105 protein-coding genes and 1 pseudogene (2 of these 106 cut by a window edge) are annotated in these 111,932 nt (G+C 71.5%); 47 read left to right on the top strand and 59 right to left on the bottom strand.

The annotated features are described in order from the left end of the window. From DFJ67_RS24805 to DFJ67_RS24795, 3 genes and pseudogenes are all read left to right on the top strand, one after another. Positions 1 to 71 carry the 3' end of an amidohydrolase family protein gene (locus tag DFJ67_RS24805; protein WP_116070207.1) on the top strand. 829 nt of this gene lie to the left of the window's left edge, so 71 of the gene's 900 nt are visible here — the last part of the coding sequence; its start codon lies beyond the left edge, outside the window; its stop codon occupies positions 69 to 71. Between the two features lie 16 nt (positions 72 to 87). Next, entirely contained in the window at positions 88 to 363 is a 276-nt protein-coding gene (locus DFJ67_RS24800; RefSeq protein ID WP_170215961.1) for a YciI family protein, read from the top strand. Positions 364 to 423: 60 nt separating this feature from the next. Further along, positions 424 to 684 (top strand): annotated as a pseudogene (locus tag DFJ67_RS24795) (GrpB family protein); the annotation flags it as partial. Here DFJ67_RS24795 and DFJ67_RS24790 read toward each other — a convergent pair. Together DFJ67_RS24790 and DFJ67_RS24785 are read right to left on the bottom strand one after the other, a co-directional pair. Continuing rightward, positions 665 to 2,212: a hypothetical protein gene (locus DFJ67_RS24790; RefSeq protein ID WP_116070205.1), complete on the bottom strand. Its 1,548-nt coding sequence runs from the start codon at positions 2,210 to 2,212 to the stop codon at positions 665 to 667. The pseudogene DFJ67_RS24795 and the gene DFJ67_RS24790 overlap by 20 nt on opposite strands. A gap of 54 nt (positions 2,213 to 2,266) precedes the next feature. Continuing rightward, the gene (locus DFJ67_RS24785) at positions 2,267 to 4,282 is read right to left on the bottom strand and encodes a S9 family peptidase (protein ID WP_116070204.1); all 2,016 of its coding nucleotides are present in this window, start codon (positions 4,280 to 4,282) and stop codon (positions 2,267 to 2,269) included. Between the two features lie 88 nt (positions 4,283 to 4,370). On the opposite strand from DFJ67_RS24785, the gene DFJ67_RS24780 reads away from it, so the two are divergent. The 3 genes from DFJ67_RS24780 to DFJ67_RS24775 are packed head-to-tail and all read left to right on the top strand — an operon-like array spanning position 4,371 to position 7,063. Then, entirely contained in the window at positions 4,371 to 5,519 is a 1,149-nt protein-coding gene (locus DFJ67_RS24780) for a YcaO-like family protein (protein WP_147315589.1), read from the top strand. A 33-nt stretch (positions 5,520 to 5,552) separates the two neighbouring features. Continuing rightward, positions 5,553 to 5,825 (top strand): hypothetical protein, encoded by a 273-nt coding sequence (locus DFJ67_RS42845; RefSeq protein WP_170215960.1) that lies wholly within the window; start codon positions 5,553 to 5,555, stop codon positions 5,823 to 5,825. Beyond that, on the top strand, positions 5,822 to 7,063 hold the full coding sequence (locus DFJ67_RS24775) for an MFS transporter (RefSeq protein WP_170215959.1): 1,242 nt from the start codon (positions 5,822 to 5,824) through the stop codon (positions 7,061 to 7,063). The genes DFJ67_RS42845 and DFJ67_RS24775 overlap by 4 nt, the downstream gene beginning before the upstream one ends. Here DFJ67_RS24775 and DFJ67_RS24770 read toward each other — a convergent pair. The 7 genes from DFJ67_RS24770 to DFJ67_RS24740 form a co-directional block, all read right to left on the bottom strand. Next, entirely contained in the window at positions 7,060 to 7,527 is a 468-nt protein-coding gene (locus DFJ67_RS24770) for an alpha/beta fold hydrolase (RefSeq protein WP_116070201.1), read from the bottom strand. The two genes, DFJ67_RS24775 and DFJ67_RS24770, sit on opposite strands and share 4 nt — an antisense overlap. Positions 7,528 to 7,543: 16 nt before the next feature. Then, a complete protein-coding gene (locus DFJ67_RS24765) occupies positions 7,544 to 8,146 on the bottom strand; it encodes a TetR/AcrR family transcriptional regulator (RefSeq protein ID WP_116070200.1) in 603 nt (200 codons plus the stop codon). A 78-nt stretch (positions 8,147 to 8,224) separates the two neighbouring features. Beyond that, positions 8,225 to 9,520, bottom strand: coding sequence for an ABC transporter substrate-binding protein (locus DFJ67_RS24760; RefSeq protein WP_116070199.1), 1,296 nt, complete (start codon positions 9,518 to 9,520; stop codon positions 8,225 to 8,227). Positions 9,521 to 9,571: 51 nt separating this feature from the next. After that, on the bottom strand, positions 9,572 to 10,702 hold the full coding sequence (locus DFJ67_RS24755; RefSeq protein WP_239096997.1) for a branched-chain amino acid ABC transporter permease: 1,131 nt from the start codon (positions 10,700 to 10,702) through the stop codon (positions 9,572 to 9,574). Further along, positions 10,699 to 11,577: a branched-chain amino acid ABC transporter permease gene (locus DFJ67_RS24750; RefSeq protein ID WP_116070198.1), complete on the bottom strand. Its 879-nt coding sequence runs from the start codon at positions 11,575 to 11,577 to the stop codon at positions 10,699 to 10,701. The genes DFJ67_RS24755 and DFJ67_RS24750 overlap by 4 nt, the downstream gene beginning before the upstream one ends. A 35-nt stretch (positions 11,578 to 11,612) precedes the next feature. Continuing rightward, the gene (locus DFJ67_RS24745; RefSeq protein ID WP_116070197.1) at positions 11,613 to 12,335 is read right to left on the bottom strand and encodes an ABC transporter ATP-binding protein; all 723 of its coding nucleotides are present in this window, start codon (positions 12,333 to 12,335) and stop codon (positions 11,613 to 11,615) included. After that, positions 12,332 to 13,126 carry an ABC transporter ATP-binding protein gene (locus DFJ67_RS24740; protein ID WP_116070196.1) on the bottom strand — a complete coding sequence of 265 codons (795 nt, stop codon included), beginning with the start codon at positions 13,124 to 13,126 and terminating at the stop codon, positions 12,332 to 12,334. Before DFJ67_RS24740 ends, DFJ67_RS24745 begins: the two co-directional genes overlap by 4 nt. Positions 13,127 to 13,355: 229 nt before the next feature. Here DFJ67_RS24740 and DFJ67_RS24735 point away from each other — a divergent pair, with 229 nt between their 5' ends. Continuing rightward, entirely contained in the window at positions 13,356 to 13,931 is a 576-nt protein-coding gene (locus tag DFJ67_RS24735; protein ID WP_116070195.1) for a hypothetical protein, read from the top strand. Positions 13,932 to 13,950: 19 nt separating this feature from the next. Here DFJ67_RS24735 and DFJ67_RS24730 read toward each other — a convergent pair whose 3' ends face one another. The 6 genes from DFJ67_RS24730 to DFJ67_RS24705 all read right to left on the bottom strand — a co-directional run bounded on the left by DFJ67_RS24730 (position 13,951) and on the right by DFJ67_RS24705 (position 21,032). Next, positions 13,951 to 15,489: a GH25 family lysozyme gene (locus DFJ67_RS24730; RefSeq protein WP_116070194.1), complete on the bottom strand. Its 1,539-nt coding sequence runs from the start codon at positions 15,487 to 15,489 to the stop codon at positions 13,951 to 13,953. Between the two features lie 13 nt (positions 15,490 to 15,502). Further along, the gene (locus DFJ67_RS24725; RefSeq protein WP_147315588.1) at positions 15,503 to 16,012 is read right to left on the bottom strand and encodes an RICIN domain-containing protein; all 510 of its coding nucleotides are present in this window, start codon (positions 16,010 to 16,012) and stop codon (positions 15,503 to 15,505) included. Positions 16,013 to 16,104: 92 nt separating this feature from the next. Beyond that, positions 16,105 to 16,701 (bottom strand): TIGR03086 family metal-binding protein, encoded by a 597-nt coding sequence (locus tag DFJ67_RS24720; RefSeq protein ID WP_116070192.1) that lies wholly within the window; start codon positions 16,699 to 16,701, stop codon positions 16,105 to 16,107. 99 nt (positions 16,702 to 16,800) lie between these two features. Then, positions 16,801 to 17,454 carry an HAD family hydrolase gene (locus DFJ67_RS24715; protein ID WP_116070191.1) on the bottom strand — a complete coding sequence of 218 codons (654 nt, stop codon included), beginning with the start codon at positions 17,452 to 17,454 and terminating at the stop codon, positions 16,801 to 16,803. A gap of 15 nt (positions 17,455 to 17,469) precedes the next feature. Continuing rightward, a complete protein-coding gene (locus tag DFJ67_RS24710) occupies positions 17,470 to 20,043 on the bottom strand; it encodes a DUF4062 domain-containing protein (RefSeq protein ID WP_170215958.1) in 2,574 nt (857 codons plus the stop codon). A 95-nt stretch (positions 20,044 to 20,138) separates the two neighbouring features. Continuing rightward, on the bottom strand, positions 20,139 to 21,032 hold the full coding sequence (locus DFJ67_RS24705; RefSeq protein WP_116070189.1) for an RNA polymerase sigma-70 factor: 894 nt from the start codon (positions 21,030 to 21,032) through the stop codon (positions 20,139 to 20,141). 161 nt (positions 21,033 to 21,193) lie between these two features. Between DFJ67_RS24705 and DFJ67_RS24700 the strand changes: the two genes are divergently transcribed. The 4 genes from DFJ67_RS24700 (at position 21,194) to DFJ67_RS24690 (ending at position 24,647) form a co-directional block, all read left to right on the top strand. Next, entirely contained in the window at positions 21,194 to 21,574 is a 381-nt protein-coding gene (locus tag DFJ67_RS24700) for a DoxX family protein (protein WP_116070188.1), read from the top strand. A gap of 97 nt (positions 21,575 to 21,671) precedes the next feature. Continuing rightward, positions 21,672 to 22,574 (top strand): hypothetical protein, encoded by a 903-nt coding sequence (locus DFJ67_RS42840; RefSeq protein ID WP_170215957.1) that lies wholly within the window; start codon positions 21,672 to 21,674, stop codon positions 22,572 to 22,574. Positions 22,575 to 22,593: 19 nt separating this feature from the next. Beyond that, the gene (locus DFJ67_RS24695; RefSeq protein ID WP_170215956.1) at positions 22,594 to 24,063 is read left to right on the top strand and encodes a serine/threonine-protein kinase; all 1,470 of its coding nucleotides are present in this window, start codon (positions 22,594 to 22,596) and stop codon (positions 24,061 to 24,063) included. Beyond that, the gene (locus tag DFJ67_RS24690) at positions 24,060 to 24,647 is read left to right on the top strand and encodes an FHA domain-containing protein (RefSeq protein WP_116070186.1); all 588 of its coding nucleotides are present in this window, start codon (positions 24,060 to 24,062) and stop codon (positions 24,645 to 24,647) included. The genes DFJ67_RS24695 and DFJ67_RS24690 overlap by 4 nt, the downstream gene beginning before the upstream one ends. Here the strand turns inward: DFJ67_RS24690 and DFJ67_RS24685 are convergent, their stop codons facing one another. Next, complete coding sequence (locus DFJ67_RS24685; protein ID WP_116070185.1) at positions 24,648 to 25,148, bottom strand: hypothetical protein; 501 nt, start codon at positions 25,146 to 25,148, stop codon at positions 24,648 to 24,650. It lies immediately after the preceding gene. Positions 25,149 to 25,271: 123 nt separating this feature from the next. Between DFJ67_RS24685 and DFJ67_RS24680 the strand changes: the two genes are divergently transcribed. The 3 genes from DFJ67_RS24680 (at position 25,272) to DFJ67_RS24670 (ending at position 29,722) form a co-directional block, all read left to right on the top strand. Further along, positions 25,272 to 26,735, top strand: coding sequence for a CehA/McbA family metallohydrolase (locus DFJ67_RS24680; RefSeq protein ID WP_203783205.1), 1,464 nt, complete (start codon positions 25,272 to 25,274; stop codon positions 26,733 to 26,735). Positions 26,736 to 26,749: 14 nt separating this feature from the next. Further along, on the top strand, positions 26,750 to 28,351 hold the full coding sequence (locus DFJ67_RS24675) for an alkaline phosphatase D family protein (protein WP_170215955.1): 1,602 nt from the start codon (positions 26,750 to 26,752) through the stop codon (positions 28,349 to 28,351). 183 nt (positions 28,352 to 28,534) lie between these two features. Further along, entirely contained in the window at positions 28,535 to 29,722 is a 1,188-nt protein-coding gene (locus DFJ67_RS24670) for a WD40 repeat domain-containing protein (protein WP_116070183.1), read from the top strand. A 5-nt stretch (positions 29,723 to 29,727) separates the two neighbouring features. Here the strand turns inward: DFJ67_RS24670 and DFJ67_RS24665 are convergent, their stop codons facing one another. Together DFJ67_RS24665 and DFJ67_RS24660 are read right to left on the bottom strand one after the other, a co-directional pair. Then, entirely contained in the window at positions 29,728 to 30,189 is a 462-nt protein-coding gene (locus DFJ67_RS24665; RefSeq protein WP_116070182.1) for a hypothetical protein, read from the bottom strand. Continuing rightward, on the bottom strand, positions 30,186 to 30,581 hold the full coding sequence (locus DFJ67_RS24660; RefSeq protein WP_116070181.1) for a DUF6069 family protein: 396 nt from the start codon (positions 30,579 to 30,581) through the stop codon (positions 30,186 to 30,188). Before DFJ67_RS24660 ends, DFJ67_RS24665 begins: the two co-directional genes overlap by 4 nt. Positions 30,582 to 30,699: 118 nt before the next feature. Here DFJ67_RS24660 and DFJ67_RS24655 point away from each other — a divergent pair, with 118 nt between their 5' ends. Both DFJ67_RS24655 and DFJ67_RS24650 read left to right on the top strand, forming a co-directional pair. After that, positions 30,700 to 31,833, top strand: a complete 1,134-nt coding sequence (locus DFJ67_RS24655; RefSeq protein WP_116076620.1) for a sensor histidine kinase — start codon at positions 30,700 to 30,702, stop codon at positions 31,831 to 31,833. After that, the gene (locus DFJ67_RS24650; RefSeq protein ID WP_116076619.1) at positions 31,830 to 32,483 is read left to right on the top strand and encodes a response regulator transcription factor; all 654 of its coding nucleotides are present in this window, start codon (positions 31,830 to 31,832) and stop codon (positions 32,481 to 32,483) included. The genes DFJ67_RS24655 and DFJ67_RS24650 overlap by 4 nt, the downstream gene beginning before the upstream one ends. A gap of 5 nt (positions 32,484 to 32,488) precedes the next feature. On the opposite strand, the gene DFJ67_RS24645 is transcribed toward DFJ67_RS24650, so the two are convergent. Together DFJ67_RS24645 and DFJ67_RS24640 are read right to left on the bottom strand one after the other, a co-directional pair. Continuing rightward, a complete protein-coding gene (locus DFJ67_RS24645; RefSeq protein ID WP_116070180.1) occupies positions 32,489 to 34,225 on the bottom strand; it encodes an ABC transporter permease in 1,737 nt (578 codons plus the stop codon). Continuing rightward, complete coding sequence (locus tag DFJ67_RS24640; RefSeq protein WP_116070179.1) at positions 34,222 to 35,103, bottom strand: ABC transporter ATP-binding protein; 882 nt, start codon at positions 35,101 to 35,103, stop codon at positions 34,222 to 34,224. Before DFJ67_RS24640 ends, DFJ67_RS24645 begins: the two co-directional genes overlap by 4 nt. A 135-nt stretch (positions 35,104 to 35,238) precedes the next feature. Between DFJ67_RS24640 and DFJ67_RS24635 the strand changes: the two genes are divergently transcribed. Both DFJ67_RS24635 and DFJ67_RS24630 read left to right on the top strand, forming a co-directional pair. Then, a complete protein-coding gene (locus tag DFJ67_RS24635; protein ID WP_116070178.1) occupies positions 35,239 to 36,525 on the top strand; it encodes a sensor histidine kinase in 1,287 nt (428 codons plus the stop codon). Further along, a complete protein-coding gene (locus DFJ67_RS24630) occupies positions 36,513 to 37,169 on the top strand; it encodes a response regulator transcription factor (RefSeq protein WP_116070177.1) in 657 nt (218 codons plus the stop codon). The genes DFJ67_RS24635 and DFJ67_RS24630 overlap by 13 nt, the downstream gene beginning before the upstream one ends. Here the strand turns inward: DFJ67_RS24630 and DFJ67_RS24625 are convergent. After that, positions 37,155 to 38,189: a helix-turn-helix domain-containing protein gene (locus tag DFJ67_RS24625; protein WP_116070176.1), complete on the bottom strand. Its 1,035-nt coding sequence runs from the start codon at positions 38,187 to 38,189 to the stop codon at positions 37,155 to 37,157. The genes DFJ67_RS24630 and DFJ67_RS24625 overlap by 15 nt on opposite strands. A gap of 23 nt (positions 38,190 to 38,212) precedes the next feature. Between DFJ67_RS24625 and DFJ67_RS24620 the strand changes: the two genes are divergently transcribed. The 3 genes from DFJ67_RS24620 to DFJ67_RS24610 are packed head-to-tail and all read left to right on the top strand — an operon-like array spanning position 38,213 to position 40,904. After that, a complete protein-coding gene (locus DFJ67_RS24620) occupies positions 38,213 to 39,181 on the top strand; it encodes an alpha/beta hydrolase (RefSeq protein WP_239096998.1) in 969 nt (322 codons plus the stop codon). A gap of 51 nt (positions 39,182 to 39,232) precedes the next feature. Beyond that, positions 39,233 to 40,063, top strand: coding sequence for a DNA/RNA non-specific endonuclease (locus DFJ67_RS24615; RefSeq protein ID WP_116070175.1), 831 nt, complete (start codon positions 39,233 to 39,235; stop codon positions 40,061 to 40,063). A gap of 40 nt (positions 40,064 to 40,103) precedes the next feature. Then, positions 40,104 to 40,904 carry an SDR family NAD(P)-dependent oxidoreductase gene (locus DFJ67_RS24610; RefSeq protein ID WP_116070174.1) on the top strand — a complete coding sequence of 267 codons (801 nt, stop codon included), beginning with the start codon at positions 40,104 to 40,106 and terminating at the stop codon, positions 40,902 to 40,904. Between the two features lie 85 nt (positions 40,905 to 40,989). Here the strand turns inward: DFJ67_RS24610 and DFJ67_RS24605 are convergent, their stop codons facing one another. Further along, positions 40,990 to 41,631 (bottom strand): TetR family transcriptional regulator, encoded by a 642-nt coding sequence (locus DFJ67_RS24605; RefSeq protein WP_116076616.1) that lies wholly within the window; start codon positions 41,629 to 41,631, stop codon positions 40,990 to 40,992. Positions 41,632 to 41,720: 89 nt separating this feature from the next. Between DFJ67_RS24605 and DFJ67_RS24600 the strand changes: the two genes are divergently transcribed. From DFJ67_RS24600 to DFJ67_RS24585, 4 genes are all read left to right on the top strand, one after another. Further along, positions 41,721 to 42,698: a quinone oxidoreductase family protein gene (locus DFJ67_RS24600; RefSeq protein ID WP_116070173.1), complete on the top strand. Its 978-nt coding sequence runs from the start codon at positions 41,721 to 41,723 to the stop codon at positions 42,696 to 42,698. 12 nt (positions 42,699 to 42,710) lie between these two features. Next, on the top strand, positions 42,711 to 43,043 hold the full coding sequence (locus DFJ67_RS24595; protein ID WP_116070172.1) for an EthD domain-containing protein: 333 nt from the start codon (positions 42,711 to 42,713) through the stop codon (positions 43,041 to 43,043). 84 nt (positions 43,044 to 43,127) lie between these two features. After that, positions 43,128 to 43,532, top strand: coding sequence for a histone-like nucleoid-structuring protein Lsr2 (locus DFJ67_RS24590; protein ID WP_116070171.1), 405 nt, complete (start codon positions 43,128 to 43,130; stop codon positions 43,530 to 43,532). 16 nt (positions 43,533 to 43,548) lie between these two features. Next, on the top strand, positions 43,549 to 44,370 hold the full coding sequence (locus DFJ67_RS24585; protein ID WP_116070170.1) for a metallophosphoesterase family protein: 822 nt from the start codon (positions 43,549 to 43,551) through the stop codon (positions 44,368 to 44,370). Between the two features lie 63 nt (positions 44,371 to 44,433). Here the strand turns inward: DFJ67_RS24585 and DFJ67_RS24580 are convergent, their stop codons facing one another. Beyond that, a complete protein-coding gene (locus tag DFJ67_RS24580) occupies positions 44,434 to 45,438 on the bottom strand; it encodes an aldo/keto reductase (protein ID WP_116070169.1) in 1,005 nt (334 codons plus the stop codon). A 100-nt stretch (positions 45,439 to 45,538) separates the two neighbouring features. Between DFJ67_RS24580 and DFJ67_RS24575 the strand changes: the two genes are divergently transcribed. Then, positions 45,539 to 46,426 (top strand): helix-turn-helix domain-containing protein, encoded by an 888-nt coding sequence (locus tag DFJ67_RS24575; RefSeq protein WP_116070168.1) that lies wholly within the window; start codon positions 45,539 to 45,541, stop codon positions 46,424 to 46,426. On the opposite strand, the gene DFJ67_RS24570 is transcribed toward DFJ67_RS24575, so the two are convergent. Beyond that, the gene (locus DFJ67_RS24570) at positions 46,349 to 48,622 is read right to left on the bottom strand and encodes a glycosyl hydrolase family 95 catalytic domain-containing protein (RefSeq protein WP_170215954.1); all 2,274 of its coding nucleotides are present in this window, start codon (positions 48,620 to 48,622) and stop codon (positions 46,349 to 46,351) included. The two genes, DFJ67_RS24575 and DFJ67_RS24570, sit on opposite strands and share 78 nt — an antisense overlap. A 55-nt stretch (positions 48,623 to 48,677) precedes the next feature. Between DFJ67_RS24570 and DFJ67_RS24565 the strand changes: the two genes are divergently transcribed. Beyond that, on the top strand, positions 48,678 to 50,210 hold the full coding sequence (locus DFJ67_RS24565) for a right-handed parallel beta-helix repeat-containing protein (RefSeq protein ID WP_116070166.1): 1,533 nt from the start codon (positions 48,678 to 48,680) through the stop codon (positions 50,208 to 50,210). A gap of 39 nt (positions 50,211 to 50,249) precedes the next feature. On the opposite strand, the gene DFJ67_RS24560 is transcribed toward DFJ67_RS24565, so the two are convergent. The 10 genes from DFJ67_RS24560 to DFJ67_RS24515 all read right to left on the bottom strand — a co-directional run bounded on the left by DFJ67_RS24560 (position 50,250) and on the right by DFJ67_RS24515 (position 61,050). Continuing rightward, entirely contained in the window at positions 50,250 to 51,593 is a 1,344-nt protein-coding gene (locus DFJ67_RS24560; protein ID WP_170215953.1) for an ABC transporter substrate-binding protein, read from the bottom strand. 41 nt (positions 51,594 to 51,634) lie between these two features. After that, positions 51,635 to 52,528, bottom strand: a complete 894-nt coding sequence (locus tag DFJ67_RS24555; protein ID WP_116070164.1) for a carbohydrate ABC transporter permease — start codon at positions 52,526 to 52,528, stop codon at positions 51,635 to 51,637. A 17-nt stretch (positions 52,529 to 52,545) separates the two neighbouring features. Beyond that, on the bottom strand, positions 52,546 to 53,460 hold the full coding sequence (locus DFJ67_RS24550; protein WP_116070163.1) for a carbohydrate ABC transporter permease: 915 nt from the start codon (positions 53,458 to 53,460) through the stop codon (positions 52,546 to 52,548). A 19-nt stretch (positions 53,461 to 53,479) separates the two neighbouring features. After that, the gene (locus tag DFJ67_RS24545) at positions 53,480 to 56,179 is read right to left on the bottom strand and encodes a glycoside hydrolase family 38 N-terminal domain-containing protein (RefSeq protein ID WP_116070162.1); all 2,700 of its coding nucleotides are present in this window, start codon (positions 56,177 to 56,179) and stop codon (positions 53,480 to 53,482) included. 147 nt (positions 56,180 to 56,326) lie between these two features. Next, positions 56,327 to 57,568: an ROK family protein gene (locus DFJ67_RS24540; RefSeq protein WP_116070161.1), complete on the bottom strand. Its 1,242-nt coding sequence runs from the start codon at positions 57,566 to 57,568 to the stop codon at positions 56,327 to 56,329. Between the two features lie 45 nt (positions 57,569 to 57,613). Then, entirely contained in the window at positions 57,614 to 58,525 is a 912-nt protein-coding gene (locus tag DFJ67_RS24535; protein WP_147315587.1) for an excinuclease ABC subunit UvrC, read from the bottom strand. Then, positions 58,525 to 59,211 carry a DUF4386 family protein gene (locus DFJ67_RS24530; protein ID WP_170215952.1) on the bottom strand — a complete coding sequence of 229 codons (687 nt, stop codon included), beginning with the start codon at positions 59,209 to 59,211 and terminating at the stop codon, positions 58,525 to 58,527. The genes DFJ67_RS24535 and DFJ67_RS24530 overlap by 1 nt, the downstream gene beginning before the upstream one ends. After that, positions 59,208 to 60,140: an NAD-dependent epimerase/dehydratase family protein gene (locus DFJ67_RS24525; RefSeq protein ID WP_116070158.1), complete on the bottom strand. Its 933-nt coding sequence runs from the start codon at positions 60,138 to 60,140 to the stop codon at positions 59,208 to 59,210. The genes DFJ67_RS24530 and DFJ67_RS24525 overlap by 4 nt, the downstream gene beginning before the upstream one ends. Continuing rightward, positions 60,137 to 60,712 (bottom strand): hypothetical protein, encoded by a 576-nt coding sequence (locus tag DFJ67_RS24520; protein WP_116070157.1) that lies wholly within the window; start codon positions 60,710 to 60,712, stop codon positions 60,137 to 60,139. The genes DFJ67_RS24525 and DFJ67_RS24520 overlap by 4 nt, the downstream gene beginning before the upstream one ends. An 8-nt stretch (positions 60,713 to 60,720) precedes the next feature. Beyond that, positions 60,721 to 61,050: a hypothetical protein gene (locus DFJ67_RS24515; RefSeq protein ID WP_116070156.1), complete on the bottom strand. Its 330-nt coding sequence runs from the start codon at positions 61,048 to 61,050 to the stop codon at positions 60,721 to 60,723. Positions 61,051 to 61,133: 83 nt separating this feature from the next. On the opposite strand from DFJ67_RS24515, the gene DFJ67_RS24510 reads away from it, so the two are divergent. Continuing rightward, entirely contained in the window at positions 61,134 to 64,106 is a 2,973-nt protein-coding gene (locus DFJ67_RS24510; protein ID WP_203783206.1) for an AfsR/SARP family transcriptional regulator, read from the top strand. Here the strand turns inward: DFJ67_RS24510 and DFJ67_RS24505 are convergent. The 4 genes from DFJ67_RS24505 to DFJ67_RS24490 are packed head-to-tail and all read right to left on the bottom strand — an operon-like array spanning position 64,094 to position 67,515. Further along, positions 64,094 to 64,483, bottom strand: coding sequence for an ankyrin repeat domain-containing protein (locus DFJ67_RS24505; RefSeq protein ID WP_116070155.1), 390 nt, complete (start codon positions 64,481 to 64,483; stop codon positions 64,094 to 64,096). The two genes, DFJ67_RS24510 and DFJ67_RS24505, sit on opposite strands and share 13 nt — an antisense overlap. Positions 64,484 to 64,494: 11 nt before the next feature. After that, a complete protein-coding gene (locus DFJ67_RS24500; protein WP_116070154.1) occupies positions 64,495 to 65,046 on the bottom strand; it encodes a YciI family protein in 552 nt (183 codons plus the stop codon). Between the two features lie 10 nt (positions 65,047 to 65,056). Continuing rightward, complete coding sequence (aroA, locus tag DFJ67_RS24495) at positions 65,057 to 66,322, bottom strand: 3-phosphoshikimate 1-carboxyvinyltransferase (protein WP_116070153.1); 1,266 nt, start codon at positions 66,320 to 66,322, stop codon at positions 65,057 to 65,059. Then, positions 66,322 to 67,515, bottom strand: coding sequence for a cytochrome P450 (locus tag DFJ67_RS24490; RefSeq protein ID WP_116070152.1), 1,194 nt, complete (start codon positions 67,513 to 67,515; stop codon positions 66,322 to 66,324). The genes aroA and DFJ67_RS24490 overlap by 1 nt, the downstream gene beginning before the upstream one ends. Before the next feature lie 219 nt (positions 67,516 to 67,734). Between DFJ67_RS24490 and DFJ67_RS24485 the strand changes: the two genes are divergently transcribed. The 3 genes from DFJ67_RS24485 to DFJ67_RS24475 all read left to right on the top strand — a co-directional run bounded on the left by DFJ67_RS24485 (position 67,735) and on the right by DFJ67_RS24475 (position 69,914). Continuing rightward, positions 67,735 to 68,277 (top strand): lamin tail domain-containing protein, encoded by a 543-nt coding sequence (locus DFJ67_RS24485; RefSeq protein ID WP_170215951.1) that lies wholly within the window; start codon positions 67,735 to 67,737, stop codon positions 68,275 to 68,277. A gap of 179 nt (positions 68,278 to 68,456) precedes the next feature. Beyond that, complete coding sequence (locus DFJ67_RS24480; protein ID WP_116070150.1) at positions 68,457 to 68,882, top strand: sugar dehydrogenase complex small subunit; 426 nt, start codon at positions 68,457 to 68,459, stop codon at positions 68,880 to 68,882. A 90-nt stretch (positions 68,883 to 68,972) separates the two neighbouring features. Continuing rightward, positions 68,973 to 69,914 carry an NADP-dependent oxidoreductase gene (locus DFJ67_RS24475; protein WP_116070149.1) on the top strand — a complete coding sequence of 314 codons (942 nt, stop codon included), beginning with the start codon at positions 68,973 to 68,975 and terminating at the stop codon, positions 69,912 to 69,914. 64 nt (positions 69,915 to 69,978) lie between these two features. Here DFJ67_RS24475 and DFJ67_RS24470 read toward each other — a convergent pair whose 3' ends face one another. Next, complete coding sequence (locus DFJ67_RS24470; RefSeq protein WP_116070148.1) at positions 69,979 to 70,290, bottom strand: hypothetical protein; 312 nt, start codon at positions 70,288 to 70,290, stop codon at positions 69,979 to 69,981. A gap of 23 nt (positions 70,291 to 70,313) precedes the next feature. After that, the gene (locus DFJ67_RS24465; RefSeq protein WP_116070147.1) at positions 70,314 to 71,306 is read right to left on the bottom strand and encodes a sensor histidine kinase; all 993 of its coding nucleotides are present in this window, start codon (positions 71,304 to 71,306) and stop codon (positions 70,314 to 70,316) included. A 101-nt stretch (positions 71,307 to 71,407) separates the two neighbouring features. On the opposite strand from DFJ67_RS24465, the gene DFJ67_RS24460 reads away from it, so the two are divergent. Continuing rightward, positions 71,408 to 73,066: a Na+/H+ antiporter gene (locus DFJ67_RS24460; protein WP_239097000.1), complete on the top strand. Its 1,659-nt coding sequence runs from the start codon at positions 71,408 to 71,410 to the stop codon at positions 73,064 to 73,066. Between the two features lies 1 nt (position 73,067). On the opposite strand, the gene DFJ67_RS24455 is transcribed toward DFJ67_RS24460, so the two are convergent. Next, complete coding sequence (locus DFJ67_RS24455) at positions 73,068 to 73,700, bottom strand: response regulator (RefSeq protein WP_116070145.1); 633 nt, start codon at positions 73,698 to 73,700, stop codon at positions 73,068 to 73,070. A gap of 90 nt (positions 73,701 to 73,790) precedes the next feature. Here DFJ67_RS24455 and DFJ67_RS24450 point away from each other — a divergent pair, with 90 nt between their 5' ends. From DFJ67_RS24450 to DFJ67_RS24425, 6 genes are all read left to right on the top strand, one after another. Then, complete coding sequence (locus tag DFJ67_RS24450) at positions 73,791 to 74,090, top strand: YiaA/YiaB family inner membrane protein (protein WP_116070144.1); 300 nt, start codon at positions 73,791 to 73,793, stop codon at positions 74,088 to 74,090. An 84-nt stretch (positions 74,091 to 74,174) separates the two neighbouring features. Further along, the gene (locus DFJ67_RS24445) at positions 74,175 to 75,185 is read left to right on the top strand and encodes an ABC transporter substrate-binding protein (RefSeq protein ID WP_116070143.1); all 1,011 of its coding nucleotides are present in this window, start codon (positions 74,175 to 74,177) and stop codon (positions 75,183 to 75,185) included. Continuing rightward, positions 75,172 to 76,206 carry a FecCD family ABC transporter permease gene (locus DFJ67_RS24440; RefSeq protein ID WP_116070142.1) on the top strand — a complete coding sequence of 345 codons (1,035 nt, stop codon included), beginning with the start codon at positions 75,172 to 75,174 and terminating at the stop codon, positions 76,204 to 76,206. The genes DFJ67_RS24445 and DFJ67_RS24440 overlap by 14 nt, the downstream gene beginning before the upstream one ends. Continuing rightward, entirely contained in the window at positions 76,206 to 77,276 is a 1,071-nt protein-coding gene (locus DFJ67_RS24435) for a FecCD family ABC transporter permease (RefSeq protein ID WP_116070141.1), read from the top strand. The genes DFJ67_RS24440 and DFJ67_RS24435 overlap by 1 nt, the downstream gene beginning before the upstream one ends. Beyond that, a complete protein-coding gene (locus DFJ67_RS24430; RefSeq protein ID WP_116070140.1) occupies positions 77,273 to 78,046 on the top strand; it encodes an ABC transporter ATP-binding protein in 774 nt (257 codons plus the stop codon). The genes DFJ67_RS24435 and DFJ67_RS24430 overlap by 4 nt, the downstream gene beginning before the upstream one ends. Before the next feature lie 25 nt (positions 78,047 to 78,071). Further along, a complete protein-coding gene (locus DFJ67_RS24425) occupies positions 78,072 to 78,674 on the top strand; it encodes a gamma carbonic anhydrase family protein (protein WP_116070139.1) in 603 nt (200 codons plus the stop codon). Between the two features lie 12 nt (positions 78,675 to 78,686). Here DFJ67_RS24425 and DFJ67_RS24420 read toward each other — a convergent pair whose 3' ends face one another. From DFJ67_RS24420 to DFJ67_RS24410, 3 genes are all read right to left on the bottom strand, one after another. Further along, positions 78,687 to 79,349 (bottom strand): nitroreductase, encoded by a 663-nt coding sequence (locus DFJ67_RS24420; protein WP_116070138.1) that lies wholly within the window; start codon positions 79,347 to 79,349, stop codon positions 78,687 to 78,689. Between the two features lie 84 nt (positions 79,350 to 79,433). Continuing rightward, positions 79,434 to 81,173, bottom strand: a complete 1,740-nt coding sequence (locus tag DFJ67_RS24415) for an ABC transporter ATP-binding protein (RefSeq protein ID WP_116070137.1) — start codon at positions 81,171 to 81,173, stop codon at positions 79,434 to 79,436. Next, positions 81,170 to 82,843 carry an ABC transporter ATP-binding protein gene (locus DFJ67_RS24410; RefSeq protein ID WP_116070136.1) on the bottom strand — a complete coding sequence of 558 codons (1,674 nt, stop codon included), beginning with the start codon at positions 82,841 to 82,843 and terminating at the stop codon, positions 81,170 to 81,172. The genes DFJ67_RS24415 and DFJ67_RS24410 overlap by 4 nt, the downstream gene beginning before the upstream one ends. A gap of 140 nt (positions 82,844 to 82,983) precedes the next feature. Here DFJ67_RS24410 and DFJ67_RS24405 point away from each other — a divergent pair, with 140 nt between their 5' ends. Next, entirely contained in the window at positions 82,984 to 83,484 is a 501-nt protein-coding gene (locus DFJ67_RS24405) for a SigE family RNA polymerase sigma factor (RefSeq protein WP_116076613.1), read from the top strand. After that, on the top strand, positions 83,481 to 84,878 hold the full coding sequence (locus tag DFJ67_RS24400) for a hypothetical protein (RefSeq protein WP_116070135.1): 1,398 nt from the start codon (positions 83,481 to 83,483) through the stop codon (positions 84,876 to 84,878). Before DFJ67_RS24405 ends, DFJ67_RS24400 begins: the two co-directional genes overlap by 4 nt. 5 nt (positions 84,879 to 84,883) lie before the next feature. On the opposite strand, the gene DFJ67_RS24395 is transcribed toward DFJ67_RS24400, so the two are convergent. After that, entirely contained in the window at positions 84,884 to 85,666 is a 783-nt protein-coding gene (locus DFJ67_RS24395; protein WP_116076611.1) for an NAD(P)H-binding protein, read from the bottom strand. A 132-nt stretch (positions 85,667 to 85,798) separates the two neighbouring features. On the opposite strand from DFJ67_RS24395, the gene DFJ67_RS24390 reads away from it, so the two are divergent. Continuing rightward, complete coding sequence (locus tag DFJ67_RS24390) at positions 85,799 to 86,824, top strand: aldo/keto reductase (RefSeq protein WP_116070134.1); 1,026 nt, start codon at positions 85,799 to 85,801, stop codon at positions 86,822 to 86,824. Position 86,825: 1 nt separating this feature from the next. Here the strand turns inward: DFJ67_RS24390 and DFJ67_RS24385 are convergent, their stop codons facing one another. The 11 genes from DFJ67_RS24385 to DFJ67_RS24335 all read right to left on the bottom strand — a co-directional run bounded on the left by DFJ67_RS24385 (position 86,826) and on the right by DFJ67_RS24335 (position 104,550). Next, positions 86,826 to 88,040 (bottom strand): ATP-grasp domain-containing protein, encoded by a 1,215-nt coding sequence (locus tag DFJ67_RS24385; protein ID WP_116070133.1) that lies wholly within the window; start codon positions 88,038 to 88,040, stop codon positions 86,826 to 86,828. Further along, the gene (locus DFJ67_RS24380; RefSeq protein WP_170216219.1) at positions 88,037 to 88,528 is read right to left on the bottom strand and encodes a flavin reductase family protein; all 492 of its coding nucleotides are present in this window, start codon (positions 88,526 to 88,528) and stop codon (positions 88,037 to 88,039) included. Before DFJ67_RS24380 ends, DFJ67_RS24385 begins: the two co-directional genes overlap by 4 nt. Positions 88,529 to 88,563: 35 nt before the next feature. Beyond that, a complete protein-coding gene (locus tag DFJ67_RS24375) occupies positions 88,564 to 90,585 on the bottom strand; it encodes a M3 family metallopeptidase (protein ID WP_116070131.1) in 2,022 nt (673 codons plus the stop codon). Then, a complete protein-coding gene (locus DFJ67_RS24370; RefSeq protein ID WP_116070130.1) occupies positions 90,585 to 91,841 on the bottom strand; it encodes an MFS transporter in 1,257 nt (418 codons plus the stop codon). Before DFJ67_RS24370 ends, DFJ67_RS24375 begins: the two co-directional genes overlap by 1 nt. 22 nt (positions 91,842 to 91,863) lie before the next feature. After that, positions 91,864 to 92,862 (bottom strand): DUF1702 family protein, encoded by a 999-nt coding sequence (locus DFJ67_RS24365; RefSeq protein ID WP_170215950.1) that lies wholly within the window; start codon positions 92,860 to 92,862, stop codon positions 91,864 to 91,866. Between the two features lie 62 nt (positions 92,863 to 92,924). Further along, positions 92,925 to 93,467 (bottom strand): hypothetical protein, encoded by a 543-nt coding sequence (locus tag DFJ67_RS24360; RefSeq protein ID WP_116070128.1) that lies wholly within the window; start codon positions 93,465 to 93,467, stop codon positions 92,925 to 92,927. A 108-nt stretch (positions 93,468 to 93,575) separates the two neighbouring features. Beyond that, complete coding sequence (locus DFJ67_RS24355; protein ID WP_116070127.1) at positions 93,576 to 94,814, bottom strand: AarF/UbiB family protein; 1,239 nt, start codon at positions 94,812 to 94,814, stop codon at positions 93,576 to 93,578. Next, entirely contained in the window at positions 94,811 to 95,797 is a 987-nt protein-coding gene (locus DFJ67_RS24350) for a helix-turn-helix domain-containing protein (RefSeq protein WP_116070126.1), read from the bottom strand. Before DFJ67_RS24350 ends, DFJ67_RS24355 begins: the two co-directional genes overlap by 4 nt. Then, positions 95,794 to 101,577 carry a type I polyketide synthase gene (locus DFJ67_RS24345; RefSeq protein WP_116070125.1) on the bottom strand — a complete coding sequence of 1,928 codons (5,784 nt, stop codon included), beginning with the start codon at positions 101,575 to 101,577 and terminating at the stop codon, positions 95,794 to 95,796. The genes DFJ67_RS24350 and DFJ67_RS24345 overlap by 4 nt, the downstream gene beginning before the upstream one ends. Before the next feature lie 6 nt (positions 101,578 to 101,583). Continuing rightward, positions 101,584 to 102,588: an enediyne biosynthesis protein UnbU gene (locus DFJ67_RS24340; protein WP_116070124.1), complete on the bottom strand. Its 1,005-nt coding sequence runs from the start codon at positions 102,586 to 102,588 to the stop codon at positions 101,584 to 101,586. A 15-nt stretch (positions 102,589 to 102,603) separates the two neighbouring features. Further along, a complete protein-coding gene (locus DFJ67_RS24335; protein WP_147315586.1) occupies positions 102,604 to 104,550 on the bottom strand; it encodes a CRTAC1 family protein in 1,947 nt (648 codons plus the stop codon). Positions 104,551 to 104,773: 223 nt separating this feature from the next. On the opposite strand from DFJ67_RS24335, the gene DFJ67_RS24330 reads away from it, so the two are divergent. Genes DFJ67_RS24330 through DFJ67_RS24310 form a run of 5 tightly spaced genes read left to right on the top strand, consistent with a single transcriptional unit; the run spans position 104,774 to position 109,142 of the window. Continuing rightward, positions 104,774 to 105,202: an acyl-CoA thioesterase gene (locus DFJ67_RS24330; RefSeq protein WP_116070122.1), complete on the top strand. Its 429-nt coding sequence runs from the start codon at positions 104,774 to 104,776 to the stop codon at positions 105,200 to 105,202. A gap of 37 nt (positions 105,203 to 105,239) precedes the next feature. After that, positions 105,240 to 106,277, top strand: coding sequence for a ketoacyl-ACP synthase III family protein (locus DFJ67_RS24325; RefSeq protein ID WP_147315585.1), 1,038 nt, complete (start codon positions 105,240 to 105,242; stop codon positions 106,275 to 106,277). Continuing rightward, positions 106,274 to 107,416, top strand: coding sequence for an acyl-CoA dehydrogenase family protein (locus tag DFJ67_RS24320; RefSeq protein WP_116070120.1), 1,143 nt, complete (start codon positions 106,274 to 106,276; stop codon positions 107,414 to 107,416). The genes DFJ67_RS24325 and DFJ67_RS24320 overlap by 4 nt, the downstream gene beginning before the upstream one ends. After that, entirely contained in the window at positions 107,413 to 108,879 is a 1,467-nt protein-coding gene (locus DFJ67_RS24315; protein WP_116070119.1) for an AMP-binding protein, read from the top strand. Before DFJ67_RS24320 ends, DFJ67_RS24315 begins: the two co-directional genes overlap by 4 nt. 5 nt (positions 108,880 to 108,884) lie before the next feature. Further along, on the top strand, positions 108,885 to 109,142 hold the full coding sequence (locus DFJ67_RS24310; protein WP_116070118.1) for a phosphopantetheine-binding protein: 258 nt from the start codon (positions 108,885 to 108,887) through the stop codon (positions 109,140 to 109,142). 11 nt (positions 109,143 to 109,153) lie between these two features. Here the strand turns inward: DFJ67_RS24310 and DFJ67_RS24305 are convergent, their stop codons facing one another. Next, positions 109,154 to 109,936, bottom strand: coding sequence for a class I SAM-dependent methyltransferase (locus DFJ67_RS24305; RefSeq protein ID WP_116070117.1), 783 nt, complete (start codon positions 109,934 to 109,936; stop codon positions 109,154 to 109,156). A gap of 127 nt (positions 109,937 to 110,063) precedes the next feature. Between DFJ67_RS24305 and DFJ67_RS24300 the strand changes: the two genes are divergently transcribed. Continuing rightward, entirely contained in the window at positions 110,064 to 110,390 is a 327-nt protein-coding gene (locus DFJ67_RS24300; RefSeq protein WP_116070116.1) for a YciI family protein, read from the top strand. A gap of 56 nt (positions 110,391 to 110,446) precedes the next feature. Here DFJ67_RS24300 and DFJ67_RS24295 read toward each other — a convergent pair whose 3' ends face one another. Both DFJ67_RS24295 and DFJ67_RS24290 read right to left on the bottom strand, forming a co-directional pair. Next, positions 110,447 to 111,685 carry a cytochrome P450 gene (locus tag DFJ67_RS24295; RefSeq protein ID WP_116070115.1) on the bottom strand — a complete coding sequence of 413 codons (1,239 nt, stop codon included), beginning with the start codon at positions 111,683 to 111,685 and terminating at the stop codon, positions 110,447 to 110,449. 18 nt (positions 111,686 to 111,703) lie between these two features. Beyond that, positions 111,704 to 111,932, bottom strand: partial view of an ABC transporter substrate-binding protein gene (locus DFJ67_RS24290; RefSeq protein WP_116070114.1) — the end only. 1,289 nt of this gene lie beyond the right edge of the window; only the last 229 of its 1,518 coding nucleotides appear in the window; the start codon falls outside the window, past its right edge; it ends in the stop codon at positions 111,704 to 111,706.

Here is a 111,932-nt window from a genome sequence, read left to right as displayed (position 1 = left end):
GCACCGACGACGAACAAGCCGATGTCTTCTCCCGTACGGCCCGCCGGGTCTACGGCCTCGGTCCCTCCTGAAAGGACACACCCACCCATGGCCCACTTCATCCTCACCTACGGCTACAACGACACCCCGCTGCGCGCCGAGAAGCGCCCCGATCACCTGGAGCACCTGGCGAAGCTGAAGGCCGACGGCGCCCTCGTGCTGGCCGGTCCCCTGGCCGACCTGAGCGGTGGCATCATCGTGCTGGCCGCCGACGACCTCGCTGCGGCGCAGGCGCTGGTCGCGCAGGACCCCTACACCCAGCTCGACGTCACCAAGGACCGGGAGCTGAAGGAATGGAAGATCACGGTCGGCCTGCCGGACTGATCCAGGTCAGCGAATACGACCCGGCCTGGCCGGAGCTGGCGCGGCGCGCGATCGACGAGGTGTCGGCCGCGCTGCCGGGCCGGCTATCACCTGCACGTGGTGACCGCGGCCCCGTGGGACACCCGCAACCAGCGGCTCCTCCGCGACCTGCGGGAGCACCCCGCTGACCGCGACGCCTACGCCCGGCTCAAGCGTTCGCTGGCGGCCGCTGGCGACGACGGTGACGCGTACACCAGGGCCAAGACCGCCCTGATCAAACGTCTCGTCGACGCGGCCCGCACCGCGCGCGGGCTGCCGCTGGTCAAGGTGTGGGAGGAGTGACGTCGGCCAGGAAGTCGGTGAGGCAGGCGTGCACCGCCTGCTGCTGGCTCGTCAACCAGGCCGACAACTCGTCATCCCGCGCCCGGCCCCCGCGGATGTGCCGCAGGATCAGTTGGCGCACCCCTTCGTCGGCGAAGTAGGCGGTGTGGATCAGCCCGACCGGTGGCAATCCGAACCCGTCGCTCGGCAGTCCTTCCAGCGCCGCGACCATCAGGAGTTCGCGGGCCTTCGGACCGAGGGTCGCGTTGTCGGCGGCGACGATCCGATCCAGCGCGGCGATGCTGGCTTCGGGAAGGCCCGGGTGCGCCCGCGCGCCGGCGAGCGGTAGCGGCCACGGCGACACGTAGGCCGCGACCGCGCGCGGAAGGTCGGCGCCCTGCGCGGCGCGGGTCAGGGTCCGGGCGACGATGCGGCGCCACACTGGCTCGAGCCGGTGGTTGGCCCATGCGATCGCGGGCCCGGTCAGGCGCATCGGTTTGACCAGCGGCAGTTCCGGCAGCAGGTGGGTGGCGCCGGCCGGCGCCGGGAGCGTCAACCTCGGCAGCGGGAACGGCACCGGACGAGGCGGGGCCGGCTGTTGGCCGGGCAGGTGCAGCCGCTCGTACGCGACCGCGGGTGCCGCCGACGCCGACAGCGCGTTGATCGCTTCGTCGGCCGGCGACCACAGCCCGAGCCAGCGCCCGGCGAACCGTCGGGCCGCGCTGAGCGCGGCGCGCTCCCGGACCAGCAGTGAGGTCGCGAAGCGGCGCCGCCCCGTCAGCCAGAACGCGACGAGCCACCAGACGACGAACAGCGGGGCGAGCACGTTGGCGACGCTGTGGCCGTAGACGGCCCGCAGCCAGCCGGCGTCGGCGAAGCTCGCGATGATCACCGCGGCGACGAAGTAGACGGGCAGCGTCAACGTGGCGGTCAGGAGTAGCTCGACCAGCGCTTGCCGGATCGACGGTCGGCCGGCGACGGGTTGACGCCCCGCCGGCAGGAAGTGCAGGAAAGGTGTTCCCACGGTCGTCCAGCTACGCAAGCCGCTGAGCTGGATTCCCGCGTGGACAGCGGCGTACTCCCGGCTCCGTGGGATGTGCCGGGTCTTGTGTTTGACGAACCACGGCGCGTGCTCGTCGGGCCGTTCGGGGACGATCGGCTCCTCGCCCAGCCGGATCGTCGGGTCGTTGAGCGCCCGCCGCAGTTCGGCGTAGAGCACCTGCTCGCCGCGGGTGACTTCGGCACTGACCAGTGCCTCCCAGATCACCGAGCCGCCGTGGCTGTGCCCGACCAGGTGGTAGCCGTGGCCTTGCCGCTCGAGTTCGAGCAGGAAAGCGAGCAGGCGGTTTCCGGCGCGCAGCCGGCCGACCTGGCTGTTGAGGCCGTCCCACCGGAAGAGCCGGATCGACTCGTCGAGCAGCGCGACGTCTGGCGGCAGGTAGGCCCGGAGCCACTCCCAAGTGTCGCTCCCACGCTGCCACCAGGCGTCGCCGGCCTCGTCAGCGCTGGTCGCGTAGGTGCCGTGGACGAGGATGACGAGATCGGCCATGCCCTGTTTCTAGTGCAGCCGGCCGGCGAGCGTCATGAGTAGGAGCGCTCAGCTTCAGCCCAACAGTCGCGGCCGCTTCCACTCCTCGCCCTTGATGTGGTGGTCGAGGAACGCCAGCACGGTGGCGTACCAAACCTTCGCGTTTCCGGGTTTGAGGATCCAGTGGTTCTCGTCCGGGAAATAGAGGAACTTGTGCGGGGTCGTGCCGTCGTCGGCCGTCGACCGCGACAGCAGGTCCCACCACAGGCGCAGGGCCTCGCCGATCGGCACCCGGTAGTCCTTGTCGCCGTGGATCACCAGCATCGGCGTCGTGATGGCGTCGGCGGCGTGATGCGGCGAGTTGGCCTCCAGGTTCTTGCCGGTGAACTCGCGGGCCCAGTAGAACGCCATGTCGGTCGTGGTCAGCATCTGGTCGAGCGCCCACAGTGAGGCGTGCGTGACGATCGCGGCGAAGCGGTCGGTGTGGCCGGCGATCCAGTTGGCCATGTAGCCGCCGAACGAGCCACCCATCGCGGCGGTACGCGTCGCGTCGATGTCGTCGCGGGCCTCGACGGCGTCGGTCAGCGTCATCAGGTCGGTGTAGGGAGCGTCGCACCAGGCTCCCCAGCCGCGCTTGATGAACTCGTAGCCGTAGCCGCTGGACAGTGCCGGGTCGGGCAGCAGCACCGCGTAGCCGTTGGCCACCGCGATCCACGGGTTCCAGCGCCAGGTCCAGGCGTTCCACGAACTGACCGGGCCGCCGTGGATCCAGAGCAGCAGCGGGGCGGGTTGATCCTGGTCCGTCGGCAGTGCGAGCCAGGCGCGCAGTTCGGTGCCGTCGGCCGCTGTCGTAGTGACCTCCTCCAGGCGGCCGGGCAGGCTGAGGGCTTCGGCCGGGCCTTTCAGGGGTTCGGGCGTGGGGCTGTCCAGTGCCAGCCGGATCGGGGCCGGCGCGCTGTCGATGGCGCTGCGCAGCGCGTAGACCCAGCGTCCGTCCGGGGACACCCGGATGTCGGTGTAGGCGCCGTTGTCATCGGTCAGCCGGGTGACGTCGCCGGTCGTGGTGTCGACCCGCCACAGGGGTGAGCGGCCCTGGTCGTCGGCCGCCACGATCAGCGCGCGGCCGTCGGGCGTCCACCGGGCGCCGTCGGGGCGGCGGTCCCAGTTGGCGGTCAGCGGCTGGATCGGGCCGCCGGCCAGCGAGACCAGGGCCAGCCAGGTGTCGCCCGGGTCGTCGAGCGAGGAGCGGCGGCTGGCGACGATCGCCACGCGGGTGCCGTCTGGGGAGATCCGCGGCGAGTGGTAGTCGTGGTCGGTGTCGTCGGCGAGCACCCGACGCTCGCCGGTCGCCACGTCGATCGCGGCCACGACGGCCCGCGTCGAACCGTTGCGCTCGGGCACCGCCCAACTGGTGACCACGGTGCGGCCGTCGGTGGCGAGATCCCAGTCGGGGTCGCCGTCGAGGGCGCGGCCGGCGTGGCCGGTGAGGTCGCGCAACTCGAGATCGTCGTCGCCGGCCACGTTGGCGGTCAGCAGGCGGGGGCGGTCGGGGCCGAGGTCGTGGTCCCAGAAGCGGATCGGGTATTCCTCGTGCAGGATCGCCGCGGTCCCGGTGTCCTTGCGCTGCTTGCGGGCATCTTTGTCGGCGGCCGGGTCGGCCGATGCCGGCAACAGCATCGAACCGGCCACGAGCGTCCCGGTCTCGCTGACCACCACGCCGCGCACGCCGCCGGGCGGGTTGGCGATCACCCGGGCGTCGCCGCCGCCGGCCGGTTGCAGCCAGAGCGCGGCCCGTGGCTCCTCGTCGTCGTCGCCGTCCGGGTCCGGCCGGGCCGAGGTGAACAACAGGTCGCCGGCGGGTGTGAAGGCGGCGGCCGACTCACCCTTGCCGCTGCGGGTCAGCCGGCGCGCGGGCCGCTCCCCTTCGGGGTCGACCTCCCACAAGGCCGTGCTGTAGCGGGTGTTCTTGCGATCCGGTGTCGCCACGGCGACGACGAGCCGGCGCCCGTCGGGCGAAAGCCACAAACCACCCAACCTGGGCAGCCGGACGTACGCGTCGAGGTCGGCGAAGGGGTTTGTGGTTCGGTCCATCAGGCCTTTCTATCACGGGTCTTGACAGCGGGGATCGAGGCTGACACTGTCCACAGTCGACCGCAGTCCCCGCATTGAAGGGGAATCCGTGCCGTTTCGATCCGTGCCCGCCGAGCGTGCTCTCGCCACCGCGTCGGCCGAAATCGACCGGCTCGGCCTGGTGCCGCACGCGGAGGTCTTCGACACCACGATGCGGGTCACGCTGTCGCGCGGGAGCCAGCCGGTCGCGGTCGGTGCCGGCAAGGGCGCGGGTGCGCAAGGTGCGGCGAGCGCCCACTTCGAGGCGCTCGAGCGTTATCTGATGTCGGCCCGGGACAACCGGCGGTGGGCCGCTTTCGAGGTGCTGGCGTCTTCCACGGTGGCGGAGCAACCCGCACTGGCCGCCGATCGGGTCGTGCAGCGGTGGGCGGCGGAGTTTCCTTCCGCGATGGCGGCGTGCGCCTCCTACGGCGGCGTTCGTTATCCCACGTTCCTCGCCGACCCGCGCTACTACCGGTGGCCGGCACCCGGTGATGACGTGCGGCCCTACCGGAGCCTGCTGCGCTACTCGTCGAGCCTGGGCACCGCGGCGGGCAGCGACCTCGACGAGGCCGTCTACCACGGCTTGTGCGAGCTCATCGAGCATGACGGGCTGGGGCAGGCACTGCTGCGCTGGTATGTGTCCGGCGTACCGGATGTCGACGTCGTGGACCTGCCGGCCGGATTGCGCCCGCTGCACGAGCAGGCCACGCGCGCGGCCGGTTCGCCCGTGCGGCTGCTCGACGTCACGACCGACCTGGACGTCCCGGTCTACCTCGCGGTCAGCGGGGCGGGCGGGTTCGGTGCCGGCGCCTCCATCTGGGCGACGGATGCGGCGGAGCGCGCTCTCGGCGAGCTGATCCAGTCGTGCACGCTGCCGTCGTCGGCCTCGTCGAGTGCGGTCGAACGGCTCGCGGGGTGGCCGGCGTTGCAGCGGTGTGCGGCCATGCCGCTCGACGGGCTGCGGTCACGTTCAGTGCCGTTGCGCGCCGACCCGGCGGGAGACGGGAGCCCGTCATGGGGGCTCGACCAGGTCCGGCAGGCGTTGGCTCGGCGCGGCGTCGGGTTTCACGTGTGCGAGGTCGCGCCGGTTGACTCACTGATCGCCGTGGCCACCACGATCGCGCCGGGCCTGGAGCGCTTCAGCCTGGTGCGGCACGGCGTGCCCGTCATACCCACCGGAAGGGGGTGGCACCTCTGGCCGGCACCGGTCGGCTGAGCAACCGTCCAACGCTTTGAGACGAGGAGAAACATGTTCAAACGCGGCGAAGCCTTCTTCTGCTTCCACCCGGCCGACCAGCCATCTCTGCGCGGCGGTTCCGTCTCGCCGTGCTTCCATCCCGGCGAGGACGCCGGCGTGAACCTCTGCCACCACGCGGCCGAACCCGGCAACGGCGCCGGCTGCTTCCACCCCTCCGACGACGTCAACTGCTGCTACCACCCGGCCGACAACGACCTGGCCGTCGACCTGCACCTCGCCCTCACCGGCATCGACGAGCGGCACCTCGCGACGCTCACACCGTGACCCCAAGCATCGAGACAGCCGGCGTCGAAAGGCGCCGGCTGTTCGACCACGACTTCACCCGCTGGTATCTCGCCCGGTCCATCTCCATCGCCGGCACCGCCGCCAGCGCCGTCGCCCTGCCGCTGCTGGTCTACCGCACGAGCGCGTCCCCGGCGCTGACCGCCGCCGTGGTCGGCCTGGAAGCCCTGCCCTACCTGCTGTTCGGCCTCTTCGCCGGCGCCGCCGCCGACCGGCTGCGGCGCAAACGCATGATGATCGCCGCAGACATCTGCTGCGCCCTGCTGCTCGTCACCGTCCCGGTCGCCGCGGCGTTCGACGCGCTCGCGTCCTGGCACGTGCTGCTCGTGGCGTTCGGCGTCGGCTGCGGCTTCTGCTGGTTCGACGCGGCGGCCTGGGGCGCCTTCGTCCGCGTGGTCGGCCGGTCCCGGGTCACCCGGGCCAACAGCGTCATCTGGACAACCGAGATAGTGCTGGAGATCGCCGCACCGGCTGCCGCCGGACTGCTGGCCGCGCTCGCCGATCCGAGCCTGGTCCTGGCCGCGGACGCCGCCACCTACCTGGCGTCGGCCGTGCTGCTGGCCGGAATCCGGACGCCGCTGGACACCGGCCCGACCGTGGCCCGGAAGCTGACCGCCGAGATCGCCGAAGGGCTCCGCTACCTCTGGCGTACGCCGGTCCTGCGCACCCTCACCGCCGCCGGCTTCGGCCTCAACGTGGGGGTCGGCGGCGTGCTGGGCCTGCTCGTCGTGCACGCCGACCAGGCCTTGGGCCTGAGCTCGGAAGACAAGCGCCTGGGCCTGCTCTACGCCGCCGGAGCGGTCGGCGCGCTGGTCGCCGCCGTCATCCTCCCCCGGGTCAGCCGCTGGGCCGGTCAGGGCCTGGTGTCGCTCGGCGGGCTGGTCCTGTTCGTGGCGGCCGTGGTCGGCCTGGCCGGCACGTCGACGTTCATCCTGGCACTCGGTGTGTGGTGGATCTGGTCGGTGGCCCGGCTCGCGGTGAACGCGAACGGCATCACGGTGCGGCAGTTGCTCACGCCCGACGAGTTGCAGGGCCGGGTCAACACCACCGGACGCATGCTCGCCTGGGGCGGCACCCCGTTCGGCGCTCTGCTCGGCGGTCTGAGTGCCGACGCCTACGGCGTCCGGACCGCCTACCTGCTGCTGGCAGTGCCGGCCGCGCTGAGCATCGTCCTGGTCTATGCCTCACCTGTGCGCGGGCTACGCCTCGCGGTCGACTAGCGCTTGCAGTGCGGGGCGAGGTGGGACAGGGTCCGTTTCCAGGCGGGCACCAGCAGGTCATGCCCGCCTTGCGGGTATATCTCCAGCCGCGCGTCGGGTAGTCGCCGCTGCCACCAGGTGCCATGCCGGGAGCCGGTCAGCGGGTCCTTGGCGCCGAACAGCAGCAAGGTCTTGGCGGTGATGTCGGACAGTTCGAACCCCAGCGCGGCCTCGTCGTCCGGGATCGGGGTCGCGACCAATGCGAGTCGATCCACCAGCCCGGGGTGACGAGCGGCGAACGCCAACGCATCCAGCCCGGCGACCGACCAGCCGACGACGCCAAACGGCCCAGGTTGATCCACCTCGGTGCCGTCGTCACCGACGAGCGTTATCCCGCGCGCCCAGGTCAGCTCCGGATCAGGATCGACCTCCGAACCGAACAGCACGACCACACGTTCCACGGTGCCAGCCATCAGAAGCCGCATGGGTGCACGCTAGCGGTCAACGGCTCGGCGTGGCTCCCGTCGGGATCGGGGCCATCAGCAGGCCCCACATCGTCCGGTGCATGTTGGCACGGGCGTCGGCGATCGACAGGTGCAGGATGTCGCGCAGCATCGACCACGTCGACCAGGTGCACGCCACCGTCAGGGCATCAGCCAGCGGCTCACGGCCCACGCCGGCCAGCGCCAACTCCGCTGCGAAGGTCTCCTCGACGTGAGCCCGGACCCGGGCGACATTGGCCGCTCGATTGGCACGCAGCGCCGCGGAGAACGGCTCGCGTAGCGCCGACGCCCGGGCCGAGGGCGCCAGCATCTCCAGGGCCTCGGCCCGTTGGGCGCAGAACAACGCGACCCGCTCCGCGAGCGGCAGGTCCGCCGGAACCGGCCGGTGCAGGGCGTCGCGGCGTTCGTTCACCAGTGCGCCGGTGGCCGCGTACAACGATTCCATGTCCTTGAAATTGGTCCATAGTGAACGGACCGAGAGGCCGGCGCGTCCGGCGATGCGTTCGCCGGTCGGGCGCAGGTCGCCCTCGTCGATGAGGGCCAGGTGGGCCGCGACGATCGCGCGCCGGCTGCGTTCGGAACGGGCCACTCGGCCGTCCATGCCGACCTCCGGTCATCCGGGTGGCAGCGCGGTGCCGGGCCGCCGAGGGGCGGCGGCCCGACACCGGGCTGACGGCGGTCAGGCCGTCGGGATGCCGTTCGCCGGCGGCGGGGCTGCCGCCTCCGTGTATTCGGTGACCGGGCCGGCCGCGTCGTCGGTCTGCACGACCGGGCCGAAGGCCGCCTGCACACCGGCGGTGACCTTGCCCATCTGCATGCCGCCGATGCCGGAGTGGTCGGTCTTCGAGTAGCGGTAGGGGCCGACCGCCGCGTTCTTGAAGCCGCCCGACTCGACCGCCGCGATCAGGCTCTCGCGGGTCAGGTCCTTGCCGGCCTTGAGCAGGGACTGCACGGTCAGGTAGGCGACGTTCATGCCGAAGACGACGTTGCCGTCGAAGGGTGCGTTGCCGTTGTATTCCTTGTTGACCTTCTGGAAGAGCTGGATCCACGGGTTGGCGGCGTCGGTCGAGACGGGCAGGTAGCCGGGGGCGATCAGGCCCTCGAGCAGGACCTTGCCGTCGCCGAGCAGGCCGGCGAGCGTGGTGTAGTCGGCGCCGACGCTGGACGGGATCCACTGTGGCCGGAAGCCGCCGAGCTTGGCCGCGGTGCCGAGGGACAGCGCGGTGAAGGCGGGGATCGTCGCGGAGATGACGACCTGGCAGCCGGCCGCCTTGAAGGCCTGGATCTGGGGCGTGATGTTGGTGTTGCTGGTGACGTATTTCTGCTTCGACTTGACGCCGTCGGCGCCGAGCACCTGCTCCACACCGGCCAGGCTGTCGCGGCCGAAGTCGTCGTCCTGGCCCATGTGGCAGACGACCTTGCCGGGGAAGTTCTTCTTGACGTAGTCGGCGATGATCTTGCCCTCGACCGTGTAGTCGGGCTGGTAGCCGAACGTCGTCGGGTATTTCTCCGGCTGGTTCCAGCTCCGGCTGCCCGACGCGACAAAGAGGTCCGGCACCTTCTGGGTCTTCAGGAAGTCGAGCACACCGGTGTGCGTCGGCGTGCCGAGTCCATTGAGGATCGCGAAGACCTTGTCCTCGAGGACGAGCTTGCGTACGACGGTCTGGGTGTTGGCCGGGTTGTAGCCGTCGTCTTCGATCAGGTATTTGATTTTGCGGCCGTTGACGCCGCCGTTGGCGTTGACGTAGTCGAAGAAGGCCTTGGACGCCGGGGCGATCTTGGAGTAGCCGGCGGCGGCCGGGCCGGTCAGCGGCATGTGCGTGCCGAGCGTGATCTCGGTGTCGGTGACACCCGGCACGGCGGCCGCGGTCCCACCCCCGCCGGTGCTCGGCGCGTCGTCGGAACATGCGGCGCTGGTGGCGATCAGTGCGAGACATGCGGCGACCACTATGCCGCGACGTGCGTTGCGAAGCATGGCTCTCCTGTTCGGATGGTGGACTCGGGATAGGGGTGCGGTGCGAGGCCGTCAGGTCCGGCGCCACCGGCGGCGGACCGTCCGGCCCAAGGCGCGGAAGGCGTCCTGGATGCCGCCGGGCGCGACGAGCATCACGATGATCAGCGTCAGGCCGAAGATGGCCAGCGGGAGGTTGCCTTCCAACTTGTTTGCCAGCCGCGGGCTCAGCTCGAACCCGCGGGTGACCTCGGTGGTGAGATAAGGCAGGAGCACGAGCAGCAGCGCGCCCCACGCGGCGCCGAACAGGCTGCCCAGGCCGCCGAGCACGATGGCCAGCAGCAGGTTGAGCGACAGCGTGAGCCCGAAGACGCTCGGTGACACGCTCTGCGAGATGACGGCCAGCACGCCGCCGCCGAGGCCGGCGCAGCCGGCACTGACCACGAACGCGAGCACCTGGGTGCGGGCGACGTGGATGCCGACCAGCTTGGCCGCCACCTCGTCGTCGCGGACCGCCTTGAAGGCCCGGCCGAACCGGCTGTTGACCAGGTTGGCGACGATCAGCAGCGACAGCATGGCGGCGCCGATCGCGATCCACGCCTGCCACCGCTCCGGCGGGAAGTAGGGACCGAGCCCGGCGGGCGGTGAGTCCACATAGACCGACAAACCCTGGTCGGCGTTGAAGAGGTCGGCGAACCGGGTGGTGAACGCCGGCACGACCAGGGCGACCGCGAGCGTGACGCCGGCCAGGTAGGGCCCGCGGAGCCGGGCGGCGCACACGCCGATCAGCGCGCCGGCCAGCGCCGCGACGAGCACGCCGAGAGCGAGCGAGATGGGCAACCGCCAGGGCCCGAACAGGTCGCGGTCGCTGAACTCGTTTTGCGCCAGGGCCACCGTGTAGGCGCCGCAGGCCATCAGCGCGCCGTGCCCGAGCGAGAGTTGCCCGTTGAGGCCGGTGAGCATCGTCAGGCCGGCGGTCACGCACAGGTAGGCCGCGACGGTCGCGAGTTGGTAGTTGCGGAACGGGTCGATGCCGTAGCTGACGAAGTAGACCACCACCGCGGCGACGGCCACCCAGAGCAGGTGCCGCAACAGCGTCGATCCTTCGCCGGGCCGCAGCGGGCTGGGCACCACGAACCGGCTCATCCGCGACCGGGTGGCCTGGACGGGCACGGTCTTGCGCTCAGCCGGCTTGGTCGTGCTCATACCGTCCTCGCCCGTACGCTCGAGAAGATCCCGCCCGGCCGGAGCAACAGCACCGCGAGCAGCACGACGAGCACCGCGATCGGCGTGAGCGCCGCGCCGAAATAGCCACTGACGTAGGACAGGATCAGGCCGACGATGATCCCGCCGACCACCGCGCCGACCGGGCTGTCGAGGCCGCCCACGATGGCCGCCGCGAACGACGACGCGAACACGATGTCCATCGCATGTGGATGGAGGCCGAGCTCGGTCGGCAGGATCAGCACGCCGGCGACCGCACCGACGGCCGCGGCCAGCGCCCAGCCGAGGGTGAGCATCCGGCCCACGTTGACGCCGAGCAGGCGCGACACCTCGGGCGCGAACGCCGCCGCCCGCATCCGCAGCCCGATGGCCGTGCGGGTGAACAGCAGCGCCAGCAGCACCACCATCGTGGCCACCGAACCCCAGATGAACAGGTCGTATCTGCTCATCAGCGGGATGCCGCCGACCTCGATCGCCGACGTGTCGAACGGCTGGTTGGCCGCGCGGTATTCACCGCCGAAGATCATGCCGACGACGGCCGTCAGGAACAGCACCAGGCCGAGCGCGACGATCACGTCGTTGAGCGGGTTGGCATGGCCGACGAACCGCATCAGGCCGCGCTCCACCAGCGCACCCAGCGCCAGCCCGCCGACCAGCGCGACGATGAAACCGACGAGATAAGAGCCGACGGCATCGGAGATGGTGTACGCCGCATAGGCGGTCACGACGGCCATCGCACCCTGCGCGAAGTTGACCACCCGCGCCGCGCGCCAGATCAGCACCAGCGCGAGTGCGAACGCGGCATAAACGGCTCCCCGCGACAACCCGTCGAAGGTGAGGAAGATGAAGCGGTCCAAACCGCGGCTCCTTTCGCGCAGCGGGGCGGTGCAGGTCAGAAGCCGAGGTAGGCGTGGCGCAAGCGGTCGTCGGCGAGCAGTTGGTCGGCGTCGGCGGACAAGACGATCCGGCCGAGCGACATCACCACCCCCCGGTCGGCGATGGACAGCGCGCCGCGCACGTTCTGCTCGACCAGCAACACGGTCAGCCCGGTGGTGTCGCGGAGCTGCTTGAGCAGCGCCATGATCTGCGCGGTCACCTTGGGTGCGAGGCCGAGCGAGGGCTCGTCGAGCAGCAGCAGGGTGGGCCGGGCGACCAGCGCCCGGCCGAGGGCGAGCATCTGCCGCTCGCCGCCGGAGAGCTGGTGGCCGAGGTGGTTGCGCCGGCGCGCCAGCGGCTCGAACAGCTCGTAGACCTCGGCGGTCGCCTTCTTCGCGTCGGCCTTGTCGCTGCGCCACAGCCCGCCGAGCCGCAGGTTCTCGTCGACGGTCAGCTCGGCGACCACACCGCGCCCTTCGGGCACGTGTGCGATCCCACGGCGGACGAGTTGCTCGACCTTGACGGCCCGCAGGTCGGCGCCGCTGAACAGGATGCGGCCACCGCTCGGCCTGACCAGGCCGGTGATCGTGCGCAGCAACGTCGTCTTGCCCGCGCCGTTGGCGCCGAGCACGGCCGTGATCGTGCCGGCCGGCACGGTGAGGTCGACGTCGCGCAGCACCGGCACGGCACCGTAGCCAGCGTTGACCTTGTCGACGACCAGCACGTCGGCTTCGCTCACGACTGCACCTCCGCACCGAGGTAGGCCTCGGCCACGGCCGGGTTGTCGCGGATCTCGCCGGGGGTGCCGGAGGCGACGACGCGACCGAAGTCGAGGACCACGATCTGGTCGCAGACCTTCATCACCAGGTCCATGTGGTGCTCGACGAGCATCACCGAGCAGCCGGCGGACGCCCGTGCCGGCAGGTCGACGATCAAGGCCGCGAGCTCGTCGACGTCGTCGCCGCCGAGGCCGCCGGCCGGCTCGTCGAGCAGCAGCAGGCGTGGGCGGGCGACCAGCGCGCGGGCCAGCGCGACCCGCTTGCCGACCGCGTAGGGCAGCGTGTCGGGCCAGGCCCGCGCGTGCTCGGCGACGCCCAACTCGTCGAGCAGGGTCATCGCCTCGTCGCGCAACCGGCGCTCGTCGCGGTCGCTGCGCGGCAGCCCGAGCATCGCCGACACCAGGCCCGCGCGGGCGCTGTGTGTCGCGCCGGCCATCACGTTTTCCAGCACGGTGAGGCCGCGGAACAGGCCGACACCCTGGAGCGTGCGGGCGATGCCCTGGGAGGCGAGCCGGTGCGGGCGGGGCCGCAGCGGCGAACCTTCGAAGAGGACAGCACCCGCGTTGGGCTCGACGAACCCGCAGACCACGTTGAACAGGGTCGTCTTGCCTGCCCCGTTGGGCCCGATGACCCCGACGACGGTGCCCGCCGCGGCGGCCAGCGAGACGTCTTCGAGCGCGACCAGACCACCGAAGCTGACCCCGACGCCGCGCAGCTCAAGGACGGTTCCGCCGGTGGGTTGCGACGTCATGTTCACCTCCCACCAGCAGCGACGCTCAGCTATTTACACTGGGAGTGTACTTTTCTCGCGAGCGTCGTCAATGCCCTCGTTGCAGGGTCGTTACAAGAGGGTGTACGGCCGGGTCGCGGCGGCCGGAAAGAGATCGATAAGCATAACGCTCTTAGTCGTGCAACCGACTGATCCGTGGCACCGGCGCCGGCGCTGCCTACCTTGGCGGGCACATAGGACGGAGGACGCCATGCGATTGATCAGGTTCGCCGCGCTCGCCACGGTCGTCGTGCTGGCCGGGTGTGCCGACACCACGTCGGGCGACCCAGCGGCACCGGCCCCGGCGGCGCCCAGCGCGCCGGCAGCGAGCGCGACCGCGCCCGCGGCCACCGCGGCTCCCGCCTCGCCCGCGGCCGGCTGCGGGTTCCACCGCATCGAAGACGCCACGGCGGTGCTGAACGCGCCGATGAACCCCGAGCCGCGCACCAGCGAGGTCGAGCCCGGCGCCAAGGACACCAAGTTCCTGTCGTGCGTCTATTGGACCGCCGACGGCACCCGCTACGCCAACGTCGGCCACCGCGAGGCGCTGACGGCGGCCGGCGCGGCCGACAACAAGTCGCAGTTCAGCAACCAGCGGACCGCCGACGCCGTGGGCATCCCCGGCCTCGGCGACGACGCCTACTGGGACACGCCCAACGGCCAGATCCTGGTGCTGGTCGGCGACGACCTGCTGCTCATCTCCACGGGCGTCAAGGACGCGCCGCAGACCGGGCGCAGCCAGCCCGACACCACGAAGCTGGCCACGCTGGTGGTGTCGCACCTCTGAACGAAGGCCGCGTGAATGCCTAGCTGACCACGAAGAACCGCTCCCAGGAGCCGATCGCGGTGCGGTTGGCGATCAGCGGTGCGGCGCCGGACTTGTCGGCGGTCACGTATTTGTTGTTGGCGTTGGCGCGCAGGCTGATCGTGCCGTCGGCGTTGGTGACGACCGTGAACTTCTCCCAGGCGCCGATCGTGGTGCGGTTGGCGATCAGCGGCTGGGTGCCGGCCTTCTCGGCGGTCACGTAGCGGCCGGTGAGCCGGGAGCGGAAGGCGACCAGCCCGCCACCGGCGTCGATCCGGTCATACTGCTCCCCCGGCCCGATCTCGGCACGGTTGGCGGTCAACGCGCTCGCCGCGTTGACGTAGCGGAGGTTGGCGTTGGCCAGCAGGCTGATCAGCGGCGGCGGCCGGACGGCGCGGAACTTCTCCCAGGGGCCGATCGCCGTGCGGTTGGCGATCAGCGCGGCGGCGCCGGCCTTCTCGGCCGTCACGAACCTGTTGTTGGCGTTGGCGCGCAGGCTGATCGTGCCGTCGGCGTTGGTGACGATCGCGAACTTCTCCCAGGCGCCCACCGCCGTGCGGTTGGCGATCAGCGGCGCCGCGCCGGCCTTGTCGGCGGTGACGAAGCGACCGTTGACGCGGGCCCGCAACGCGACGAACCCGCCGCCCACGTCGATCTGGTCGAACTGCTCCCACGGCCCGATCGCGGTGCGGTTGGCGATCAGCGGTGCGGCACCGGCACTGGCCGCGGTGACATACCGGTTGTTGATGGTCGCCTGGAGGCTGGTCGCCGGGCCCCCGACCAACCGGGCCAGCGCCGGGTAGTCGCCCTTGAACACGTCGAGGTCGGGTGAGGACCAGTCGGAGCCGGGGATGGCGGTGCCGGCGGCGTGCTGCCAGATGGCGAACGACGGCCAGCCGGCCGGCAGCGGTGGCGGGTTCTGCGAATAGTTGGCGAGGAACAGCGGGTTGGCGGCGAACCGGGTGCTGCTGGCCGTGCACGGGTTCCACCAGTTGGTGTTGGTGTAGATCATGGCCTGGCGCCCGGTGCGCACGGCGATCTCGGTGACGAACTCCTGGACCCAGGCCACCAGTTGGGCCGGCGTCATGTTGTAGCAGTCGCCCAGGCCCCAGTCGGCCCGCGGCCACTCGATGTCGAGCATGGGCGGCAGGCTGAGCCCGTCGGCCGCGTAGGGCGCCAGGTCGAGCAGCACGTCGGCCTGCTGCTTGCCGCTGCTGAGGCCGGGCCGGGCGCGGTGGTAGGCACCGGCGTAGACACCGTTGGCCCGCGCGCCGGCCCAGTTGGTGGCGAAGAACGGATCCGGGTTGTTGTTGGACAGGGGCCGCCCGTCCTGCTCGCTGACCCGGATGTAGGCGAACTTCGTGCCGCCGCGGGCCAGCGCGGCCCAGTCGAGCGCCGGACCCTGGAAATAGGACACGTCGACGCCGCGGATGGCATAGCCGGGTGGTGGCGGCAGCGCCTGTGCCGGCGCCGCGACCATGGTCAGACCCGCCGCTGCCAGGGTCACACCCAGCAGCACCGCCACACCCCTGCGTGCCATGGCTACCTCATCGCTAGGCGGTCGAATACCAATGCTGGTCGCGCCAGAACTGGCCGACCGCGTCGTCGCAGGTGGTCACGATGACCCGCGACTCGCCCGAGCCGCGTGCGGCCAGACAAAGACCGGAGTTGTTGTTGAAGTATTGGTAGGTGCTGGTGTTGGCGTCGTAGACCGCCGTCCAGACCTGGTCTTCGTAGGACCCGCAGCCCGTCGCGACCACCGCGGTCTCGCCGCTGCCGCGGGCCACCAGACACAGCCCGAGGGCGACGTTCTTGATCTGGGTGCGCTGTAGGTAGCCGGGCAACAGCCAGTGCTGGTCGGCCCAGTAGGCCGGGACAGTGAAGTCACAGGTGGTCTGGACCACCGGCCGCTCGCCACTGCCCGCCCGGGCAGCCATGCAGAGCAGCGAGTTGCTGTTGCGGAAGCCGTAGGAGTTGGCCGCGCTCGCGGCGCTGGCCGGCACCAACGTGCCGATCACGGTCGCCACCAGCACGCCGGCGGCAATGAGACCCCGTATTCTCACTGCGATTCCTCTTTCACCATGGAGGAGCGTCAATAGTCAGTCTCGACCCCGGCCGGCGCGCCGGGGCATCGGCCGACCGGACGCTCATCTATTCAGGCGGCCCAGTCGGGGCGGCGGCCGAGAAACTTCAGCAGCGCGGCGGCGTCGGTGTCGGTGGGCTCCGGCGCGATCGCCGGTGCGAAGGCGAAGGCGCGCAGCGGCTCGACCATCTCCAGCGCGACCTTCATCAGGCTCGCGGCGAGCTCGTCGGTCAGTGGCGACGGCTGCCCGGTGGCGACGGCGATGTCCCACGCGTGCACGGCGGCATCCAGGGCTGCGGCACCGGAGCCGACCCAGGTGGGCAGCGGGCCCAGCGGCAGCGGGGTCAGCGCGGTCTCGACGTCTTTGCCGACCGTCGCCCAGGCGGCGGCCGCCGCGTTGAGGGTCGGGTTGAGGAAGTCCATCGGGTCCTCGGTGAGGCGGCCGGACGGTGCGAACGGGTTCTCGGTCGGGCCGCCCTCCCCGGTGATCGCCGCGGCGTAGCCGAGCTGGTCGCCGGCCGCGTGCTGGAGCACCTGGGTGACGGTCCACTCCGCGCACGGGGTTGGCCGGTCCCAGTCGCCGGCGGAGACGCCCGCGACCGTCGCGCGCAGCACCCGGTGCGCCTCGTCCATGACGTCCCAGCCGCTGATGGTGATGTTGCTGTTCATGACCGACTCCTTGGTCTCGCATTCGGAACGGAGTGCCCCGTTCCGTTCTAACCACAACTCTAACGGAACGGATCCTTCCGTTCAAGAGGCAACCTCGGATCAGCCGAAGATCGGCAGCAACGCGGTCAAGCTGTCGATCGTGTGGGTGGCGGTCAGGTGCGCCGGCAGAGGGCGGCCCTCGCGCCGGAGGAAGGCCGTGTGGATGCCCAGCGCGCCGGCACCGGCGACGTCACACTCCGGAGAGTCACCGACATGGATGACGTGGGAGGGTGCCAGGTCGAGCCGGCGCAGGGCGAGCAGGAACGGCTCCGGGCGCGGCTTGTAGGCCCGGGCGTCCTCACTGGTGACGACACCGTCCACTGTGATCCGGTGGTGGTCGAGCGCGGCCATCAGACTGTCGCGGTCCGCGTCGGAGACCAGGCAGACCGGCACGTCGAGGGCGGCCAGGAACGGCAGGCTGTCGGGGAACAGCGACGGGTGTGGACGGGGTCGGGACAGCTCGCGCGCGTCCACGCGTACCCCGAAATGGGTCGCTGTCTCATTGAGACTGTCGCGGTTGAGGTCGGCCAACGGGCGGAAGTCTGTGCCGTGCGCATGGTCGGCCATCGCCCAGAGCCGGGTGGACCACTCGGCGGCCACAACATCGGGCTCGACACCGGCGAGACCGGCGATCAGGGCGGCGGCCTCGGCCTCCCAGGCACCGTCGTCACGCAGGAGCGTGCCATAGACGTCCAGCAGCACGGCCCGATACACGCGGGTGATGCTAGATCATTGCCGCTCGTGTGCGGCGGCGACGGCCTCCGGGCGGTTGAGCCGGGCGCCCGCGGCGTGCACGCGCTCGAACGTGGGCTCGCCGAGCGCCTCGCGAAGCCGGTTGGCCAGCTCGGTCTCGCGGGCCCGGAGCGACGGATAGACCCGCAGCCCGGCCCGCCGGCGCAGCCCGTCGGCCGCGCCCAACAGCAGCGCCGCGCGTTCGGGCTGACTATCCACGACGGACAGTTGAGCGAACATGGCCAGGCACAGCGTCACGAGCTGGGTGCTGTAGGCGGCCAGGCTCAGCTCGAGGCCCTCGTCGAACAGCGCCCGGGCGTCGGCCGGGCGACCGCGCACCAGGGCCAGGGTGCCCAGCAGCACCTGGGAGGTGGCCGCCAGCCAGGCGTTGTCGAGCTCGAACCCGAGGTTGTTGGCGATGGTCAGGTGCTCGTGCGCCTCGTCGAGATCGCCGGTGGTGGTCTCCAGCGAGCCGGCGGTCAGGAAGGCCGAGGCGCTGCCGAGCGGTTCGTCCTGGCCACGGAACTCCTCGATCGCCGCCAGGGCCTCGCGCAGCGCGCCGGGCACGTCGCCGACCATCGTCGAGGTCCACGCCATGGCGAGCTGGGTCGCCGCGTGCAGATAGGGCTCCTCGATGCCGGGCAGCAGCGGTTCGAGCCGCTCGCGGGCGGCCAGCGCGGCCGGGTCGTCACCGGTTTCCCGGGCGGTGACCGTGGCCGTCCACAACAGCTCGGCCTGCGCGTGCGGGTCGAACGAGTCGACGGCGGGCAGCAACTGGTCGACCCAGGTGCGGACCTCGGCCAGATGGTCCCGCTGCGACCAGAACGGCCACAGCACCCGATACAGGTGCGGCAACGGGGTGAGATCGTTGGCCAGATACCACTCCACCGCGACGGCCAGGTTGCTCGCCTCGGTCTGCAACCGCTCGACCCACTCGCGCTGACCCATGCCGCGCAGCGGCCGGTCGGCCTGCCGGGCCAGCGCCTGGTAGTGGTCGGCGTGCCGGTGCCGGATGGCGGTGACGTCGGGATGGGCCGCCAGCCGCTCGGCGACATAGGTGCGAACGGTCTCCAGCATCCGGCAGCGCAGGCCCAGACCGGTGTGCTCGAGCTGGATCAGGCTGTGCCGGGCCAGCGCGTCGGTCAGGTCGAGCGTCTCGTTCTCGTCGAGACCGGCGACATCGGCCGCGGCGTCGATGGTCCAGCCGTCGACGAACACGGCCGCGGTCTCCAGCAGCGACCGCTCGGGCGCTTCGAGCAGGTCGACGCTCCACTCCACCGTGTCGCGCAACGTGCGTTGCCGGGCCGGCAGGTCTCGGGCGCCGGAGCCGAGCGCGTCCAGCGAGGTGGTCAGCCGGGCCAACAAGGCAGCAGGATCGAGCAATCGGGTACGCGCGGCGGCGAGCTCGATCGCCAGCGGCAGGCCTTCCAACCGGCGACAGATCCGCACCACGGCCGCGGCGTTGTCGTCGGTGAGGGCGAAGTTGTAGTGCACCGCGCGGGCCCGGTCGACGAACAACGCCACCGCCGGGTTCGCCCTCAGCTCCTCGATCGGCAGCTCGGTGGCCGCGGCGGGCAGCGGCAGCGGCGGCACCGGGTATTCGCGCTCGGCCCGCAGATCCAGCACCGTGCGGCTGGTGGCCAGGATCGTGACACCCGGGCACCCGGCGAGCAGCTCGCCGAGCTCACCGGCCGCACTGACCACCTGCTCCAGATTGTCGAGCACCAGCAGCCACTGTTCGTCGCCGAGCTGACCGGCCAGCGCGTGCAACGGCGCCACCGCCCCGGCCAGGTCGGCACCGACGTTGCGGGCGATCGCGGCCATCACCTGGTCGGGCTCGGTCAGCCCGGCCAGCGGCACGAACACCACCCGAGCGGAGAAGCGCTCGTGCAACCGCTCGGCCGCGGCGACCGCCAGCCGGGTCTTGCCAACGCCGCCCGTCCCGGTCAGCGTCACCAGCCGCGCGTCGGGCCGCCCCAGCAGGCCGGCCACCTCGTCGATGGCCCGCTCCCGCCCGACCAGCGAGGTCCGCCCGACCGGCAACGGATTCGGCCCCGTGCCGCCCGCGACGGTGGGCCGGGTGGCGGCGAACCGCTCGCTCAACAGCACGGCGAGGTCGTCGCGGACCAGCCGGCTCAGCTCGGCGCCGTCGCGGAAGTAGCGGAACGAGGTCGAGCCTTCCCCGCCGATGCGGTCAAGCAGCTGGTCGAGCCGCGCCTCGCGCTCGGCGGCCGCGTCCTTGACGTAGACCAGCCGCGGCAGTGCCCCCGCCAGCTCGAACTCGTCTTCCAGGCCCGAGACCGCCATGCCGGGCGCCAGCCATCCGTACTGCTTCCAGTAAAGGCCGATGAAGATGTCGCTCTGTTCGAGATAGGCGCGGTAGACCGCCTGCGGCGGGTGCGGGCGGGCACCCTGCTCGAACATCACCGGGGTCAGCCGCAGATCCCCGATGGCCTGCGCCACCACCACCCGCTCGTCGGCCAGTTCGCGCAGCGTCGAGCTGACGAAAACCCGCAACCGCTGATCCGGAGTCCGGATCATCGGCTCGAACCGCTCCTCCGCAAGCCCCACATCCCCAGTCTCGTGCGTGCGCACCGCCGCGCGCCGAGGTTCGGCGATGCCGAGCATTGGGGCCGCTGCGACCGGGGTGACGCCAGAGGCCCCAGTCAGCGGCTGACGGCGGTTTGCTGGTCGATGCGGGACAGCTTTTCCGGGTTGCGGACCGCGTAGATGCCGGTGACCAGGCCGTCGCCGACGCGGACGACGAGGACCGTGTCGATGTCGCCATCGACCCGGAAGACCAGGGCCGGGTGGCCGTTGACCTGGGTCTGCTCCAGCGAACCCATGGTCGCGATCCGGCTCAGGCCGGCGGCCAGCAGGCGGGAGACCTTGTGGGCGCCGGTGACCGGAACCAGCACGGCCTGCACGACGCCGCCGCCGTCACCGAGGAAGACGACGTCGGGCGCGAGGATGTCGACCAGGTGTTGCAGGTCGCCGGTCGCGCTGGCGCGTTGGAACGCCTCCAGCGCGTCGCGGGTCTGTGCCTGCGTGACCTCGCCGCGGGGGCGGCGCGCGGCGACGTGGGCGCGGGCCCGGTGGGCGATCTGGCGGACGGCGGCCGGTGTCTTGTCGACGGCCGCGGCGATCTCGTCGTATTCCAGGTCGAACACGTCGCGCAGCACGAAGACCGCGCGTTCGGTCGGGGTCAGCGTCTCCAGCACCAGCAGCATGGCCATCGAGACGCTGTCGGCCAACTCGATGTCGTCGGCCACGTCGGGTGCGGTCAGCAGCGGCTCGGGCAGCCACGGGCCGACGTAGGACTCCTTGCGGCGGCGCAGCGTGCGCAGCCGGATCAGCGCCTGACGGGTGGTGATCCGGACCAGGTAGGCGCGCTCGTCGCGGATCGAGGGAAGGTCGACACCGACCCACTTGAGCCAGGTCTCCTGCAGCACGTCTTCCGCGTCGGCGGCGGAGCCGAGCATCTCGTAGGCGACCGTGAAGAGCAGGTTGCGGTGTGCGACGAACGCCTCGGTCGCCGAGTCGGTCGTGCCTTCGCTCATGGCTGGCTCCTGCCTCTCCGCTTCCGACGCTGCCACACACGAGATGCCGCCGCACCTCGGTTTGTGACACGGGCCGGCGGTGGCCCGCGTCACTGTCACAGGGATCGACCGGCCGGCATCTGAATGTCGATACGACGCCGCCCGGACCAAGGAGCCTGATCATGAACGTCGCGTTATGGATCGCCGCCGGACTGCTGGCCGCCGTACTCCTGGTCAGCACCTCGAAGATGTTCGTGCCCCGAGAGAAGATCGCCACTTTCGGTCGCGCCGCGGAGTGGGTGCTCGACTTCAGCCCCGGCGCGCTGCGAGCCATCGGATCCCTCGAGATCCTGGCCGCGGCGGGGTTGATCCTGCCGGCCGCGCTCGACATCGCGCCGGTCCTCGTGCCGGTGACCGCCACCTGCGTGGCGGCGCTGTTCACCGGGGCGGTGATCATGCGGTTGCGCCGGGGCGAGCGGGCGACGATCGCGGCCGACCTGATCTATCTCGCCGTCGCCGTGTTCGTCGCCTGGGGTCGGTTCGGGCCGGAGGCGTTCGGCTGACCCTTACCGGAAGGTAAGCCCGGCCTGTCCCGTCGGTCCGGAAAGCTCACCTCCCGGCCATATCGTCGGCCATCGACCAGACGCCATATTGGTGCACATGAGGAAGTTGCTGCGGTTACTGGTCGTCTCGACGGCGACCGGGCTGGCCCTGGCCGGCTGTGTCACCCCGTCCGGCGGTGGCGGGGGAACCGATCCCGCACCGTCGGAGAGCCAAGCGCCCGCGGCGGTGACCGAGATCCAGATCAACAAGTCCTACTGGTACGCCGGCTTCAAGGTCACCCTGGGCACGGCGCGGGTGGTCGACGCGTCCGCCGGCGGCGGGAAGAGCGTGACGATCGAGGGCGTCTTCCAAAACCTGAGCACGGAGTACGAGCGGGAGCCGACCGAAGACGCGTTGGTGACCGTCGGCGACCGCAGCTACGCCGCGGTCGACCGCCCGCTGCTCGACCTGGCCGAGGTGCCGGCACAGCGCAGCCAGCACGGCACCTACGCGTTCGAGGTCGACGAGCATTTCGTGCTTCCCGAGGCCGTCCTGATCGTCGGGAAACCGGCCAACCGGCAGGCGACGATCCCGTTCAGCGGCCCCGACGGGCTGGTCGCGCTGGAGCCCGAGCCGGTGCCGGTCACCGGTAAGGTGCTGGCGTCGAAGTCGGGCGGTGTCTTCATGACCGTCTCGGCGGTCGAGGTGCGGTCCGACGAGCCCTACCTACACGGCCAGGCGCCGGCCGGTCAGGAGTTTCTCCGGCTGACCTTCTCGGCCACCAACAACACCGATGCCGGCTTCGCCTGGGTGTTCGACCGCGACCTGCACCTCAAGATGCCCGACGGCACCTCGCTCGGCACCGCCGACAACTGCAGCCGGGCGCAGATCTACCCACCGCCACACGGCAAGGTGGACGGAGGGCTCGCCTGCTTCCTGGTGCCCGCGCCGGCCAACGGCACCTACCTGCTCTCCTGGTTCCGGTATGAAAAGGGCGGGCTGCGCGTACCAGTGCATTGACGGTCGTAGAATGCGGCCGATGACGCTGGACGCCGGCCGCGGTGACGCAACGCACGGGACCGGCGCGCAGGCGCCGGTCCTGCTGCCGGGCGACCCGCGGCAGGTGGGCGGGGTGCGGCTGCTCGGGCGGCTCGGCCAGGGCGGCATGGGCGTCGTGTTCCTCGGCGAAAACCCCGACGGGCGCCGGGTGTGCGTCAAGCTCATCCGGGCGGAATACGCGCTGGATCCCCGCTTCCTGGCCCGATTCGCGGCCGAGGCCGAGGCGGCCCGCCGGGTCGCGCGCTTCTGCACGGCGCAGGTGCTCGGTGCCGGCACCGACGGCGACCGGGCCTACCTGGTCACCGAGTTCATCGAAGGTCCCACGCTGACCGCCGCGCTGGCCGCGGACGGGCCGATGCACGGGTCCACACTCGACAGTCTCGCGATCGGCATCGCGGCCGCGCTCAACGGCATCCACGCCGCGGGAGTCGTGCACCGCGACCTCAAGCCGAGCAACGTGCTGCTGTCGCGGGTCGGCCCGAAGGTGATCGACTTCGGCATCGCCCGGGCGCTGGACGCACTGGAACGGCTCACCGAGTCGGGCAACGTCGTCGGGACGCCGTCCTACATGGCGCCGGAACAGTTCCGCGGCACGACCACCACGGCGACCGACATCTTCAGCTGGGGTGCGGTCGTCACGTTCGCCGCGGCCGGCCGGCCGCCGTTCGGCACCGGCGCGGCCTACCAGCTCATGCATCGCATCCTGGCCGAACCACCGGAGCTGGGCACCCTCGACCGCCCGCTGCGCGACCTCGTCACCCGGGCGCTCGACAAGGAGCCCGACCGGCGCCCGACCGCCCGCGAGCTGCTCCTCGCCCTCGTCGGCGATGCCGGTGACCCGATCGACGCCAGCTCGCGCATCCTGTCGACACGGTGGACGGCGCCCGCGGTGACCCGGCTCGATGACAGCGGGGTCGCCGGGCCGCTGCTCGACCGCCCGCTGGTCGAACCCGCTCCGGCCCGGTCGTGGCAGCGACGGGTGCTGCTGGCGATCGCCGCCGTCGCGCTGGTCGCCGTCGCGATCGCGCTGGTCGTGAAGGGCGCCGGCGACGGCAGTGGGCAACCTGGCGCCGGTGCGTCGGTTTCCAGCGGGACGTCGGCCGGGCGCGCACCGTCTTCGGCGCCCGCTTCGCCGACTCCGGCGCGGAACGACGCTCGGGTGATCACCATCGGCGAACGGATCCCGCCCGAAGGCCTCGCGTCGCTGGGTGTGGGCGAGGTGCGCCCCTATCGCCTGCATCTCGACGCCGGCATCGACCTCTACGTCAGCGGTGAGAGCTGCGCCGATCCCGTCCGCTGGCAGCTCTACCACCCCGTGCGCGGCCTCGTCGCCTCCAACAACCTGTGCCAGCAGCAGGGCCCCTATACCCTCACCCCCGGCGACTACGAGTTGCGCGTCGGCTCCCCCGGCGTCGACGGCAAATACGCCGTGACGCTCACCGGCCGATGACCGCCTACCTGGAGATGTGGGGCGCCGCGGGCGCGTCGATGATCCCGCTCGACGGCGACCGGATCACGTTGGGCAGCGCCGACTCCAACGACCTAGCCGTGCCCACCGACCGCCGCCTGTCCCGCCTGCACGCGGTCTTCGAGCGCTATCCGGCCGGCTGGTGCGTGCGCGACCTCGGCTCCCGCAACGGAACCTTCGTCAACGGCCAACGGATCTGGCAGGAACACGCGCTGACCGACGGCGACGAGGTCCGCGCCGGCACGTCGCGCTTCGTGCTGCGCTCCGGCCGCGTGCCCGCCGGCCAGCCGACCGAGGCCGGCGCACCGCCGCCCGACCTCACGGCCCGCGAACGCGACGTCCTCGTGCAGTTGTGCCGCCCGCTGCTGGCCGGCGCGATGTTCACCGAGCCGGCCTCCAGCCGGGAGATCGCGGCCGCACTCGTGGTCACCGAGGCCGCGGTCAAACAGCACCTGTTGCGCCTCTACGAGAAGTTCGACATCCCCGGCGAGGGCGAACGACGCCGGGTGCGGCTGGCCAACGAGGCGATGACCCGCGGCGCCATCACCCGCGCCGACCTCCGCTAGCTATCCGAACGTGGCGGCGACGATCGACTCGAGCACCGACCGGCGGGCGGCGGCGTCGCCGCCGTAGACGAGCAGGTAGTCGGAGTCGCCCGACGGGGACCAGGCCCGCAGGTGTGCCGCGTCGGTTGCGGTGTCGTCGGTGACGAGCAGCCGGGTGCCGTCGTTGAGCAGGCCCGGCCGCAACTCGACAACGCCGCCCGGGAGCCCGAACGGGTCCACGGGCTGGCGCACCCAGACGAGCCCGGCGACCGGAGCGCCGGCGGCCGCCGAGTAGGACGTCCGCTCGGTGCCGGCCGGCAGGCGAAACGCCGGGCCGGGAGTGACGCCGGTGGGTCGCAGGTAATCCGGCAACCCGGCGAGGCCGATGGTTCGCGGCGCCGGGTGCCCGAGCACGCTCGGCGTCGGCGCACCGACCACGGCGGCACCGCCGCCGTCGCAGCCGGCGATCGCGACCATCGCCACGGCGGTGACCAGGCAGGACGTCCAGCGCGTCGTTCGCATACCCCTTAGAGTCCTATCGAGCGCCATCGGTTGTCTGGCCGCCGGTCGGCTGCCGGCAACCATCGAAGCGAAGGCTTCCCGGGTATGTCGCCGGTCAATCGTCGTCAGCTTCTGATCACCGCCGTGTCCGCGGGCGCGGCCTCCGTCGTGCTCGATCCCGTGAGCTTCGCGGCCGCCGCCGGGCCTGGCCCGCAGACCCGCACGCTCACCGGCACCATCGCCTACGGTGCCCCCGACTGGGTCTACATCCCGCTCGACATTCCGGGCGGGGTCAACCGCCTGTCCGTCACCTACAGCTACGACCGACCGACCCCGCCACCGGGGACCGAGGGCAACGCGCTCGACATCGGTGTGTTCGACGAGAGCGGCCACGACCTGGGCGAGCGGGCCGGGTTCCGGGGCTGGTCGGGCGGGTTCCGGGACAGCTTCACGATCAGCGCGTCGGACGCCACCCCGGGCTACCTGCCGGGGCCGGTCCGGCGGGGCCGGTGGCACCTCATCCTCGGGCCCTACCGGGTGGTGCCGCAGGGCCTGAAGTGGACGGTCACCGTGACGCTCGAGTTCGGTGCCGACGGGCCGCCGTTCGTGCCCAACCACTCGCCGGACCACGCCGCCGGTCGGGGCAAAGCCTGGTATCGCGGCGACATGCACCTGCACACCGTGCACTCCGACGGCCGCCGCCAGCCGGCTGAGGTCGCCGCCGGTGCCCGGGCCGCCAAACTGGATTTCATCGTCTCGACCGACCACAACACGTCGAGCGCGGCCGGCGTCTGGGGCGCGTACGCCGGACCCGATCTTCTGATCATCAATGGTGAGGAGATCACCACCCGCAACGGTCACTACACCGCGCTCGGCCTGCCTCCGGGCACCTGGATCGACTGGCGCTACCGGGCCGCCGACGGTGCGCTCGACCGCTTCGTGCGCGACATCCACAAGGCCGGCGCGCTGGCCGTCGCGGCGCACCCGCTGGCACCGTGCGTCGGCTGCGGCTGGAAGTTCGGCTTCGAGGGGCTCGACGCCGTCGAGGTGTGGAACGGTCCGTGGACGCTCGACGACGAGGCGGTCCTCGGCAACTGGGACAACCTGCTGGTCGCCGCCGGCCGCAGCGACCGGTGGATCCCGGCGGTCGGCAACAGCGACGCGCACAGCGAGCCGCAGGTGATCGGGCTCCCGCAGACGGTCGTGCACGCCGACGGCCTCGACCGGCGGTCGATCCTGTCGGGCGTACGCGCCGGACGGTCCTGGATCGCCGAGTCCGCCGCGGTCGACCTGAGCTTCGAGGTGGCCACCGTCAGCGGCCGCCGCGCCGGCATCGGCGAGCGGCTCGACGTCGCCGAGGACACCGCGGTGACCGCCACCCTGACCGTTAACGGTGCGCCCGGCTGCGTCGCCCGCTTCGTCACCGATCAGGGGCAGCGGCTGGTCATGCCGCTGCCCGCCAGCGGCGAGGCCACCGTGTCGTGGACCACGACGCCGCGCAACTCCCGCTACGTACGCGCGGAGGTTCGTCGCCTCCAGCCCACCGCGACGACCGCGGACACGATGGTCGCCCTGACCAACCCGATCTTCCTCGGCAAGACCCGTTGATCCCGGAGGAACCGTTGTCCGACTTCACCGTCAGCCGCCGCCAGGTGCTCACCACGGCGGCGGCTGCCGCCGGCGCCGTGGTCGTGGCCGGCTCACCCGCCGCCGCGCACAGCTCGCACGACACCGCCGACCCGTTCCCGCTCGGCGTGGCCAGCGGTGACCCCACCGCGTTCAGCGTGATCCTGTGGACCCGCCTCGCGCGCGACCTCTACGCGCCCGAAGGACTGTCCCGCCGCCCGGTCGAGGTCGAGTGGGAGGTCGCCACCGACGAGCGGTTCCGGCATGTCGTGCGCCGAGGCCGGACGCTCGCCCGCCCGGAACTGGCCCACTCGGTGCACGTCGACGCGGTCGGGCTCGCACCGGCACACGACTACTTCTACCGGTTCCGGGCGCTGGGCGAGCTCAGCCCGGTCGGCCGCACCCGCACCGCGCCGGCGCCGTGGGACAACCCGCGCTCGCTGCGCTTCGCGATCGCCAACTGCCAGGACTTCCAGAACGGCTACTGGCCCGCGTACACCGCGATGTCCGAGGAGGACCTGGACCTGGTCGTCCATCTCGGTGACTACATCTACGAGTACGACCCGGACAGCCGCTTCCCCGACCGGGCGCACGTGGCGCCGCAGACGGTGGGGCTCGACCAGCTCCGCACGCTGAGCGACTATCGCAACCGGCACGCGCAATACAAGACCGACCCGGCGCTGCGGGCCACCCACGCCGCGTTCCCGTGGGTGGTCACCTGGGACGACCACGAGACCGAGAACAACTACGCGTCGCTGGTCGACGAGATCGACGACACCGGCGCGAAGCACCAGACGGCGGCGCAGTTCGCGAAGCAGCGGGCCGCGGCCTACCAGGCCTACTACGAGCACATGCCGATCCGGGCCAACCTGAAGCCCGGCAGCCCCGACCTGCGGATCTTCCGCCGGTTCGACTACGGGCGGCTGGTGCGGCTCAACGTGCTCGACACCCGCCAGTACCGCTCCGACCAGCCGGGCGGCATTCCCGGCGACTTCGGCCCGGCCGAGGTCGGCGAGGCCAACACCACGGGCACGCTGACCGGCCGCGACCAGGAGCGCTGGCTGGCCGCCGGGCTGCTCGGCTCGCCGGCCCGGTGGAACGTCGTCGCACAGCAGGTGATGATGAGCCGCACGCTGCTGCCCAACCCGGCCCTGGTCCCGCCGACGATGGCCAACCTCGACCAGTGGGACGGCTACGCGCCGCAGCGGGACCGCCTGCTCGGCCTGCTCGCCGACCACCGGGTGGCCAACCCGGTCGTGCTGGCGGGCGACATCCACTCGACCTGGTTGAGCGAGTTGCACCGCGACTTCGACCGCCCGGACCTCGCGCCGGTCGCCGTCGAGTTCGTCTCGACGTCGATCAGCTCCGACTTCCCCGCCGCCTTCGACGCTCCGGTCAAGGCGGCCAACCCGTTGCTCAACCCGCACGTCAAGTATTTCGACGGGCTCAAGCGCGGCTACCTGCGGTGCTCCGTCGGCCGTGACGCCTGGCGCACCGATGTGCGCACCGTCGATTCGATCGAAACCCGGGATTCGCCGGTACGCACGCAGGCCTCCTTCGCGGTCGCCGCCGGCACGTCCCGGATCGTGGCGGCCTGACGGACGATGGAGATTCCCGGTGCGGTGTGAGAGCGTCAGCGCCTCGCATCGCACCGGAGGTCCACCATCAACCGATCCCCTCGACGTCGCCGGTGGGCGCTGCCGCTGGTCGCCGTCCTGCTCGGCTTGACCGTGCCATGGGCGGTGTCCCGTCCAGGGGCGACTCCAGCGGCATCCTCGGTCGTGCTGCCGTCCCTACCCGACCGGGTCGGCGCGCCACACTGGGGCACCGCGTCGGTGACCTCGTCGCCCGCCGGCCCGGCCGGTGTGGTCTTCGGCGCGCCCACCTGGTGGCTCACCGGCAGCAAGGGCGTGCTGGCCGTGATCGGCGCGGGCCGCGACGATTATCGGGTCACCCAGCACCTCGACGACCACTATCACTTCGCCGGCGAGCAGGCGGTCCTGTCGCCGGACGGCCGGCGGCTGGCCTCGGTCGGTCGCGTCACCGACCTCGAAACCGGCACCTCGCTGCTGCTTCCCGAACTCGGCGCCAGCGTCGTCGTGCCGCAGGCGTGGTCGCCGGATGGTCGTTGGCTGGCCGCCATCGCCTACGACGCGCCGTTGACGCTTCAACCCGACGGCTCCGAGGTGCCAACACCCAGCCGAGCGACGTTGTACGTGCTCGACCCCGGATCGGGCGCGCAGCACCGCATCGCGGATCTCGATCTCGGCAGCGTCCATGATGGATATATGGTCGCGTTCGCACCGGTCGGCGCGCGGCTGGCCTACCAGTCGGCGCGAACCGTCACCGTCGCCACCCTCACCGGAAAGACAGTCAGCCGGTTCGTCGTCGCCGACGGTGACCAGTTGGCCGGCAAGGGTGCCTGGACGCCCGACGCCGAGGGACTCACGCTCGTAGGGCAACGCCGGTGCTGCGCCGGCGACTCCTACCCGTCCCGCTGGCAACTTCGGGTGGTCGACCCGGCCACCGGAGACTCGCGGTCCACGCCCGTGTTGCCCGAACTGGCCGGCCTGGTGGCCGTCCGCCTGCTCGGTTGGGCACCCTCGGGCGAGGCTGTCGTGGCGGCGTTCTATCCCGAGCCGGACATCGCCGTCGTCGGCTTCGAGACCGAAGCGCGGACCCTGTCGCTGTCGCATCTACAGTTCACCGACTACGAGTGGGTCCGCGCGGCCAAGGTGCTCGCCGTCGGGCCGGGCGTCGAGCGAACCCTGCTGTCGGCGCCTGACCAGCAGGTGCTCTCGATCGACGTGGCCGACAGCGTCATCGCGAGCGGTCAGGGCCGGGTGGGCCGTCCGCCGCACGGCATCGGCGGGCTCCTGACCACGTTGCTGGCCGGAGTGGCCGTCGCCCTGGTGAGCGGCGTTGCCGCCCTCGTCGTGCTCGCCCGCCGCCGACGACCGACCCCCTAGCCCGGTCAGCCGCCGGTGGCGCCGGCGATGGCCATGATGGTGAACGTCCGCTTGCGGCGGCGGGTCAGGATCGCGAAGCACGCGGTCAGCGCCACCAGGTCGAGGTTGGCCCAGGGGCCGGTGACCTCGACCTGGAGCCGCGAGGTGAAATAGCCCGCCGGGTGCACCACGATCCGGCTCTGCCCCCGGATGAGCTCGCCCGAGTGCCGGCTCAGCCGCCACTGGGCGGGCTCGCCGGGGCCGGGGACCTGCGTGCCGTTCGGGTGCAGGCGGACAACCGGCCGCTCCCCCGCCCGGGCGACCACGCCCGTGCGGTGGAAGTCGGTGATGTCGACCTGCCAGCGGCCCCAGTCGGTGCTGATCTCGCCGCGGCGCATCGACACGCCCGTGCGCAGCGCGGAATGGCTGCCGTCGAGCACCCAGGCGCCGCGGCGCTTGCGGAGGCTCAGTGACTGAGTGGTGATCATCGCGCACTCTCCCATCGAAGACCAGGAATGACGACCGCGGCCACGATCAGGTGCAGAGCCGCCAGGCCGAGGGTCGCGCCGGCGGTTTCGGCGCCCAGCGGGCCGAGCAGTGAGACGACGAAGATCACCGTCGCCACGATGGTCCAGATCCGCCGGCCGCGGGCGCTCATCCGCTGGAGCAGGGCCAGCAGCCCCCAGGCGGCCAGCGCCACCAGGAGGGAGACGGCGGCCACCGCCGCGGCGCCGACGTGGGTCACGGTGCCGCCGCTGCGGACCGCCAGGTCGACGCCCGCCGCCTCGTGCACGGCGAGGAACACCAGTTCGGCGGCGACCACGGTGGCGCCGACGACGGCCGCGCCGCGTACCCGGGAATGTGCTTTCAGGTCTGTCATGCCGATGAGTTTCGGGGTGGGCGGCGGTGCCCGGCATCGATCCCGGTGCCCGCCGGACTACGACTTTGGTCGGTGGTCGGGCCATGGCCTCGGCATCTAGCCTGGCCGCGTGAGCACCATGACCCTGGACAGGCGGCCGCCACGCGCGATCGCGGTGATCTCCACGATCGCGATCACCGCGCTGATCGGCACGACGCTGTGGGCCACGCTGTCGTCGGGCCCGGTCGGGCCGCGCTGGCTCGACATCGCCATCGCGGTGGCCTCGGCCGTGCTCGTCCCGGTCGCGCTGCGCCGCCCGGTCGCCGGTGGTCTGCTGCTGAGCGCGCTCGTCATCCTGTCGCCGGTCGCGACGCCGGCGGCCACCTTCGCGGCCCTCAACGCGGCCCGGCAGCGCCGGTTCGGACCCGCGCTCACGGTCGCCGTGGCCGGGGTGGTCGGGCACGCCCTGCAAGGCCTGTGGCGGCCGTTCGGTGGGCTGTCCTACGGGTGGTGGCTGCTGCTGATGGCGCTCGCCTACGCCGCTCTGCTCGGCTGGGGCACCTGGGGCCAGGCCCGGGTGGCGCTCATGCAGTCACTGGTCGACCGCGCCCGGCGCGCCGAGGCCGAGCAGGGCCGGCGGGTCAGTGAGGCGCGGCTGGCCGAGCGCACCCTGATCGCCCGCGAGATGCACGACGTGCTCGCCCACCGGTTGTCGCTGCTGGCGACCTATGCCGGCGCGCTCGAATACCGGCCCGACTCGCCACCGGAGCGGCTGGCGGCCGCCGCGGGCATCATCCGCAGCGGCGTGCACCAGGCCCTCGACGAGTTGCGTGAGGTGATCACCGTGCTGCGCGAGGACCCCGCGGATCCGGATGGCCCGGCCGGCCCGGGTCTCGGCGATGTCGGACGGCTGGTCGACGAGGCGCGGGAGGCCGGGCTGGCGGTGGGGTTCGACGACCGGACCGACCATTCGGCGGAGGCGACCGCCGTGGTCGGGCGCACGGCCTACCGGGTCGTGCAGGAGGGGCTGACCAACGCCCGCAAGCACGCCGCGGGCCAGCCGGTGACCGTCACGCTGGCCGGCTCGCCGGGCGGTGAGCTGACCATCGAGCTGCACAACCCGCTCTCCTCCGGCCTGCCGGAGTTGCCCGGCGCCGGGGTGGGGCTGATCGGCCTCACCGAACGCGTCAGCCTGGCCGGCGGCCAGCTCGACCACGAGATCGACGCCGACGGAGAGTTCCGGCTCCGCGCCCGGTTACCGTGGCGCACATGATCAACGGTGTACGCGTCATCGTCGTCGACGACGACCCACTGGTGCGCTCGGCCCTCACGATGATGCTCGACGGCGCGAAGGGCATCACGGTCGTGGCGACCCTGGCCGACGGCGACGAGGTACCCGCGGCCGTCGACCGGCACGGCGTCGACGTGGTGCTGATGGACATCCGCATGCCGCGGGTCAACGGGATCGTGGCCACCCGCCGCCTGCGGGCGCGCCCCCATCCGCCGGAGGTCATCGTGTTGACGACCTTCGACACCGACGACCACGTCGTGCGGGCGTTGCGGGCCGGAGCCAGCGGCTTCCTGCTGAAGGACACCGCGCCGGCGCGGATCGTCGACGCGATCCTGTCGGTCGCGGCCGGCGAGCCCATCCTGTCGCCGGCGGTCACCCGGCGGCTGATGGAGCGGGTGTCGACGGGGGCTGCGGCCTATGAACGGGCCCGCGCCGGGTTGGCGGCGCTCAGCCCGCGGGAGCGGGAGGTCGCCCTGGCGGTCGCGAAGGGGCAGACCAACGCGGAGATCGCGGGTGGGCTCGAGATGAGCGTGGCCACGGTCAAGGCGCACGTCACGCACATCCTCACCAAGCTCGACCTGACCAACCGCACCCAGGTGGCCATGCTCGCCCACGACGCCGGCCTGATCTGATCGGCTCATCGTGCCGCGTGCCTGGCCGCGCGGATGGTGGCCGCGGTCGCGAGCAGGGCGGCCGCGACGCCGGCCAGCGCCGCTGGCGGCGGTCCGGCGCGGTGGCCGTCGACGAGGACCACGCCCATGTAGTCGGCTGCGGCGATCTGGTTGACCACCGCGTACCAGAGGATGACGTAAGTGACCTGGAAGACGCGGTGCGTGCGGGTGGCGACGCCCAGCAGAAGCGCGAGCGACGGGATGAACAGGGCACCGGCCACCCATGCGGCCACGCCGGCCCCGTCAGCCGCGAACGTCATCCGGAGCAGCGGGCCGGCGCCGGTCAACGCGGTGAGCAGCACGCCGGCCGGCCACTCGGCCGCGAGCTGGCGGCGCCGGGCGGGATAGGAGGCGAGCAGCGGCTCCAGGCCGTTCTCGTGCCGTTGGGTGCCCAGCCGCGACCAGATCAGGATCGGCCAGATCCACGCGGCGCACAGCAGCACGCCCGCCGGTAGGCCCGCGTCGAGTGGGATGGCCACGCTCGCGGCGGTGATCGCGGCGATGACCAGCCACCACCAGCGGGAGACGCCCTGCATCAGGATGCGGACCTCGCCGGCGAGCAACCGGACGGTGGCCAGCCGCCGCTGGGCTCTGACCGCCGACAGCTTCGGATAGGGGCGCGGCCGCGGCGGTGCATAGGCCAGCACCGGCATGCCGTCGGCGCCGCGGTCGGCGCCAGCCACCCGGTCAGCGCCAACCACCCGCCCGGCGCCAACCACCCGGTCGGCGCCAGCGACGCGATCCGCGCCAACCACCCGCCCGGCGCCAACCACCCGGTCAGCGCCAGCCACCCGCTCAGCGCCAACCACCCGCTCAGCGCCAGCCACGCGATCGCCGCGCGCGGCGCGGTCCGCCACCGCGCGGCCGCGGGCGGGGTCGAAGCGGCCGAACCAAAGTGCCGGCAGCACCGCCACGCAGGCGGCGAGCACGATCAGCGTCAGCCGGCCAACAAGATAGCCGCCGTCCGGGTGGAAGCCGGACCAGGCGAAGGTGGCCAGCGGATGGTCGACCTGGGTGAAACCGATGCTGAACTCGCCGGCCCGGGACAGATGTTGGGCGGCCACCGCCTGCCGCATGGACGCGGCCACCTCGGCCAGGCCACCGAAAGGCGAACCCGCGCCGGCGATCAGTGCGGTCATCCACACGAAGAACCAGGCGATGTTGCCCAGACCCTTGCGCAGCGCCGGGACCGTCTCGAACACGATCGCGGCGGCTGCGGTCGCTGCCAGCACCGGCAGTGTCAGCACCAGGTAGGGCGCGAGCAGGGCCACCGGGTCGACCGACCGCGACTCGCCGCGGGCGAGTTGGAGGACGAATGCGGTCACCGCGAGGACGCCGGCCATCGAGGCGAGCACCATCAGGTTGCTGATGAACTTGCCGGCCAGGTAGCCGGCGCGGCTCAGGGTCGTGGCGGCCAGGATGTGGCCGACGCGGGTTGTCTCGTCGCGGGCGACCGCGCCCCGCACGACGTAGAACCCGCCGATCATCAGCCAGAGGGCGCCGGCGAGCGCGGTGGCCGTGCCGACGTAGGCGCTGTTGTAGACGCCCCGGTAGCCGCCCGCATTCATGATTACCCAGAGCGAGTCGGCCGGCGGGATCGTCAGCCAGGCCAGCGCGACCGCGGCGGCGAGGATGACCAGGTAGGCGGGGCGCCGGGTGCGTTCGCGGAAGTCGGCGACCGCCAGCGCCGTCAGCGCTCTCATCGCACCGCCATCGGTCGGCTGTGGACGGTGGCGAGATAGGCGTCCTCCAGGTCCGGCTGGGCCGGCACCGCACCCGGGCCGGGTGGTTCCGCCGCCAGCGCGCGGATCCGCACGCCGGCCTCCGTGCGTACCATCCGGCTGACCACATGTCTTTCCCGCAGGCCGGCGAGCGCTGCCGGCGCGACAGTCAGCTCCCACACCTGGCCCCAGGCGTGGTTCAGCAACTCCTGCGGGCTGCCGCGGCTGACCAGCGTCCCGTGCGCCATGATGGCGATGTCGGCGGCCACCGATTCCACATCGGAGACGATATGCGTCGACAGCAGCACCACCCGGTCTGCGGCGAGTTCGCTGAGCAGGTTGCGGAACACCATCCGTTCCTCGGGATCGAGGCCTGCGGTGGGCTCGTCGACGATCAGCAGCTTCGGGTCGGCCAGCAGCGCCTGGGCGATGCCCACCCGGCGCAGCATCCCGCCGGAATAGCGGCCCAACGGCCGCCGGCCCGCACCCGTCAGGTTGAAGATCTCCAGCAGTTCGCTGATCCGGTTGCGGGCCGCCTTGGCCGGCATGCCCTTCACGGCCGCGAGGTAGGAAAGGAACTCCCGGGCGCTCAGGTGCGGGTAGACGCCGAAGTCCTGCGGCAGGTAGCCGAGGTCGCGGCGCAGCGCGTCGGGCCGGGCCACGATGTCGGTGCCGTTCCAGGTGACCTGGCCGCCGGTCGGGCGGGTGATGGTCGCGATGATCCGCATCAGCGACGACTTCCCGGCGCCGTTGGGGCCGAGCAGGCCGAGCACTCCCGTGCCGATGCTCATATTGACGCCGGCGATGGCGCGCTTGCCGCCGCGGTAGGTCTTGCTGACGTCGTTGATCTCCAGCCGCATGGATCCTCCTGAGCGCGGTGATGCCGGTCCTCAGGCAATCACCGGGCGGGTGGGCGATCACTACTACCAGGCACCGGAGCGGAGGTAGGGCTAGGCATACCTGGCATTCGGGCATTGCCGGCTACCGTGTGGTGCATGTCCGTGAGCAGCCCGCAGACCGCGCTCGAGGCCCTCGCCTCGCGCCGGCTGCTGGTCAGCCGCTGGCCGTGGCGGTCGGTGGGCTTCCTGTTCAGCACCCTCCCGCTCGCGGGGGTGGCCTTCGCGGTGCTCGCGATCCCGTGGCTGGTGCTCGTCGACCGGATCGGCGGGGATGACCGCCGGCTCGGCCCGATCGTGTTGCTGATCCTGCTCGGCACCGCGCTGGTCGGGGCGCTCGGCCCGGTGATCGCGGTCCCGCTCGCGAACGTGGAACGGCGCCGGCTCCGGCTGGTCGACAACCGGGCGGTCGGCCTCCGCCGGCGGAAGAGCGGCCTTTACACCGACCCGGCCACCTGGCGTGAGGTCGGCTACACCTGCCTCATGGCCACCGCGGCTCCCGTGCTCTCGATCGCCGCCCTCCTCGCCGTGCTGCTGGCCGTGACGTTCGTCGCGAGCCCGTTCCTGGTGCTCGCCCAGCAGCCGGACGGCGGCCCGGTCGCGCTCGGCTTCGGCCAGGCGACCACGGTGCCGCAGACCATCCCGTACGCCATCGTCGGTGTGCTGTTGCTCCCCGCTCTGGGCTATCTGCTGACGCTGGTGGCCGGCGCGCACGCCGCGGTCGCGCGGGCGCTGCTCGTCGGCGGTGCGGCCGAGCGGCTGCGCGCCGAACTCGTCGAGGTCGCCCACTCCCGGGCCCGGCTCGTCGACGCGTTCGAGGTCGAGCGCCGCCGGATCGAGCGTGACCTGCACGACGTCGCGCAGCAGAAGCTGGTCAGCCTGACGATGCAACTCGGCCTCGCCCGCATCGACCTGCCCCCCGACTCCCCCGCCGCGGCCAGCCTCACCGCCGCGCACGAGCAGGCCAAGCAGCTCATGGGCGACCTGCGCGGGCTGATTCACGGCATCCAGCCGCAGATCCTGACCGACCTCGGCCTGGCCGCCGCGCTCGACGAACTGGCCGACCACGCGCCGATCCCGGTGACCGTGCAGACCCGCCTGCACGACCGGCAGCACGAGGGCACGGCCTATTTCGCGGCGGCCGAGGCCCTCACCAACGTCGCCAAGCACAGCGGCGCCACCCGCGCGACTGTGACCGCGCACCAGCAGGGCGCGCTGCTGACCATCGAGATCAGCGACAACGGCCGCGGTGGCGCCGATCCTGGCCGCGGCACCGGCCTGACCGGGCTGGCCGACCGGGTCGCCGTGACCGGCGGGCGGATGCTGCTGTCCAGCCCGCCCGGCGGCCCGACCCTGCTGCGGGTGGAGTTGCCGTGCACCGCGTAGTCATCGCCGAGGACACCCTGCTGCTCCGGGAGGGGCTGGCCGGCCTGCTCGAACGGTTCGGCTTCCAGTGCGTCGCGGCCGTTGGCGACGCCGAGGCGCTCAAGGCCGCCGTCGCCGAGCATGCGCCCGACCTGGTGCTGACCGACATCCGGATGCCGCCGGGCTTCACCGACGAGGGCCTGCGGGCGGCGGTGGAACTGCGGCACAACCACCCGGGCCTGGCCGTCGTGGTGCTCAGCCAGTATGTGCAGCACCGCTTTGCCACGGAGTTGCTCGATTCCGGCGACGGCCGCGGGGTGGGCTATCTGCTCAAGGATCGGATCGTCGACGTCGAAGACTTCATCGCGACCCTGAGCCGGGTGGTGGCCGGCGGCACGGCCGTCGACCCACAGGTCATCAGCCAACTCGTACGCCGTCGTCGTGATCCGCTCTCGTCTTTGTCGGGTCGGGAGAGCGAAGTTCTCGCGCTTCTCGCGGAAGGGCATTCCAACGCCGCGATCGCGCGCAAGCTCTTCGTCTCCGACGCGGCAGTCGGCAAACACGTCGGCAATATTCTGGCCAAGCTCCACCTGCCACAGACCGACGACACCAACCGGCGGGTGCTGGCCGTGCTGGCCTACCTGCGAGAGTCAGTTGGCGAGTAGCCGCTGGGCGGCGAGGGCCAGCCGGGCGCGGGTCAGGCCGGCCGGCTCGGTGAGCTCGATGCGCAGCGCCTTGCCGATCTGGTCGAGCCGGCGGGCGACGCTGCTGTGGTGCAGGTGCAGCAGATCGGCGGCCTGGCGCAGCGAACCGGTCGCGCAGTAGGCGTCCAAGGTGTCCAGGTCTTCCGGATTGCCGGCCAGGCCGGCGATCGCGGCCACGTCGGGGTTGTCACGTGCGGCCTGTGGCGGGATCTCGGCCAGCAGCGCCAGCGCGCCCAGGTCGGCAAAGCGGATGACCGGCTCGCGCGGGCCGGTGAAACGCAACGCGGTGCGGGCCTCGCGCCAGGCGCGGTCGGGGCGCTCGGACGCGCCGATGCCCGCGCGGACGCCCGCCGGGATTCGTTGTGAGTCCACAGTGGAGGCCAGCACGACGCCGACGTCGGCGAGGGTCGCCGCCTTCACCGGGCGGGCGGGGCAGAGCAGCCGGCCGATCTGGTCGAGCGGAAACTCCGCGCGCACCGCGACGACGCGGACCGGCAGGTCGGTGGCGAAGCCCAACAGCCGCAGCGCGCGGGTCCGGGCCGCCTCGTCGGTGTCGGCACTGATCACCAACTCGACCAGGGCGGGGTCGGCCATCGTGGTGCGGGCCGGGCCGTAGCGTTCGACGACCGCCGCGGCGGCGATCGCCAGCCGGTCGACCAGCACCAGGTCGAGGCGCCGGGCCGGGCCGGTGCGTTCCAGCCACACCGTGCCGATCTCCTCGTCGTCGAGGGTGATCGGCTCCGTGGTCGACGGGGGTGGCGGCGGTCCGGGCGCGTCGCGGCCGTCGGGCGTCATCCGGATCACCCGGCCGGTGCTGTGCAGCCGGATCCCGGCGGTGCACTCGGCCAGGCCCGCCGACGACCTTGCCAGGGCGGCGAGGTCGACCCGGCGGCGCATCAGCGTGTCGTAGAACATGACGACCCGGATCGCGCCTTCGGATTCCGTGTCGAGTTGGGAGAGTCGTTGTGCCACCGCCTCCATGACAGCAGGGTACGCGCCGATCGGTGCGTCTATCGGGCCCGATGCGCGACGGCTGGCGGATGACCTCGTCCCGGATGCTCGGGAGGATGGTCGGCATGGATCCCGAGCTGGAAGTCTTCGTACCGTTGTTTCCCCGTGGCGACCTGAGCGACCCGATCACCGCGCGCAAGGGCCTGATGGGGCTGGCCACGTCGGTCCCCGCGCCGGACACCACCGGCATGGAGGTCGAAGACCTGATGGTGCCGGCCGATCCCGACGTGCCGGTGCGGATCTACCGTCCCCAGCACGCCGAGGGCGCCATCGTCTGGCTGCACGGCGGTGGCTTCGTCATGGGCAACCTGGAAACCGAGCACCCGTGGGCGGCCCGGCTCGCCGGCAACTCCGGCGCCGTGGTGATCTCGGTGGCCTACCGGCTGGCACCGGAACATCGGTTCCCGGCGGCGCTTGACGACGCGTACGCCGTGTTGACCTGGGCTTTTGAACATGCTCAGGCTCTCGGCGTCGATCCTGAACGGATCGCGGTCGGCGGGCACAGCGCCGGCGGCGGGCTCGCGGCCGCGCTGGCGTTGTCAGCGCGCGACGAGCAGGGGCCGCCGATCCGCTTCCAGTTGCTCAACCAGCCACAGCTCGACGACCGGCAGGAGACGTGGTCGGCGCGGACCTTCACCGACACGCCGTGGATGACGCGTGGCAAGGTGACGCAGGCGTGGGGGCATTATCTGGGCGGGCCGAACTCGTCGCCCTACGCGGCGCCGGCGCGGGCCGAGGACCTGTCGGGGTTGCCGCCGGCCTACATCGCGACCGCGGAGCTGTGCCCGAACAGGGACGAGGACATCGTGTACGCGCTGCGCCTGCTGCAATCGGGTGTGCCCGTCGAGTTGCATCAGTGGGCCGGGACGTTCCATGGTTCGCAGGCGATCCTGTCGGCGGAGGTGTCGCAGCGGCAGAACGCGGAACTCGGGGCGGTGCTGCGGCGGGCGTTGGCCTATTAGCTGGCGTCTGGCCGACAGAAACTGTCGGGGGGCGGCCGTAGAGTCCCTGCCATGGACTATTCCGATCGGCGGGGGTTTGACGCGGGGTTCCTCGGGGCCGACGTGCCGCTGCCCGGCGTCTCCGGTTCGGTCGCGGTCGGGCCCGGTGCCGCCGACGGGGTCCTGCACTACCACCACTTCAGCGTCATCATGAATAGCGCCCGCCGGCTGGCGATCTTCAGCGCGGCCAACCTCGACGGGCGGCGCCGCTTTGCCCAGGTCCCTCACTCCGACCGTTGGATCATCGACCCGCGGTTGCCAGATGCCCAGGCCGGCAACGCTCTCTACACAGGCAACGATCTCGACCGCGGGCACCTGACCCGGCGCGCCGACATGCTGTGGGGCGACACGGCCGCAGAGGCGAGCGCGGCGGTCGCCGACACCTACCACTACACCAACTGCGCGCCGCAACACCGTGACTTCAACCAGAACGACACGACCTGGCAGGGCCTGGAAAACTACATCCTCGTCACGGTCGGCGACCACCGGCTGCGCGCCAATGTCTACACCGGACCGATCTTCGACGACAGCGATCCGATCTATCGCGGGGTGCGCATCCCGCGCGCGTTCTGGAAGGTCGTCGCGGTGGCCACCGTGGATCGGCTGCACGCGACGGCCTACCTGATCGAGCAGACCAACCTTCTCGACACCCTCGGCCGGTCAGCGGAAGAAGGGCCGCTGGGCGCCTACCGCACCTACCAGACCAACGTCCGCCACATCGAATCCCTGACGGGCGTGAATTTCGGCGTGCTGCGCGGCTACGACCCGCTCGAGCCACCGCCCGGCGACGCCGAGGAACCGATGCCGACGGAGTTGCACGGGCTGGGCGACATCAAGCTCTGACCGCGATTTTCTGTCGTACGTGGCCGATAGCGTCACGCCCATGGACCGCAAGACGGCATGGGTGACCGGCGGGAGTCGCGGCGTCGGGCGTGGCATCGCGGTGGCGCTGGGCCGCGCGGGCTGGACGGTGTGGGTCAGCGCCCGCTCGGGGCGGGCAGCCGGATCAACCTCGCACCTTCCCGGGAGCGTGGAGGAGACCGCGCAGGCGATCACCGACGCCGGCGGGCGCGGCATCGGGGTGGTCTGCGATCACCGCGACGACGACCAGGTCCGCGCGCTCGCCGACCGGATCGAGGCCGAGGGCGGCGCGTTGCACCTGCTGGTCAACAACGCCTGGGCCGGCTACGAACGGCTCAACGCGGGCGAGTGGACCGAGTGGAACGCCCCGTTCTGGCAACAACCGTTGGCCCTCTGGGATGCGATGTTCGACGGCGGGGTCCGCACTCACTACGTCACCAGTGCGGTGTGCGCGCCGCTGCTGCGCCGCACCGCCCCGAGCGCGATCGTCACCGTCTCGATGGAGGTGGGCGCCCGCCACGATCCACACCAGGGCGTCGCCTACAGCGTCGCGAAGGCGGCCGACGACCGCCTCGCGGCAGCGATGGCCGGCCAGCTCGCCGCCGACAGTGTCGCCTCTGTCGCGGTCTACCCCGGCCTGGTGCGCACCGAGGGGGTGATGCAGTTCGCCGAGCACCTCGACCTGTCGAGCGCGCAAACGCCCGAAGGCGTCGGTCGGTGCGTTGCTGCCCTCGCGGTCGACCCACAGCTCATGTCGCTTACCGGGCAGGCTCTCCACATTGCTGACCTGGCCGCCCGCTACGGAGTCAACGTCACCGACTGACCGGTCCCCTCTCGCTGCTTCCCCGATCAAGTCGGCCAATGGGCGCCCGCATGGCTGGCGGCCCGCGAGCCGCTGCCCGACTGGGTCAGACCGTGAGACCGGTGGCGGTGGCCTGGAGCAGGCGGGTCAACCGCGGCTCGAAGTCGAGGGCCGCGTGGGCCCAGCGGGGCTCCTGCGCGTAGAGCTCGCGCAACGTGGCGGTGGGGTGGGAGAGTTGCCAGAGGTTGGCGGCCAACCCGAGCGCCGTCGCGATCAGGTCGTGGAGTTGGTCGGTCTGCATCGTGCCGGTGGCGGCCAGCGTCTCGACGATGGCGTCGTAGGCGGCGAACGATCGCGTCTTGTATCGGCGGGCGCGGTCGAGGTCGACGTCGCCTTCGAGGCTCAGCGGCACGTGGGTGAGCAGGTCGCAGAAGAGCGGCAGAGCCGCGAGCGTGCTGCTCATGGCGGCGGCGGTCTGCGGCGGCGTGAGGTCGTGGGCGCCGGCCAGCCTGGCCGCGAGGGCGTCGCGCCAGTCTTCCCAGCCGCGTTCGGCCAGCTCGAGCAGGAGTTCTTCCTTGCTGGCGAAGTAGCGCCGGACGGCCGACGGGTGCAGCCCGGCGGCCTCGGTGACGGCCGCGAGGGTGAGGTGGCGCACTCCGCCGGACTCGGCCGCGAGCACCCGGGCGGCGGCCAGCAGGTCTTCGGCGCGCTGGAGCTTCGCCTCGGGGGAACGGGCCCGACGATGCATGGTGACCACCATAACGCAATCAACGTGCGTTGTCGGTGCTAGCGTCGAAGATAACGCAACCTTCGTGCGTTAGACCAGAGGAGCCCACCATGCGCGCAGCAGTCGTCACCCGGTTCGGAGAGCCTGAGGTCTTCGAAGTCCAGGAGTTGCCGGATCCGCGGCCGGGGCCGGGGCAGGTGGCGATCGACGTCACCCACGCCGCCGTCGGTCTGGTCGACGTCTACATCCGGCAGGGCCTCTACAAGGAGCGGGCCGGGTTGCCGCAGCCGCCCTACGTGCCCGGCCTCGAAGTCGCCGGCACCATCCGCGAGCTCGGCGAGGGCGTGACCGACTTCCGGGTCGGCGAGTCGGTCGTGACGCTGTCCGGCACCGGCGCCGTCGGTGGCTATGCCTCGGTGGAGGTCGCGGACGCCCGGGTAACCGTCAGCCTGGAGGGCACCGGCGTCGATCCGGCCCTCGCCGTCGCGGCGCTGCCCAACGCTGCCACGGCCTATCTGGCACTGACCGAGATCGCGCACCTCAAGCCGGGCGAGCGGGTCCTCGTGCACGGTGCGCTGGGCGGGTTGGCGTCGGCTTTCCCGGGCGTCGCCCGCACCCTCGGCGCCTCGGTTGTGGTTGGCACGTCCCGGCGCTCCTCACTCGCCGCCGCGCGGGCCTCGGCCCTCCCCTACGACGAGATCATCGCCAGCGAGGACCTGGCTCTCGCCACGCAACGCTTCGACGTCGTGGTCGACCCGGTCGGTGGCCAGCTCCGCACCGACAGCCTCCAGGTGATGAATCGTCAGGGGCGGATGCTGCTGGTCGGCAACGCCAGCGGAGACTGGCAGCATTCGGTGCCGACCAACGCGCTGTGGGGCGGCAACCTGGCCCTGCTCGGCTTCAGCATCGGCTTCTACCTGCCGAATCATCTCGACAAGGCGCGGCCCGCCGCGGAGGCTGGGCTGCACGCGATCAGCCAGGGCCTGGTCGACATCCGCACCGAGACGCTGCCGCTGGCCGACGCGGCCGAGGCGCACCGCCGCCTGGAAACCGGCGCGGTCGGCCGCCGAATCCTGCTGACACCCTGAGGAGCCACACGGATGTTCACGATGTTGACCGTCATCAGGAAGAAGCCGGAGATCTCGACGGAGGATTTCCGGCACTTCATGGAGCACGAGTACGGCCCGACCTACGTCGGCCTGCCGCAAACCAGGGAGTACGTGCAGTACTACCTGTCGGACGTGATGACCGACGGCGCCGAGCCGCCGATCGACGCGATCGTGCGGATCAGTTTCGAGTCGCGCGAGGAGATGGCGGAGGCACCGAAGGCGGAGAGCTACCGGCGGGCCCACGAACTCCGCCAGGCATACATCCGCGAAACCTCGATCGGCATCCATTCGGCGGTTCTCGATCAGGAACTGCGGCTCGTCTGACCGACGCAACCGGCGGTCGTGGAGGGTGATCGGATACGGTATGGGCGCGTGGACACTCGTTCTACCAGGTTAGGGACGCTCTCAGTGGCCAAAGAGACCATCGTGAAGCTCGTCGACGACATCGACGGCAGCACCGCCGACCAAACGGTGATGTTCGCTCTCGACGGCGTCATGTTCGAGATCGACCTGTCCGACGAAAACGCCGGGAAGCTGCGGCAGACGCTCAAGCCGTTCGTCGAAGCCGGCACGAGGGTGACCGCCGACGGCACCCGCCACACCCGGACGGTGATCTCCGCCGAAGGCGCCAGCCTCCGCGAGGAAACCCGCGCGATCCGCGCCTGGGGCCAGAAATACGGCCCGCAACTCGGCCTCGACACCGTCGGCGACCGCGGTGCCATCCCACAGCGGGTCCGCGAGGCCTACGAGAAGCACGAGGGCCGCGCTCCCCGCACCGCCCTCGCGTCGCCCTTCCTGGCTCCCAACTCGTAAGAGACGCCGGCGCGGGATGCCAGATCGATTCGACGAGATCGCTGGCACCGCGGCGGCTGCGAAAGAACCCCGGATACCGCGCGCGGTCGCCGGGTCGGTGGCGTTGCTGTCCGACGTGCACGCCAACATCCATGCGCTGCGCGCCGTGTTCGACGAGCTCGACCGGGCGCCGGTTGATCTGGTGGTCTTCGGTGGCGACACCACGTGGGGCACCTTCCCGGCCGAGACCGTGGACCTGATCAACAGCCTGCCCCGCCGGCTTCTCGTCCGGGGCAACGCCGACCGCGCCGTGCTCGAGTTGGCCGACGAGGTGCGCCCGCCTGCCACCCCGCGCGAACCCTGGATGCGCGACCGGCACCGGGCCGGCGACGTCGACTTTCTGCGCGACGCGCTGTTCCAGGTCGACGTCGAGGTGCCCGGCGTCGGCACGCTGCGGATCTGCCATGGGTCGCCACGGGCCGACATCGAGATCATGACGCCGGGTACGCCGATGGACCGCGTCGCGGCCGCCGTGGCCGGAGTCGACGCCGACGTCCTGGTGACCGGACACACGCATCTCCAGTTCGATCGCGCGCTGGCCGTTGGCCGGGTGCGCCGGCACATCAACCCGGGCAGCGTCGGGCTGCCCTACCACGCGGGCGAGCCCGGGGCGCGTTGGGCGCGGGTCACGGCCGACGGCGTCGAGTTCCGCCGCACGCCCTATGACGTCGAAGCCCATCTGGCCGCACTGAAGCGCAGCGACGACCCGGCGCGGGACCGGATCGCCGAACTGTTGCGCGAGCCGCCGACCCCGGACGAACTCATCGTGTACGCCGAGGAGCGCGTCTTCTCCGACTGACCGTCAGCCGTCCGCGTCGGTCGGTCGGAAAGGATCACCACTCCTTTGAGGAGTGTGGTGCGTCTAGTTCTCCCGGCCGCCGGACGCGAAGGTCATGTCCGCGTAACGTTCGCCGGCCACCTGGGCCGCCAGCGGGTCCAGCAGTTTCAGCTCGTCGGCCGTGAGGGCGATCCGGGCGCCGGCCGCGTTCTCGGTCACGCGCGCGCGGGTGCGGGTGCCAGGGATCGGCACGACCGGCAGGCCGCGCACCTCCTGCTGCGCGTGCAGCCAGGCCAGCGCGATCTGGGCCGGGGTGGCCTCGTGTGCCGCCGCGACCTCGCGTACCGGTGCCAGCAGATCGTGGTTTGCCCGGTCGTTGCCACCGGCGAAACGGGGCATCCCCCGGCGGACGTCGCCGGCTTCCAGGCCCTGCACCGACGGGACCTGGCCGGTCAAAATGCCGCGACCCAATGGGGAGTACGGCACGAGCGCCGTCCCGAGCGCGGCTGCGGCCGGGACGACCCGGTTCTCGATGTCGCGGCTGAACAGCGACCACTCCGACTCGACGGCGGCGATCGGGTGGACGGCGTAGGCGGCCCGCAACTCGTCGGCGGTCACCTCGCTCAGGCCCAGGTGCCGCACCTTGCCCGCCGCGACCAGTTCGGCCATGACACCCACGGTCTGCTCGATCGGGACGTTCACGTCGCGACGGTGCAGGTAGTAGACATCGATGTGATCGACGCCCAGACGGCGCAGGCTGCGGTCGACGGCCGCGCGGATGTAGGCCGGGTCATTGAAGATCCCCGGGCGTTCGTTGTCGAGGCCGAACTTGGTGGCGATCACCACCTCGTCGCGGTGCGCGGCCAGGAACGGGGCGAGGAACTTTTCGTTGGCGCCGTTGCCGTACGCGTCGGCCGTGTCGAAAAGGGTGATTCCGAGGCTGAGGGCCCGCTCCAGGGCGGCCCGCGCCTCGGTCTCGTCGGTCGTGCCGTAGTAGTCGGTCTTGATGCCCATGGCGCCGAAACCCTGCTGGCCGACGAGTGGGCCGCCGGTGCCGAGGCGTACCTGGTCGAGTTTGAAATCGGTCATCACCCCACGCTGGCACCGCCCGCCAGTGGCAACCAATGGCCCTTCAACATAGGTCTGGCAGAACCACGTTGCCGGTGTACGCCGTGCCTAGACTCGACTGATGAACGGCCAGCTCAGCGACTTCCTCCGCTCCCGCCGGGCGCGCCTTGGCCCGCGCGACGTCGGCCTGCCCGAGCGCGGCCGGCGCCGGGTGCCGGGGCTGCGCCGCGAAGAGGTCGCCCAGTTGGCCGGGGTCAGCACCGACTACTACATCCGGCTCGAGCAGGGCCACGGGCGGCACGTGTCCGACTCGGTGCTCGACGCGGTCAGCCGGGCGCTGCGCCTCGACCCGGCGGAGCACGCCTACCTGCACGATCTCGCGCGCCCGCGGCGAGCCGGCGACCGGGCGCCGCAGGAACCGGTTCGGAGCAGCGTGCGGCTGCTGCTCGACAGCATGCGCGACGTGCCGGCGATCGTGGTCGACTACCGGATGGTCATCGTCGCCGCCAACAGCCTCGGCACGGCGGTGTTCGGCCTGACCGACGACCCGCGCAGCCGCGACCGCGCCCGCGCGTTCTTCCTCGACCCGGCGTCGCGCGAGTTCTTCCCGGACTGGCAGGGCGACGCCGAGACGATCGCGGCCGAGTTGCGCGTGCAGGTGGCCCGCCACCCCGACGACGAGTGGCTGACGGCCCTGATCGGCGAGCTGTGCATCAAGAGCGCCGAGTTCCGGACACTGTGGGCGGACCACAACGTCAAGGAGAAGACGCAGGGCTCGAAACGCCTGCGTCATCCGGTCGTCGGCGAGTTGGTGTTCACCTACGAGCGGCTCGCGCTGGCCGACGACGACCAGCGGACGCTGATCGCCTACACCGCCGAGCCCGGCTCACCCACCGCCGAGCGCCTGGCCATGCTGGCGAGTTGGCACGCGTCACCCGAGCGCGAGCCGGCCGGCGGCGTCGGGCGCCAGCCGCACGTCTCTCCGGGCGAGGTCGACGCGCAGGGTTGAGTCGCGCCAACGGACGTCGACGGCCGTCGACCCGGACAACCGCGCCTCGGTCAGGCAGTGCCGCTCATCCCAGGAGATGTCGACGACTACGCCGGGGCGGGCGACCAGGCCGCGCACGCTGCCGGCCGGCCAGTTGGCCGGGATGGCCGGCAGCAGGTCGATCGCGCCCGCGTGGCTCTGGAGCGCGAACTCGGCTACCGCGGCCGTGAAGCCGAGGTTCCCGTCGATCTGGAAGGGCGGGTGCGCGGCGAAGCGGTTGGGGTAAAGGCCGCCTTGCTCCCCCGTGCTGTCCGGGCCCGCCGGGCGCAGCACCAGGTCGATCAGCGCGGGCAGCCGCTCGCGGTGGCCCAACCGGGCCCGCAGCGCCAGTTTCCACACCAGCGACCAGCCCGTCGAGTCGTCGCCGCGCGCGTCCAGTGAGTTCGCCGCCGCTTCGGCCAAGCGCGCCGAGGTGTCGTCGCCGGGGAAGAGGGCGTAGAGGTGCGAGAGGTGTCGATGGTGCATTTCCGGAAGTGCACGATCCACGATCCATTCTTGTACGCGGCCGTCCGCACCGACGGGCAGCGCCGGCAGCCGGTGCAGAGCCGCGGCGGCCGACGAGACGATCGGTGAGCCGGTCATGGCCAGCAGGGACGCCAGTTCGGCGACCGACGCGAGCAGTTCGCGGGCCAGGCTCAGGTCGATCGTCGAGGTGAGGTCGACCGCGTAGGCACCGTCGCCGAACGTGAAGTGGTTCTCCGGCGACGTCGACGGGGACAGGCCGAGGCTTCCGTCGGGCTGTTCGACCAGCCAGTCGAGCAGGAACTCGGCCGCCGACGAGACGAGTGGCCAGGCTACGTCGGACGCGAACGCGCGGTCGGCGCCGAAGCGGACATGCTCGACCAGGTGCCGGCACAACCACACGCCGGCCAGTGGCCAGAACGCCCACGCCGGATCGGCCCGGCGCCGCCCGACCGGCGATGTGTAGGCCCATGCGTCGGTGTTGTGGTGCGCGCACCAGCCCCGTGCGCCGTAAAGGAGCCGGGCGGTTTCGGCGCCCCGCACCCGGAGCGCCGCGATCAGGTCGAACAGCGGCGACGCGCACTCTGCCAGGTTGGTCGTCTCCGCCGCCCAGTAGTTCATCTGGGTGTTGATGTTGACCGTGTAGTTGGCGCTCCATGGTGGACGCATCGAGTCGTTCCAGAGACCCTGCAACGTCGCGGGCAAGCCACCCGGTCGGGACGAGCTGATCAGCAGATATCGTCCAAAGTGGAACAGGTATGGCGTGAGCCCGGTGTCGCCGGCCAGGTCCAGCGACACGCGATCGTAGAGGGAGTGGTGCGCGTCGCGGTGCCGGGCGTAGAGCTGCTCGGCACCGCGGGCGAGGGCGGCATCCGCGGCGGCCGACGCCGCGGCCAACGCCGTGTTCTCGTCACCGGCAGGCGCCCGGCCGATGCCGGTGAAGGTGGTCGCGGTGGTCACCACCAGCAGCAGCCGACGCACGCCGCCGGCCCGCAGATCACCCTCGGACACGCCGTCGTGTGACCAGCGCGCGACGATCGCGCCCCGGACGGACGGCCGGGAATCGTAGACCGGTGACTGTAGGTCGGGCTCGTGCGGCGGCGCCGCGTCGCTCGGGAGGCGCACCGTCAGCCAGCCCGGACCGCGCCCCAGGACGGCGAGTGGGCTGTCCAGCCCCAGCGAGACGTCGACCGTCTCGTCGCCGTCGACTTCGATGCTGAGCACCAATGCCTGATGCGGCGCGGAGATGAAGGCCCGCCGGGTGACGCGGGAACCGCCGACCCGGTAGTCGACGACTGCCGACGCATCCCGCAGCAAAAGCCGCCGCCGGTAGTCCGTCGGCGCCGAGCCGTGCGTGACGTCCAAATGCAGATCACCGAACGGCAGGTAGCTCTGCGAATAGTCGCTCTGGAGCCGCTGGACCGACGCGGTCGCGCCGGAGAAATCAAGCCCGGCCAAGGATGCCCGGGCGGCGGCCACCGCCTCAGCAGCAGCCGAAGGGTCGATCACCCGCTGCCGCGCCTCGCTGGACACGTCGCCCGACCACGCGGTGCCGTCGTTGAGAGCCACCCGCTCCCGCAACGGATCGCCGAACAGCATTCCGCCCAGCCGACCGTTTCCCAGCGGAAAAGCCTCGAGCCACTCGCGGGCCGGTGCGGTGCAGGTGTGCACGTGGGCGGGGTCGTCCGAGCTCATCAAAAGTCTCTCGATAGGGTGAGTTTGTAAGGACATATTAGTCAGAGGAGCGAGGATGGCCGTCTTCGACGTAGTCGCCTACGGTGCCGATCCGACCGGGCGCAGCGACTCGGCGGCCGCGTTCGCCGCAGCCTTCCGGGCCGCGTCCGCGCACCCGCAGCCGTCCGAGGTGCGGATCCCGCCGGGCGACTACACGCTCTATCCCGAGCACGCCGAGCGCCGCGACCTGTTCGTCTCCAACACCGTGGGCGCGGACCCGCGCTATCGCACGAAGACCATCGCGATGCTTGTCGAGCACGCGAACGGCCTGGTCGTCAACGGCACCGGTGCGAAGCTCACCCTGCACGGGTTCCAGACGGCCTTCGCCGTCATCGACTCGCACGACGTGCGCTGGCACGGGTTCGCGGTCGACTACCACGCGCCGAGCCTCGTAGAGGCCACCGTCGTCGCCGCCGGGCCCACCTGGCGCCAACTCGCCGTGCCCGCCGACGTGACGGCGCGGGTCGACGGGACGCACATCAACTGGGAGGGCGAGCGGTCCTATTGGAGCGGGCGCGACGGCCTGGACTACGCGCAGGTCTACGACCCGCGAACGGGCACGGTCAGGCGCTGCGACAACCCGCTCTTCGTCAACGTGACAGCCATCAGCGACGACCTGCGGATCGAATACGGGGGGCCCATCGACGACGACACCGGGCTCGTCTATCAGATGCGACCGACCGTCCGGGACCACCCCGGCGTGTTCGTCTGGGAAAGCGAACGGGTCACCCTCGACAACCTCGACCTGCACTATCTGCACGGCTTCGGCATCCTCGGCCAACTCAGCCGCGACCTGGTGCTGCGCGACATCCGCTTCCAGGCCGATCCCGAGCGGGGGCGGAAGACCGCGAGCTACGCCGACTTCGTCAACCTCTCGAACGTGGGCGGGCAGGTCACCATCGAACGCTGCCTTTTCGACGGCGCCCACGACGACGCGATCAACGTGCACGGCACCTACCTCGTGGTGAAGGAACGGCCCGACGAGCGCACGGTCGTCCTGGAATACCGCCACCCGGAGACCGCCGGCTTCCCCGCGTTCCACGCCGGCGACGAGATCGAGTTCATCGAACGGGCGACCCTCTCCAGCGACACCGCGATCCAGGCCCGGGTCGTCGCGGTGACGGATCCGACCCCCGAACATCCGTTCACCACGACGGTCACCCTGGACCGGCCGGTGCACCTGGAAAACGAGCGCTGGGCCGCCGAGAACATCAGCTACTCCCCCGACGTCACCGTCACCGGCAACGTGTTCACCGGTATACCGACCCGCGGCGTCCTGCTGACCGCCCGCGGCCACTGCGTGATCGAGGGCAACGTCTTCGACGAGATGGGGATGGCGGGCATCTTCGTCTCCGGCGACGCCAACGAGTGGTTCGAGTCCGGACCGGTCAAGGACCTGACGATCCGCGCCAACGAGTTTCGCCGGCTGACCGCGCCGGCGATCCTGGTCGAGCCGACGATCGCCGGCGGCAAAGTGCACAGTGGAATAGATATCGAGCATAATCGGTTCGTCGACTGCACCGAGCCGCACGTCGTCATCAAGGAGTAGCAAAGGGGCGAGGCACAACGGCCTCGCCCCAAAGCACACCTACTGGTAGAGCTTGTTGATCTGGTCGTTCACACCGACGAACGCGTTCACGTCGCCCTGGCCGTTGAGGTAGGCCTGCATGGCGGGCTGGAAGATCGCCATGGCGTCGGCCCACTGCGGCACGACCGGCTCGGTGTGGGTGGTCGGCGCGAGGAACGGCGCGATGTCGATGCCGTTCTTCTGGAAGGTGGCCTTGGCGTCTTCCAGCGCGCTGGTCATCGCCGGCAGCACCACACCGGCCTGGCCGATGATCGACTGGCAGTCCTTGCCACCGAGGAAGACGAGCAGCTTCTTGGCCTCGGCCGGGTGCTTCGTCGTGGCCGTCACGGCGTCACCGAGGCTGTTGGCCGTCGACTGGCGGCCGGCCGGGCCGGTCGGCAGCGCCGCGATGGTGGTCTTGACGTCCTTGAGCTCGGCGTAGGACTGGGCGCTCCAGACACCGTCGGTGGTCATCGCGTACTTGCCGGCGCCGTAGGTCTGCTGCATGCCGACGCCGCTCGTTGCGATCTTGAGCGAGGGCATGAAGCCCTTGTCGGACAGGCCCTTGAACCACTTCATGGTGTCGAGGAACTTCGGGTCGTCGTAGTTGAAGTGCGGCTTCGACGTGTCGCCGGAGTAGTAGGTCCAGCCGTTCGACAGCGCGTACTGCGCCCAGATCGACTCACCCGCGCCGTCGCCGGCACCGTTGAGGCCCAGGCCGTACACGTCGACCTTGTTCTTGTCGAAACCGGCCTCGTCGCCGCGCTTGCCGGCCTTGTCGACCGTCAGGTGGGCGATGAGCTTCTCGAAGCTGCCGCCGTCGGTCGGGTTCCAGGTCAGGTCGCCCAGGTCCGCGTCAGTCTTGCCAGCCTTCGAAAGCAACCCGCTGTTGACGTAGAGGCCGACGAGACCGTTGTCCTTCGGGAGGCCGTAACGCTTGCCGTCGGTGCCGACCCAGAGCTCGGGAAGGCCCTTCTGGTAGGCGGAGACGTCGACCTGCTGGTCGTCGATCGGCAGGATCTGGTGCTTCTCGACGAAGGTCGGGAAGTAGGAGGCGTGGTCGGTGAACACGTCGGGGGCCGTGCCGCTGACCAGACCGGTGGTGATGCCGCTCCAGTAGTCGTCCCAGCCGAACTGCTTGACCGTGACGCTGATGTTGGGGTTGGCGGCCGTGAACGCGTCGGCGCACTTCTGGTAACCAGGCTGCTGGTTGGCGTCCCAGAGCCAGTAGCTCAGGTTGACCTTCTCGCCAGAGCCGGAACCGGAACCGGAACCGGAGTCCGAGTCCGAGGAGCCGCAGGCCGCGAGCAGGCTCGCCGTGGCCAGCGCCGCCGCCGCGATGACGGCAGTTTTACGCAACTTCACGTGCGTGGTTCCTTTCACTGTAGGGGTGAGAGAAAAAGTCGCTACTTGACCCCGGAGAACTGGATCGAGTTGATGACCCGTTTGCCGAGGAGGGAGAAGAGCACGATGACCGGGAGCGCCGCGATGACGGTCGCCGCCATGAGTCCGGCCCAGTCCGGCCCGCCGTTGGGCGTCTGTGCCTTGAAAATGCCGAGTGCGACGGTGAGCACCCGGACGTTCTCGTCCTGGCCGACGAGCAACGGCCAGAAGTAGTCGTTCCACGAGGCGACGTACGTCAGGATCGCCAGGGTGGTGATCGGGGCCGCGCTCATCGGCACGATGATGCGGAAGAAGATGCGCAGATGCCCGGCGCCGTCGAGCCGCGCGGCCTCTTCGACCTCGTTGCTGATGTTGAGGAAGAACTGCCGCAGGAAGAAGACCGCGAACGGTGACATCAGCAGGTTGGGCAGCACGATGCCGAGGAACGTGTTGAGCAGGCCCAGATCCCGGATGAGCACGAAGTTCGGCAGGGTCGTGAAGATCGGCGGCACCATCAGCGCGAAGAGGAAGATGGTGAACACCACGTTGCGGCCGGGCCAGCGCATCCGCGCGAACGCGTACGCCGCGAGGGCAGAGAAGATGGTCTGCACCACCGTTGTGGAGATCGCGACGACGAACGAGTTGCGCAGATAGAGCCAGAAGTTGACCGACGCGGTGGAGCCGCCCTTCGCCAACGACTCGCTGACGCTGGAGAGGCCCAGCACCCTGCGGTAGGCGTCGACGGTCGTGTCGGCCGGCAGCAGGCTGTTGGAATGGCTGGGCAGCGCGCCGTTCGTGGAGAACGAGGTGCGCAGCATCCAGTAGAACGGGAACAGCGTGGCCAGTAAGAAGAATCCGACGACGATCCAGGCGATGATCCGGCCGACCGGGATCCGCCGGGTGGCGGTGGTTGTCATTCTGTTCTCCAGCCGGCTCACGCGAGGTCAGACTTGTTGGCGCGGGTGAGGCGGAGCTGGATGAGCGTGATCCCGATCAGGATCACGAAGAGCACCAGCGCGATCGCCGAGGCATAACCGAAGTCGTATCGGTTGAAGGCCAGGTCGTAGATGTAGTAGTAGATGACCCGGGTCGCGTTGACCGGCCCGCCCTTGGTGGTCACCGCGATCGTGTCGAAGATCTGGAACGACCCGATCAAAGAAATGATCAACACCAGCGCGAGTACGGGTCGCAGCAGCGGAAGGCTGACCCGCCAGAAGGCCTTCACCTCCGAGGCGCCGTCGATGGCCGCGGCCTCGTACACATCCTTGGGAATGGCCTGTAGCCCGGCGAAGAGCAACAGCGCCGTGTAGCCCATGCTCTTCCACACGTTGATGAACGCGACCGTGAAGATGGCCAACGCCGGGTCGCCGAAGAACGACTGCCGCGGCAGGCCGATGAAGTCGAGCGCGTTGTTGACGATGCCGATCTGGTAGTCGAGCAACCACTGCCACAGCAGGGCGACCACGACGCCGGAGACCATGTAGGGCACCAGCAGGATGCCGCGGATCACCAGCGACCGGGCCAGCCGTTGCATCAGCGCCGCCAGCAGCAACGCCACCGCCGTCTGGAGCCCGATGTTGACGACGACGTATTCGAGTGTGACCAGCAGGGCGTTCCAGAAGACGTGGTCGTCGACGATCTTCGCGTAGTTCTCGCCGCCGACGAACTCGCCCGGCGAGAACAGGTCGTAGTTCGTGAAGCTGAGCCAGACACCCCGAACCGCGGGCACGAGGTAGAAGGCGACGAAGCCGATCGCGGCGGGCAGCACGAACGCGATGGCGTACCACGTCTCGCGTCTGCGCTCGCGGAGCATCGGCCGGCGGCGCCGGGCTGTGCTGGTTGTCGTCATTGCTGCCTCACCGACTAGTTCAGCGCTCGAGGCGCAATGTGCGGATCTCCCACGGACTCAGCTCCAGTGCCACCTCGCCCGCCGCCACGGCGCGGTCCACCGGGTCGCCCTCGCCCTCGCCGAGCAGGTTGGTTGTCGCGACCGACTGGAACGCCCCGCTGAGCACGGCGCGCACCGGCTCGGGGGCCATCGCGACGAGCCGGATCTCGGTTCCGCCGTCGACCGGGCGCACGGCCGAGACCGCGACATCGGCGCCGGTGACCCGCACCCCTGCGTCGGCGACCGGCAGTGGCGTCGATGCCGGTGCGGTGCCGCGCCGGACCGAGGCGTCGTTGCGGAACAGCTCCGCCGCGCGCACCGCCCCAGCCCCCCGCCAGGCGTGCGCCGACGGCAGGATCGCGAGCCGCACGGCCACCTCGCGGCCGAGCGACTGCGCTCCCGGTGCGGGCAGGTGCTGTGCGGCGGGCTCGTCGCGCAACGGATGCAGGTTGACGCTGATCGCACCGACGGCCCGCAGCAGGGTCACCGCCAGCTCGTCGGCGACGACTTCGTACTCCGTGGTGTGTTCGAGCAGCACCGTCGCCGGGCCGGCGGTCACGAAGCTCGACGCCGGGAAGGTCGGCAGCGGGAACTCACCCCAGCCGCCCTCGCTGGTCAGCCCGCGCTCGGTGACCGCGAACTGGCCCTCGGCGGCGGAGCCGGTGACCGGTTCCGGGAGCGGGATATGGAAGCGCAGCCGGTGGTCGGCGGCCGGGTTGACGAAGCTCGTGGTGACCCGGGCGAACGGCTCGCCGGCGTGCAACCGCACCAGCGTCTCGACGGTGACCGGGCGGGTGTCGGGCGAGCGGCGGTCGACGTCGCCGGCGAGCGCGGCCGGCCAGTCGTAGTCGCGCCGCACCCGGATGCCGCCGCGCACCGGCCCCTGCTCGAGCACCTCGACGGTGACCCGGGTCGGCTTCTCCACCAGCACGTCGTGCCGCGGCGGCCCGTAGTTGTAGGTGTCGCCGCGGTCACCGCCGTCGACGAGCCGGCCCACGCCGGTCAGCCGCGTGCCGTCCTCCCCGACGAGTTCGAGCGTGCCGTCGGGCTCGACCGTCACGGTGATCCGGCCGTTGGCGAGGGTGCTCCGGTCGACCCGGACGGCGCCGTTCTGCGGGGCGGTTCCCGACACGACGCGGATCGCCGTCGACCCGGACGCCGGCGTCGGCACGGCCACGGCGACCGTGACGACCGGCGCCGCGAGCGTGCGGACCTGCCACGGCCCGGGGTGCTGTCGCGCGGCCTCGGCGACTTCGGCCCGCAGCGCGATCAGATCGAAATCAGGCGTCGTGGGTACGTCGGCCAGGTGGAACTCCAGCAGGCCGTTGTCGAGCGTGTAACGGTCGATCAGCTTGCCGAACAGCTCGCGGCGGTGGATCCGGCGCAGCACCCGGTCGAGTTCCCCGGCTGGCACGGTCTCGTCGCCGAGCACGGTCGGCGCGGCGGCGACCGGTTGGGCGGCCAGCAGCGTCCCGTCCCCGGTTCGCGCCGCGTAGCTGTCGGCGGCGAGTTCGGCCGCGACCTCGACGACGGCCGTCCGGTCGTAGGGCAGCGGGTTCGCGACCAGATGAGCATTCGAGGGTACGACGGCCGCGCGGCGGTCGAGGGCACCGTCACGCACCCCGCGGGCGGCCTGCTCGGCTTCCGCCAGCCGGGCGCCGACCTGTTCCGACGTCTCGTCGGTGCCGGAGCCGACGACCGAGTCGTGCGCCGACGACTCGACAATCTTGCGCCAGGCCAGGTCGAGGAACGGTGTCTCGCCGGCCGCGTCCGGGCCGCCCCAGGTCGCGAGGAAGCGCTCGGCGTGGTCGACGGTCCGCTCGGCGGCGGCCATCGCGCGCTTGAGCTCCCCGCGCACCGACAGCACGCCCGGCAGGATGTTGCCGCGCACGTGGCTGCGCAGTTCGCCGCGCACGGTCTCGCCGACCTCGGCCCGGGCGTGCGCGGTCACGTACTCCTCGATGGTCGCGATCCGGATGTCCCGACCGGCTCTGATCCACTCGCCGAGCCGCGGGTCGGGGGCGCTGTGGTCGGTGCCGACCATGGCGAGCACCGGGTCGGTGCCCCACCGCTCGGCGGTCATCCGCGTGTAGTCGTCGAGCGCGCGGTCGATGACGGCGGGCACCAGGATGACGTCGAGGCCGTTGTCGTAACCGTCGAAGAGGAACTCGGTGCGCACCGCGGAGCCGTCCGGCGCGGCCCAGGTGAACGCGTGGCCGGCGACGCTGCCCGGCACGCCGCGCCACAACGCGGCGTGCGCGATGCCGGCGCGCTTGAGGATCTGCGGCATCTGCGCGACGTGGCCGAACATGTCGGGGAGGTAGCCGACCGGCATCGCCCGGCCCAGCGCCTGGGCGTCGGCCCAACCGAACCGCAGGTTACGCACGATCGTCTCGCCGGAGCAGAGGAACTCGTCGAGCAGGATGTACCAGGGGCCCAGGGCCAGCCGGCCCTCCTCGGCGAGCTTGCGCACCTGCGGCCGTCGCTCGGGCCGGATCTCCAGGTAGTCGAGGATCGCGGCCGTCTGCCCGTCCACGGTGAAGCGGAACTCCGGGTCCCGCTCCGCGGTGTCCAGCACGATGTCCAGCGCTTCCACGAGACGGTGGCGGAAGACCTGGAACGGCTCGTACCACTCGCGATCCCAGTGGAAGTGCGGGACGAAGACGGCGTAGCTCTGCATTGGTGCCGATGGCCTTTCGATGACGGCCCGGAGGGGTGCCGTGGCAAGATCGGCAATTAGCAAATCATGTTTTCAAACTCGACGCAACGAGTTCGTAACCGCGTTGTGTGAACCTGCTGGGACCGAGTCCGATCCGCCGGATTGAAGCTAGTCCGCGGAGATAAGCAGGGTTGATGCACGTGGCGAGAACGTGCTGTCGAACACCAGGCTCGCGGCACCGACGGCCGCTACGTCGACCGGGATCGCCGACTCGGTGAACCGCACGGCGTGCGGCGGGACCAGGGCCGGGTCGTCGCGTACGACGCCGGGCAGCACGTCGAGGACGATCGGCGCGATGCGCGACCAGAACGGGCCGCCGAAGATGACGCGCTCGATGTCGAGCAGGTTGACGATGACCACGACCGCGCGGGCGAGTTGCCGGGCCGCGTCGACGATCACCGCGTGTGCGCGCTGGTCACCGCCGGTGGCCATGGCCGCCAGGCGCGAGAAGGCCTCGTCGAGTTCGGCGATCCCGGCGGGACCGGCCGGGAGCGTGCCGCTCATGATGCCCTCGCGCTGGGCCCGTTCGACGAGCGCGCGGGGCACGACGCTGTAGCCGACGCAGCCCCGGCGGCCGCAGACGCAGACCGGCCCGTTGGGGTCGACCGTCATGTGGCCGGGGTCGCCGGCGTTGGAACTGATCCCGCGCACGACCTCGCCCGCGACCGCGATGCCGGTGCCCAGACCGGTGCCGTAGTAGACGAACGCGAAATCCCGACTGTCGGATGGCTCGGCGTACCAGAGTTCGGCGACGGCCGCGGCCGTCACGTCCTTCTCCAGCACCACCGGCAGGCCGGTGGCCTCGCTCAACGCCGCCCGCAGCGGAACCTTGTGCCAGTGCGGCAACATCGGCGGGTTGAGCACGATGCCGTCTTCGATGTTGACCGGGCCGGGGGTGGCGATGCCGATGCCGAGCACCCGGGACCGGTCGACGCCTGAGGTCGTGATGAGCGCGTCGATCGAGCGGGCCATCTCGTCGATCACCGACCGCGGGTCTTGCGCCGAGGGCGTGCCGCTGCGGGTGTGGTCGCGCACCTCCCCCGCGAGGTCGACCAGCACGTAGGTGACGACCGCGGGGTCGATGTGCACGCCGACCGAGTAGCCGCCGTCGGGGTTGAGCCGCAGGATGCCTGCCGGCTTGCCGGGCCCGCTGACCCGGGTGCCGTGCTCGTCGATGAGGCGGCTGGCCAGCAGCCGGCGACAGACATTGGCGACCGTCATGGAGCTCAGGCCGGTGACGGAGGCGAGCTTCGAGCGGGTGCTGCCGTCGGGGTGGCGGCGGATCGCGTCGAGCACGACGGTCTGGTTGTATTCACCGACCGCGGGCAGGTTGGACCCCGTCCATGCCACTTCGTCGTCCTCCCACGTGCGCTAGCCGCTGCACAGTCAACCAGATCAGCGAACCGGGTGCCGCGCCAGTGTGGCGGCCAGGGCGGCGTTGCGATGGGCGAACTCGGCCCAGCCGGGCGGCCCCGCGGCGCCCGATCCGGGCTTGGCGACCGCGCGCTGCCGCCAACCGTCGAGCCGTCCCGCGCGGATGTCGAACCGCAGTTCCATCCCGTCGGACCAGCCGGAGAACGCGACGTCCGGTGCCGCCAGCGTGGTTGCCCGCTGAATTGCCGCAACCCAGGCAATTGCCGCGATCTCCTCGTGCAACCGACCGGCGAGTTCGAACGCCTCGACCTGGGCCGCGGCGTCCCGGCGCCGGGCCAACTCGTCGCCCAACGCGCTCGCCGCCGCGGGTTCACGCTCCAGCACGGCGACGATGGCCGCCGTCAACTCCACCCTGCTGTCCGCGTCGACCCGGCGCAGCCGGCCCATTTCCCGCCCGGAGCCGGTGAGCCCGGTGCCCGCGTAGTGGAGCGGATACACGCGGTGCAGCGCCGACACCGCCAAGCGGAGTTTGTTGCCGCCGAGGTAGGGCCCGAACAACCTGACACCGGCCCGCGCACCGGGCTCGTGCGTCAAGGTGAGGCCGGGAGCCGCGGCTGACGTGTCGAGCAGGAGGTAGACCGGCGACTCTTGGCCGCCTCTAGTGCGGTTCCAGCGTGGCAGCGACCGCTCCAGGAGGTTGCGCTCGGCCCAGGCCGCCTCGTGTTCCGAGGCGCAGACGATCGCCTCGATCCGCTCGACGGCCGGCACCATCTTCCTGAGGTGCCGGCGGTCGGCGAGGGTGCCCCAGTAGGAGGCGACCCGGCGGCGCAGGTTGCTGGCCCGGCCGAGATAGAGGACGCGACCGTTGGCACCCCGGAACCGATAGACGCCAGGTTCCTCGGGCAGCGTCGCCACCGCCGCGGGTCGACGCATCAAGCCTCCTGTCCCTGCCTCACCGTCGCCGACGCTACAACGCGTGGCTCCACCCGGCGCCAGAGGACGACGGCCATGGCGATGAGCCACAGGCACCAGGCGACGTATCCGGCGAAGTTGGACAGGCTGGCGGCCTCGAGGCCGAGCGGGATGAGCACCCCGGTCGCGATCAGCGCTGCCGAGACAAATCCGAGCACGGCGAGCCAACGCGTGGCGAGCGCGCGGGCGACCAAGATGGTGAACGTCGCGGTGAGCGCGTACCCGATGGTCTCGCCGATGATCTCGCCCAGCCAGGTGTGCAGCAGTTCGAAGGTGTGGTGTGCGCCGGCGGTCCTGGCCGGATCCGTGGCGTCGGCGCTGAGGCCCGGCACGAACAGGAACCACCGTGACAGCCCGACGACCTGCACGAGCGCGGCGGCGATGCCGACGCCGGCGATCCACCGGCCGCGGGTGCCGCCGGCGAGCCGGCCGAGCAGCAGGCCGACCGGAGCGAGCAGCGCGGCGCTGACAACCAGGACGGCGAACCAGAACATGACGGCGCCCTGGTGTGCCCGGAAGCTGGCGAGGATCTCGGCGGTGGGCTCCTTGAGGATCCCGGGATAGTCGAAGACGGAGCCGAGCGCGGTGAAGCCGGCGATGGCGAGCGCGGCGGCCGAGGCCATCAACGCGGCGACGAGTCTGTTCATCGGGTTTCCTTCCGATACCAGGCGAGGGTGGCGGCAAGTGCGTCGTCGAGCGGGGTGGTGTGGTCGCCGAACGTGGTGCGGAACCTGGTGTCGTCGACGACCCATCGGTCGGTGAACTGGTAGAGCGTGTGCAGGTATTCGCGCATCGCCGGCTTGGCGACGCCGAGCAGCCGCAGCGTCGTGCGGCCGGCCGCGAAGCTGCGCGGCCGGTGGCCGGCAAGCCGGTAGACGTGGTCGACGACCTGCCGGGTGGTGCGGGTTTCGGCGATCGGCAGGTGCCAGATCGATCCGGTGGCGCCGGGTCGGGTGGCCAGAGCGATGAGCCCAGCGGCCACATCCCGGGTGTACGAGTAGCTGTGCGGCTGGTCCGGATCGCCCATGACCTGAGCGGTGCGCCCGGTCAGCGCCGTGCCGAAGACGGTCTCGCCGAGCGCCGATCGGGTAGTCCCCGGGCCGAAATAGTCCGAGGCCCGCCCGATGACGACCTCGACGTCGCCGGCCCGGTGCGCGGCCAGCAGTTCCTCGGTCATCGCCGCCCGGGTGGCCGACTTCGCCGAGGTCGGGTTGGCCCCGAGGGTCTCGACGAGGTCGGCGCCGCCGGTCAGGCCGTAGGCGTAAAGGTTGTCGAGCACCACGAGGCGGGCACCCGCCGCCCGGGCGCCGGCGAGCACACCCCGTTGCAGCGGCGGGAACTCGTCGGTCCAGCGGTCGTAATTCGGCGCGTTGAGGCAGAAGTAGACCGCGCCGGCGCCGGCGGCGACCCGGGTCGTGAAGGACGGGTCGGTGGCGTCACCGCCGACCACCTCGGCGCCGGGCAGGTCGGCGCGGCCGCTGCGGTTGACCGCCACGACCTTGCTGCCCTGGCGGACGAGTTGCTCGACGAGCGGGCGGCCGACCTGGCCGGTCCCGAACACGACGTGGCGGGTCATGCCCGGCTCGCCTGTGCCGCGGCGGCGCGGTTGAGGGCCAGCGGGAGCACCGCGGTGAGGGCGGTGACGACGATCGCGCCGCTGGAACCGAACACGGTGAACTGCTCGTTGACCAGCACGCCGATCGAGGTGGTGATCATCCAACCCAGCGCCCAGCTGGCGGCCAGCGCGACGGGCCAGAGAAGGGCCAGTCGGCCCAGGCGCGGCCAGAGCAGGACCGCCTGTGCGGCACCGACGGCCGCTCCGGAGATGACGCCCTGGATGGCGAGCGCGGTGAGGGTGCTCTCGTAGCCGACCGCGGCGGCGCCGATGGAGAGGCCGACCGCGAGTCCGAGCGCGGTGGCCACGATCCAGGCGACCGGGGACGGCCGGTTCCGGCCGAGCGCCCACGCCTGCGCCGCGCCGAGGACCGCGCCGGTGATCAGTCCACCTAGGACGGCCGGTAGCGGGCCGTCGACGGGGCCGAAGAGCAGGTCGGCGAGGAAGCCGCCGAGCGGGAAGCCGAGGAAGGACACCAGCCACCGCAGCACCACGGTGGTCTGCCGTTGCTGTCTGATCGCGAGGTCTCGCATGATCGCTCCTAACGCTGCGGGTCGATGTGCTGTGCGGCGATCCAGGCCACGAGCACGTTGTCGGGATGCTCGGCGAGGTGGTCGCGGACGAACCCGTCGAGGCGGTCCTCGTCGCCGTCGAGGTGGGCCGTGGCGATGGCGACGAGTTGGCGGTCCCGGGTCGTGGCGGCGCTGGCCGTCGCACGGGTGAGCAGGTCGCCGGGCGCGCCGGCGACGAGCGCGGCGGCGACCAGCAATATTGGCGAATTGTCCGTCTTGGCCAGGTCGAGAAGCTCCGGGGCGACCGTGCTGTCGCCGCCCACCAGCCGGCGGACCAGGTTCTCGATGTCATCGGGCATAGGAGCACTGTCGGCGTGGGCGCTGACGATGCGCTGACGACGATCTGACGGCACCGCGCCGGGACCGGGCATAGGCTCGCGAAATGCTCACTGTGGCGGTGCTGGGCCCGGTCGAGATCCACCGCGATGGCGTACGCCTGCCGTTGCCGTCGGGCAAGACCACCGAGGTGCTCGTCCGGCTCGCCCTCGACGCGGGACGGGTGGTGCGCACCGACCGCTTGATCGAAGATCTCTGGGGCCTCGACGCCGGCAGGAACACGTTGCAGTCCAAGGTGTCCCAGCTCCGCCGGGCACTCGGCGATGCCGACCTGGTCGTCAGCGGCAACGGCGGTTACACCCTGTGCGTCGAGCCGGAGACTGTCGACGCGCTGCACGTCGTCGGGCTGGCCGCAGCGGCCGGTGACGCACGGCGGTCCGGCGACGCCCGGGCGGCCCTGGACCTCGCCGCGCGCGGGCTGGCGCTGTTTCGCGGCGACCTGCCGGCCGGCGACTGGCTCGTGCCACACCGGGTGCGGCTGGAGGAGATCCGCCTCGGGCTCCTCGAGGACCACCTCGCCGCGCGGGTCGACCTGGGCACCGGCGGCGACGTGATCGGCGAGCTCGAGGGACTCGTCGACCGGCATCCGCTGCGCGAAGGACTGTGGGCCTCGCTGATCACCGCGCTCTACCGGGCCGGGCGGCAGGCCGACGCGCTGGCGGCGTACGCCCGGGTCCGTCAGGTGCTCGTCGACGAGTTGGCCGTCGAGCCCGGACCCGACCTGCGCGCACTGGAACGGCAAGTGCTGCGCCAGAGCCCCGCCCTCGGTCACAAGCCGAGCGTGGGCAACCTGCCCGGGTTGACCGCGCCGCTGGTCGGCCGCGGCGCCGAACTCGACGCGCTCGACGGGCTCCTGCGCGACCGGCGGCTGGTGACGCTGGTCGGCCCGGCCGGCGTCGGCAAGAGCCGCACCGCGATCGAGGTGGCCCGCCGGCTCGACGCTCCGAGTGGCGTCTGGCTCGTGCGCCTCGACGCGACCGACGCCACCACGTCACTCCCCCAGGCGGTCGCCGAGACGCTGCACCTCGCCGGCGGCGCGGTGACCCTGGTCGAACGGTTCTCCGGCGCACCGACCGTGCTGCTGCTCGACAACTGCGAGCATGTTGTCGACGCCGTGGCCGAGCTGGCCGGGCGCCTGCTCGATGCGTCCACCGACCTGCGGGTGCTGGCGACGAGCCAGGTTCCACTGGGGATCGACGGCGAGGCGGTCTATGCCCTCGAACCACTGTCGATCGCCGACTCGACCGCGCTGTTCGCCGCACGGGCCACCGAGACCCGCCGCCAGTTCGTGCTCGACGCCGACACCGCCGCCACCGTCGAGGAGGTCTGCCGGTCGCTCGACGGCCTGCCGCTGGCCATCGAGCTCGCCGCGGCCCGGGTGCGGTCGCTGTCCGTACGCGAGATCGCCCGCCGGCTCGACGACCGGTTCGTGCTGTTGCGCGACCCGACCAGCCGGCGCCCGGAACGCCGGCGCGCCCTGGCCGCGGCGATCGGCTGGAGCTACGACCTGTTGTTCCCCGACGACCAGCGCGGGCTCTGGGCCCTGTCCTGCTTTGCCGACGGCGCCCCGCTGGCCGGGGCCGAGCATGTGCTGGGTGCGCTGGGCGTCCCGGAAGCGTCCGCTGTGGACGTTGCCGACCGGCTCGTGGCCCGGTCGCTGGTCAGCGTCGAGGTGACCGGCGAGGGTGCGGTCCGCTACCGCCTGCTGGACAGCATCCGCGCGTTCGCACACGACCGCCTCCGCGCGGCCGGGGCGCACGACGACGCGGCCGCTGCCCACGCCCGGTGGTTCGCCGGGGCGGCCGACCGGTGCGCGGCCACCGTGCGCGGCGCCGACCAGCCGGCGTGCGTCGCACTGGTGCGGGCCGAACGCGCCAACATCGACGCCGCCCTGGCCTGGACCGCCATGCACGACCCGCCGCTCGGGGTGCGGATCGCCAACGGATTCGGCTGGACCTGGGTGGTCCTCGGCGACGGCGTGGCCGGCGCGACCCGCGTCCGCGGCGCCCTGGAATCAGCGCCCACCACACCACGGGAGCGGGCGACGGGCCTGCTGCTGGCCGGCTGGCTGGAGGCCTCCGCCGGCGACGTGGCGCGGGCGGAGTCCGATCTGGACAGTGCGCTGCGGCTCGCGACCGGGTTGGCGGATGACCGGCTCCGCGCCGACGCCCAACGGCACCTGGCCTTCCTGCGGATCCAGCAGGGCCGCCCGCGCGACGTCATCGACCTGGCCACCGCGAGCCTGGCCGGCTATCAGGGGCTGGCCTGGGAGACGGCGGCGAGCCTGCTGCTGGCCGCGTACGGGTCGATCATGCTGGGCGACACCGACCGGGCCACCGCTGCCGCGAACGAGGCGCTCGACCTGCTGGCCCCGATCGGTGACTCCTGGGGCCAGGTGCACGGCGAAGCCATGCTCGGCGCCATCGCGCAGGCCGAGCACCGTTTCGACGACGCGGCCCGGTCGCTGTCCCGGGCCGCGGCGGCGTCCGAGCGGCTCGGTTTCCTCGGCCAGGCGGCGCTGCACCTGACCACGCTCGGCCGCGTCCAGCAGCGGGCCGGCGACGACGCTGCCGCCGTCGACACCCTCGACCGGGCGATCGCGGCCGCCAACACCAGCGGCGACCCGCGCGTCGCGGCGACCGCGCGGGTGCACCAGGCCCGGCTGCGGCGCGCGGCCGGCGACCACGACAGCGCCCGGTCGCTCCTCGAACAGAACGACCGCTGGTATCGCGCGTCCGGCGGCGGCGAGGGCGCCCTGCTCACCCGCTGCCTGCTCGCGGCGCTGGCAGCGGATCGCGACGCGCTGGAGGCCGTGCTCGCCGAGGCCCGCGAAGCCGGCGACCGCGAGGCCGAGGTGCTCACCCTGGACGCACTTGCCCGGGTGGCGGCCGACAGCGGTGACCTCGGCACGGCTCGACGCATCCTGGACACCGCCGACGACCTGGCCACCGCGGTCCAACACGTCATCGACGACGTCGACCGGCTCGACGCCAGGCTGGCCCGCGCTCAGCTCACGTGAAGCAGGAGCAATTCGACAGTCGCGAGGTGGTTGCCACGGGAGGCCCACTCCATCGGGGAGTAGCCGGTTCCGTGGTCCTCACGAAGGTTCGGGTCCGCGCCGTGGGCCAGAAGTTCCCGGACGACCTCGGTGTGTCCCCAGGCCGCCGCGGCGCACAGCGGCGTTCCTTCCTCGCCGTGCCCACTCTCGGTGTCCGGCGCGGCGCCGGCGGCGAGCAGCAGCCGCACCAGGTCGACCGCGCCGTGCACGGACGCGTGGTAGAGCGGCGTCGAGCCCTCACTGTTGGCCGCGTTGGGGTCCGCTCCGCGGCGCAGGCAAGCAGTGACAGCCGCCGCGTCTCCGCTCCGCACGGCCGCCAGCAAGCTTTTCTTCTTCACGGCGGCCCTGGTTACCGCCGCCCGCCGAAGGTCCAGCTGTGCACCTCGACGTCTGCGTAGCGGTCGGTGGTGAGCACCGCGCGCGCCTCTTCCGTGTTCGCCGCGTGGAGCAGCGCCGCCGTGCCGAGCCAGGTGGTGCCGTCGTAGGCCAGCAGCGGGCCGTAGGCGATCAGCCGGCCCTGGTCGGCCGGCGGCGTCAGGTCGGCGGCCGGACCCTGGCCGTGACCGAGCACCAGGTAGTGGGTGCCCTCGGTGCGGTCGCCGGTGAACTCCCACATCGTGCGGCCCAGCGTGTTGCGCCACCGGCGGACCAGCACGTCGGGCGTGTAGACCCCGGCCTGGTTGTTGGGCTCGTCGAGCGCGAACGCCCGGGCCGCGGCCGGATTGGGCAGGTCGACGATGTGCACGCTGCCGCTCGGGGTCTCGCCGTCGGCGTGGAAGGTCGGGCCGCGGGCGATCAGTTGCTCCGCGAAACCGTCCATGTAGGACCAGTGCGCTTCCGCGAGCTTCTCGCGCAGCGGCACCGAGCCGGCCCGGTCGCGGTGGTAGACGAAGAACTCCATGCCAACTCTCTCAGGACAGCGCGGCAAGTGCCGAGAAGAAGTCCGGGTAGGTCTTGGCGACGCAACCCGGGTCGGCGATCTCGATGCCCGGCGCGCGCAGGCCCAGCAGCGACAGGCTCATCGCCATCCGATGATCATCGTACGTCGCGAAGCGGGTCGGTCGCGGCGGGCCCGGATGGATCGTGAAGCCGTCGGCGTCTTCCACGGCGTCGATGCCGGCCCGGCGCAACTCGGTCACCACCGCGGCGACCCGGTTGGTCTCCTTGCCGCGGATGAAGCCGATCCCGCGCACCCGGGTCGGCGAATCGGCGAACACGGCGACCGCGGCCAGCGTCTGGGCCGTATCCGAGATGTCAGCCATGTCGACGTCGACGCCGGTCAGGGTGCCTCCGCCGCTGACCGTCAGCGAGTCGGCCGTCCGGGAGACCTTGGCGCCCATCCGCTCGAGCACGTCGGCGAAGCCGACGTCACCCTGCAGGCTGCCGGTGCCGAGGCCGCGCACGGTCACCGTGCCGCCGGCGATCGCGGCCGCGCCCAGGAAGTAGGACGCCGCGCTCGCGTCGGGCTCCACGGCGTAGTCGGTCGCGCGGTAGGAGCCGGGCGCCACCTCGAGCCCGTCGACGGTGACCCCGAAGGCCGCCATGACCGCCTTGGTCATCTCCACGTAGGGCACCGACACCAGCGGGGACGTGAGCTCGACGGACAGGCCGTCGGTCATCAGCGGGCCGGCCATCAGCAGCCCGGACAGGAACTGGCTGGAGATGTGGCCGCTGAGCCGGACCGGTCCGCCCCGCAACGGGCCGCTGACCGTCGCTGGCAGGAAGCCATTCGCTGATACGAGAGCGCCGAGGTCGCGCAGGGCGTCGAGCACCGGCCCGAACGGGCGGGCCCGCAACTGCGGCGTGCCGTCGACCACCGTGCGGCCGGGCCGCAGTGCGGCCGCCGGCAGGATGAACCGCGACGTGGTGCCGGAGTAGCGGGCGTCGACCACGGCGTCGGACCGGCCGGCGCGCGGATCCACCCCGGCCACGGTGACCGTCGCGGCCGCCGGGTCGGCCTCGACCGTGGCGCCGAGCGCGGCGATCGCGCCCAGCATCGCCCGGGTGTCGTCGGCGAACAGGGCGCCGGTGAGCGTCGAGGTGCCCGGCGCCAGCGCGGCGCACAGCAGCGCCCGGTTGGTGATGCTCTTCGAGCCCGGCGGACGCACGGTCGCGTCGAGCGGTGCGGTCAGCGGGGCGACGGCGATGAAGTCGGGCACGGCTCCGAAGTGTGCCATCAGCCGGTGCTGACGGGCAGGGTGGCATAGCCGCGCAGCACCAGGCGGTCACGGCGCTCGGCCGGGCCGGCCAGGCTCAGCCCCGGCAGCATGGTGAGCAGCAGCGGGAACGCGACCTGGGCCTCGAGCCGGGCCAGCGGCGCGCCGAGGCAATAGTGCGCGCCGCCGCCGAACGAGACCGGTTGGATGCTCGGCCGGTCCGGGTCGAAGCGGTGCGGATCGGGATAGCGGGCCGGGTCGCGGTTGGCCGAACCGAGCAGCAGCGTCAGCATCTCGCCACCGGGGATCTGTCCGTCGTCGCCGAGATCCACCGGGCCGGCGGTGAACCGCGAGGTCAGTTGCACCGGCGAGTCGTAGCGCAGCATCTCCTCGACGAACGCGGGCGCGAGGTCGGCATCGGCGCGCAGCCGGTCGGCCTGCTCCGGGTGGTCGAGCAGGATCCGCAGGCCGGTGCCGAGCAGGTTGGTAGTGGTCTCGAAGCCGGCGACCAGCAGCAGCACGAGGTTGGCCAGCAGTTCGGCGCCGGTCAGCCCGGTGTCGCCCGCCGTCGCGACGAGGGCGCTGGTCAGGTCTTCGCGCGGCGCCCGCTGCCGGTCGGCGATCAGGCCGATGAAATAGTCCTCGAGGTCGCGGCCGGCCAGGTCGGCGCGGTGCATCTCCTCCTCGGTGCTGATCGGCTCGAGCACCACGGTCAGGTCGGCGGCGCGCTGCCGGAACCACGGCCGGTCGGCCTCCGGGATGCCGAGCAGAGCGCAGATCACCCCGATCGGCAACGGGTACGCGAACGCGTTCATGAACTCCGTACGCGCCGGCAGTGCCTCGATCAGTTCTTCGACCTGGGCCGCGATGACGTCGCGAAGGGCGGCGACCCGGCGGGCGGTGAAGGTGGCGGCGGCCGCGCGGCGTACCCGGGTGTGGTCCGGCGGGTTGGTTTGCAGCATCGACAGCACGACCGAGGCGACACCGCGGTTCTCCCGCCAGTCAGCCCAGGTCCGGTCGTAGTCGGCGGCGTCGGCGACCCGCAGGCTCGAGTCGCGCAGCAGGCGGCTGGTGAGTGCGTGGGTGGTGACGAACCAGCGGCCGTCGAGCGCCTGGAAGATTCCGGCGTGCTCGCGGATCGCGTCGTAGGCGGGATAGGGATCCAGTCGTCCCTCGGGCTGGAACAGCGACATCAGCGCGGACTCATGATCCATCCTGTGGCCTCCCCTGGCTGCGGATGCCTAGCAATCATGCCCAACGGCCTACCCCGGCTGGCCGGGTGGACAGGTGACCATGCCCTTTCCGGCTAACGCAATAGGATGAAAACGACTTAAGGTGCAAATCGCCCGTGCGTTTTCCTCCTGATTCCCAGCTAAATGTCGGTAACTGTCCTGGCCCTACCCGTTCCACCCAGGATTTTCCGGAGGAAAACCGTGCGCAGGATCGTCGGCATCGTCTCTGCTTCCCTGATCGCTCTCGGCGCCGTGGCCATCGGCGCCGCGCCCGCCTCGGCCGGACCCCACGGGCCCGGCGGCCCTGGCGGCCCCGGCGGGCCGTCGCACGGCGGGAACCGGCCGCACTCCCGCCCGCACACGCCCCCGCCGTCGCAGTTGCAGATCTCGGCCATCCAATACGACTCGCCCGGCCGCGACGACCGCAGCAACGCGAGCCTCAACGCCGAGTGGGTGTCCATCGTCAACAACGGACAGCGGCCGGTGAACCTGCGCGGCTACACGATCGAAGACCAGGCCGGTCGCGTCTACACGTTCGGCAACACCTGGATCGACGGCGACGGCGGCCGGGTCCGGCTGCTGACCGGGCCGGGCCGCAACTCCGGCAACACGGTCCACTGGAACAGCCGCAACTACGTCTGGAACAACAACGGCGACGTCGCCGTCCTGAGTGGCCCCCGCAGCCGGGCGATCGACTCGTGCGGCTACCGCCAGCAGAACGGCCGCATCCGCGTCGCCTGCTAGCACCGAACAGTGCGGCGAAGGGCTCCTGGTCGGCGAAAGCCGCCGGGAGCCCTTCGCCGTGAGATCCCCCGGTCGCGGATCTATCGCGGCGAGGCGTCCGGATGGCTCGGAGATAGCGGGCCACGCGAGTCTCCTGTCGCGGGCCGATCGACCCGCCACCGTCGGGAGGGGAAACGCGGATGAGACAGGGATTTCTGGGCCGCTTGGCGGCCGTCGTGGTCGCCGGGGTGATGGTGGCCACCGGCCTGGTCGCGGGCAGCGCGCAGGCGGCCGGCTCGTGCAATCCGGCCGAGCGGGGCTATATGCAGCTCTCCACCCACACGACCGTGCGGTTGGCGCGCACGGCGGGCTGCACCTACTACGGCCGGTTGGTCGAGACGCACCCCTACGCCCAGGCCGGCGTCACGTTCAACATCCGGGTCGAGCGCCGCGAAGGCGGTTCGATCACGGCGTGGCGGCAGATCAACATCGAGGGGCCCTACGGCGAGTACGCCACCGCCGCGGTCGACGGCTGGTGGTCCGGCGCGGCCAGCCAGGATCAGCACCACGTGTGTTACGCGCTCAACTGGGGACCGTGGACCTGCACGGGGTGGGTCGACATCTGATCGGGCAACGGGCGCGTCCGGTGCGAGACCGGGCGCGCCCGCTCGGCGAATGCCCTCCGGGTGCGGCCGCGGCGGCGAAGAATCGGCACCATGCATGCCGTACGCGCACACACCAGAGGCGGACCGGAACAGCTCGTGTACGAAGACGCGCCGCGGCCCGCACCGGGGCCCGATGAGGTGTTGGTGGCCGTGAAGGCCGCCGCCATCACACCGCAGGAGCTGAGCTGGACGGAGACCTGGAAACAGGGTTCCGACGAAACGGCACCCGACCGCACGCCGATCATCCCGGCGCACGAGTTTTCCGGCGTCGTCGCCGCGACCGGCGCGCGGGTGGACGACCCGGCCGTCGGCGACGCGGTCTACGGCTTGGTGCCCTTCGCCCACGACGGCGCCGCGGCCGAGTTTCTCACCGTGCCGGCCGACCTCGTCGCCGCGAAGCCGACCACAGTGGACTATGACCGGGCGGCGGCGCTGCCGCTGGCCGCGCTGAGCGCGTTGCAGGCCCTGGTCGACCAGGCCGACGTGCTGACCGGCCAGCAGGTGCTGGTGCAGGGCGGCGCCGGCGGCGTGGGTTCCTACGTGGTGCAGCTCGCCGCCGACCTCGGCGCGCACGTGAGCGCGACGGCTTCGGCGGCCGACCTCGAGTTCGTGATGGACCTCGGTGCCGAACGGGTCTTCGACTATAGGAACGACCGCTTCGAAGACCACGTCAGCGACGTCGACGTGGTCGTCGACCTGGTCGGCGGCGCGACCCAGCAGCGGTCCTGGCCGGTGCTCAAGCCCGGCGGCGTGCTGGTGTCGCTGGCGTCACCACCCGACCAGGCCGAAGCGGCGCGGCACCGGGTGCGTGGCGTCTTCTTCGTCGTCGAGCCCGACGCCAGCGAACTCGCGTCGATCGCCGACCTCGTCGACCGCGGGCAGCTCGCCCCGGTCGTCGACCGGGTGCTGCCGCTGACCGACACTCGCGCGGGCTACGCCGCGCTCGACGGGCACGGCCGGCGCGGCAAGATCGTCATCCACGTCGCGGACTGACGCCGTCGCGGCGCGGACCGGTGGTGGCGCGCACGCCGACCCAGTCGCGGACCATCGCGAGCGGTCAGGCGGTGCGGCCGTAGTGGTCGCGGACCCGGGCCGCGTGACCCGCGGACAGCGTCTCGCCGACCAGCGGCACGAAGTGCGGCGCGCTGGAGATGGTCTCGCGGGCGTGCGGCACGCGTACACCGTCGTGGTCGACGTCGGCGTCTTTGAGGTCGACCAGGTGGATCGAGCGCAGCAGCCGACCGCGCACCACCGCGGCGACGCCCCACGGCATCGCCAACTCGGCGGGATAGCGGTAGACCGCTCGGATCTTGCCGGCCGGGCGGTTGTCGCGGTCCTTGAGGTCGCGACCGATCAGCGGAGCAGTCATCGGGGCCTCCGGAGCGGGGACCTTTAGCCTTGCCGCAACGACGCCGGCTCCGCATCGGTGGCGACACCCATTTCCGGGGTACGCGCGGGCAGGCGCAGCCGCACCTCGGTGCCGCCGGCGGGGCTGGCGCCGACGGTGAGGTCGGCGCCGGCCAACAGCGCGCGTTCGCGCATCCCGCGGATGCCGGCACCCTCCGGCGCACCCCGCAGGCCCCGGCCGTCGTCGCGGACGAGCAACTCGACACCGCCCGGCGTGCGGCGCAGGGTGAGGTCGACCTGCTCCGCGCGGGCGTGCCGGGCGGTGTTGGTCAGCCCTTCCTGCGCGATCCGGTAGACCACGAGTTCGGCGTCTTCGGCCAGGTCCGGCAGGTCGGGTTCGATCCGGGCCCGGACGCTCACGCCACGGGTCGAGTATTCCGTCGCCAGCGACCGCAGCGCGCTGGTCAGGCCCAACTCGTGCAACACGCCGGGGCGCAACCTCCGGGCGATCCGGCGGATCTCGTCGAGGCTGTTGCGGGTGGTTTCCTGCACCTCGCGGAGCTCGGCGCGGACCTCGTCGGGGGCGTGGTCGCCGACCCGCTTGAGCTCCAGGAGCACCGCCGTCAGGCTCTGCCCGACCTCGTCGTGCAACTCCTGGGCGATCCGGCGCCGCTCGTCTTCCTGCGCCGTCAGGGCGCGGCCGGCGCTGGTGGCGCGCTCGGCCTCCAGCCGTTCGAGCATGGTGTTGAAGGTGCGCACGAGCGAGGCGATGCCCGAGTTGCCGGTCACCGCCAGCCGGCGGCCGGGGCGCAACAGGTCCACCGTCGCCATGGTGCGGGTCAACCGGGACAATGGGGCCAGGCCGACGCGCAGCAGCGCGGCGTTCGCGACCAGCATCACGGCCAGGGCGGCGAACAACCTGGCCGCCTCGGCCGGCGTGGCCGCGGTCGATACGCTGGCCGGGGTGAAGAGCAGCAGCCCGGTCGCTGCCGACAGCACAGCGGCGTTGAGCAGGAAGATCCGCCAGAACAGGGGCACCTGACGAGCTTGCGGGTCCATCCGCTCCGTCGTCCAACCCGGCGCGATAAATGGGTGCTGCCACCCATTCGATCGTGGCCATCGTCTGGAGAATTGAACCGGTGAGCGTCGAAACGATCTTGATTTTCGTCCTTGCCGCGGTGGCAGTGGTGGTGCTGGTCCGGTGGGTGGCCGAGCGCACCAGCCTGCCCGCGGCCGCGCTGCTGCCCATTGTCGGCATCGTCTACGCGGTGCTGCCGGGACCCAACATCAGCCTGGACCCGAAGATCATCCTGACGTTCGTCATCCCGCCGCTGCTCTACAGCGCGGCGCTCGACTCGTCGCTGCTGGCGATCCGCCGCAACCTGCGCATCGTGGTCAGCCTGTCGGTGGTCCTGGTGCTCATCACCGCGTTGGTGATCGGCATCGGGTTCCAGTGGTTCGTCGCCGGCGCGACGCTCGCGGCGGGCATCGCGGTAGGTGCGGCGATCGCGCCGCCCGACCCGGTCGCCGCGCTCGGCGTCGGCCGCAAGGTCGGCCTGCCGCCTCGGCTGCTCACGATCATCCAGGGTGAGGGACTGCTCAACGACGCGACGGCGCTGACCATCCTGAGCGTCGCGGTGGCCGCCGCCGTCGGCGACGGATTCTCGTGGGGCTCGGCGATCGGCAAGTTCGCGCTCGCGGCGGCCGGTGGCGTGCTGGTCGGTGTCGTGGTGGCCTACGTGGTCCGGCTGCTCCGCAAGCTGCGCGACGACCCGCTCACCGCCAACGCCATCTCCCTGGTCACGCCGTTCGGCGCCTACCTGGCGGCCGAGGAACTGCACGTCTCGGGCGTGCTCGCGGTCGTGGTCGCCGGCCTGATCATCGGCCACTACGCGCCGCTGACCGGGTCGGGGGCCAGCCGGCTACAGACCACCGCGGTCTGGCGACTCGTCGACTTCCTGCTCGAGGGCTTCGTGTTCCTGCTGATCGGCCAGCAGCTACCCCGGGTCGTGCGCGGGCTCGAAGACTACGAGCTGTCGACCATCCTGGCCGCCGTCTCGATCAGCGTCGGGGTGGCGCTGCTGCTGCGGCCGGTGTGGCTGATCCTCACCCAGTTCCTGCCCCGGTCGCTGCACACCCGGCTGATCAGCGATGACACCGACACCGACGAGCAGCGGGTGGTGGCGCAGCGGCACCGGATCGGCCTGCCCGGCCGCGAGGTGGTGGCGCTGAGCTGGGCCGGCACCCGCGGCGTGATCAGCCTGGCCGCCATCTTCGCGCTGCCGTTGACGACCGACAGTGGCGCTCCGTTCCCGGACCGCGACCTGCTGTTGTTCTGCACGTTCGTGGTCGTGCTGGTCACCCTGGTCGGGCAGGGCCTGACCTTCGCGCCGCTGGTGCGGGCGCTCGGCCTGCGGGCCAACCGGTCCGACCAGGCCATGTTGCGCAACGAGGCCCGGTCCGCGTCGGTCGAGGCCGCCCTGGAACGGCTCTCCGAGGTCGCCGCGGAGGGTGACCCCGAGGAGGTGCGGGCCATCGAGGCGACGCGTGGCCAGCTCAAGGCGCGGCTGGCCCGCTACCAGGGCCGGATCGACCTGCTCCGGGAGTCGGACTCCGAGGACGTGCCGGTGTCCCCCGGCTACGAGGCGGGCCTGCGAGTGCGCCGCGCCGCGATCGACGCGCAGCGCGAGGAGTTGCTCCGCTGGCGCGACGCCGGCCGCCTGCCCGACGAGGGCCTGCGGGTGCTGCAACGCGAACTCGACCACGAGGAGCGGCTGCTGCCGGACCGGCCGCGCTGACTCAGGGCTCGATCAGCCCGACGCGGATGGCGTAGCGGGTCAACTCGAGCCGGTCGCGCAGGCCGAGTTTCTGTAGCAGGTTGGCCCGGTGCCGCTCGACGGTCTTCACGCTGATGAAGAGCAGGTCGGCGATCTGGCGCGACGAGTGGCCCTCGGCGACCAGCTTGAGCACCTCTTCCTCGCGGTCGGTGATGGCCCGCGCCGGCATGCCGGCCAGGTATTGGCGGACCAGGGCGTTGACCGCGCCGGGATAGAGGAACGGCTCGTCGCGCATGGCCGCCCGGCAGGCGTCGACGAGGTCGCGGTCGGCGACCGACTTGAGCACATACCCGGCCGCGCCGACCTTGAGCGCCTCGAAGAAGTACTGCTCGTTGTCGTACATCGTCAGGATCAGGATTTTCAGGTCGGGCAGCGACCGGGACAGCTCCCGCGCGGCCTGTAGCCCCGTCAACCGCGGCATGGCGATGTCGAGCACGGCGAGGTCCGGCTTCTCGGTGCGGGCGAGTTCGATCGCCTCCGCACCGTCGGCGGCCTCGGCCATCACGGTCAGCCCGGGCTCGCCGTCGAGGATGAGCCGCACGCCGCGGCGCACCAGCGCGTGGTCGTCGGCGAGCAGGATCCGGGTGTCCGTCACGCACCCACCATGCCAGGTGAGTGCCCGGCTCCCCAGCGCTGAGTACGCCCGCTCAGGCGCCGGCCGCTCCGGCTCGCGACGGTAGGGGGCATGACTGCACCCGTGGCGCGCAAGACGACAACGGCCTTCTTCGTACAAGCGGCGCTATCGTTTGGAATCTCGTTGTTCGCGGCAACTGTCGCGATCATCTATCTGCCGGTGGGCGTCTGGATCCGCGCGTTTCTCGCGCTGAGCCTGCTCTACGTCGTGACCTCGTCGTTCACGCTCGCCAAGTGCGTGCGCGACCATCAGGAGTCGACCGACGTGGTGAGCCGGGTCGACCAGGCGCGGCTCGACAAGCTGCTCGCCGAACACGACCCGTTCAAGGTCCATACCGGATTGTCCGACTAGCCAAAGGCCCGAGTGATGGTTAGCCTAACCTAACCCTCGGGCCGCTGGAGCCCGTTCGGGGTCGTCGGAACGGAAGATTTGATCATGCGCGCGTGGCGTCAGATCCTTGCGGTGGCGGTTCTCGGCGCCGCGCTCGCCGGTTGTGGCAGCGGCACCGACAGTGGCGGCGACAACGCCGCCCCGTCGGCCGGACCGTGGACGTTCACCGGCGGGTCCGGTCAGGTCGTCAAGGCCGACAAGACACCGACCCGGATCATCGCGCACGCCGGCGAGGCCGCGGCGCTGATGTCGTTCGGCATCAAGCCGGTCGGCATCTACGCCGACGAGTCGGTAAAAACAGATCCCAACCTGAAGAATCTCGACCTCTCGGGCATCGAGATCCTCGGCGAGGAGTGGGGCAAGATCGACGTCGAGAAGGCCGCCGCGCTGGCGCCGGACCTGATCGTCGGTGACTGGTGGCCCGCCGAGAAGGCGCACAGCGGCATGGAAGAGGGCGTCGACGAGAAGAGCAAGAAGCTCGCCGAGCTCGCGCCGATCACCGGCGTTTCGCAGGGCAAGTCGATCGTCGAGCTCGCCGAGGGTTACGAGAGCCTGGCCAAGAGCCTCGGCGCCAAAGTAGACAGTCCCGAGATCGCGGCCAACAAGAAGCGGTTCGAAGAGGCCGTCACCGCGTTCAAGGCCGCCGTCGCCGCGAAGCCGGGCCTGAGCGTCGCGGCGATGTCGCCGGCCGACGACAAGGTCTACGTGGCCAACCCGGCCTACGCGCCGGAGTTGCTCGACCTCCAGAGCTGGGGCCTCGACGTGCTCAACCCGGCCAGCCCCGACCCCGGCTTCCCCTATTGGGAGAATCTGAGCTGGGAGAACGCCGACAAATACCAGCCCGACCTGATCCTCTGGGACGGCCGCTCCTACACCCCCTCCGCCAACGCCGAGTGGGGCACCAAGCAGCCGACCTGGTTCAAAATCAAGGCGGCCAAGGCCGGCGCGGCCGTCGCGTGGCCGGCGTTCTGGCTGCACACCTACGGCGACTTCGCCACCGAGCTGGGCAAGCTGACCGACGCGGTCAAGGCCGCGGATCCGAATGTCAGCAGCTAGGCCGCCGGCGACGGCGCGACGAGCCGCGGCCCTCGGGCCGGGGCTCGTCGCCCTCTGTGGGGTCCTCGCCGTCGTCGCGTTCCTCAGCGTCACGCTCGGCTCGCGCGACATCGGCCTGTCCGAAGTGCTGCGCGCGCTGGGCAACTGGACCGACGACGGCTCGATCAGCAGCACCGTCACGCTCCAACTGCGGGTGCCGCGCACCCTGCTCGGCATCCTGGTCGGCGCCGCGCTCGGCGTCGCCGGTGTGATCCTCCAGGGCGTCACCCGCAACCCGCTCGCCGACGCCGGCATCATGGGCATCAACTCCGGCGCGGCCGCCTTCGTCGTCTTCGCCATCACCGTGCTCGGCCTGCGCGGCGTCGGCGTCTACGTCTGGTTCGCCTTCGCCGGCGCGATCGTGGCATTGATCCTGGTGTACGCGATCGCCTCCTTCGGTCGCGAAGGCGCCACCCCGGTCAAGCTGGCCCTGGCCGGAGCCGCGGTCACCGCCGGCCTCGCCTCGATCACCAGCGGCATTGTGATGACCAATGTGGACGCTCTCAACGAGCTGCGGTTCTGGCAGGTCGGTTCGCTGGCCGGCCGCTACGCGCCGATCCTGACCGGCGTCGCGCCGTTCCTACTGCTCGGCCTGGCCGCCTCGCTCGGCCTCGGCCGCGCCCTCAACGGCCTCGCGCTCGGTGAGGACGTGGCCCGCGGCCTCGGCCAGCACATCGGCCGCACCCGGTTGGCCGCCTTCGCGGTCGTCGCGGTGCTCGCCGGCGCGGCCACCGCCGCCTGCGGGCCGATCGTCTTCGTCGGCCTCGTCGTGCCGCACCTGGCCCGGTTCATCTGCGGGCCCGACTATCGCTGGATCCTGCCCTACTCGATGCTGCTGGCCCCGATCGTGCTGCTCCTCGCCGACGTGCTCGGCCGGGTCGCCGCGCGGCCCGACGAGGTGCAGGTCGGCGTGGTCCTCGGGGTGGTCTGCGCACCGGCGTTCGTGGCGATCGTCCGCTACGCGCGGCTGTCGGAGGTTTGATGACCGCCACCTTATCCACTGTGGACACTCTTGTTGGCGTCGACGTCGCCGGCCGGCTCCGCGCCAACCGGCGGCGCCGTGCCGCCCGCTCGGCCGCCGTCACCCTCGGCCTGGCGGTGCTGGTCTTCGCGCTGTTCGTGGTCACGATGATGGTCGGCAGCTTCCGGATCGGCGCCCTCGAGGTCGTCTCGTCGGTGCTGCACCTGTCCGACAACGCCGGCGTCGACTTCGTGGTGCGCGAACTGCGGCTGCCGACCGCGTTCTCGGCCCTCGCGGTCGGCCTCGCGCTGGGCGCCTCCGGCACCATCTTCCAGCAGTTGCTGCGCAACCCGCTGGCCTCGCCCGACTTCGTCGGCATCACCTCCGGCGCCGGGCTCGCCGCGGTCGTCGGCATCGTCGTGCTCCAGGCCGGCGGGCTGGTGATCAGCGGCCTGGCCCTCGGCGGCGCGATCGCCTCGGCCCTGCTGATGTATGTGCTGGCCTGGCGCGACGGCATCAGCGGCTACCGGTTCATCCTGATCGGCATCGGCGTCGCGGCCTTCCTCGACGGCCTGACCGGCTTCGTGCTGACCCGGGCCCAGCTCTTCGAGGCCCGGCAGGCGATGCACTGGCTGACCGGCTCGGTCGGCCAGGCCAGCGACGTCGAGTTGCGGCTGCTGGTCGGCGGCCTGATCGTGCTGCTACCGCTGGCCGTCCTGCTCCAGCGGCCGCTGCGGGCGCTGGAGTTGGGCGACGACTCGGCCCGCACGCTCGGCACCCGCACCGAGCTCAGCCGCGCGGCCCTGCTCGGCACCGCGCTGGTGCTGGTCGCCCTCGCGGTGTCGGTCGCCGGCCCGATCGTCTTCGTGGCTCTGGTCGCCGGCCCGATCGCCAACCGGCTGCTCGGCGCGGCCACCGGCGGGATCGTCCCGGCCGCCCTGGTCGGCGCCGCGCTGCTGCTGGCCGCCGACCTGGTCGCCGTGCACGTGCTGCCCACTCCCCTGCCCACCGGTGTGGTCACCGGCGCGGTCGGGGCGCCCTATCTGCTGTGGCTGCTGGCCACCACCAACCGGCAAGGAGCGGGCGGATGAGCCGACTGCGCACCGCGGACCTGACCCTTGGCTACGACGACCGCCCGGTCATCGCCAACCTCGACGTGACGATCCCGGACGGCCGGATCACCGCGATCGTCGGCGCCAACGCCTGCGGGAAGTCCACATTGCTGCGTGGCCTGGCCCGCTTGCTGGCACCGCTCGGCGGCGCCGTCTACCTCGACGGCAAGAGCCTGGCGGATGTGCGTACGCTCGATGTCGCCAAGGTGTTGGGCCTGTTGCCGCAGACGCCGGTCGCGCCCGACGGGATCACGGTCGCCGACCTGGTCTCCCGCGGCCGCTATCCTCACCAGGGCTGGTTCCGGCGCTGGACCGACAGCGACCACGACGCGGTCACCCGCGCGCTGGCCGCGACCGGCACGGCCGACCTGATCGACCGGCCGATCCGGTCGCTGTCCGGCGGCCAGCGCCAGCGGGTCTGGGTGGCGATGGCGCTGGCCCAGGACACCGACCTGTTGCTGCTCGACGAGCCGACCACCTATCTCGACATCAACCACCAGGTCGAGCTGCTGCGCCTGCTGCGCACGCTCAACGAGGACTCCGGCAAGACCATCGTCGTGGTGCTGCACGACCTCAACCTGGCCTGCCGCTTCAGCGACCACCTGATCGCGATGTCGGCCGGCCGCATCGTGGCCGAGGGCGACCCGACTTCGGTGGTCACCGCGCGACTGGTTGAAGCCGTCTTCGGCCTGAGCTGCCTGGTGGTCCCCGACCCGGTCGCCGGCACCCCGATGATCGTGCCGGCCTGAGGTCGGGTGCGGCATCATCGGATCCATGCTGATTGAGCACGAGGGCCATTCGCCGACGATTGACCCCACCGCCTACGTCGCGCCGACGGCGACCCTCAGCGGGGATGTCCGGGTGGGGCCGGGCTGCCGGGTGCTGTTCGGTGCGGTGCTCACCGCCGAGGGCGGGCCGGTGGAGATCGGCGACGACAGCATCGTCATGGAGAACGCCGTGCTGCGCGGCACCCGCCGCGACCCCCTGCGGCTGGGCCGCCAGGTCCTGGTCGGACCCACCTCCTATTTGAGCGGCTGTCAGGTGGAAGACGAGGTATTCCTGGCCACCGGCAGCCGCGTCTTCAACGGAGCGAGGATCGGAACACGCAGCGAGATCCGCGTCAACGGCATCGTGCACCTCCGCACGGTGCTGCCACCCGACTCCATGGTGCCTATCGGCTGGGTAGCGGTCGGCGATCCGCTTCGTATCCTTCCCACCGAAGACCATGAGGGCATCTGGGCCGCGCAGCGGGAGCTGGACTTCCCGGGCTACGTCTTCGGCCTGGACCGCCCGGCCGACGGCGAGAGTCTTATGCCGGGGATCTCCGAACGGTTCGGTCGCGCCCTGGGCCGCCACAGCGACGACCGACAACTCTAACCCTCCTGCGGCTCAGGTTATGAACGTCACGGTCTCCGACAGGGGCGCGCGACGGATGCGCGGATGCGTGACGGTCGGTTCGGCGTAGCCGATCGACATGCCGCAGAACAGCATTCGTTCGGGTGGCGGGCAGATCACCTCGGCGACGCTGCGGTGGTATTCCGCCCACGCCTCCTGGGCGCAGCTATCCAGTCCCTCTGCCCGCAGCAGCAGCATCACGGTCTGCAGGTAGATCCCGACATCCGCCCACCGCGGTGGCGGCATGTCGCGATCCAGGTAGCAGAACAGTGCCGTGCCGGCCCCGAAGCAGTTCCAGTTCTCGGCCCGGACCCTGGCCCGGCCGATGACATCGTCGCGCGTGATGCCCAGCGAGCCGTAGCGAGCTTCGCCAAGGATCTCCATCCGCTCGACGTAGGGCGAGCGCACGGTGGGCGGGTAGATCGCGAATTCGCGATCGTCGCCGCTGTCGCCGCCGGCGACCCGCTCGGCCACCGCCTTCTTCAGCGTGGCCAGCGGGTCGCCGGAAAGGACGTAAACACTCCAGGGCTGCAGGTTGCTCCCGGACGGTGCGTCGGCGGCTGCCCTCAAAACTCGTTCGATGACCTCGCGCGGGACGGGCCGACCGGTGAAGCTGCGAACCGACTGCCTCGTCCGCACCGCCCGGTAGACGTCCATCGGGCCAAAATATCCACGCCGGCGACGGACCACTTCACCCCTGCGAGCCAGCCATCTCCCCCGCGCGGGGGAGACCTCGCCGGTCTACGCCGTGTGCCAGGCGGCCCAGAGTTCGGCGTAGGCGCCGCCGGCGGCGATCAGCTCCGCCGGGGTGCCCAGCTCGATGATCCGGCCCTGCGCCATCACCGCGATCCGGTCGCAGCTCTGTGCCTGGGTCAGCCGGTGTGCGACCACCACCGCGGTGCGGTCCTGGAGCAGGGCGGCGCTGGCCAGCTCCAGTTGGCGGGCGCCGGCGCTGCCCGCCTCGGCGCTGGCCTCGTCGAGGATCACCACCGGCGGGTCGACCAGCGCGATCCGGGCCAGCGCCAGTTGCTGCGCCTGGCTCGCGGTGAGCGGGTGTTCGCCGTCGCCGACGCGGGTCTGCAGGCCGTCGGGCAGCGCGGTGACCCAGTCGTCGGCGCCCGCGAGTTTCAGGGCGGCGTGCAGGTCGTGGTCGGTCGCGTCGGGAACGGCCAGGCGCAGGTCGTCGGCCAGGGTGCCGGCGAAGACGTGCACCTCCTGGGTCACGACGCCGACCAGCCGGCGCAGCTCGTCGGGGGCCAGGTCGCCGATCGGCCGGCCGCCCAACCGCACCTCGCCGCCGGTGGCCGGGAAGACGCCGCCGAGGATCGCGGCGAGGGTGGTCTTGCCCGCGCCGCTCGCGCCGACGACGGCCAGTGACCGGCCGGCCGGGATCTCGATCGACACGTCGTGCAGCACGGTCGGCCCGTCGAGGTAGTGGTGTGCGACCGCGGTGGCGACGACGCTGGTCGGTGTCTTCGCGGCGACGTGCCCGGACGGGGCCGGCATCTCCAACTCGGCGACGCCGACGAGCCGGGCCAGCGCGGCGCCGGCCGACTGCACGTCGTTGAAGGTGACCAGCAGCAGGCCCAGCGGGCCAAACAGCCGGTGGAAGAGCAGCGCGGCTGCGGTGACCTCACCGACCGTGCTGGCGTCGGCGCGGACCAGCAGGAAACCGGTCAGTAGCACGGCGCTGAGACCGATCGCCTCGGCGTAGTTCATCACGTTGGCGAACCACAGGAACCCGCGGATGGCGCGCAGCCGGGCTTCGACGGCGCCGCGGGAGGCCGCGTCGACGCGGGCGCTTTGCCGGTCTTCCATGCCGTAGGCGTGCACGGTCCGCGCGCCGGTGAACGTGCTGAGCAGGCTCTGCGTGCGCACCGCCACGGCCCGCCGTTCGGCGGCGTAGCGCTGCTCGGCCTGCGGGATGAACCGGCGCAGAGCGATCGCGTAGACCGGGAAGACGACCAGGAACGCCAGCGCGATCCGCCAGTCGAGGGTGGCGAAACCGGCGAACGTGATGGCGACGGTGACCAGCGCGGCGAACACCTCGGCGGCCAGCCGGGTCGCGTCGGTGACCTGCTCGACGTCGTCGGTGACCCGGGAGGCGACGTCGCCGGCACCGGCGGCCTCGAGCCGGGCCGCGTCCATCCGCAGCGCGTGGTCGAGCACCTCTTCGCGCAGGTCGGCGCAGGCCCGCGAGCCCCACTCGGCGACGAGCCAGCGGGAAACGCCGGCCAGCACCGCCGCGGCGAGGCCGGAGGCCAGGATCCACGCCGCGTTGGCCAGCAGCGACGAGGTCTCGCCGTGCGCCGCGACCAGGTCGACCAGGCGGCCGAGCAGGATCGGCACGGCGACCGCCGCACCGCTCGCCGCGGCCGAGGCCAGCACCGCGGCCAGCCCGAGACCGGGATAGCGGCGCAGCTTGCGGCCGAACGCGCGGGCGGTGGTGCGGCCGCCGGCGATGGGCAGGATCGTCGTCATCGCAGCACCACATCCGCGTACGCCGGAAGTTCGAGAAGGTCGCGGTGCCGTCCTTCGCCCTGCACCCGGCCGGCGTGCACGAACACCACCCGGTCGCACCGGTCGAGCAGCGGCGCGCTGGTGGTGACCAGCACCGTCGCGCGGCCGGCCCGGTGGGCGCGCAGGCCCTCGGCGATGGCGTGCTCGGTGACCGCGTCGACCGCCGTGGTCGGGTCGCGGAAGGCGGTCACCGGCCGGTCGGCGAGCAGCGCCCGGGCCACCGCGACCCGCTGCCGTTGCCCGCCGGAGAGGTTGACGCCGTGGTCGAGCAACTCGTGGTCGAGCCCGCGGCTGCCGTCGGCGACCAGGTCGCTGGTGGAGGCCGCCGCCATGGCCGCGGCCATCGTCGCGTCGTCCTGGGCGTCGTCGGTGCGCAGCGCCTCGCGCAGGGTGCCGCCGAACAGGTCGACGGCGTGCGGCTCGACCAGCAGGGCCCGGCGCAGCGAGGCGATGTCGAGCTCGGCCAGCGCCGTGCCGGCCAGCGTGACCTGGCCCTTGTCCGGCACGCGGGTGCCGGCGAGCAGGTCGGTGACCGCGTCGGCGGCGGCGATCTCGGTGGTGACGACGCCGACCAACTCGCCCGGCCCGACCGCGAAGCTGACGCCCTCCAGGCCCGGCGTGTGCACGTCGTCGAGGGCCACCGGGCCCGCGATGGCCGGGCGGGTGCCGGACTCGGTGCGGGCCGGAGCGCCCAGGATCTCGGCGACCCGGGTCGCGCTGGCCCGGACGGTCGCGAACCGGAACACGCAGTTGGCGAGGTTGAGCACCGGGTCGGTGATGAACGCGGCCAGCCCGACGATCGTGATCAGCTCGCCGATGGTGATCCGGCCGCGCAGCGCGAACCAGCCGGACAGCGCGGCCACGACCGCGATCAGCAGGCTGGTGGTGAACGTCGAGACGCCGATGAACGCCGCACCGGCCTTGACCGCGCCGATGTTGGCCCGCAGCGAGGTGCGGCTGGCGGTGCGGTAGCGCCGGGTGGCCTCGTCGACGCCGCCGAACCCGCGCAGCGGCCGCAGCCCGGTCAGCAGGTCAGACGCGGTCGCCGCGGACTCGCCGATCGCCTGTTGCTGGGCCGAGGTGTGCCGTTCGACCAGCGGGCCCAGCGCGTTGAGCGCCAGCACGAGCACCGGGACGCCGATCACCAGCCCGACGCCGAGCGACCAGTCGATCCGCAGCAGGACCACTGTGGACACCACCAGTCCGACGCTCGCGGAGACCGCGCGGCTGCCCAGCTCGAGCAGCTCCGACGCACCCTGCGTGTCGGAGGTCGCGATCGACAGCAGCTCGCCGGTCTGCCGCTCGGTGCTGATCCCGCGCCCGGTGATGACCCGCCGGACCACCGCCATCCGCAGCAGGTGCGACTCTTCCTGCTCGGCCCGGGAGACGAACCAGAGGCCGGTGCGCCAGCCCATGGTGAGCGCGGTGAACAACGCGAAGACGCCGACCAGCGACCAGATCATCGCCGCGCCGGAGCCGGTGCCGACGGCCTGATCGATCACGACGCCGATCGCGACCGGCACGAGGGCCTCACAGATCTGGTGCAACGACCAGAAACCGGCGGTCAGCGCGACGCCGCGGCGCTGACGCCGGAACATCTCGCCGATCAGCCGGCGGGTCGGGTCCGCCATGGCTGGTGTCTTCCCCCCCACTCGACAAGTTAGGAGAGGCTAACCGCCAATCAGGCGTACGCCAATCGCATATCGAAAGGCCGCAACGTTTCCGCCTTCGCCGGGGTCGTGTAGGTAGCGACGAACATCGAGGAGTGCCGGTGGCGGATGACGACGGCGGGTTTCAGGAGTTCGTAGACGTGCGCTACGGCGAACTGCTGCGGATCGCCTACCTGCTGACCGGCTCGGCGCACGACGCCGAGGACCTGGTGCAGTCGGCGCTGCTGAAGGTGATGCGGCGGTGGCGGAAGATCGACGATCCGGTCGCCTACCTGCGGCGCACGATGGCCAACCAGCACATCAGCCTGTGGCACCGGGTCCGGTCCCGCGAGTTGGTCGGCGCGCAACCGCCCGAACCCGCGGGCGACGACACGGCCGAGCGGGTGGTCCGGCGCGACGCCGTCGCCGCGGCTTTGCGGGGCCTGCCGCCGCGTACCCGCGTCGTGGTTGTCCTGCGTTATCTCGACGACCTGCCGGAGGCCGAGGTCGCGGCGCAACTCGGCTGGCCGGTCGGCACGGTCAAGAGCCACGCGTCACGCGGGCTGGCTCGGCTGAGGACCGCCCTCGGCGACAACCAACCGGCGAAGGAGAACCTGCGATGAGCGTCGACGATCGGATCCGTGAGGTGCTGGTCGAGCTGGCCGGCGAAGCGCTCCCCGCGCCGGATCCCTACGGCCGGCTGCACGCGCGCCACCGCCGGGTCAGGCGGCGGCGCGCGATCGCGGCCGGGTTGGGCCTGATCGTCGTCATGGCGGTCACCGCCGTCGTCCTGTCGCCCGGCGGTGGCGGCGGTCCGACCACCGACAACGACGACACGAACCCGGCGCACTCGATGAACCAGTGGTCCGAACGGATGCGGGAGACCCCGACGCGCGGCCAGGTGGCGACGGCCGACCCGGCCTACGTCGACGAGCTGACGCGGTTGCTGGCACAGCACCAGCGAGCCGGCGACTACGAGCAGAAGGCCGGCGTCAGCGAGGTCAATGTGGTGTTCCTCGACGATGTCGGCGACGCCCGGGTGGCGCTCGTCGCGTTCCACCTCGCCAGTCCGGCCCCGGTCACGGGCTATGTGAACTCCAGCGCCTGGTTCGCGGCGCCAAGGGGCGCCTCAGCGGCGGAGGTGGCCGGCGCGGCTGCCACCGCTTCCTTCAGCAGCACGCTGGACCCGTTCATGATCGTCTCCAAGCTCGGTAAGCCGGACGGCACGAACGCCGGCGCCGCCGTCGCGCTGGTGCCCGAGGGCTGTGTCGTCGAATCCGCGCCCTTGCCCGCGGTCAGCGACTGGAAGCCGGAGCCCACTGGGTCATATCTGGTGCGCACCACCGCCACCGAACGCGCCGAGTGGTGGCGGGCGATCTGTGACGGGGTTGTCCGGGACTCGCAACCGGCCCCGACGGTGTTGCCGCCCGAGGAGCCCAAACCGCTCACCGACGCCGAGGTCGACGCCGCGCTCGAGGGCGCTCGCGGTCAGGTCGACCGGCAACTGGCCAGCGCCGCGGTCCGCGCGTCGACCCAGATCGCGCCCAACCAGCTGAGCGGTCCGGTCCGGGTCCTCTGGGGCGGCCAGATCGCTGGCGCGAAACCCGATGACCACGGGTCATGGGACGGCACCGGCGTGCTCACCGCGGCGCCAGCGGCGCCGAGCGGTTGGCAGGTCGACCTGCACATCGCGTCACCCGCAGCCGACAACACACTGCGCGACCTCACCGGCTCGTGGATGCCCGACGACCCGACCAGCCCGACCGCCGTCGTGCCGATGCGGTTCGGCGGAAGCGATTCGGTGCTCGTCGTCGCGCCCGACGGCGCGAAGGCGGTTCGAGCGGTGCACGATGGGTCCATTGTCGACACGGCAGACGTCAACGGCCTGGCCGCCGTGGTGGATGCCCCTGACTCAGCCGACCTCGTCTTCGAGGCGGTCGACGCTGGCGGCACGGTGCTCGGCTCCGGCCGGATACCCAATGCCATGCCGACCGTCTCCACCGGGATCGGCTGGTGACCGGCTCAGCGCAGCGCCCGCTCCACGGCCGTCCGCAAGCTCGTCGGCGGGCGGCCGAGCAGACCCCCCAGGTCGTCGGTCTGCCGTTCGAGCGCGCCGGCCTTGGCCAGACCCATCAGGAAGCCCATCCCGCCGCCGACCTCGGCCTCCTGGTATTCGACCGGCTTCCCGCTGACCTCGCTGAGCAAGGCGGCGAGCTCCGGGTAGGTCCACAGTGGTCCGGTCAGGTCGTAGCCGCGACCGAGGTGGTCGTCGGAGGTCAGCACGGTGGCGGCCGCGGCCGCGAGGTCGGCCCGTAGCGCCGTGTTGAGGCCGCGCCCGCCGGTCGCGCTCTCCAGCCGGCCCGCCGCGACCACCGCGGCCAGCCCGGCGTTGACGAACGCGTCGGTGTAGAAAGGGTGCCGCAGGAGCGTGTAGCCGATCCCGCTCTCGACGACGGCCCGCTCGGTCTCGTGGTGCGCCGCGTTCATGCCGTCGCCGCCGCGGTCGGCGCCGAGGAAACTGGTGTAGGCGATGGCCCGGACGCCATTGGTGGTCGCCGCCTCGATGACCGCCCGATGCTGCCGGACCCGCCGGTCGGCCGCCAGCTCGGGCGACGAGATGAGCAGCACCCGCTCGGCGCCACGCAACGCCGACCGCAGCGAGGCCGGGTCGTCGTAGTCGCCATGCCGCACCTCGACCCCCGCCACCGCGCGCCCGGGATCCCGGACGGCCGCGACGACCTGATGGCCGGTTTTTGCGAGTTCCTCGACCACCAGCCGGCCGAGCGCGCCGGATGCCGCGCACACCACAATCATTCGAGCCCTCTCCACGGACGGGATGTCAGGCAACACCGACACCGGTTGCCGCCGCCACCGAATTTCGGGCCCCGGGTTAGATTGGGCGCCGCTTCGCGAAACGCTTTCAGCAGGAGGAACGGCATGCGCTACCGCAGGCTCGGCTCAACGGGGACCGTCGTGTCGACGCTGTGCCTCGGCACGATGACGTTCGGCAACGAGACCGACGAGGCCGGCTCGCACGCCCAGCTCGACCGCTTCGTCGAGGCCGGCGGCACGTTCCTGGACACCGCCGACGTCTACTCGCGCGGCATCTCCGAGGAGATCATCGGCCGCTGGCTGCGGAGCCGGCCCGGCGTACGCGAAAAGCTCGTGATCGCCACCAAGGGCCGCTTCCCGATGGGCGACGGCGGCAACGACGCCGGCCTGTCCCGGCTGCACCTGAGCAAGGCCCTCGACGCCAGCCTGGCCCGGCTCGGCGTCGACGCGATCGACCTCTACCAGGCGCACGCGTGGGACCCGATGACCCCGATCGAGGAGTCGCTGCGTTTCTTCGACGACGCCGTACGCGCGGGCAAGATCCGCTATGTCGGTGTCAGCAACTTCGTCGGCTGGCAGCTCCAGAAGGCGGTGCTGCTCGCGCGCTTCGGCGGGCTGGCGCCGATCGTCACCGTGCAGCCGCAATACAACCTGCTGGCCCGCGATATCGAGCACGAGGTCGTGCCGGTCTGCGTCAACGAGGGCATCGGCATCCTGCCCTGGTCGCCGCTCGGTGGCGGCTGGCTGACCGGCAAATACCGCCGCGACGACCTGCCCACGGGCGCCACCCGGCTGGGCGAGAACCCCAACCGCGGCGTCGAGGCCTACGCGGGCCGCAACGCGTCGGAGCAGACGTGGCAGGTGGTCGACGCGGTCCGCGAGATCGCCGAGGCGCGCGGAATGTCGATGGCCGCGGTCTCGCTCGCCTGGCTGGCCGACCGCCCGGCGGTCACGTCGGTAATCCTGGGCGCCCGCACCACCGAGCAGCTCGACGACAACCTGACCGCCGCCGACCTGGTGCTGACCGACGACGAGCGGGCGCGTCTCGACGAGGCCAGCGCGCCGCGGGTCGCCGACTACCCCTACGGCACGGCCGGCGTCGACCAGCAGGCCCGGCGCCTTCCGGTGTGACCTAGCCGGCCGCCAGCACGGTCGCCTTGACCCGCTGGAGCGATCCGCGCAGCTGCGCGACCGTGGGCCCGGTGACCAGCACGCACGCCGCCCGGTCGAGCGACCACCGCAGCTCGGGCACGGTCGGGCCGGCCATCGGGTTGATGTCGACCCGGGTCACGCCGGGCAGGGTCTCGGCACCGCGCAGCGTCTCGGTGGGAATGGGCGACCCCGGTTCGAGCAGCGGGTACCAGATGCCGGCGACCCGGTCCCGCGTCGGCTCCACCGCCGGCCGGCGATCGGCGGCGACGGCGATGGCCGCTTCGAACAGGTCGACCCCGGTGGCCGCCTCGATCAGGTCCATGAGGTTGTCACCCGGCGTGCGGACGGCGACCTCCATCAGGCACGGACCGTCGGGGGTGAGCCGCATTTCCACGTGCGCGATGCCGGCGCCCATGCCGAGCGCCGCCACGACCTCGCGGGCCTGCGCGACGATCGCGTCGCGGGTCACCGCGTCGACGTCGGCCGGCACCAGGTGCTCGACCTCTACGCAGTACGGCGGTTCGGTGGTGGTCTTGGCCGTCACGTTGGCGAAGACCACCACCGAGCGGTCGACCACGACCTCGCAGCTGAACTCCGCACCGGGCACGTACTCCTCGCACAGGAACGGACCGGTGCCGCCGTATTCGGCCGTCCATTCCTTGACGCCCTGCGGGCCCGCCGCCACGACGACACCCTTGCTGCCGCTCTCGCCCAAGGGCTTGAGCACGACGGGATAGCGGCCCGCGGCCCAATCCTCTGCCGCCGCCTGATCGGTGACCAGCCGGTAGGCCGGCTGGCGGATGCCGTGCCGCTCGAACAGGGCCCGCTGGAAGGCCTTGTCACGCGAGACGGTGGCGGCGTGCAGCCCCGGGCCGGGAAGGCCGAGCCGCGCCGCGATCAGGGCGGCCGCCAACACGTGCGGCTCGGCGAAGGCCAGCACCGCGTCCGGCTCGGCCTCGGCAACCGCGCGGCTGGCCGCGGCGTACCAGACTTCATCGCCGGCGCCGAACCCGTTGGGGATCGGGTGACGACGGTCGTCGCCGCGCCACGAGTCGGCGAGGTCGGGCGCGCCGAGCGAACCCTCGTAGTCGACCACCGAGACCGCGAACCCCAGGCGGCGGGCACGCGCGAGGTAGGGCCGGCCCATCATGCCCATGCCGACCAGCAGCAGCCGCGGACGGGTCGTTTCGGTCATCGTTTCCTCCAGTCGTCGGTCCCCCGGTAGTCCCCGGCGTGGTAGATCAGCGGTTCGGCGTCTTCTTCGTGCCAGTGCTCCCCCGACTCGACGGCGCAGAGCAGCAGGGTGTGGTCGCCGGCCGGCACCCGCCGGTCCACCCGGCAGATCACCCTGGCCAGCACGCCGTCGAGCAGCGGCACTCCGGCTGGGCCGGGCCGCCAGGAGCCGTAGGTGGCGAGCCGGTCGATGCCGCGAGTGGCGAACAGCCGAGCGACCGGCTCCTGTTCACGGCTGAGCATGTGCACCGCGACGAGGCCGGCGGCCGAAACGGCCGGCCAGGCCGAGGCCCGGTTGGCGAGGCAGAACGACACCAGTGGCGGGTCGAGCGATACCGAGGTGAACGACGTCGCCGTGAAGCCCGCCGGCGGCCGGCCGGGCGCCGTGACCACCACGACGCCTGCCGCGTGCCGGCGCAGCAGCGCGCGGAACAGGGCCTGGTCCACCATCAGCGATGCGGTCACGTCTGTTGCCTCCGTCCGGATCAGCGCAGGCCGCGGCGGTTCAGCAACGCCTCGGCCGAGGCATCGCGGCCACGGAACGCGCGGTACACCGCTCGCGGATCGGCCCCGCCACCGACCGCCAGCACTGCGCGGCGGAAGGTCTCGCCGGCGCCGCGCGGATCGTCGGACCGCTCCTCGAACCAGGCGATGGTGTCCGCCGCGAAGATCTCCGACCAGACGTAGCTGTAGTAGCGGCCGCCATAGTCGCCGAAGAACACATGCATGAAGTACGTGCTGGAGTAGCGCGCCGGAATGGCCGGGTGGTCGAGCCCGTGCGCGGCGAGCACCCCGCGCTCGAACCCGTCGACGTCGACGACGTCGTGGTCAGCGCCGAGGCCGTGCCAGGCCTGGTCCACGAGGGCGGCGGCGAGGTGCTCACAGGTGAGGTAGCCCTGTTGGAAGGTGGCCGCGGCACTGATCCGGTCGATGGTCCGCTGCGGCAGCGGCTCGCCGGTTTCGACGTGCACGGCGTAGTTCGCCACGATCTCCGGCCGGGTCGCCCACATCTCGTTGACCTGGGCCGGGTATTCGATGAAGTCCCGGAAGACGTTCATACCCGAGATCGACGGGTAGGTCACGTCGGACAGCAGTGCGTGCAGGGCGTGCCCGAACTCGTGGAACAGCGTCACCACCTGCTCGACGGTGAGCAGCGTCGGCTTGCCGGGCGCCGCCGCCGGGATCGCGAAGCTGTTGCACACCACGGCTTTGCGGCCGGTCAGCCGGCTCTGCGGGACGATCGAGTGCGAGCGCGCTCCGCCTCGCTTGCCCTCTCGCGCGTAGGGGTCGAACAGGTAGGTGCCGAGCACGGCGCCGTCGGCGTCCCGGACCTCGAACACCCGGCAGTCCGGGTGGAAGCCGGGCAGGTCTGGCCGCTCCGCGAAGGTCAGGCCGTAGCTGAGCCGGGCCGCGTGGAATACGCCCCGGGTCAGCACGTTGTCCAGCTCGAAGTAGGGGCGCAGCGCCTCGCCGTCGATGTCGTAGCGGTGGGCCCGGACCTGCTCGGCGTAGTAGGGCCAGTCCGACGCCTCGACCGGCTCCGCGGACTGGACCTGGAGCTCGGCATGTTCGGCGCGGGCCCGCACCGCGGCGGCCCGCGCCATCGGGCCGAGCAGAGCGGCGACGGTGTCCGGATCCCCGGCCATCTCCCCGGCGGTCACCATGGCCCCATAGCTCGGATGGCCGAGCAGTTCGGCCTGCTCGGCGCGCAGCCGGGTGATCTCGAGCAGCACCTCCCGGGTGTCGTTGGCGTTGCCACGCCGGCCCCGCGACATCGACGCGGCCAGGAGCCGCCGGCGCACCTCCCGGTCGCGGAGCCGGCGCAGGTGCGGATGGCCGGTCGGATAGCTCAGTGGGATGAGGTGTTTCCCGGGCAGCCCGCGCCGCTGCGCCGCGTGCCCGGCGGCCGCGACGTCACCGGGGCCGAGGCCGTCGAGCTGCCTGGCCTCGACGACCAGCGCCAGGTCGTCGGTGTCGGCCTGGACCCGCTTGTTGAACTCGGCCGACAGGGCCGCGAGCCGCTCGGCGATCTCCGCGAGCCGGGCCCTGCGGTCGGGCGCCAGGCCCACGCCGGCGCGGGTCATCCGGTCGACGTAGCGCCGAACCAGATAGCGCTCCTCGGCGTTGAGCCCGGCGGTGCCGACGGCCGCGATCCGGGCGAAGAGCCGTGGGTCGGTCTCCTTCGCGACGCGGTAGGCGGCCCACCTGGGCGCGAGCTCGGCCTCGAGCTGGATCAGCTCGGCCGTGCCCTGCGCACCGACCACGGTCTGGAACGTGACCATCACCCGCTCCGCCAGCTCGCCACAGCGCTCAAGGGGGACGATCACCGTTGCGAAGGTCGGCGGCCGAGGGTCGGCGACGATCGCCGCGAGCTCGGCCTCGGCCTCGGCCAGACCGCGGGCGAGGGCGTCGCGGTAGTGCTCCGGCCGGATGTCGGCGAACGGCGGCAGGTCGAAGTCGGCCACCAGCGGGTTCGCGCCGGCCGGCGCCGTCACCGCGGTCGTCATCACGACTCCACACTGGAGTGTTGACGGGCCTCGGGTGTCATCTCATCCTCCTGGGTGTCGGCTGGCTTCTGCGAGGTGTGCAGCGGGATGAACGGCCGGGCGAGCAGCGGCAGCAGGCTCAACCCGGCGAGCAGGACGAAGGCCCAGCGGAGTCCGGACAGGTCGGTGATGCCACCGACCGCCGGGTGCATGACGGCGATGAACACGGTCATGACGAGGTTCTGGAAGGACAGGATGGTCGCCCGGATCTTGGCGACCACCATCCGGTTGAGCACGTCTGAGGTGTGTGGACGGACCCCCGCACTGACCGCGGCGATCAGCAGCATGGCCAGGTAGGCGGTCCACCAGCTCCGGCTCGACGCCACCCCGACGAACAGCGCCGAGATGGCGATCGGGGTGCTGGTCAGCCAAAAACCGAGCCGACGCTCGGAGATGATCAGATACCCGTAACGGGAGCCGAGCAGCGCCGACAGCCGCAACCCGAAGAAGAGCACACCGAGCCAGCCGACCGACACCGCGAACGACTGCGCGGTCGGCTGGAAGAGCACGAATGGAACGAAGAACGCCGTCCCGGAGATCAACGCGGCATAGCCGACGATGCTCAGCACCGGCGGATGGGCGGCCAGGTAGCGGCCGGCGAACGCCAGCGTCGCGGCGTACCCCCGGCGCTCCTCGTGTTCGATCGGGACCTCGCGGGTGGCACCGACGAAGAACAAGGCGATGCCGGTGAGCACCGCCGTGGCGGCCATCGGCAGTGCCAGGTTGATCGCGGCCAGCAGGCCGCCGGCGATGCTGCCGACCGCCTGGGCGCCCTGGATGACCTGGAACGAGTGGCTGGCGATTCGCGGCCACTCGGCTTCGCGCCCCGCCTTGACCGCACTGTCGTAGAGCAGCGCGGTCTCCGTGCCCGAGGCCATGGCCGTGCCGATGGCCCAGAACAGATAGCCGGTCGCCACGCCCCAGAAGCCCGGCAGCACGGCCAGCGATCCGAGGCCGATGGCGAGCAGCACGGTGCCGCTGATCAGCGTCACCCGCCGGCCGAACGTGTCGGCGAACACCCCGAGGGGCACGTCGGAGACCGCCTGCACGATCCACCCGGCGCCGGCGATCACGTAGATCTCGGTGAGGGTCAGGTGCCGGTCGTGCTCGAGGAACACGATCCAGATCGGCATCCAGAGACTGACATTGGTCAGCGCCTGCCAGCGATAGATCAACCGGATGTTGCGGGCGAACGACGGGTCAGGCTGCTCGGTCATCCGGAGTCCAATCGCCGGGGCGCTATCGCGCGGGGAACAGGGGCTTACCGCTGCGCCTGCGGCGTACGACGCCGCGCCGCCAGGCGTTGTAGAAATCGGTGTGGTCGCCGGCCGCGACGAGCGCGTCGCGCACCTCGTGCACGTCGCCCACCCGCTCGTCGACGTCGGCGACGACCGGCGCTGGGAGGCACCGCAGCGACGCGTCGAACAGTTCCCGGTCGGCGAGTTGCCGCGCCTCCCAGCCGAACGACAGGCCCTGGTCGAACTCGGCGCGGAACCGCTCCGGGACGGCCTGGTAAAAACGGGCGTAGTCGGCCGCCCGGTCGAGCCAGCTGAACGCAACGCCGGTGCCCAGCCCGCTGATGCAGTCACCGACGTAGGGCTCCGGCACGCGCAGCGCCGACCGGGCAGCGGCGGCGGTATCTCCCATGTGGACGAACCAGAGGCTGCGGCCATAGCCCTGATACCACACGTGGGTGGCGGGAACGTCGCCACGCCGGATGTCGGTGGGCCGGGTGCGCCGGCCGCCGGACATGAAGCCCTGCCGGAACCCGATGCCCTCGTAGCACAACAAGCCGTAACGCGGGTCGAGCTCCGCCACCACCCGGGCCACCCGACCGGCCCGGCCGCGGTAGAAGGTGCCGAGCCACCAACCGAAGCCGACGTAGTTCTGATAGACGGTCGCCGGGGAGAGCGCACGGGCGAAGTCTTCGAAGCCGCCGAGCCCACCGCCGGTGCGCAACGCGAACGGGCCGAAACCCATCGCCGCACCCTCGAAGTAGAACGGCCGGAAGAACCGGGGCACCTCGGTGGCCCGGTCCCGCGCCGCCGGCGCGTCGGCACCGCCGGCGATGAGGTTGTAGCCGACCAGGAAGGTGGTCGCGATGTCGACGGTGCGCTGCGCGGCCGCCTCGTCGGCGAACGGGAAATCGGTGGTGACCCGCCGCAGAAATTGCGGGTCCCGCGTGGTCAGCCGGGCGACGGCCCGGGCCCGCAGGCGGGCGATCCGGGTGCGCGGCAAGGGCGCACGGCCCCCCGCGATGCGGGAGTCCGTGCACCCCTGTTGACGCGAACTCTGCGTCATTACGCCTCGTTGGAGCACATGTAGACGTCGCCGACCTTGATCCCGTCCGGCGCGTAGAGCGGCGTCCGGTCGGTCGACTCGAAGCGCGAGCCCTTCGGAGGCAGCCGGTAGAGCTGACCCGACATGGTGATCGGCTCGGTGTTGTGCAGCGTGCCGACCGGCGTCTCGATCGTCAGGTACAGCTTCTGCTCGCTGAGCACACCCTGCTCGAGGGCGCGGCCGGCGGGGATGTGCGCGGCACCCAGGATCGGGCGGCCGTCCGGCGAGCTGAGCGCGCCGCCGAGCACGTGGATCTCTTCGCCCGGCCACAGCTCGGTGCTTTCGCCGACCAGGTCGAACCGGATGATCTCGAGGGACAGGTCGACGCTGCCGTCCTCGTTGACGTCGGGCTCGTGCACGATGAACTCGGTCGGGCAGGCCGTCTTGAGCGAGATCCGCTCGGAACGGCCGTCCGTCAGGAACAGACCGATCTCGCTCTCGGCGTAGTCGAGCTCCATGACGGTGTCGTAGGTGGTGACCTTGGGGGTCGTCCTGATGGACATCCTCTTACCTCCCATTACGTGGGCCGTATTGCCCTATGCGTAAAGCATTGGCCCTGGAGTGCTTCGGATCTCGACGTTTGTTGCCACAAGGAACGCCGACCGGCGGAGCTATTCCGGTCCACAAGGGATCAGCGCGATGGATGCCAGGATGATGGCTTGGGCGACCACCTGGAAGTCGAGGTCGGGCGCCCAGTCGCGGACCTGCTCCTCGATGGTGAGCAGGGCGAGCACGGGCGCCGCGAACTCAGACGAGATGAATACGCCGTGCCGCCGTTGGATCGCGAAAAGCTCGGCGGTGAACGCACCGACCCGGAAATCGCGCGCCGGCAGCCGGCGATGGGCGTGGATGAGGTGCGAGATCTCCGCGGTGAACGCCTCCCGGTCCAGCGACTCGGGCAGCGTCACCGCGCTGCGCAGGACGCTGTCGGCGCTGCGCCGGCCGTTGCCGAAACTGAGCCCGATGAAGAACTCGCTGAACTGCCGGCGGGTCCGGTCGGACAGTTGCACGGCGAAGCCCGCGTCGACGATGTTGAGGGTGCCATCGGGATCCCACGCGAAGTTCCCGGAATGCATGTCGAGATGGACGAAGCCCGATCTGAAGATCATCGTGAAGACGGCTTCGAGCAACCGGATCGCGCTGGTGGTGCCGTCCCGGATCGGCCCGTCCGCTGCCGCGAACGCGGGCAGGTATTCCATCACCAGCCGGTCGCCCTCGCTGAGCTCGGGGCGGGCCCGGGGCAGCCGGACCGGCAGGTGTGCCAGGGTTCGCCGCAGCTCGATCAGGTTGCGGCCCTCCCGGCCCAGGTCGACCTGCATCTCGGCCGCCGTCGCCAGGAAGTCGACCATCTCGCGCACCGGCAGGTGCCGGGCCGGCGGCAGGATGGCGACCGCCCGAGCAGCGCGGCGGGCGTTGTCGGCGTCGAAACGCAGCCGGTCGGAGACGGTGGGTCGGCGGACCTTCACCGCCAGCGGTTCGTCAGGGAACCGGGCCAGGTAGACCCCCGCGATGCTGCCGAAGCCGAGCGGTAGGACGGGTTCGGTGGGCGGGTCCGGCCGGACCCGCTCGACGTTTCGCCGAACATGTTCCGCGGGCAGCGGTCGGCAGTCGTCGCGCAATCGGCGCAGTGCCGCCCGGGGTCGTTCGCCCAGCAGGTCGCGGCGGGTGGAGGCCAGCTGGCCCATCTTGACGAAACCAGGGCCGAGGTTCTCCAGCAGGTCGGGCACGTAGCGCCAGGCGTCGAAGGTGCTGCGCCGGCCGCGGACGGTGGCGCGTAGCCAGCCCGCACCAACCCGCGTCGCGAAGCCGACCAGGTGCCGGCCGTAGCGGAGATACCCGGCCGCGCTCATGCCGGCCGCCGGACGGGCGGTTCTGACTCGAACTGCCGGAGCTGGATCAGCTCGCGGTGCCGTTCCGGCGCCGGCCGGGCATAGCGCTGCCGGTATTGCGAGGGCTGGGTGCCGTAGAGCTTCTTGAAGCTGCGCTCGAAGTTGCTGAGGTCCCGATAGCCCACCTCCGCCGAGATGGCCGTGACCGTGCAGTTGGTCTGGAGCAGCAGTTTCCGGGCCTCGGTCATTCGCAACATGATCAGGTAGTCGATGAACCGCCGGCCGGTCTCCTGCCGGAACTTCCGGGAGAAGTGGTAGCGACTCATGTAGACGGCGTTCGCCACGGCGTCCAGCGACAGGCTCTGGTCCCGGTAGTTCTCCTTGATATAGGCGACCGCGAGCGCGATGCCCTCGTAGACCTTGCCGTCGACCTGCGCCGCCGGTTCGAACCCCGTCCGGGTGGTCGAGGTCACCGCCCGCGGTCGGCGCTCGGGGCCGGTCCGCGGCGTACCCGGCCCGGCGCGCCGGGAGTAGGACAGCAACTCCCCGACCAGACTGGCGATCGAGTCGGCCGCGGCGCCGTCGACCACGCTGGCGCCGGCCGAGCCGACCGCCTTGAGGGCCATGCACACGTCCGCCGGAAGCGGCACCCCACCGAGGGCGCTGACGACCACGCGCAGGTGGTCGACCGCGGTCGCCGCCGGCCGCGACTCGCCGTAGGAGATCAGCGCGAATGGCTTGCCGGACGTGGTTCGCACGTCGAGCGAGTCGAGCAACGTCTTGATGGTGCCCGAGTAGGAGCGGTTGCGCTCCCGCGAGACCACGATGACCGCGTCCGATGCGGCCACGTCTCCGGCCATCGGCTGGGGAGCCGTGTCCGGCAGCATCACCCGGACCTGAGCGCCGCCGTTGACCAGCGTCTGCCGCACATGCCGGATGAGCTGGTCGGCCTGTGTCTCGAAGCGTTCGCAATCGCTGATGAGCAGCACGGAAGGGGTTCTCATCGGCCGGCCTCCGCCCCGGTGCGCAGGGTCGCCGGCTCCGGTGCGGTCCGCCGTACGGCCGCGACCACGACGCCGCCGTCGAGGCCGGGCAGGCGGATGACCGCGGTGGTGACGCGCAGCGGCCCGGACGACAGCGTGCACCAGCCATCCTGTGGCGGCTGGTCCAGCCGTAACGGCACCGCGCCGGCCTCGCCGAGCTTGCGGAGGCACTCCACCGCCGACCAGACGCGGGTGGCGCTGACGTCGTAGTCTTCCCCACCGGACTCGGCGATCGCCTCGGCGAGCGCGTCGTTCGTCGCGCCGAGCATGCCCTGCCAGGACGGGCGGGGCCGGTGCCCGACCGGCTCCAGATCGACTCCGACCGGGGCATCGCTGACCAGGGCGAGCGTGTAGCTGCCCGCGTGGGACAGCGAGATCCCGGCACCGGAGACCAGTTCCGGCTTCCCGTCCGGGCGGTGGACCAGCGTCTGCGTGTCGCCGGTGGCCAGCGCGACGGCACGCGCTCCACGTTGGTCGCGGTCGAGGCCCGAGGTGTCGGCGAGGGTCACCCGGCAGGCGACGCCCGCGCCCCAGCGCAGGCCCAGGGTCCGCTCCAGGTATGCGGCGATCAGTTCCACCGGCCAGGTCTTGGTGACCGGCAGGTCGTCGACGGCCCGCAGCCGCATCCCCCGCCAGGTCTCGGTGACGGCGCCGCCGTCGTCGCGCACCGTCAGGTCGAAGACGAGATCGCGGTCGCCGCGGCCACGCTCGGTGGACTCCACGTCGAGCACGGCGGCCGGCGACGGTCGCCGGAACCGCACCTCGTCGGCACCGGCCGGCAGCAACCGGCGGTGCGGAATGCACGACTGCGCGGCGTGCAGGCTCGCGTCCCGAGCGGCCAGGTCGCCGAGGAGCAGATCCTGCGGAAGGTAGTCGACGAACCAGCGACCGGCCTCCCGCGCGTCGACGTCGGCGCGGCACCGCACGCTCTCCAACCGGCGGAAGCCGCGCGCGAGCTGAAATCGGGGCCCATGAAAGAGCAGGTCCGAGTAGAGGGCCGTCACGATGTCGGCGGAGCTGGCGAGCAGCTCCGGCCGGCGGCTCGCCTCTGGCGGCGGCGTGCCGCGGTCGTCGAAGTCGAAGGTGGCCCGGAAATGCTCCGCGCCGAAGCTCGTGGCCTCGCTGCGGACGCACACGTCGACCAGGCCGTCCGGCCGGACGAGACCCGCGATCTGGATCCGCAGCGTGCCGTCGACCGGCACCGAGATGGGCTGGCTGAGCCGCAGGTCGAGCACCCGCGCAACCGGTGCGCGGCCGGTGAGGGCGTGTGCCACCTGTGCCATCGCCTCCAGGCCGGCCACCATCGGGAAGAGGAGCGCCCCGTTGAGTGCGTGGTCGGCCAGATAGCGGTCGGTCTCGCGGGCCAGCGTCGCCTCGACCACCAGCTCGATGCCGGGATAGCGGACCAGCGGCTTCTCCACGAACCGCAGGAAGGGCACCTCGTCGTCGCGCATCGGCAGGGTGGTGGCCGCGAGACCGAACCGGCCGCTGACGATCGGCGCCACGTCGCCGTCCGCGGAGATCAACTCCAGCAGGGTCGCGATGCCGGCTTCCGGCGGTATCGGGCGGATGCCGGCCCGCACCAATGACTCGAGGACCCCGAGCTTGGCACCCATGCCGACGCCCGACCACACCGACCAGTCGACGGACAGGCACTTGCATTCCGGGTGGGCGGCGGCGAACTCAGCCACCTCCGCCCGGACCCGCTCGTTGGCGACGGCGTAGTGGCCCTCGCCGCGCATCCCGGTGCGGCCGATGAGCGAGCTGAACACCACGAGTAGCCGCAACCGGTCCGGATCGACGACGGCGGTGAGCTGTCGCAGCCCGTCCACTTTGGTGCGCCAGGTCGCGGCGATCGACTCCGGGTCCAGCGCGGTGAGCAGGCCAGGCTCGTTGACGCCGGCCGCGTGCACAACGCCGGTCACCGGGCCGAGGTCGTTTTCGATCAGCCGGACGGCCGCGCGCAGCGACGCCGGGTCCGTGATGTCGGCCCGTTCGTATCGCACCGGGACGCCGAGCGCCCGCATCCGGTCGAGGTTGGCCGCCAGCTCGGCGTCGTCGTCGGGGTCGGATCGGCCGACCACGGCGACCCGGGCCCCGAAGGTGCGGCCGAGCGCGAGTGCGGCCTCGGCGCCGATGCCTTTGCCGCCGCCCGTGACCAGCACGGTGTCTTCGGCGCCGAGACGGCGGGTCCGGCCGCTCACGGCCTGCTCGACCAGCCTCGGCACCGTGACGCGGCCATCGTCGAGCCGCAGCTCCTCGAAGCCGTCACCGATCTCGCACTCCCGCCGCAGCTGCCGGTGCTCTCCCGGCGCGAGGCCCGCGAGCATGGACGTGTCGAGCAGGCGCACCGGCAGGTCGGGCCGCTCCGCGTGCAACGTCCGCACGAGGCTGGCCGCACCACCGGAGTGACACACCACCACCCGGCGGGCGGTGCGGTCATCGGCGACCTCGGCAAGGCGCTGGATCGCGCGGATCGCATCGTGCTCGGTGACGATCGGTTCGAGGGAAAGCACGAGACCGCGCGGCGCGTCGTATGAACCCCGGCCCTCGTCTCCGAAGACCGCCCGCACCGCCGGCGGACAGTCATCCGGCAGCTCCCAGGCGACGGCCCGGCGCGGCCCGCCACGCCGACGCGGCACCCAGTCGACGGCGAAGGTCCGCACCCACTCGCCGGCGCCCGGCGCCTCCTCGGTGCGGCCGCCCTCGCCGGCCGCCGGACTGCGTTCCAGCATCTCGATCAGCTCGCGGACGTTGCCCTCGGCCAGTTCGTGTGGCGCCGCCAGCGGCTCGCGCCCGGTGTCCCGGGCCGCGTCCGCGGCTATCTGGGCCACCGCGATCGAGTTGAGCTTGAGGTCGACCAGGAACGTGCTGCCGTCGCTGACCGCGTCGGCCGGCAACTCGGTCCGGGCGGCGATGAGGTCGCGAACCACCCGGGCGATGTCGCCGCGCTCGGAAACCTCCGGCGGCGCCCCCGGTTGAAGCTCCGCCGCCGGTTCAGGCTCCGGCGCAGGTTCCAGCCGCACCGTCGGGGCGGGCAACTGCTCGCACGGGTTGACCAGATAGGTGGGCCGGCGCAGCGGATCGCTGACCACGGCGATCCGGTTGGCGACCAGCGCGTCGAGCGCGACCGGCGAGCCGAGGGCATACGCCGCACCGACGACGCCGAGGAACGGCGCGAAGCCGTACGCGCCGGCATCGACCGACAGGGCCGGCAACCCGGCCGCCGCGGCGAGGTCGGCCAGGATCCGTCCGGGGCCGACCTCGACGAGCAGGTCGCACCGGTCGGCCGCGGCCTCGAGCGCGTCGGTGAACAACACCGGCGCGGTCACCTGCTCGACCAGCAGCCGCTCGATCGACACCCGCCCGGACAGCACGGCCCCGGTAACGGTGGAGACCACCGGACGCTGGACCACGCGTTCGGCGGTACCTGGCGGGAACCACGCGGTGATCGCCGGCGCGGCCGGCGCGACCAGATCGGAGTGGAACGCGTGGGACACCCGCAGCGGGGTGGCCCGGATGCTCCGGGTCGCGGCACGGCGCCGGCAGGTCTGGATGGCGGCCTCGGCGCCCGAGACCACGGTGCGGTCGGCCGCGTTGACCGCGGCCACCGAGAGCGGTAGGTCGGCGATCAGGTCGGCCGCGGTCTCGACGTCGGTTCCCAACTCGACCATCGCGCCCCGCTCGGCGGTGCACGCGGCCATCGCCCGGCCGCGGGTGGTGGCCAGGTCGATCAGCTCGGCGCGGGTGAACACGCCCGCCCAGTGCAGCGCGGTGAGCTCGCCGAGGCTGTGGCCGACGGCGACGGTCGCCTCGACGCCGAGCGCGCCGAGAACCGCCAACGCAGCGGCCGAAACCGCCACGGTCGCCGGCTGCGCGACCGCGGTGTCCACAGTGGTCGTGTCCGGCAGCCCGGCCCCGTCGAGCACCGCTTGCGCGGCCGGGAACCGGCGGCCAAGCGAGCCCGCGTCGAGACGCACCGGCGAGCCCTGGCCGGAGAACACGAAGCCGATCCGTGGCGCGTCGGCCGAAGCCGAGAAGGAGTAGTCCGGCCCGACGTGCCGCGGCACACCGGCCTCGATGCGATCGGCCAGCTCGGCGCAGCCCTCGGCCAGCTCCTTCGGTGTGCGGGCGACCACCGCCGCCCGGGCCCGCTGGCCCGGAAGCGTGGCCCGGGCGGCGTGGACGGCCAGGTCGCTCATCCGCCCGAAGGTCAGATCGCGGGCCGCCGCGGCCAGCTCCCGGCTCTGCCTGGCCAGCTCCGGCAGGGACGCGGCCGCGAACGGGATCAGCTCGGCGTCCTGCCCGGTGGACGCCACCGCCGAGTCGACCGCCCAGAGCCGGGCCGGCTGGCCGGCGTGCGACTGCTCGACGGTGACGTGGGTGTTGATGCCACCGAAGCCCACGGCACTGACCGCGGCCCGGCGGACGTCGCTGCTCCACTCGCGCGCACCCCGCCGCACCTCCAGCACCCGGTCGGGCCCGCGCAGCTCGGCCAATGGCGCCTCGGAGCCGGTGGTCGGCGGCAACACGCCGCTGTGCACGCTCAGCACCACTTTGATCAGTCCCGCGACACCGGCGGCGGCCTTGGTGTGGCCGATGTTCGCCTTGATCGACCCCAGGGCGGCGACGTCGCTCGCACCCGCCGTGCGCCGCAGCCGCGAGATGGCGGCGACCTCCGCCGCGTCACCGACCCGGGTGCCGGTGCCGTGCCCTTCGAAGAGCTCGACCAGGTCCGGGCCGTAACCGGCCGCGTCGTACGCCCGGCGCATGGCCAGGGCGTGACCGTCGACCTCGGGACGGGTGATGCCGCCGTGCCCGTCGGAGGAGATGCCGAACCCGGTGATCGTCGCGTAGACCCGCAACCCCCAGCGGATCGCGTCGGCCTCCCGCACCAGCGTGACCACGCCACAGCCCTCGCCGGGCCAGAAGCCCTCGGAGCGCTCGTCGTAGATCCGCATCAGCGTCTCGGCCAGCGCGCTGGTCTTGGCGAACCCGACCAGCTCGAACGGATCGATGCTCAGGTCGACGCCGCCGGCCAGCGCCAGGTCGACGTCGCCACGCTGCAACGCGATCGCGGAGTGGATGACTGTCAGCAGCGACGACGAACAGGCGCCGTCGATGGTGTAGCCGCCGCCACCGAAATCGAAGAAGTTGCAGATCCGGCCGGCGATGGTGTTTGACAGCCCGCCGGCCAGGCTCTCCTCGTTGATCGGCTGGAACGGCTCCTTGAAGGTGCGCTCGAGCTCCGGGAGGAGCTGCCCGAGCTGATCGGCCAGGCCCCGCTCGGCGAGTGCCGCGGCGACGGCGCGCCGCACATAAGGCCAGCGCAGCCGGAGCACGCCGCTGCGGGTGTAGTCGCCGGTCAGCGTGTTTCCCATGAGGACGGACACGCGGCGCCGGTCGATCGGCAGGTCGGCGAAACCGGCGTCGTCGAGGGACCGCTTGGCCACGTCGAGGGCCAGCCAGTGCGCGATGTCGCTGCTGCGGTAGGCCGGGCCGGGGACGTTGAACGCGACCCGGTCGAACTGGTAGTCGTCGAGCAGAGCGGCGTAGCGGTTGTAGGTGGCATCCGGCGCCGAGCGGTCGGGTGAGTGATAGTCGTCGAGGTTGAGCCGCTCCGGCGGGATCTCCCGGAACGAGCGGCGCCCGGCCAGCACATTGCGCCACAGCAGGGCGGGTGCGGCCGCCTCCGGGTATTGGCAGGCGAGTCCGACGATTGCGATCCTGGTGTTCGCCATGATCCCTCACTCACTCAGGGTCATCGCCGGCACCGCGGTGCCGGTCGGAGCGGACAGCTGCTGACCGGCCTCGGGCACGCTCGCCTGGGCACGCTGCGTCCGGATCCCGCGCCAGTGGCGGAACCACAGGTAGCCGCCCCGGATCGCGCACACCACGACCACGCTGTAGAAGATCCCGTACGCGATGTGCAGCAGCATGAAGCCGGCGTAACAAGCGGCGCAGGCCGCGCCGAATGCCACCTGGTTGAGCGGCCGCACGGGGGTGCTACCAGGATCCGTGATCATGTAGGTGGTGAAGAGCAGGAACGCGAGGCCGGTCATCGGAGCCAGCGCGCCGACCAGCGAGACGGTCGGGTCCAAACCCCGCAGCACCGCCTGTAGTGCGAAGAACCCCAGCCAGCTCAGGACCAGCGGCATCTTGCCGGTGAGCTTCGAGTTGAGCATGATGCCGCTCGCGAACAGGGCGAGCGGGATGATCCAGTCGACGATCCCCGAGGTGGTCTCGGTGAACTGGTAGGGCAGCCCGACACCCACCCACGGGAACACCAGCAGCGTGGCCGAGATCCCCAGGTTGGAGGGGTTCAGCACGTGCCGCAGCTTGCCGTTCACCGGTGCCTGGAAGAGGTATTTGCCGGCGCTGGCGACGGTCACCGCGAAGACGAACGGCCACAGCTCGCCGCCGGGATAGAGCAGCATCGAGATCGCCACGGCGCCGATGTGCCCGGGGAGCAAAAAGATGACGAAACTCCGGAGCCCGCCCTCGTAACGTGGCCGGCGCCCGCTCGCCTTCGCGTCGACAAATTCGAAGAACAACTCGGCCGTGTACGCGGTGAGCAGCGCGACGCACAGCGACGCCCACGAGGTCTCGAACCCGAGCCAGAGCCGCCCGACGATGTTGAACACGGTGATCGAGATCGCGAACCGCTTCAGCGCGGCCACCCGCTTGTCGATGACCTTCGGCGCCGGTGCGCTCGGGGCCGCCGACCTCGTCAGCACTTCCTCGGCAACCATCTGGTTCCCCCCTTTTCACCCGAGGACGATGGACCATCGCCCGGCTGTCACGGTGTAGTCGCGGGACTGCTGGGTCCCGTCCGTCGACCGCCAGTCGACGCGGACCGCTATCGGCGTGCCCGCCGGCAGCTCACCGAGCCCGAAGTGCAGGTCGGTGCTCCGTGCGCTGGCGTGGCCGTTCCCGCCGTCGACCTGCGCGGTGTAGCGGTCTCCGCTCGGGAGGGTGACCGTCGCGCGAGCGCCGATCACCGGAATTCCCCGCACCGCGACGTCGCGGGTGACCGTCGGTGTCCCACCGGACGCCAGCGGCCGGAGCAACCGGAGGTCGAGCGAGAGCCCCGCGTCGGGCGTGGTGTTGCGGTAGAAGAACGACGGTCCCCATTGACCGGCGATCGCCAGGTCGAGCCGCCCGTCGCCGTCGACGTCGCCAGTGGCGATGGCCCGGGTGATGCCCTGGTCGAGCCCCAACTCGGTGGTGACGTCGACGAACCGGTCGCCGTCCCAGGCGAGGAAGGCGGGCTGGTCGTGCGCGGCCAGGCCCCAGTCGTCGCTGGACTGCATCCAGTTGGTCGGGTGCTTGACCAACTGGTCGTTCTCCATCGCCAGCTCCGCCACCTGCGGCCAGGTGTCGTGCTTGCCGTAGGCGAAACCGGTCGCCTGGACGATCTCCGGGCGGCCGTCGTTGGCGAAGTCGTCGATCTTGGCGTCCCAACCCCAGCCGGTGCGGGCCACGTGCAACGAGTCGCTGCGCTCGGCGAACGGTGCTTCCGCGCCGACCGCGACCGGGTCGCCGGTGTTGACCCAGGCGAAGTTGGTCTCCATCAGACCGCGCTGCGACGAGATGTTGCTGACGAACATGTCGGTGCGGCCGTCACCATTGAGGTCGCCGAAGTCGACACCCATGCCCTTGAAGGAGTCGTGCCCGAGCGACTTGGACTTGGGCGTGGTGAAGTCACGGCTCCCGGTCACCTCGGTGAACCGCACCTGACCCGGCGTCGAGCGGTTGACCATCAGCCGGTCGGGGCCGAAGTCGTTGGCGAAGTAGAGCTCCGGAAGCCCATCGCCGTTGAAGTCCTGCGCGCCGATCGCCAGCGTCCAGCCGTGCGCGACCTTCTCGCCGAACACCGCGCCGGCGTCCTGGAACGGTAGGGACCCGGCGGCACCGGGGCGCCACAGCATGATGTGGTTCCGGCCGCCGTTGAAGGCGCTCGCCATCGAGTCGTTCATCTGGAACGCCGGGTCGTGCTCGGCGGTGGCGTCGAGGATGCGGGCGCCGTCCGGGAAGTAGTTGCCGATGATCAGATCGGGGTGCCCGTCACCATCGACGTCGGCGCGGTTGACGGAGTCGGTATACCAGCGCTCCGCACCCGGCCAGAGCTCCAGCGGCCGGAACGCCGCAGCCGACAGTGGCGTGGCAGGCGAGCGGAGGAAGACCACCGGGGTCCGTCCCCAGTAGTAGACGAGCAGGTCGGTCGAGCCGTCCTCGTCGAAGTCACCGGGCAGGCAACCGGTCGGTGCCATGGTCGCGCGGCTGTAGGTCAACGGCGCCGGATCCACCGCGAACGGGGCGTACGCCGCGGGCGTTCCGGGGGCCGGGGTGATCGTGACGGTGTCGGTCCGCGGGTCCACCCAGCAGAGGTCGCGACTGAACCCGGAACCCTGTAGGTCGGTCAGCGCGATCGAGGCGCCGACGCCGGACATCCAGGTCCGCAGCTTCGACAGGTGCGGCGCGACCGGGCGTTGTGTCTTGAAGCCGTCGACCGAAACCGGCCGCAACTCGGTGGGCGCGAAGGCGAACCCGCTCGCGACCCGGCGGACCTCAGCGGCCGACGGCCGGGGCAGTTCGGTCGCCCAGCCCACCGCCAGCACGGCGACGAGGGCGAGGAGGCGAACGAGGTGGTGCCGGGCCCGGCCGGTCGGCCGGTTGGGCTGTTGGGGCGCGGGTGCAGTCTGAGACGACAAGGCTTACCCCCCGTGTTAGCGATGTCCGGTCACATTCAGTGGCGACGATACCGCCGAGTAGCGCTCCCCATACCCTGCGTTCCTTGCGCTGGTTGCGCAACATCCGCAGTGCCGGCCAGAGACCGCGTCAGTACGCTTGGGCGATATGCATACGCAATATGACACTCCCGATATCGAATGCACACACGGCAACCCACGCCAACCATATTTCGCATATCGACGGGTGGTTTCCCTGGAGGAGACGAACGCGACCGGAAACGTTTATTTCTCGCAGTACGTCAAGTGGCAGGGGCACTGCCGGGAGCTGTTCCTGAAGGAGACCGGCGACTGGGTGGTCCGCGAACTCGGCGACCGCTACGCCTTGGTCACCACCTGGTGCCGGTGTGACTATTTCATCGAGACCGAAGCATTCGACGAAATCTGTATGCATCTGTGGATGTCCGACGTCACCCAGAACCGGATGACCTTGGAGTTCGAGTATTGGCGGGTATCCGCCGGCCCCGCCGAGCTGGTCGCCCGGGGCTCCCAGCAATTGGCGTGGCTGGAGCGCGACGACGACCGCCGGATGCGGCCCCGACCGGTGCCCCGGGAGCTGCTCGAATCGATCGGCGGCTACATCACCACGAAGTTCGGGACGACGCTGAGCGCGTGAGGTCCGAGCCCGGCACGACGGAGAGGCGAATTGACCCGTGAAGGCGCACGACATCTGGCTGGCCGGCACGGGCGTGTACCTGCCGGCATCGCGGTACGTCGCCCAATCCGATGGCACGGCGCCTGCGAGCACGCTGAACAGGACTAATAACCGGCGAACCCGGGTTGCGATAGCGGGCGACATCAGTGCGCCGGACATGGCGCTCACCGCGGCACGGCGCGCACTGGCCGCCGCGCGGGCCCACCCGGCGGACGTGGCGCTGCTGCTCTACGCCAGTGTCTGGCACCAGGGGCCAGACGGCTGGGGCCCGCACCACTACCTACAGCACCACCTCGGGCTGGACCACTCGCTGGCCCTCGAGGTCCGCGGTGGATGCACCGGAACATTCGGAGCTATCGATCTGTCGATCGGCTATCTGAACGATCGGAGCACGGCCGAGACCGCATTGGTCATTGCCAGCGACAACTTCGGCACCAAATTGGTCGACCGATGGTGCATGGGGCCGCTGTCGGGCGCTGTCGGAGACGGCGCGGCCGCCGTTCTCCTTTCCCGCACCGGTGGCCTGGCACGCATTCTTTCGAGCGCCGGCACGACCTTCTCGGAAATGGAGGAGGTATACCGTGGAGACGAGCCGTTGTTTCCACCGCCGGTGACCGAAGGCCGATACCTGGATTTCGGGGCGCGGGCCGCCGCATTCCAGCGACGGGCGATGCGCGAGGGGTCGTGGTTGCGGCTCATCACCGACCATCGGGCCCACGTCCAGGAGGTCGTCGAGGAGGCGCTCGCCGACGCGGAAATCGGCCGCGGCGACATTAGGAAAGTGCTCGTCAACACAATGCCGGAGAGCACCGCCAAGGATTATCTCGACAGTTTTGGTTTCACCCTGGAGCAATCGTCGTGGGCGCACACCGAAGCGTTGGGCCACCTCGGCGCGGGCGACCATTTCGTCGCACTGCACGAGATGCTGGCGGCCGGCGCACTGCGGCCCGGTGACCGGGTGCTGCTGACCGGTTTCTCGCCCGGCATCACCTACAAGGCGATGGTGATCGAGATCACCATGGCCGACCCGTCATGAACTTCGGCCTGTCGGCAGCTCAGCGCCGGCTGCTCGAGGAGGTCGCGGTGGCCGCCGAGGGGATCCTCGACGGTCCGTTGGCCGACGACCCGGACCCGGCAGCGGTCGCCAAGGCCTGGCAGGTGGCCACCGACCGAGGGCTCACCGGGTTGTGTGTGCCCGTCGAGCACGGTGGACGCGGCCTCGGCGCGCTCGACACCGCGCTCGCGCTCGAGGCGCTGGGCGCCGCCGGCCTCGACACCGGCTTCGCGTTCGGGATCGCCGCGCACCTGCTCGCCTGCGCCGTTCCGATCCGCGACTTCGGCTCCGGGGCGCTGCACGCCGACCTGCTCCGTGACCTCGCGACCGGCCGGGTCGCGGCGAACGCGATGACCGAGCCCGACGCGGGGTCCGACGTCAGCCGGCTGGCCACCACGGCGGTACCCGACGGCGACGGCTACCGCCTCGACGGCATCAAGTCGTTCGTCAGCAACGGCCCGATCGCCGACTGGCTGGTCGTCTACGCGACCACCGACCCCGCCGCCGGCTACCTCGGCGTCTCCGCCTTCGCCGTCCCACGCACGACGCCCGGCGTGCGGATCGGCCCGCTCCTGCGCAAGACCGGGCTGCGCGGGTGCCTGGCGGCCGAGGTGACCTTCGCCGGGTGCCGGGTCGGCGCCGCGAACCTGATCGGTGCGGCCGGCGCGGGCAGCCAGATCTTCCAGGCCGGCATGCACTGGGAACGGGCCTGCCTGGCCGCGATCTACCTGGGCAGCATGGCCACCCAGTTGCGGCAGTGCGTCGCGCATGCCCGGGCCCGCCGGCAGTTCGGCCGCGCGCTCACCGACTTCCAGGTCACCGCGCACCGGCTGGCCGTCATGCGGCAGCGCCTGGAGAGCGGCCGCCTGCTGCTCCAACGCGCCTGCTGGCTGCTCGACGAGGGCGACCCGGAGGCCTCGACCGCGGCGGCGCTGGCAAAGGTCGCGGTGTCCGAGGCGGTGGTCGCCAACGGGCTGGACGCCATCCAGGTGCACGGCTCCACCGGCGTGCTGACCGCGACCGGGGTCGACGCCGTCCTGCGCGACGGCCTGCCCAGCACCATCTTCTCCGGCAGCACCGAGATCCAGCGCGACATCATCGTGGCCGGGCTGCTGTCATGACCGGCGGACTGCTCCACGACCTCGCCACCGACGCCGCCGCCCGGGCTCCCGACGCGCCTGCGGTCGACGGCCCCGCGGGCCCGCTGAGCTACGGCGAGTTGGTCACCCGCGCCGACACGCTCGCCGGCGCGCTCGCCGGGCACGGCGTACGCCGCGGTGACCGGGTGTTGATCTGGTGTGCCGAGCGCGCCGCCGCGATCGTCGCGATGCAGGCCGTGCTGCGGGTCGGCGCGGCCTACGTCCCGGTCGCCGAGGACAGCCCGCCGGCCCGGCTGCTGCGGTTGGCGGCGGACTGCGGTGCCGAGGTGGTGTGCGGCACGGCCGACCGGATCGCGCTCGTCACGGCGTCCGGTCTCACCGCGGTCGACGTCGACGCGCCGCCAGCCGGCCGCACCGTCGCCGGCCGGCCGGCGGTGACTCCCGCGGACACCGCCTACGTCCTCTACACCTCCGGCAGCACCGGTGCGCCCAAAGGCGTCATGGTCAGTCACCGGGCCGCCCGCGCCTTCGTCGACTGGGCGGTCGAGGAGTTCGCCGTCGGCGCCGGCGACCGGTTGGCCAACCACGCCGCGCTCACCTTCGACCTGTCGGTCTTCGACATCTACGGCGCGTTCGCCGCCGGCGCCTGCGTCGTACCGGTGCCCGCCGCCGGCCGGCACGACGCGCGGCTGCTGGCCAGGTTCGTGCACGAGGAGCGGATCTCGATCTGGTACTCCGTGCCGTCGGCGCTGCTGTTCCTGATGCGCTTCGGCGACCTCACCGGCACACCACCGCCGCCCGCCCTGCGGCTGATTCTCTTTGCCGGCGAGCCGTTCCCGCCCGGCCCGCTGCGGCGTCTGGCCCACTGGTCCCTGCTGCCGCTCTACAACCTCTACGGGCCGACCGAGACCAACGTCTGCACCTTCCACCGGGTGACCGAGGCCGACCTGCGCGGCGGCGAACCGCTGCCGATCGGGCGACCGTGCTGCGGCGACCGGCTGACCGTCGTGCCCAGGCCGGCCGACCCACCGGGCGTCGGCGAACTGTGGGTCGACGGACCGACGGTCTTCCAGGGCTACTGGGGCGGGCCGCCGCACCGTGGGCCTTACCCGACCGGCGACCTGGTGCGCGCCGCGGCCGGCGGAGTGCTGACCTTTCTCGGCCGGGTCGACGACCTGCTGAAGATCCGCGGGCATCGCGTCGAACCGGCCGAGGTGGAGGCCGCCGCCAACACCTTTCCCGGCGTCGCGGCGAGTGCTGCGGTCGCGGTCGGCACCGGTCTCGACGCCCAACTGGTCCTGGTGGTCGAGCCCGACGGCGCGCGCCCGGTGCCGACCCTGCGGTTACGCGCACACCTCGCCGGCCTCCTGGCCGGTCACCTCATGCCCGACGAGGTCGTGTCGGTCGCCCGGTTGCCGCGCGGCGGACGGGGCAAAGTGGACCGTCGCGAGGTGCGGGCTCTCGTACCCCGATCCGGAAGGTAGCTGTCATGGCCAGGCTCTCCGAGACCGACGTCACCGCCGAACTGCTCGCGTTCGTCCGCGACGAGTTCCTCGACGGCGACCCCGACAACGACCTGACCGAGGACACACCGCTGCTGGCGTACGGGATCCTGAACTCGCTGCGCACCGTGCGGCTGCTGGCCTTCGCGCGCGAGCGGCTCGGTGCCGACGTCACCGCCCTGGCCGCCGACCCGGCCGCACTGGCCAGCGTCGGCAGTCTCAGCCGCGCCCTGACCGGCCGTTGATCCCGGGGCGGTCAGGCCCGGCGGGCCAACATGATCATCCGGCCGCTGTCGATCGTGTAGGGCTGGCCGTCAAAGCCGCCCCAGGCGCCGACCAGTTGCAGGCCCGCCCGGCGCAGCATGGTGGTCAGCTCGGTGGCGGAGTAGAGACGCACGCTGAACACCGAGCCGTCGGTGGCGTCGCCGTCGGTCCACGACATCGCCTCCCGCCACCGGCCAGTGAGAGGGTCGAAGTCGCGCCGGCAGGTGATCTTCACCCCGGCCATGGCGAAACTTGTCGAGCGCGCAGTGCGGATCTTGGCGTCGCGGTTCTCCGTGTCGATGAGGAACAGGCCGGCCGGCCGCAGCACCGTGCGCACCGCCTCGAGGGTGGCCAGGTCGCCGTCGGCGTCGTCGGCGTAGCCGAAGGCGGTGCTGAGGTTGAGCACCGCGTCGAACGACTCCGCCGGCAGGGCCATCTCGCGCATGTCGCGGTGCACGAAATCGATGGCGACACCGGCGGCCTCGGCGTCGGCGGCCGCCTTCGCCAGCATCGCCGCGTTGGCATCCAGCCCGGTCACCCGGTAACCGGCGGCGGCGAGTGGAACCGCGATGCGACCGTAGCCACAGCCGAGATCGAGAAGGGATGCCCCGGACGGCGGGCCCAACCACCGGCGCACCGCGGCGACTTCGGCGGCCGTGCGCTCAGCGGTGAGAATCGCGGACGAGAAGCGCAAGAATTGCGGGTGCGAGAAGAACTCCTGCCACCCGTCATCGTCGATTTCCCGGTCTGCGGTGATAGCTGCGAGCTCCGCCATTCCACCACTCTACGCCCCATCGATAAGCGAACTACGCATTTATTGCTGTCTAGGTCGCGCTATCCGCGCGAGCAATGATAATTTTGTGCCCCGACCGCACGAGCCCGAGCAGACGGAGAGTAGCGGAATGGCGAAGTACATTCTTTTCATCCACGACGACGAAGCCCAATTGGCCGGTGCGAGCCAGGAGGTCATCGCCTCGGTCCTGGAAGGACACCAGAAGTTCGCCGCACAGCACGGGCCGGCGTTGCGCGGCGGTGGCCGGCTGGCACCGACCACGGCGGCGCAGGCTGTCCGCGGTGACACGGTCGCGACGGGGCCGTTCACCGCCGGCACCACCACGGCGATCGGCGGCTACTACATCGTCGAGGCCGACAGCCCCGAGCGCGCCGGCGAGATCGCGAAAGACGTGCCCGCGCCGTTCGGCGGCGTCGAGGTCCGCGAACTGGTCTGACCAGACACACCGCGGCGAGGCGCCCACGGGCGCCTCGCCGCGTTTCGTGCGTCCGCTCAGGAGCCGCGCAGCGCCACCGGTAGCGCGACCGGTGACCGGCTGTTGCCCACCGAGCCCCAGCTGACCTCGGCCCGGTCAACCGCCAACTCGACGGACTCGAACGCGTCGGCCAGCGCACCGAGCGCGATCCAGGTCTCGAGCCGGGCGATCGGCGCACCCCAGCACAGGTGGATGCCATGGCTGAAACCGAGGTGCTGCTGCGCGTTGGGCCGGTGCAGCACGAGCTGGTCGGGATCCGGGAACGCCCGCGGGTCGCGGTTGGTCGCGGCGAACATCACCGACACCACACCGCCGGCCGGAATGGTGACCTCGCCGACCTCGATGTCTTCGGTGGCGAACCGCGAGGAGCCGGAGAACGCCGGCCCGTCGTAGCGCAGCAACTCCTCCACCGCACCAGGCCGCAGGTCGGGCTCCGACCTCCAGCGCCGCCACTGCGTCGGGTGGTCGAGCAGCGCGAGCAGGCCGTTGACGATGAGGCCGGCCGTGGTCAGATAGCCGGCCAGGATGAGCTCGTAGAGCATGTTGGTCAGCTCGGCCGCGGTGATCTGCTCCGGATCCGCGCGCCACCGGTCGACGAGCCGGCTGGTCAGGTCGTCTCCCCCACCTGTGCGCGCCGCGATCAGCGCCGCCAGGTAGTCGCGGACGGCCTGGTCGGCCGCCATCCGGATGGCGTTGGCGCCGGGCCGGTGCCGTGGGGTCATGACGTCGTTGATCCAGCCACCGAAGGCGACGCTGTCGTGCTCGGTGATGCCCATCAGTTCGCACAGGGTACGGATGGTCAGCGGGTGGGCGAAGCCGGTGACCAGGTCGACCGTCGCACCGTCGGCGGCGCGCAACTGCTCGACCATGGCGGCCACGGTGCGTTCGATGATCGGCCGCAGCTGCCCCTGCTGGTGCGGGTCGTAGGCCCTGGACAGCAGCCGCCGCAGCCGGGTGTGCACGGGCGGGTCGGTCGTCAGCAGGCTCGCCTCGGCGAGCCCGGAGCCCTGGCCCGGTTGGAGATAGCCCGCCTTCTCCAGGGCGGCCCGGCCGACCTCCGGGTTGGCCGAGAACCGCTTGTCGGTGAGCATGCGGCGGCCCTCGGCCAGCCGCACGATCACATAGCGTTCGATCTTGTTGGGCTGCCGGACGAAGTGGACCGCCGCTTCCGCACGCAGCTTGCCCAGCAGGGGGTACGGGTCGGTGACGAACGCCGGGTCGAACGGATCGAAGTCGAGCGGTTCACGGCTGGCCATGCAATCCTCCCGAGCGGGTCAGCGGGCCGGGGCGGGCGTCTGATGCGCCCACCGGTGCAGGTCGGTGAAGCGGTTGGTGTAGAGGCCGGTCAGCGGCGGCATCCGCAGCGCGGCCGAGGCGACGTCGACGACGTCGGGGTGGAACAGCGGGGTGTGCGGGACACCGAGCGCCACCGCCCGCTGGACGGCCCGCACCGGTTCGACGGCAGCCGCCTCGTCGTCCAGCGGCGGCAGCGCGTCGAGCATC

Source organism: Asanoa ferruginea, assembly GCF_003387075.1.
In the GTDB taxonomy this organism is placed as follows: domain Bacteria; phylum Actinomycetota; class Actinomycetes; order Mycobacteriales; family Micromonosporaceae; genus Asanoa; species Asanoa ferruginea.
This window is presented reverse-complemented; position numbering and strand designations above follow the sequence as displayed.

Bases quoted from the DNA above. Each gene is read 5' to 3' on its own strand.
- DFJ67_RS24380 (WP_170216219.1), bottom strand. From the start codon at position 88,528: ATGGTGGACCAGGCCCTGTTCCGCGCGCTGCTGCGCCGGCACGCGGCA.
- DFJ67_RS24640 (WP_116070179.1), bottom strand. From the start codon at position 35,103: ATGCGGCTGGAGATCAACGACGTCAGCAAGACCTACCGCGGCGGCAAG.
- DFJ67_RS24580 (WP_116070169.1), bottom strand. From the start codon at position 45,438: ATGACCGATTTCAAACTCGACCAGGTACGCCTCGGCACCGGCGGCCCA.
- DFJ67_RS24545 (WP_116070162.1), bottom strand. From the start codon at position 56,179: ATGCAGAGCTACGCCGTCTTCGTCCCGCACTTCCACTGGGATCGCGAG.
- DFJ67_RS24530 (WP_170215952.1), bottom strand. From the start codon at position 59,211: ATGAACAGACTCGTCGCCGCGTTGATGGCCTCGGCCGCCGCGCTCGCC.
- DFJ67_RS24610 (WP_116070174.1), top strand. From the start codon at position 40,104: ATGGACCGCAAGACGGCATGGGTGACCGGCGGGAGTCGCGGCGTCGGG.
- DFJ67_RS24355 (WP_116070127.1), bottom strand. From the start codon at position 94,814: ATGAGCGCGGCCGGGTATCTCCGCTACGGCCGGCACCTGGTCGGCTTC.
- DFJ67_RS24345 (WP_116070125.1), bottom strand. From the start codon at position 101,577: ATGGCGAACACCAGGATCGCAATCGTCGGACTCGCCTGCCAATACCCG.
- DFJ67_RS24385 (WP_116070133.1), bottom strand. From the start codon at position 88,040: ATGACCGAAACGACCCGTCCGCGGCTGCTGCTGGTCGGCATGGGCATG.
- DFJ67_RS24695 (WP_170215956.1), top strand. From the start codon at position 22,594: ATGACGCTGGACGCCGGCCGCGGTGACGCAACGCACGGGACCGGCGCG.
- DFJ67_RS24370 (WP_116070130.1), bottom strand. From the start codon at position 91,841: ATGACCGAGCAGCCTGACCCGTCGTTCGCCCGCAACATCCGGTTGATC.
- DFJ67_RS24685 (WP_116070185.1), bottom strand. From the start codon at position 25,148: ATGCGAACGACGCGCTGGACGTCCTGCCTGGTCACCGCCGTGGCGATG.
- DFJ67_RS24340 (WP_116070124.1), bottom strand. From the start codon at position 102,588: ATGGTTGCCGAGGAAGTGCTGACGAGGTCGGCGGCCCCGAGCGCACCG.
- DFJ67_RS24310 (WP_116070118.1), top strand. From the start codon at position 108,885: ATGGCCAGGCTCTCCGAGACCGACGTCACCGCCGAACTGCTCGCGTTC.
- DFJ67_RS24635 (WP_116070178.1), top strand. From the start codon at position 35,239: ATGTCCGTGAGCAGCCCGCAGACCGCGCTCGAGGCCCTCGCCTCGCGC.
- DFJ67_RS24410 (WP_116070136.1), bottom strand. From the start codon at position 82,843: ATGGCGGACCCGACCCGCCGGCTGATCGGCGAGATGTTCCGGCGTCAG.
- DFJ67_RS24535 (WP_147315587.1), bottom strand. From the start codon at position 58,525: ATGCGTCGACCCGCGGCGGTGGCGACGCTGCCCGAGGAACCTGGCGTC.
- DFJ67_RS24555 (WP_116070164.1), bottom strand. From the start codon at position 52,528: ATGACAACCACCGCCACCCGGCGGATCCCGGTCGGCCGGATCATCGCC.
- DFJ67_RS24770 (WP_116070201.1), bottom strand. From the start codon at position 7,527: ATGCGGCTTCTGATGGCTGGCACCGTGGAACGTGTGGTCGTGCTGTTC.
- DFJ67_RS24755 (WP_239096997.1), bottom strand. From the start codon at position 10,702: ATGAGCACGACCAAGCCGGCTGAGCGCAAGACCGTGCCCGTCCAGGCC.
- DFJ67_RS24425 (WP_116070139.1), top strand. From the start codon at position 78,072: ATGCTGATTGAGCACGAGGGCCATTCGCCGACGATTGACCCCACCGCC.
- aroA (WP_116070153.1), bottom strand. From the start codon at position 66,322: ATGGCACACTTCGGAGCCGTGCCCGACTTCATCGCCGTCGCCCCGCTG.
- DFJ67_RS24420 (WP_116070138.1), bottom strand. From the start codon at position 79,349: ATGGACGTCTACCGGGCGGTGCGGACGAGGCAGTCGGTTCGCAGCTTC.
- DFJ67_RS24295 (WP_116070115.1), bottom strand. From the start codon at position 111,685: ATGGCCAGCCGTGAACCGCTCGACTTCGATCCGTTCGACCCGGCGTTC.
- DFJ67_RS24520 (WP_116070157.1), bottom strand. From the start codon at position 60,712: ATGCGAGACCTCGCGATCAGACAGCAACGGCAGACCACCGTGGTGCTG.
- DFJ67_RS24360 (WP_116070128.1), bottom strand. From the start codon at position 93,467: ATGTCCATCAGGACGACCCCCAAGGTCACCACCTACGACACCGTCATG.
- DFJ67_RS24655 (WP_116076620.1), top strand. From the start codon at position 30,700: ATGACCCTGGACAGGCGGCCGCCACGCGCGATCGCGGTGATCTCCACG.
- DFJ67_RS24575 (WP_116070168.1), top strand. From the start codon at position 45,539: ATGAACGGCCAGCTCAGCGACTTCCTCCGCTCCCGCCGGGCGCGCCTT.
- DFJ67_RS24510 (WP_203783206.1), top strand. From the start codon at position 61,134: ATGCTCACTGTGGCGGTGCTGGGCCCGGTCGAGATCCACCGCGATGGC.
- DFJ67_RS24500 (WP_116070154.1), bottom strand. From the start codon at position 65,046: ATGGAGTTCTTCGTCTACCACCGCGACCGGGCCGGCTCGGTGCCGCTG.
- DFJ67_RS24785 (WP_116070204.1), bottom strand. From the start codon at position 4,282: ATGGACCGAACCACAAACCCCTTCGCCGACCTCGACGCGTACGTCCGG.
- DFJ67_RS24790 (WP_116070205.1), bottom strand. From the start codon at position 2,212: ATGGCCGATCTCGTCATCCTCGTCCACGGCACCTACGCGACCAGCGCT.
- DFJ67_RS24550 (WP_116070163.1), bottom strand. From the start codon at position 53,460: ATGACGACAACCAGCACAGCCCGGCGCCGCCGGCCGATGCTCCGCGAG.
- DFJ67_RS24595 (WP_116070172.1), top strand. From the start codon at position 42,711: ATGTTCACGATGTTGACCGTCATCAGGAAGAAGCCGGAGATCTCGACG.
- DFJ67_RS24800 (WP_170215961.1), top strand. From the start codon at position 88: ATGGCCCACTTCATCCTCACCTACGGCTACAACGACACCCCGCTGCGC.
- DFJ67_RS24735 (WP_116070195.1), top strand. From the start codon at position 13,356: ATGCGATTGATCAGGTTCGCCGCGCTCGCCACGGTCGTCGTGCTGGCC.
- DFJ67_RS42840 (WP_170215957.1), top strand. From the start codon at position 21,672: ATGAGGAAGTTGCTGCGGTTACTGGTCGTCTCGACGGCGACCGGGCTG.
- DFJ67_RS24305 (WP_116070117.1), bottom strand. From the start codon at position 109,936: ATGGCGGAGCTCGCAGCTATCACCGCAGACCGGGAAATCGACGATGAC.
- DFJ67_RS24400 (WP_116070135.1), top strand. From the start codon at position 83,481: ATGAGCGTCGACGATCGGATCCGTGAGGTGCTGGTCGAGCTGGCCGGC.
- DFJ67_RS24300 (WP_116070116.1), top strand. From the start codon at position 110,064: ATGGCGAAGTACATTCTTTTCATCCACGACGACGAAGCCCAATTGGCC.
- DFJ67_RS24765 (WP_116070200.1), bottom strand. From the start codon at position 8,146: ATGGACGGCCGAGTGGCCCGTTCCGAACGCAGCCGGCGCGCGATCGTC.
- DFJ67_RS24390 (WP_116070134.1), top strand. From the start codon at position 85,799: ATGCGCTACCGCAGGCTCGGCTCAACGGGGACCGTCGTGTCGACGCTG.
- DFJ67_RS24705 (WP_116070189.1), bottom strand. From the start codon at position 21,032: ATGAGCGAAGGCACGACCGACTCGGCGACCGAGGCGTTCGTCGCACAC.
- DFJ67_RS24660 (WP_116070181.1), bottom strand. From the start codon at position 30,581: ATGACAGACCTGAAAGCACATTCCCGGGTACGCGGCGCGGCCGTCGTC.
- DFJ67_RS24645 (WP_116070180.1), bottom strand. From the start codon at position 34,225: ATGAGAGCGCTGACGGCGCTGGCGGTCGCCGACTTCCGCGAACGCACC.
- DFJ67_RS24650 (WP_116076619.1), top strand. From the start codon at position 31,830: ATGATCAACGGTGTACGCGTCATCGTCGTCGACGACGACCCACTGGTG.
- DFJ67_RS24350 (WP_116070126.1), bottom strand. From the start codon at position 95,797: ATGAGAACCCCTTCCGTGCTGCTCATCAGCGATTGCGAACGCTTCGAG.
- DFJ67_RS24615 (WP_116070175.1), top strand. From the start codon at position 39,233: ATGGACTATTCCGATCGGCGGGGGTTTGACGCGGGGTTCCTCGGGGCC.
- DFJ67_RS24450 (WP_116070144.1), top strand. From the start codon at position 73,791: ATGACTGCACCCGTGGCGCGCAAGACGACAACGGCCTTCTTCGTACAA.
- DFJ67_RS24375 (WP_116070131.1), bottom strand. From the start codon at position 90,585: ATGACGACCGCGGTGACGGCGCCGGCCGGCGCGAACCCGCTGGTGGCC.
- DFJ67_RS24730 (WP_116070194.1), bottom strand. From the start codon at position 15,489: ATGGCACGCAGGGGTGTGGCGGTGCTGCTGGGTGTGACCCTGGCAGCG.
- DFJ67_RS24470 (WP_116070148.1), bottom strand. From the start codon at position 70,290: ATGACTGCTCCGCTGATCGGTCGCGACCTCAAGGACCGCGACAACCGC.
- DFJ67_RS24480 (WP_116070150.1), top strand. From the start codon at position 68,457: ATGAGACAGGGATTTCTGGGCCGCTTGGCGGCCGTCGTGGTCGCCGGG.
- DFJ67_RS24720 (WP_116070192.1), bottom strand. From the start codon at position 16,701: ATGAACAGCAACATCACCATCAGCGGCTGGGACGTCATGGACGAGGCG.
- DFJ67_RS24415 (WP_116070137.1), bottom strand. From the start codon at position 81,173: ATGACGACGATCCTGCCCATCGCCGGCGGCCGCACCACCGCCCGCGCG.
- DFJ67_RS24605 (WP_116076616.1), bottom strand. From the start codon at position 41,631: ATGCATCGTCGGGCCCGTTCCCCCGAGGCGAAGCTCCAGCGCGCCGAA.
- DFJ67_RS24700 (WP_116070188.1), top strand. From the start codon at position 21,194: ATGAACGTCGCGTTATGGATCGCCGCCGGACTGCTGGCCGCCGTACTC.
- DFJ67_RS24585 (WP_116070170.1), top strand. From the start codon at position 43,549: ATGCCAGATCGATTCGACGAGATCGCTGGCACCGCGGCGGCTGCGAAA.
- DFJ67_RS24430 (WP_116070140.1), top strand. From the start codon at position 77,273: ATGAGCCGACTGCGCACCGCGGACCTGACCCTTGGCTACGACGACCGC.
- DFJ67_RS24490 (WP_116070152.1), bottom strand. From the start codon at position 67,515: ATGGATCATGAGTCCGCGCTGATGTCGCTGTTCCAGCCCGAGGGACGA.
- DFJ67_RS24320 (WP_116070120.1), top strand. From the start codon at position 106,274: ATGAACTTCGGCCTGTCGGCAGCTCAGCGCCGGCTGCTCGAGGAGGTC.
- DFJ67_RS24315 (WP_116070119.1), top strand. From the start codon at position 107,413: ATGACCGGCGGACTGCTCCACGACCTCGCCACCGACGCCGCCGCCCGG.
- DFJ67_RS24760 (WP_116070199.1), bottom strand. From the start codon at position 9,520: ATGCTTCGCAACGCACGTCGCGGCATAGTGGTCGCCGCATGTCTCGCA.
- DFJ67_RS24445 (WP_116070143.1), top strand. From the start codon at position 74,175: ATGCGCGCGTGGCGTCAGATCCTTGCGGTGGCGGTTCTCGGCGCCGCG.
- DFJ67_RS24435 (WP_116070141.1), top strand. From the start codon at position 76,206: ATGACCGCCACCTTATCCACTGTGGACACTCTTGTTGGCGTCGACGTC.
- DFJ67_RS24665 (WP_116070182.1), bottom strand. From the start codon at position 30,189: ATGATCACCACTCAGTCACTGAGCCTCCGCAAGCGCCGCGGCGCCTGG.
- DFJ67_RS24740 (WP_116070196.1), bottom strand. From the start codon at position 13,126: ATGACGTCGCAACCCACCGGCGGAACCGTCCTTGAGCTGCGCGGCGTC.
- DFJ67_RS24625 (WP_116070176.1), bottom strand. From the start codon at position 38,189: ATGGAGGCGGTGGCACAACGACTCTCCCAACTCGACACGGAATCCGAA.
- DFJ67_RS24570 (WP_170215954.1), bottom strand. From the start codon at position 48,622: ATGAGCTCGGACGACCCCGCCCACGTGCACACCTGCACCGCACCGGCC.
- DFJ67_RS24690 (WP_116070186.1), top strand. From the start codon at position 24,060: ATGACCGCCTACCTGGAGATGTGGGGCGCCGCGGGCGCGTCGATGATC.
- DFJ67_RS24600 (WP_116070173.1), top strand. From the start codon at position 41,721: ATGCGCGCAGCAGTCGTCACCCGGTTCGGAGAGCCTGAGGTCTTCGAA.
- DFJ67_RS24525 (WP_116070158.1), bottom strand. From the start codon at position 60,140: ATGACCCGCCACGTCGTGTTCGGGACCGGCCAGGTCGGCCGCCCGCTC.
- DFJ67_RS42845 (WP_170215960.1), top strand. From the start codon at position 5,553: ATGTTCAAACGCGGCGAAGCCTTCTTCTGCTTCCACCCGGCCGACCAG.
- DFJ67_RS24440 (WP_116070142.1), top strand. From the start codon at position 75,172: ATGTCAGCAGCTAGGCCGCCGGCGACGGCGCGACGAGCCGCGGCCCTC.
- DFJ67_RS24475 (WP_116070149.1), top strand. From the start codon at position 68,973: ATGCATGCCGTACGCGCACACACCAGAGGCGGACCGGAACAGCTCGTG.
- DFJ67_RS24515 (WP_116070156.1), bottom strand. From the start codon at position 61,050: ATGCCCGATGACATCGAGAACCTGGTCCGCCGGCTGGTGGGCGGCGAC.
- DFJ67_RS24565 (WP_116070166.1), top strand. From the start codon at position 48,678: ATGGCCGTCTTCGACGTAGTCGCCTACGGTGCCGATCCGACCGGGCGC.